We start from the raw sequence: 112,215 nt of genomic DNA, 5'->3' as shown, positions 1-112,215 counted from the left end.
ATCACGATGTACAACGAATGGATAAAAAGAGTGGTGCTGCCGCCGGAGGAAATGGTGACCGACAGCAAGCAGGAGAATGGCGGCAAGACCGGCTTCGACGCGAACGATCTCGATCCCTATCTGTTGAAGGATCCTGAGGCCATGGCGATGAATTTCGCTCGGGCGCTCGAAAATCTAGGACAAGCAGCGTCTGCCTGGCTTGCGCCGCGCGAACGCGGCGAGATCACCGAGAGCGCCGCCGATCCGATGACCGACATGGTCAAGACGCTTTCCAAGGTCACCGAATACTGGATTTCCGATCCGCGCCGCACCTTCGAGGCACAGACGCAGCTGATGTCCTCGTTCTTCGGCATCTGGATGCGCTCGATGCAGCGAATGCAGGGCGATCCCACGCCTGCCGAGCCGGACACCCGCAAGGACAAGCGCTTCTCGGACGAGGACTGGCAGAAGAATCCGTTCTTCGATTTTCTCCGCCAGGTCTATTTCGTCACCACCGACTGGGTGGAAAAGATGGTGTCGGAAACCGATGGCCTCGATGAGCACACCAAGCACAAGGCCGGCTTCTACGTGAAGCAGATCACGGCAGCGCTTTCGCCGACCAACTTCATCGCCACCAATCCGCAACTCTACCGCGAGACAATCGCGACCAGCGGCGCCAATCTGGTGCGCGGCATGAAGATGCTGGCCGAGGATATCGCTGCCGGAAACGGCGATCTTCGTCTTCGCCAGACCGACATGACGAAATTCGCCGTCGGCCGCGATATGGCGCTGACACCAGGCAAGGTGATCGCCCAGAACGACATCTGCCAGATCATCCAGTACGAGGCTTCGACTGAAACGGTGCTGAAGCGGCCGCTGCTGATCTGCCCGCCCTGGATCAACAAGTTCTATATTCTCGACCTCAACCCGCAAAAATCCTTCATCAAATGGTGCGTCGACCAGGGTCAGACGGTGTTCGTCATTTCCTGGGTCAACCCGGATGCGCGCCACGCCGAGAAGGACTGGACGGCCTATGCCCGCGAAGGCATCGATTTCGCGCTTGATACAATCGAGAAAGCGACCGGCGAGAAGGATGTCAACGCCGTCGGCTACTGCGTCGGCGGTACGCTGCTGGCCGCGACACTGGCGCTGCATGCCAAGGAGAAGAACAAGCGCATCAAGACTGCGACACTCTTCACCACCCAGGTCGATTTCACCCATGCCGGCGACCTCAAGGTCTTTGTCGACGAGGAGCAGCTTGAATCGCTCGAAGAGCATATGCGGGCGGCCGGCTATCTCGACGGCACGAAGATGTCGATGGCCTTCAACATGCTGCGCGCCTCCGAGCTGATCTGGCCTTATTTCGTCAACAACTACCTCAAGGGCCAGGATCCCCTGCCCTTCGACCTGTTGTTCTGGAACGCCGATTCGACCCGCATGGCAGCGGCAAACCATGCCTTCTACCTGCGCAATTGCTATCTCAACAATGCGCTGACGCAGAACGAGATGATCCTCGACGGCAAGTCCGTGTCACTGAAGGACGTCAAAATCCCGATCTATAATCTCGCCACCCGCGAGGATCACATCGCACCTGCCAAGTCCGTCTTCCTCGGCAGCCGATTCTTCGGCGGCAAGGTGGAATTCGTCGTGACCGGCTCGGGACATATCGCCGGCGTCGTCAACCCGCCCGACAGGAAGAAGTATCAATTCTGGACCGGCGGCCCCGCCAAGGGGGACTACGAGACCTGGCTCGAGCAGGCGACGGAGACCCCGGGATCATGGTGGCCGCATTGGCAGGCCTGGATCGAGACGCATGACGGCAGACGCGTGCCGGCCCGCAAACCCGGCGGCGACGCGCTGAACGCGATCGAGGAAGCGCCGGGAAGTTATGTGATGGAGCGCGCCTGAGACGCCCCAACGCATCTTTTTGAGACGTCGTGAAAAACTGCAACGCCGCGTAAACAAATTAGAAACCATAATTCGTCATCCTTGCGAGACAGTCGGACGTCGTGGGTGGTCTAAATTCGGCCCATTTGCGCCTGTACCGGCCCCGGCAAAGTTTAGTCAGTCAGTGCCGCCGGCCTGCGTAGCGAGTTTGAAAGACGAGTGTAGTATGGCGTTTGCGGTCGGGACGTTCGATGACGTCACCCTTCTTGGCGGATCTGCTTTCCGTTGGCGCAGATCTCGCGGTTTCCTTTACGGTGTTGTCGGCGCCGGATTTCTGACCTCTACATGGCTGATCGCGACCTTCGCGACGATGCACTCGTTAGCCGCTCCCTATTCTCCGCCGGATCGCCTGGCACAGGTGGCGACTGCGCCGAAGCTGGCGCCTTCACCGCGTCACGAGAGGCTGATCCATGTCGGCAAGGCCGACCGGCTGGCCGCCTTCGATGCGAAGCCGAAGGTACCGCTGACGGCGAGCCTCATTCAATCCCATGCCGAAAAGACCGCTGCCGCCGCGACAGCGCTCGCGGTTCTCGCCAAAAACAATCGGCTCGCCATGGCTGCCGAACAGCCGGTCGTGGCGGCGATCTCCGACAGCGCCAAATTCCGCAAGGACGATGTCATCGTGACGGCGCCGGTCGAGCTCGCCTCGGCAGAGACGGACGAAGACGACGGCGACCGGATCATCGTTCCCTCGAAGGAGGCGGTCGCCGCAGCCGAACTCCCGACCCTGCTTGCTCTTGCCGATGCCGGATCCCGGCAAATCGCGCCGGCCCCGGTCGAGCCAACTACACCTCTTGTCAGAACCGCCTCCATTCCCGTATCGGCACCCACACCTGACGTCGTCGCCGCCGCGGACGACGCGCCCCCCTTCGATCTCGTGCTGGCGCCGGATGAAGGTTCGGTGCCGCTGCCGATGGCACGTCCCGATGGCCTCATCGGCAAACCGACACCGGCCTCCAAGGGTTCGCAGCGCTCTGGCGAGCCTGTACTTGCCTACGCCCAGCCGAACTCGCCGATCGAAGATGACGAGGACGATGCAGTGCCGCGCTACGATAAGCCGGTCTTCTCGCCGAAGCTGCGCGCAGGCGTGGCGATCTACGATATCGAAAACAGCACCGTCTATCTGCCGAACGGCGAGCGCCTCGAGGCCCATTCCGGGCTCGGCAAGATGCGCGACAACCCGCGTTTCGCCAACAAGAAGATGCGTGGACCGACGCCGCCGCACACCTATGCCCTCACCATGCGCGAGAGCCTTTTCCATGGCGTCGAAGCATTGCGGCTAACGCCGGTCGAAGGTTCCGACGCCATCTATGACCGTGTCGGCCTACTCGCCCATACCTACATGCTCGGCAAGAACGGCGATTCCAACGGCTGTGTCTCCTTCAAGGATTACCGCCGCTTCCTCGCCGCCTACAAGCGCGGCGACATCAAGCAGCTCGTGGTGGTGCCGCGGCTGAACAACAAACCGTCTTCGACGCTTGCCTCACTGTTTTCGTCGCGTAGCTGAGCGATAAGAGAGTAAGCAGCCGCGAGCGCTATTTCAGCCAGGCTGCGATTCGCTCCACCGCCTCGGCAATCTCCGCCTGCGAGCCCGCATAGGACAGACGCAAGGTTCGATTTCCCTCCAGCGGATCGAAATCGAGACCGGGCGTGGCGGCGACGTCAATTTCAGCGAGCATACGTTTGGCGAAGCCCATGCTGTCATTGGTGAAGCGGGTGACGTCGAGATAGACGTAAAAGGCCCCGTCCATCGGCGAGGCGATCGAAAACCCGATCTGCGGCAGTCGCCGCATCAGCAAATCGCGGTTGGCGGCATAGCTCGCCTTATAACGATCGAGCTCGGCGCCGGCGCTCAGAGCGGCCGTGGCGGCAATCTGGGAGAGCTCGGGCGGGGAGATATAGAGGCTCTGCGCCACCCGCTCGATCGGCCGCACCAAGCGCTCGGGAAGCACCATCCAGCCGATTCGCCAGCCGGTCATGCAATAATATTTGGAGAAGGAGTTGATGACGATCGCCTCGTCGGTCAGCTCCAGCGCGCTTGCCTCCTCGCCGGCGAAGGTCAGCCCGTGGTAGATTTCATCGGAGATGAAGGCGATGGAATGGGCTGCGCAATAATCCGCAAGCGCCTTCAGCCCATCGCGGCCAGTCACCGTGCCGGTCGGGTTGGCCGGGCTTGCGAGCAGCACGCCTTTCAACGTGATGCCGCTTTCCTTCTGCGCCGCTTCGAGGCTTTGCGGCGTCAGGGTGAAGTGGGTCTCGGCCGTTACCGGCACTTCCAGAACCTTCAGGCCCAGCGCGCCGAGGATATTGCGATAGGCGGGATAACCCGGTCTTGCGATCGCCACCGCATCGCCGGCATCGAAAAGCGACAGGAAGGCGAGATTAAAGCCGGCCGAAGAACCTGTGGTAATGGCGATGCGCTTGGGATCGATCTCCAGGCCGTGACGATCCTTGTAGTGCCAGGCGAGCGCCGATTTCAGCCGCGCCGTCCCCAGCGCATCGGTATAACCGATCCGGCCTTCGGCAAGGGCCGCGCGCGCCGCTTCGAGGGCCGCCTCAGGTGCCGGATGCGAGGGCTGGCCAACCGCCATCGAGATGACGGGATACCCGGCCGCACGCCGCTTCGTCGCCTCCGCCAGGACGTCCATGGCGTGAAAAGGCTCGACTTCGCTGCGTTTCGATATGGAAAACAAGATCGTTTCTCGCTCAGCTTCTTCAGTGACGGCCCGACAATTGCCGCATTAATCGGCTCATCACAATCCCGCGAGGGCCGCACGGGGATGAAAAATTCCTGTTTGAGCAGAACCGAACGCACCGTACCTTGACGCGACGCATTCAAGTCCATTAACCCGGCGACGGTCTTCTCGACGAAGAGACGACCATCCCGCCGATGACGAGGATAACATGGCATTCTTCCCGAAGACCTTCACCGCACTGGCGCTTGCCGCATCGATCGCCCTTCCGCTTCCCGCGGCAGCGCTCGACGACCAGCAGAAGAAGGAGTTCGGCGAATTCATCAAGCAATACCTGATCGAGAACCCCGAGATCATGCTCGAAGTCCAGGATGCGCTGCAGAAGAAGCAGGAGGCCCAGCGGTCGGTGAAAGCCAATATGGCGATCGAAGAGAACACCACCGACATTTTCGATTCAAAGAACGACGTCACGCTCGGCAATCCCAAGGGCGATGTCACTGTCGTCGAATTCTTCGATTATAATTGCAGCTACTGCCGCCATGCGCTTCCCGACATGCAGGCCATGCTGAAGAAGGACAAGAACGTCCGTTTCATCCTCAAGGAATTCCCGATCCTCGGGCCGGATTCGGTCGCCGCCCACAAGGTGGCCGACGCCTTCCGCAAGCTCGCACCGGAGAAATATGCCGATTTCCACGTTGCCCTTCTCGGCACCGAAGGCCGTGCCTCCGACGAAACAGCGATCGCGGTCGCCGCTTCGCTCGGCGTCAGCGCGGACAAGATCCGCGCCGAGATGGCAAAGAGCCCGAATGACGGTATAGTCCAGGCGACCTACCAGCTCGCCTCCAGTCTCGGCATCAGCGGCACGCCCTCCTATGTGATCGGCAATGAACTGGTGCCTGGCGCCGTCGGGCTCGACGATCTCGAAGCCAAGGTCAAGAACATGCGCAGCTGCGGCAAGACTGCCTGCTGAGCAAAGCAGCCGCCAGCCGCCAGCTCATCAAATCGCCAAAATCGAAGTGTTTCAACCATGTGGACAAATGTGGCACGATTGCCGCTGGCCATTCCGTAAGGGCTTTCATTCAGCCTTCGCGGAGTCTATAGGTTGCCGTCGTACCTTTTACGGAACATTCGATGACGCAAACGATTTTTGTCCTGAACGGCCCCAACCTGAACATGCTGGGTAAACGAGAGCCCGGCATTTATGGCGGCAAGACGCTCAAGGACATCGAGGCGGACTGCAAGGCTGCAGGGCGCGAGCTCGGCCTCGATATCGACTTCCGCCAGAGCAATCACGAAGGCACGCTCGTCGATTGGTTCCATGAGGCCGACGAAAAGGCCGTCGGCGTTGCCATCAATGCAGGCGCCTATACGCATACATCGGTCGCGCTGCATGATGCGATCCGCGCTATTTCCATTCCCGTCGTCGAGCTCCACATATCCAACGTGCATGCACGGGAAGAATTCCGCCACAAGTCGATGATCGCGCCGGCATGCAAAGGCGTGATCTGTGGCTTCGGGCCTCACAGCTACATCCTGGCGCTCCACGCGCTGAAGAACATCACGGCATAAGAATAAGACAGGGCAACACCATGGCTGAAAAGAAATCGGGTATCGACCAGGCACTGATCCGCGATCTCGCCAATATTCTCAACGAAACGGATCTGACGGAGATCGAGGTCGAGCAGGACGACCTGCGCATCCGCGTTTCGCGCGCCGGCACGCCGCAATATGTTCAGGCGCCGATCGCCGCACCGGCCTTTGCCGCGCCCGCTGCGGCAGCCGCTGCCGCGCCAGCCGCAGCTCCCAGCCGCAACCCGGCCAATGTCGTCAATGCACCGATGGTAGGCACCGTCTATATGGCGTCGGCTCCGGGCGCGCGCCCCTTCATCGAAGTCGGCGCAACCGTCAAGGAAGGCCAGACGTTGATCATCATCGAAGCGATGAAGACGATGAACCAGATCCCTTCGCCGAAGTCAGGCAAGGTGACCGAGATCCTCGTCGATGACGGACATCCCGTCGAATACGGCCAAGCCCTCGTCGTCATCGAATAGGCCCATGCCCATGATTTCGAAAATCCTCATCGCCAATCGCGGAGAAATCGCCCTTCGCGTGCTCCGGGCCTGCAAGGAGCTCGGCATCGCCTGCGTCGTGGTTCATTCCACCGCCGACGCCGATGCCATGCATGTGCGCCTTGCCGACGAAAGTGTCTGCATCGGCCCACCCTCCTCGCGCGAGAGCTATCTCAACATCCACCAGATCGTCGCCGCCTGCGAGATCACCGGTGCCGACGCCGTGCATCCGGGCTACGGCTTTCTGTCGGAGAATGCCAAGTTCGCCGATATCCTCGAAGCCCACGGCATCACTTTCATTGGGCCGACGGCGGACCATATCCGCATCATGGGCGACAAGATCACCGCCAAGACGACGGCGCTGGAACTCGGCATTCCCGTCGTTCCAGGCTCGGACGGCGAAGTGAAGACCGAAGAGGATGCGCTGAAGACGGCCGCCGAAATCGGCTATCCGGTGCTGATCAAGGCCACGGCCGGCGGCGGCGGACGCGGCATGAAGGTCGCCAAGAGCGAGGCCGACGTGATCGAGGCCTGGTCGACGGCCCGCACGGAAGCAGCAGCCGCCTTCGGCAACGATGCCGTCTACATGGAAAAATATCTCGGTAAGCCGCGCCACATCGAAATCCAGGTGTTCGGCGACGGCGAAGGCAATGCCATCCATCTCGGCGAGCGCGACTGCTCGCTGCAGCGGCGCCATCAGAAGGTCTGGGAAGAGGCGAATTCGCCGGCCCTCAACGTCGAGCAGCGCATGAAGATCGGCCAGATCTGCGCCGACGCCATGAAGAAGCTGAAATATCGCGGCGCCGGCACGATCGAATTCCTCTACGAGAACGGCGAGTTCTATTTCATCGAAATGAACACCCGCCTGCAGGTGGAACATCCGATCACCGAAGCGATCACCGGCATCGACCTCGTGCACGAGCAGATCCGCGTCGCTTCCGGCGGCGGTCTGTCGGTGACGCAGGACGAAGTGCATTTTTCCGGTCACGCCATCGAGTGCCGTATCAATGCCGAGCACCCGCGCACCTTCGTGCCCTCACCCGGTACGATCACGCACTTCCACGCGCCGGGTGGTCTCGGCGTGCGCATCGATTCCGGTGCCTATCAGGGCTACAAGATCCCGCCTTATTACGACAGCCTCATCGGCAAGCTGATCGTGCACGGCCGTACCCGCGTCGAATGCATGATGCGCCTGCGCCGGGCGCTCGACGAATTCGTCGTCGACGGCATCAATACAACGCTGCCGCTATTCCAGGATCTCGTCTCCAACCAGGATATCGCCAACGGCGACTACGACATCCACTGGCTGGAAGACTACCTCGCCAACACACCGGCGGCATAGGACAGGAATGGCAGGATCGCGCAGGAAGTCACCAGGCATAACCCCTGACATTCTCCTGCGCGCCTATTCCATCGGCCTCTTCCCGATGGCCGAATCCGCCGACGACCCGGAGATCTTCTGGGTCGAACCGGAACTGCGCGGCGTGCTGCCGTTCGACCATTTCCATGTGTCGAAAAGCCTTGCCAAGACGGTGCGCAAGAAACCCTTCGAGATCCGTTTCGATCACGCTTTCGATCAGGTCATTGCTGCCTGTGCGGAGGAGACATCCGGGCGCCCGAGCACCTGGATCAACAGGACGATCAGATCGCTCTACTCGACGCTCTACGACATGGGCCATGCCCATACCGTCGAAGCCTGGGAGGACGATGAGCTGGTCGGCGGCCTCTACGGCGTCTCGCTCGGCTCGGCCTTCTTCGGCGAAAGCATGTTTTCGCGCCGGACGGATGCCTCGAAGATCTGCCTCGTTCATCTGGTCGACCGGCTGCGGGAAAGGGGCTTCACCCTGCTCGACACCCAGTTCACCACCGAGCACCTGAAGACGTTCGGAGCGATCGACGTTCCGAAGGCCGATTATGCCGCGATGCTGACAGCAGCGATGGAGTCGCCGCACCTTACGTTTTAAGCTCGATCGTTTCATCCGCACGTTGATTTTCCAGCCGATTTGGCTAGGTTCAAAAATGCAACGGGGGATAGAATTTTGAAACGATATTTTGCTGCCGCAGTCCTTTTGACCTTATTTGCAGGTCAAGCCGGTGCACGTCCCTACCAGGATATGTTCCCGAGCAGGACCGATTTTTCCGACGCGGAAAAGCCGGTGCTGGAGAAGCTCGATTTTCAGCAGGGTGTGATCAAGCTGCCTGAAGCGAAGGCAACGCTGAACGTGCCCGCCGACTTCTACTATCTCAGCCCTGCCGACGCGATGACGGTACTCGTCGATATCTGGGGAAATCCTCCGGCGGCGGCGGAGGGAACGATGGGGATGATCTTCCCGGCGAAATACGCGCCGACCGATATAGAGGCCTGGGGTTCCACCGTGGAACACAGCGCCGACGGCTATGTCTCGGACGTCGATGTCGCCACGACCAATTACGACGAATTGCTGCAGAACATCAAGGATTCCATCAGGGAAAACAACGTCGAGCGCGAAAAGCAGGGTTTTCCGAAGATCACGCTTGTCGGCTGGGCATCCACGCCGCACTACGACAAATCCGCGCATGCGCTGCACTGGGCGCGTGATCTAATGTTCGGCGACGATAAGCAGCACACGCTGAACTATTCCGTGCGTGTGTTCGGCCGCGAGGGCGTATTTCAATTCAACTTCGTCGCCGGCCTCGACCAATTGAAGGAGATCGAGGGCATCATTCCGACCGTCACCAAACTCGTACAGTTCGACAAGGGAATGGCCTATACCGACTACGTCGAGGGCGACAAGATCGCAGCCTATGGGATGGCGGGAATGATCGCTGCGGGCGCGGGCGCCAAGATTGCCGCCAAGGTGGGATTGCTGGCACTCGCTCTCGCCTTCCTCAAAAAGGGCGGCGTCCTCGTTTTCATTGTGTTCGCCGGTGCGCTTCGCTTTGCCAAGGGCCTTTTCAAGAGGAACAAGACACCCACAGCATAGACTCATCCAGGCTGCTGCGTCACTCAAAATGTTACAGCGTCGTTGTTTGTGTGTCTGAAAAGGCGTGCGGCGCTGTAAGGCGTGATGAGAGGTGTTAGCGGGCTGTCGCCTTGGCACCGTCAGGAGCCGGAACATCCGAGTTTGCCTTGCAGTCCTTCAGCCAGACGTCGTAGATCGGGTGCTCGACGGCGTTGAGGCCGGGGCTGGCGGCGAACATCCAGCCGGTGAAGATGCGGCGGATCTTGCGGTCGAGGGTGATCTCGTCGACCTCGACGAAACCGTCGATCTTCTGTGCTTCCGACTGGTCGCGCGAATAACAGGCCTTCGGTGTCACCTGCAGCGCACCGAACTGTACCGTCTCATTGACATAGACGTCGAAGGTCGTGATGCGGCCGGTGATCTTGTCGAGGCCGGAGAAGACGGCAACCGGATTTTCGATGCGTGCGGCATTTGCCGCAACTGGCGGAAGCAGGGCCGAGAGCGCCAGCAGCGATCCGGCGGCACGCAGGACCTTGTTCCGCGTGAAGAGCTTCATATGTACCCGTCTCCAGACATTTTCAGTTCACAGCCGCGGTCAAGCGCGGCCAACCTGCGGGTAAAGGTCAATTGTGGCCAAAAGCCGGGTCTTGGGATCGCCCGGTCGAGCCGTCTCAGTTGCCCGGCGTCCAAGCATCGTAATCGCCTGTGACGCGCGGACGTTCGCCCGGAACGGCGATAGAGCCCGGCGGACGATAGGCCTGCGGCGAACCGGTATGGTTGGGCCGGTGCGGCTTCTGCCATTCCTTGGCGACGTAGCTTTCCTTGGACGGGGGAACATCGGTGCGATGATGCATCCAGCCATGCCAGCCCGGCGGAATGGCGGAGGCTTCGGCATAACCCTTGTAGATCACCCAACGCTTCGGCAGACCGTAGGAGGACATGCCGCCTTCGTAGTAGACGTTGCCGAATTCATCCTCGCCGACGCGCTTGCCAAAACGCCAGGTCGCAAAACGCGTGCCCATCGTCTGACCGTTCCACCAGGTAAAGGTCTGAACCAGAAGATTCCACATGTCTTTTCCTTGTGCCCGCCAGATGCGAGCCAAACCAGAATTCGTTTCCTCGCTTATGCCGTCGCCAAGCCGAATTGTCCAGCGATTCCACGATGGCCAAGGGTCATTTCAAAGCCATCTTGAAGCCCAGATGCGAGGGCTTGAAGCCCAGCCTTTCATAGAAACGGTGAGCATCCTTGCGCACTGCATTCGAGGTCAACGCTACTCGCCCGATACCGCGGCCTTTTGCCTCGGCAATGGCGAATTCGATCATCAGTCCGCCGACCCCCTGCCCGCGCATATCGGCGCGCGTCTGCACCGCCTCGATGATCATCGCCGAGGAGCCGCGGCCGGTGAGCGAGGTCGTCACCATCGTCTGGAACGTGCCGACGACCTCGCCGCCGCGCTCTGCGACGTAAAGCGTCTGATCGGGCGAAGCCTCGATGACGGCGAAGGCCCTGACATAATCGGAAAAGGCTTCAGGTTCCGTGGTATCGCCGTGACCGCCGAGTGCGTCGGCCGAAAACATAGCCACCAGCGCAGGGAGGTCGTCCTTGCGAGCTTCACGGATATTCAAATCTTGTGGCATCACACTTTTCTACCTATGTAAAAACCGGACGATGATTGTTGCGGAAGGAAAAGACGGATGTTCTTGAACGATATCCGTGAGGTCGGATACTCCGCTAGGGATATTCGGCTTAGAATTGCACTATCAACACTGGTGATAATTGTCTTCGGCTTCTGGATTTTCGATGGGACTTTGAATTCGCTTTTCCTGTCCCTGCTCTGTGGGCCGCCAATTGCGTACTACCTATTTTGCAATCTTTATGTCCTGATCTTTTCATCCAATAAGACGATCATTGCGATAGGCCCAAATGGCTTCAAAGATCTTCGGCTAATGCAAGAATTAATTCCGTGGCCGGCAGTCGCACGCATCGAGGCTGCGGCACCCACGCTGGCGCAAAGGATTTTGCGAACAATTTTTCTGGTTCTGGGCAACCTGTTGTCCGCATCGCCGGGAACGGACGCAGAAGGCACCGGAGATACAATCGCTGTCTGGTGCCGACCAGACGGCATTCAGGGTCGCAAACCGATGCTCTCACTATTCCATACCGCACGTGCGACGAATGAACTTCGGCAACTGCGCATCGAAACGAGTGGTCTTACCGTCAGCAAGGAGCGACTGATGCAACTGCTCCAGACCTACCACACCCACCACAAGGCACTCAGCGATTCGGGCGTTTAACCCGCCAAGCGCTTCTCCAACACCAATGCCGGAATGCCGGACTGTCCGGCTCCGCTATTCTCATTGCGGCCGATCTCGGTGAAGCCGTGCGTGCGATAGAAGGCGATCGCCGCGGCATTCTGCGGTTCGACTTCGAGGCGCATTATCTCCGCATAGGGAAAGCAGGTTTCGAGCTCGGCGAAGATATCGCGGCCGATACCCTGGCGCTGCAGCGCCGGCCTGACGTAGAGGAGATGCAGCATCACCGTCTTCGTCAATTGCTGCGACATTGCCGCATAACCCATGCCGCCGATATTGCGGCCGTCGTCGGCAACGAGGAATTCGGCATCCTTTCGTACCAGCCGCGTCTTCAGCGCCGCCGGCGAAAAGAGATGGGCGATCAGATCCGCCACCTTTGCTCTGCCATGCAGGCCGTCATAGGTGGCGTGAAAGCTCTCCACTAGCAGGGCGCGCACCTTCTCCAGGTCGCGCTCGCCGGCGGTGCGGACGAAATACACCGCTTACTCCTCGATGCCGAGCTTTGCCTTGACAAGGGCTTGGACAGCCTGTGGATTGGCCTTGCCGCCGGTCGCCTTCATCACCTGGCCGACGAACCAGGCCGCCATGGTCGGCTTCGTCTTGACCTTTTCGACCTGGTCAGGATTGGCGGCGATGATCTCGTCAACGGCCTTTTCAATCGCGCCGGTATCCGTCACCTGCTTCATGCCTCGCGCTTCGACGATCTCGGCCGGATCGCCGCCTTCAGTCAGAACGATCTCGAAGAGATCCTTGGCGATCTTGCCGGAGATGGTTTCGGCCTTGATGAGATCGATGATGGCGCCGAGCTGGGCCGGCGAAACCGGGGTCTGCTCGATGTCCTTGCCGGTGCGGTTCAGCGCGCCGAGCAGATCGTTGATCACCCAGTTGGCGGCCATCTTGCCATCACGGCCTGCGGCGACGGCTTCGTAATAATCGGCGATCGCCTTTTCGGAAACGAGCACCGAGGCGTCGTAGATCGACAGGCCGAGTTCGCGCACGAAGCGCTCTTTCTTGTCGTCGGGCAGCTCCGGCAGATGCACTTCGAGCGCCTTGATGAAGGCATCGTCGAATTCGAGCGGCAGCAGATCCGGATCGGGGAAATAACGATAGTCGTGCGCATCCTCCTTGGAGCGCATCGAACGCGTCTCGCCCTTGCCCGGGTCGAAGAGGCGGGTCTCCTGATCGATCTTGCCGCCTTCTTCCAGAATGCCGATCTGGCGACGGGCTTCATATTCGATCGCCTGACCGATGAAGCGGATGGAGTTGACGTTCTTGATCTCGCAACGCGTGCCGAAATCCTCGCCCGGCCGGCGGACGGAGACGTTGACGTCGGCGCGCATCGAGCCTTCGTCCATGTTGCCGTCGCAGGTACCGAGGTAACGCACGATCGAACGCAGCTTGGTCATATAGGCCTTGGCCTCGTCGGACGAGCGCATGTCGGGCTTCGAGACGATCTCCATCAGCGCGACGCCGGAACGGTTCAGATCGACATAGGACATGGTCGCGTGCTGGTCGTGCATCGACTTGCCGGCATCCTGCTCCAGATGCAGGCGTTCGATGCCGATCTCGATATCTTCGAACTGGCCCTGGCGGTCAGGTCCGAGTGAAATGACGATCTTGCCCTCGCCGACGATCGGATCCTTGAACTGCGAGATCTGATAGCCCTGCGGCAGGTCGGGATAGAAATAGTTCTTGCGATCAAAGAGCGAGCGCTTGTTGATTTGGGCTTTCAGGCCGAGGCCGGTGCGCACGGCCTGCCTGACGCACTCCTCGTTGATGACGGGCAGCATGCCGGGCATGGCGGCGTCGACCAGCGAGACGTTCGAATTCTGCGGCTTGCCAAATTCCGTCGAGGCGCCGGAGAAGAGCTTCGAATTGGACAGCACCTGGGCATGGACTTCCATGCCAACGATGACCTCCCAGTCGCCGGTGGCGCCGGGGATGAAGCGTTTCGGATCAGGCGTGCGGACGTCGACAAGGGTCATCTGATGCTCTTTGCAGGCTGTTCTTTTCCACTGGTGAGGTAAAGGAAATGGCGTGCCGGTGCAAGGCTTTCGCCATCGGCTGCATCGCGGTTTTGCCGTCCGTTAACGCAGCCGCGGTAGGGTTCCCCGATGACGATGACCGATATTATCAAATGGGCCTTGCTGTTTCTGGCGCTGAACCTCTTGGTGTTCTCGATCTATTTCTTCGACAAGCAGGCAGCGCGCCACGGCAGGCGACGTATCAGCGAACGCACGCTTCTCATCCTTGCGCTGATCGGCGGTAGCCTGGGCGCGCTGGCTGCACAGCAGTTGCTGCGGCACAAGACGAGAAAGGAGCCGTTCCGGTCAATCCTGGCGGCGATCCTGATCCTACACGGCGCACTGATTGCTGTGCTGGCCTTCTTGCCGCAATGGAGCCCTCTCCTGCCTCAGCATTTTTGAATCATCAGAATTCCAGCCCATACCCGCCTTGGCCATCCGAAACGAGCTGTTTCGTCAGTCCAACGGAGGGCACGTCTCGGTCGAGCTTCGGATTGTAGGCAACAGAGAGCCAATGGATGCTGTAGCCGTGCTTCCGGAAGAAGCCGATCGCCTCGCTATTGCCGGAATGGGTCTGCATCGCCGCCTTCTCGAGGCCCTGATCAGCGATCTCCTTTTCGATGCGGACGAGAAGGGCCGAACCGAGGCCCTGGCGGGTGAAGGCGGGATCGATCCAGAAATCCGAGATGGTTTCGTCCAATCCCTCGCGCGCCGCCCAGCCTGCGACCTGGCCGTTCTGCTCGACGACGGTGATGGTCAACCAGTCGTTTTCCACGAAGTTCCGGAAGGCGTTGCGCGCTGCATCGATCATCGCGTCCGATTCGCCGATCGACGCCATCGCATTTTGCCAGGCCCTGAGCCCGATCTCGCTCAATAGCTCCGCTTCACCGTCGCGGGCATTGCGAATGTGGATCAACGACACCTCCGCGTTACCCGTCAACTAGACCACTGAGTCGCGGATTTTACCAGTAGCTCCAACGGGATGATCGACCGAAACCGCGGTTTTCGACTGGTTTTGAGAGGCAAGTACGCTCTTGACCGAATTTTCCAGGCTGAATAATAGGTCTTATCGAGGTGTTTTATGTTGAGCCTGCCTGAGACCCGGTAAAGGCCCTGCCCGCAAGTCCGCTTGCGCGCATGGGCCCGAAAAAAACGAAGCCCTGACGTTCGAATGAGCGCCAGATCGTTTTTGTGCGCCCTGCCGGGCGCGATACCGGATCTCAACACATGGACATTTCTCGCACGGAGCAGCGCATCCTGCATCTCATGGCCCAAGGCGGCCGCATCGAAATTACCCGCGACGACGACAGGAAGATCGAGGCGGTCAGTTGCTTCACCCGCGACGGCTGGCTCTATCCCGGCGTCGACCTCGATCTCTTCCGCAGGCTGAAGCGGCTGAGGGCAATCAAGTCCTCAGGCGGCCACCCCTACCGGATCACCGAAAGAGGGCTGAGCTTGGTGAGGTCGCAGTTGAACAACAGGTAATAGCGGCACTCCCGATCGCGTCTCGAACGGGCGCGATCGGGGGTGTCAAGCCTTTGCAGAGAGTTCCGTCCGCATCGCCGACCACTCGTCGGCCATCGTGCCCGTGCCGCGCACCTTGCCGGCGCGGCGATACCAATAATCGGCGTTCCAGTCATCGCCCTCGATGCGATGGCAAAGCGCGTGGCCCCAGTCGAACGGTTGTTCGCCTTCGTGGCGCTGGCAGATGTCGTGGACCGCCTGCCAATCCGCGCCCATGGTGAAACCGCCGGCAGCAAGGCGATCAACGGCCTCGATTAATTGCGCAAGATCATTGCTGGCCATAAAACCTTCTCCTGGTTCCGGCTATCAATCAGTCAACCATGCGGCAAAGCCGACGGCGCCGACGTTTCGTGGTCGGCAGCCGCTATTCCTGGGATCGTTAGATCCGTTACCACCACTTGGCCGGCGTAAACCGGCCGGCTGCCTGCTCGATGACGTGGGCGGTCTTGAAGAGGGTTTCCTCGTCGAAGGGCTTGCCGATCAGCTGCAGGCCGAGCGGCAGTCCCTTATGGTCGAGGCCGGCCGGCACGGCGATGCCGGGCAGGCCCGCCATGTTGACCGTCACCGTGAAGATGTCGTTCAGATACATCTTCACCGGATCGGCGGCGAGGTTCTCATCGGCAACGCCAAAGGCGGACGACGGCGTTGCCGGCGTCAGGATGGCATCGACGCCGGCGTCGAAGGCGAGTTCGAAATCGCGCTTGATCAGCGTGCGGACCTTCTGGGCGCGGATGTAATAGGCATCGTAATAGCCTGCCGACAGCACATAAGTGCCGATCATGATGCGGCGCTTGACCTCCTTGCCGAAGCCCGCGGCACGCGTCTTCTCGTACATGTCGACGATATCCTTGCCGTCGACGCGCAGGCCGTAGCGCACGCCGTCGTAGCGCGCGAGGTTCGAGGATGCCTCGGCGGGGGCGACGATGTAATAGGCCGGAAGGGCGTATTTGGTGTGCGGCAGCGAGATGTCGACGATTTCGGCGCCGGCATCCTTCAGCCAGGTGATGCCCTGGCGCCAGAGGGTCTCGATCTCATCCGGCATGCCGTCGACACGGTATTCGTTCGGGATGCCGATCTTCATGCCCTTCAGCGACTGGCCGAGAGCTGCTTCGTAATCCGGCACCGGAAAATCGACCGATGTCGTGTCCTTTGCGTCGACGCTTGCCATCGACTTCAAAAGGATCGCGGCATCGCGGACGTCGCGGGCGATCGGACCTGCCTGGTCGAGCGAAGAAGCGAAGGCGACGGTGCCCCAGCGCGAGCAACGGCCATAAGTCGGCTTGATGCCGACGGTGCCGGTGAAGGCGGCCGGCTGGCGGATCGAGCCGCCGGTATCCGTCGCCGTGGCGCCGGCGCAAAGATGCGCTGCGACGGCTGCGGCCGAACCGCCCGACGAGCCGCCCGGAACGAGCTGCTGGTTGGAGCCTGCGGCACGCCAGGGATTGATCACCGGGCCGTAATGCGAGGTCTCGTTGGACGAGCCCATGGCGAATTCGTCCATGTTCAGCTTGCCGAGCATGACGGCGCCATCATCCCAGAGGTTCTGCGTCACGGTCGATTCATAACGCGGCTCGAAACCATCGAGAATGTGGCTGCAGGCCTGGGTGTGAACGCCGACGGTGGCGAAGAGATCCTTGATGCCGAGCGGAATGCCTTCGAGTTCGCCGGCCTTGCCGGCAGCGATGCGCTCGTCGGAGTTCTTCGCCATGACGCGGGCGAGATCCGGCGTGACCTTGATATAGGCGTTAAGCCGGCCATTGGCCGCATCGATCGCCGAGATATAGGCTTCGGTCAGTTCGATCGCGGTGATTTCCTTGGCGCGCAGCTTCTGGCGGGCTTCGGCAATGGTCAGGCTGGTGAGTTCGCTCATCGTGTTTTCGCTTCAGATCTGGAAATGGCAACAGGGTCGGAAAGAGGCTTCGAAGCCTTATTCGACGACTTTCGGCACCAGGAAAAAATTATGGTCGGTGACGGGCGCATTGGCGACGATATCGGCTGCCTTGCTGCCGTCGGTCACCTCATCGGTCCGCTTCTTCATCGCCATCGGGGTAACCGACGTCATCGCCTCGACCCCGTCGACATTCACTTCGGAGAGTTGCTCGACGAAGCCAAGGATGCCGTTCAGCTCGCCGACCATGCGATTTGCCTCGTCCTCGGAGACGGCAATACGGGCAAGGCGGGCGACACGCTTCACGGTGGCAAGATCGACGGACATGACATTCTCCGGATAGGATTTTTCCTACCCGCTATAAAGGCCATGTCCGCCTGACGCAACGGGGTTTCGTCAGATCGACAGGCTCTCGGAAGGCCTGATCGCCTTCACATCCGTCTTCGATCCGTCCATGCCGGCAACGAATTTTTCGGCCGTCTGGTCGATGATCGGAAAGGTGCCGTAGTGGCAGGGGATTGCGGTCTTGAAGTTGAAATAGCGCCGGCAGGCAAGGGCTGCTACCGCGCCGCCCATGGTGAAGCGGTCGCCGATCGGCACGAATCCGATATCAGGCTGGTGCAATTCATTGATCAGCGCCATGTCCGAGAAGATGTCGGTATCGCCCATGGCAAGGATCGAAGCTTCGTCGTCGAAATGCAGCATCAGGCCGTTGGCGTTGCCGAGCGCGTGCGAGACACCGTCCTCGGTGATCTGGGCGGAGGAATGCAGCGCATTGGTGAAGGTCGCCGAGAAGCTGCCGAGCGCGATCGTGCCGCCGGTATTGCCCATCTCGATCTTGTCGACGCCCTTGGAGCCGAGCCAGGCGGCGAGATCAGCATTGGCAAGAACGACGGCGCCGGTTTCCTTGGCGAGTGCCACGGTATCGCCGACATGATCGCCATGGCCATGCGTCAACAGGATGTGGGTAATGCCTGCGGAAACATCCTTAATATCCTGGCCGGAGAAAGAGGCGTTATAGCTGAGGAATGGGTCGAGCAGGATCTTCGCCTTTGCTGTCTCGATGCGGAAGGCGGAATGGCCGAGCCAGGTGATCTTCATGAAATGTCTCCTTTATTATGGGATGCAAAGCCGGTTTCGATGCCACATCAAAGAATGAGAGCATGATGTCGTCCGAAAACCGCTCACACTTTTCGGCGTCATGCCCTAAAACGCGTCGCAATCTTTCAGATTCGCTCCAGCATTTTAGATCTTTGTTTTTACGCATGTCGTTATCGCAAAACCGCGGCACACTTTTGCGCGACATGCTTTAAGGACATATCTTATGCGGCCGCAAAGAAAAGCGGCGGCGACTTCAATTTGTTTTGACGGGATGAAATGGCGATGACGGTGTTGACGATCGAGGAAATGGCCGAGACGCTTGTCCCGCGACAGGCGATTGCCGGCCTCGATCTCGGCACCAAGACGATCGGGCTTTCGATGTCCGATCTCGGGCGGCGTTTCGCCACGCCACGCACAGTGATCCGCCGCGTCAAGTTCACCATCGATGCTCAGGCGCTCTTGGACTTCGCACAATCTGAAAAGGTTGCAGGCTTCGTCATCGGCCTGCCGATGAACATGGACGGATCGGCGGGTCCGCGCGTGCAAGCAACGCGCGCCTTCGTGCGCAACATGGAGCAGAAGACGGCGCTGCCCTTCGTCTATTGGGATGAGCGGCTTTCGACGGTTGCGGCTGAACGGACGCTGCTCGAAATGGACGTCTCGCGCGCCAAGCGGGCCGAACGGATCGATTCGGCCGCGGCAAGCTTCATCCTTCAGGGCGCGCTCGACAGGCTTTCCTTGCTGGCAAGGTCAGATGGAGACGAATTCAACGCCTGACGCGCCTTCCACCAGGCGATGATCGACTTGCGCTTCCGCAGACCGATAATGGCGAAGACGACGAGGCTGTCCACCGCAATCGCGCGGGCAACGAGCGGCGGGATGGTCTCCGGCGGAATGCCAAGCGCCTTGCCGTAAAGCTCGAAGGTCAGGTCATGGACCTGCCGGCTCAGCATGAAGATGCCGAAACTCATGTCGTAATAGGAGAGCCAGTACCATCCGCCCAGAAAGACGATGGGGCCGGCCCAGAAGATCAGAAACCACTTCATGCGGCCTCTCCTCCATGCTTGCGCGCCACGGGCAGATCGAGGGAGACCAACCAGACCGACAATGCCATGATGCAAAGCACCAGCGCGGGAATTGCGATATCCAGCGCCAGAACTGCGAAAAACATCATTGCCGTCACCAGAAACGCGACTTTAGCGATTTTGGTTCCCATGGGCGTCACTCGGGGCTTCTACTCATACCATCTCTGCTCACCGCCACACTGTCGGCTTAACCACCCCCACGCAACGTAAACCATTTGTTAAGGTTAACGCGGCGCCCGCCCCCTGTGGATGAGCCAGGTATCAGCCGTAGACGCCGCGGACGATGCGCTTCAGCGCTAGTGCCGCCTTCTCCCAGTCCTTGGGCGTTTTCAGCGACAGGCCGGCGCACTGCCCACCGGCTGCGGCGGCGAGCACGAGATGCTGGATCGCGGCGATGACGATGGCGTTGACGGCTGCTGCATCCACGCCCTTCGGCGGCGCCAGCGAGCCGCGCATGCGCTCTAGCCAGAGAGCAAGCGCCTTCGAACGCGCCTCGGACAACCGCCTCACCTGCTCGGTGTTTTCCGATATCTCCCAGGCGAGGATGCGGCGCATCAGCGGATCGTTTCTCAAGGCATCGAGGAGGAGGAGCGACAGCCGTTCCATCAGGTCCCCATAGGTGAGCAGGAACATGCCGCCGGCGTCTTCCGGAATGCGGTCCTTCACCCATGTGCCGAGATCGGCGCCAATCGCCTCGACCAAGCCGTCGAGGCCGCCATAGTAACGATAGATCAGCTGCTTGTCGCAACCGGCGCGGCGGGCGACCGCGTTGATGCCGAAATTCTGGAAGCCTTCTTCGGCGAGCAGCCCCTTGGCGGCGGCAAGAATTGCGCGCTCGGTGGCGCCGCGATCACGCACGCGCCGTTCCGGCTCGCCGCCGGCCCCGGGTGAATTTTCAAGATTTGCGGCTTCATTCAGCATGATCGACCCTTCCCCGCTGTCACCAATCGGTGAGTAGCGGGGAGGCTTCACGCAATCAATCCTATCCCATTGGGAAGATTGTGGATATTCCAGCCGGACCGTTGATTGTCCGTCGAACGGATGTGGAAAGCTGCAGACTGGACTGATCGGATCTGTCCAGAAATCTCGTCCTGGCAGTTGATCGTGATGGACGAACCCGGCATAGCTGCATTATGAACAAATCTAACAATCTCCGCTAAGGCCCTGCAATGGTGAACTATATCGAAGCCTCTACCGCGCCCCCGAAGAATACGGGCGCCATCCGGCTTTATGACGCTGAAGCATTCGAGGGTATGCGCAGGGCATGTCAGCTGACCGCGCGCTGCCTCGATGCGCTTGCCGACATCGTCAAGCCCGGCCTGTTGACCGATGAGATCGACCGGTTCGTCTTCGATTTCGGCATGGATCACGGCGCCTATCCGGCGACGCTGAACTATCGCGGTTATACCAAATCGACCTGTACCTCGATCAACCACGTCGTCTGCCATGGCATTCCGAACGACAAGCCGCTGCGTGACGGCGATATCGTCAATATCGACGTCACCTTTGTGCTCGACGGCTGGCACGGCGATTCCAGCCGGATGTATCCCGTCGGCGTCGTCAAGCGTGCTGCCGAGCGACTGCTCGAGGTCACCTATGAATCGCTGATGCGCGGCATTGCCGCCGTCAGGCCTGGTGCTCGTACCGGCGCGATCGGCGAGGCGATCCAGACCTATGCCGAAGCCGAGCGCTGTTCGGTGGTGCGCGATTTCTGCGGCCATGGCGTTGGCCGGCTGTTCCACGATTCGCCGAATATCCTGCATTACGGCCGTGCCAATGAAGGGCCGGAGCTGCGCGAAGGCATGATCTTCACCATCGAGCCGATGATCAACCTCGGCCGGCCGCATGTGAAGGTGCTGGCTGACGGCTGGACGGCGGTGACCCGCGACCGCTCGCTGTCGGCGCAGTACGAACATACAGTCGGCGTCACCTCCGATGGCTGCGAGATCTTCACGCTGTCGCCGGGTGGCCTCGACCGCCCCGGTCTGCCTTCCCACAACGGGTGACAATCCGATGGCGAAGGGGCCCGTTTCGATATCCTCCGACGACGAGCTGCCTTTCAAGACGCAAGAGCCGATTGCCGCCGACGAACGTTCGTTCTTTGCAGGTCAGCCGCAAAAGCCGTCCGCGCCGAATTCCAGGACGGCCCTGCCCGCCTCGCTTGCCGGCCAAGAGCATTATCACGGCCATCGCGAGCGGTTGCGTGACCGCTTCCGCGAGCTCGGCGACACTGCGCTTGCCGACTACGAAATCCTCGAGCTCTTGCTTTTCCGCCTGATCCCGCGGCGCGACACAAAGCCGATCGCCAAGGCGCTGATCGAGCGTTTCGGTTCGCTTTCGGGCGTCTTCGGCGCACCACCGACGCTGCTGACGGAAGTCAAAGGTGTCGGCGAGGCCGTGGCGCTCGACCTGAAGCTGATCTCGACTGTCGCCCACCGGACGCTGAAGAGCGAACTCAGGAGCAAACAGGTCCTGTCCTCGTGGTCTTCGGTCATCCAGTATTGCCATGCCGCCATGGCGCATGAGACCCGCGAGCAGTTCCGCATCCTCTTCCTCGACAAGCGCAATGTGCTGATCGCCGATGAGGTGCAGGGCCGCGGTACGGTCGACCATACGCCGGTCTATCCGCGCGAGGTGGTCAAACGCGCGCTCGAGCTTTCGGCGACGGCGCTGATCCTCGTGCACAACCACCCCTCCGGCGATCCCACGCCATCCCGCGCCGACATCGACATGACGAAGGTGATCATCGATGCCGCCAAGGCGCTCGATATCACCGTCCACGACCACGTCATCATCGGCAAGGACGGCCATGTCAGCCTGAAGGGGCTGAAGCTAATCTGAACAAACATTGCGGCTGCTCGCCGACGAGATGCAGAGCCCCGGCTCGTCGACCTGCCCTGGTCCATCCCCGCGAGAAGCCTGAGGCGAGAAGACTGCTGAATGCTGGAGTTGACAGCAGTCGGTGGTGCGGGATTGTATGCAGTCCTGCACCGCTACTCACTGGACAATGCCCGCCCGAAATACCCGAGAAGATGAAGCTCCATGACGATTCGCAGCGGCAACACCGACCGAACGACCCGGCTCTGCCGCGACGTGCTCTGCCTCGATGACTTTGAAATAAAGGCGCGGCGACATCTGCCAAAGCCTCTGTTTGGTTATATCGCAGGCGCGACCGAGACCAATGCGTCGCTGCGGCATAACGCAGAAGCTTTCCAGGCCTATGCCTTCCGGCCTCGTGTCCTTCGGGACGTCTCGAAACGCAGCACCGAGACGAGCCTCTTCGGCAAGACCCATGCCGCGCCATTCGGCATCGCGCCGATGGGTATCAGCGCGCTGATGGCCTATCGAGGTGACATCGTGCTTGCGCAAGGAGCGGATCAATCGGGAATCCCGATGATCATAAGCGGTTCATCACTTATCCCCTTGGAAGAGATAGCTGCAGTTTCGCCGCAAGCATGGTTTCAGGCCTATCTCCCCGGCGAACCCGACCGTATCGATGCTTTGATCGATCGCGTCGGCGCGGCCGGCTTGCGCACGCTTCTGCTGACCGTGGACACAGCCACGCTGCCAAACCGTGAAAACAATGTAAGGGCCGGATTTTCGACACCTCTGCGTCCCGGTCTCCGCCTGGCGTGGCAGGGCATCTCGCACCCGCGCTGGACCACCGGCACATTCCTGCGCACGATCGTCCGGCACGGCATTCCGCATTTTGAAAATTCCTACGCCACAAGAGGCGCGCCGATCATCTCTTCGAATGTGACGCGCGATTTCGGCAGGCGCGACCATCTCAACTGGAACCATCTGGAGCGGATACGCAACAGGTGGTCCGGCAAACTCGTGGTCAAGGGGATCATGCATCCTGACGACGCGGCCCTGGCTGTCGACACCGGAGCGGATGGCGTGATCGTCTCCAATCATGGCGGCCGCCAGCTCGACGGCACCGCATCTCCCCTTCAGGTCCTTCCGGAGATTGCGTCCCGTGTCGGCGACAGCGTTGCCGTCATGGTCGATGGCGGTTTCAGGCGTGGAACGGACATCATGAAGGCCCTCGCACTCGGGGCCTGTTTCGTGTTCGTGGGCAGGCCGTTCCTTTATGCCGCAGCCGTCGCGGGCCTACCGGGTGTGCTCAAGGCGGCCGATATCCTGAAGACGGAACTGCATAGCAATATGGCGTTGCTCGGCGTCACCAAGGTGGGCGATATTTCCGCGGACTACATCACCCATGCATGAAAAGCCGTCGAGCCATCGAGCATGGCAAGCGCCCCTGCCGGTGTTCGTCGGCTAGGACCCATGGCGTAAGCTGTTTCTCGAAGGGCTCACTTGCCCGAAAAAGCACCCGTCAGGACCAATCAGGTGGCCGTAAAACAATCTGTAACATTGACCGGCTAACGATGGACGGGCGACATTTTGCGTCGCAATATGATTCCTTTCCAATCCGGGGCTTGATGATGCTTCAGTACGATCTCGTTGTGGTGGGCAGCGGCCCCGCAGGGCGCCGCGGCGCGATCCAGGCGTCAAAACTCGGCAAGAAAGTGCTTGTCATCGAGCAGGGCAAACGCGTCGGCGGCGTATCCGTGCATACCGGCACCATCCCTTCCAAAACGCTGCGCGAGACTGCGCTTAATCTTTCCGGCTGGCGCGAACGCGGCTTCTACGGCCGGTCTTACCGCGTCAAGGAAGAGATCAGTGCAGATGACCTGCGGCGTCGCCTGCTGATTACGCTCAACCACGAGGTCGAGGTGCTGGAACACCAGTTCGCCCGAAACCGCGTGCAGCATATTCGCGGCAAGGCAAGCTTCATCGATGCGTCGACGCTGCAGGTGATCAAGGATGACGGCGAGACCACGCAGGTCACCGCCGCCAGCGTGCTGCTTGCCGTCGGCACAAAACCGTTCCGTCCCGATTACATGCCCTTCGACGGCAAGACCGTTCTCGACAGCGACGAACTGCTCGACATCCAGGACCTGCCGCGATCGATGGTGGTTATCGGCGCCGGCGTCATCGGCATCGAATATGCGACGATCTTCAGCGCGCTCGACACCGCCGTCACCGTTATCGACCCGAAGGCGACAATGCTCGACTTCATCGACAAGGAAATCATCGAGGATTTTACCTACCAGCTGCGCGACCGCAACATGAAGCTGCTGCTCGGCCAGAAGGCCGACAAGGTGGAGAGGCTCGAAAACGGCAAGGTCGAACTGACGCTCGACAGCGGCCGACGCCTGACGACCGACATGGTGCTTTTCGCCGCCGGCCGCATGGGGGCGACTGATGCGCTGAATCTTCAGGCCATCGGCCTCGAAGCCGACAGCCGCGGCCGTCTCAAGGTCAATCCGGAAACCTTCCAGACATCGGTTGCCAACATCTATGCCGCCGGCGACGTCGTCGGCTTTCCGAGCCTTGCCTCGACCTCGATGGAACAGGGCCGCATCGCCGCCCGCGTCGCGGTCGGCGCGGTCGCCAAGGAGCCGCCGAAATATTTCCCCTATGGCATTTATGCCGTGCCGGAGATTTCGACCTGCGGCCTGACCGAAGAAGAGATGAAGGAGCGCGGTATTCCCTATGAATGCGGCATTGCCCGCTTCCGCGAAACGTCGCGCGGTCATATCATGGGCCTCGACACCGGGCTTCTGAAGCTGATCTTCTCGCTGAAGACCCGCCGCCTGCTCGGCGTGCATATCGTCGGCGAAGGCGCCACCGAGCTGGTGCATATCGGCCAGGCGGTGCTCAACCTCAAAGGCACGGTCGAATATTTCGTCGAGAACACCTTCAACTATCCGACGCTCGCCGAAGCCTACAAGATCGCCGGGCTCGATGCCTGGAACCGGATGGGCGACATCAAGTCGGAACTCTAAAGTCCGTCGCGTCGTCGAGGGATCGGCCTTCTAAGTCCTGCCGCCAAACGGAGCGGAATGACATTGCGCATCATCTCGCTGAACGCATGGGGCGGCAGGCTTCATGAGGCACTGATTGAATATGTGACGACGGCCGATCCCGACGTGCTGTGCCTACAGGAAGTTTTGCGCGCACCCGGCACCCGCTCAGGCTGGTCGGTCTATCGGGACGGCGATGTCGAATTGCCGCAGCGCTTCAATCTCTTTACCGAGATCAGCACCGCCCTGCCCGGCCACGACGGCTTTTTCTGCCCGACCTCGAGAGGCGAGCTTTTCAATGGCGATAGCGCCATTGTCGCCGAATTCGGGCTCGCGACCTTCGTGCGCAAAACGCATTCCGTCATCGCTCAAGGGCTGGACTTCGTGCATGGCCGTTTTTCGGCGGATGGCTGGGGCGAACATCCGCGGCCGCGAAACGCCCATTGCATCCGTCTCTTCAGCCATGAGTGCGCTTCTACCGTAACCATCGCCCACATGCATGGCCTGCGCGATCCCGCAGGCAAGGGCGACACGGCGGCGCGCGACGAGCAGGCAGCAGCACTGGTGAGGCTCATCGAGGGCGTCTGGCCCGGCGACGAAGGGCTCGTCGTCTGCGGCGATTTCAACGTGCTGCCTGATAGCGCGACCTTTGCGATTCTCGCCAGACTTGGGCTTTCCGACCTTGTCACCGGAAGCGGCCTTGTAGACACGCGAACCTCCTACTATCTGAAGCAGGGCCGCTTTGCCGACTACATGCTGGCGACGCCGGGGGTGAAGGTTGCCAAATTCGAGGTGGTCGAGGCGCCCGAAGTCTCCGACCATCGCGCATTGCTGCTCGATATTGGGTAGTATATTGAGGAATGATACACTTCGCGAAGCGTTTGCACGCCGTGCCGTTTTTTTATGCCTTAGTTTGACCTCCCTAAATCGCATTGATGTGTGGTGCCTGATAGATGCCTTCAACGCCATTTTGCCTTCGGGCAAAAGCTTCTAAAGAAAGATAGATACTCTTGTCCCATATCTTGGAAGTTGCGCGCAGACGTTTTCAGCTGATCCTGATCAAGCCGTCGCATTATGACGATGACGGCTACGTCATCCGCTGGTGGCGGGCGATGATTCCGTCCAATTCACTGGCGGCTCTTTACGGCATTGCCGCCGAATGCGCCGAGCGCAAGGTGCTCGGCGACGATACGGCGATCGATATCACCGTGATCGACGAGACCAATACGCGGATCGATGTCGCCGGACTGCTGGCGCAGTTCAAGCGTCACGACAATTTCGGCATGATTTCGCTCGTCGGCGTCCAGACCAACCAATATCCGCGCGCCCTCGATATCGCCCGCCCCTTCCGCGATGCCGGCCTGCCGGTTACGATCGGCGGCTTTCATGTTTCCGGCTGCCTGTCGATGCTGGATGGCAAGGCGGTCGGGCTCGACGCCTGCCGCGATATGGGCATCTCGATGTTTGCCGGCGAGGCCGAGGGCCGGCTCGACATGGTGCTGCGCGATGCCGCCGCCGGCGAGCTGAAGCCGCTCTATAATTTCATGAACGACCTTCCCGGCATCGGCGGCACGCCGGTTCCTTTCCTGCCGAAGGACAATATCCAGCGCACGCTCGGGCTCAGCACCAGCTTCGATGCCGGACGTGGCTGTCCCTATCAGTGCTCGTTCTGCACCATCATCAACGTGCAGGGACGCAAGTCGCGCTTCCGTTCGGCCGACGACGTCGAAAAGCTGGTGCGGATGAACTGGGCGCAGGGCATCCACAAATTCTTCATCACCGACGACAATTTCGCCCGCAACAAGGATTGGGAAGCGATCTTCGACCGGTTGATCGAGCTCAAGGAGCGGGACGGCATTCCGCTCGGCCTGATGATCCAGGTCGACACGCTCTGCCACAAGATCCCTAATTTCATCGAGAAATCCCGGCGCGCCGGCGTCACCCGAGTCTTCATCGGCCTCGAAAACGTCAATCCCGACAATCTGACCGCCGCCAAGAAGAACCAGAACAAGATCACCGAATACCGCAAGATGCTGCTCGCCTGGAAGGCGCAGGGCATCATGACGCTGGCCGGTTATATCCTGGGCTTTCCCGCCGACACGCCGGAATCGATCCGCCGCGACATCGCGATCATCCAGGAAGAGCTGCCGCTCGACGTCATCGAATTCTTCATCCTGACGCCGCTGCCCGGCTCCGAGGACCATCAGGTCCTGTGGAAGAAGGGCGTCGACATGGATGCCGATCTCAACATCTACGATGTCGAGCACGTCTGCACCGCGCATCCGAAGATGAGCAAGCAGGAATGGGAAGACATCTACCACGAGGCCTGGGCGCTCTATTATTCGCCTGATCATATGAAGACGCTGCTACGCCGCGCCGTGGCAACCGGCGTGCCACTCGCAAGGCTCGTCAAGGTTCTCGTCTCCTTCGCCACCACCGTGCCGCTGGAAAACGTGCACCCGCTGCAAAGCGGCCTGCTGCGCCTGAAGACGCCGTCGGAGCGGCGCCCGGACCTGCCGCGCGAGAATCCGCTGGTCTTCTGGCCGCGCTTTGCCTGGGAAACCTTCCGCAAACATGTTTCGCTCGCCGGCACGATCATTGGCCTGACGATTTCGGCATTCCTGATTTCAAGGAATGCAAAGTCGAAGACCTACATGGATCAGGCTCTGACGCCGGTCGCCGACGACGAAGAGGAAACGCTCCACCTCTTCACACAGACCGCCGGCGGCGCCGCAGCCGTGAGCCATGTCAGGAAAGTCGCACAGCTGACAGCGCATTGAGCGGCAATTCTTGCAACGGCGGCTGACGCCCTGTCGCCCGGAAATCATGGATGACTTCAAAGTCGAAGCTTGGAGGCTCCGACTTTCGTTCTGCGCAAAACCGCTGCGCAGTTTTGCGCGACATGCTCTAAGCGATTTGGATAATCTGGCTCGTCTCGGCGACCTGCAGCGTGTCGAGGAATTCGACAATCTTGACTGGCTTCCCGTCCTTGAAATGGATCTTGTCGACGAATTCCGTATGGAAGCTCACGCCCGACGGGATATACCTGACCTCGCCTTCGCGATGCGCAAAAACCACATGGTCGTCCTCGTCCACATGGATTCCGACTGTCCTGATAGCTGACAGATCCCATTCAGTGATAAGCTGCGTTATTGCTTGACGAAAGGCATGGGGCCCGGCTGCTTCAGACGAAAAAGGCCCCAGCCGTGCATTGCCGACAATGCGAAAGGTGCAATCCTCACCAGTCAGCGCCAGCGTGCCCTCGATATCACCGCGGTCACGCACAGCATAGATTTCCTCCACGAGCTTCTTCATATCATGCTTTGCAGTCATTTTAAGGTCCCTCCCACCATCAGCGAAATCTGCATCTAATTATACGCTAATGCAACTATTTGTTGTTCAAGATGACTAAACACAATGGAGTAGGCGGCGAGAATGAAACTGCCCTGGATAAAAGAAAAAGGCCCCGCACGATGGCGAGGCCTTCCAAACTTCTGAACTAAAAAAGCGATTATTCGGCGCTTTCGTCAGCCGCCTTCTTCTTCGGAGCAGCCTTCTTCTTCGGTGCGGCTTCGTCGCCTTCAACGGCGTCAGCTGCTTCGGCCTTGGCGGCAGCCTTCTTCTTCGGTGCGGCCTTCTTGGTTTCGGCCTTGGCTTCGCCCTCTTCCTCGGCGAGCAGCTCTTCCTTGGTCACCTTCTTGTCGGTGACGTCGATTTCGGTCAGCAGGTGATCGATGACCTTCTCTTCGAAGATCGGTGCGCGGATCGAAGCGGCGGCACCCGGCTGGCTGCGGAAGAATTCGAGGATCTGCTTTTCCTGGCCCGGATACTGGCGCAGCTGATCGTAGATGGCGCGCTGCATCTCGTCTTCGCTGACCTCGACGCCGGCCTTTTCACCGATTTCGGAGAGAACGAGGCCGAGGCGAACGCGACGCTCTGCGAGCGTCTTGTATTCCTCGCGAGCCTTCTCTTCGGTCGTGTCTTCGTCCTCGAAGGTCTTGCCAGACTGGGCGAGGTCGTTGTTCACCTGGCTCCAGATGCCGTTATATTCCGCGTCGACGAGCGAGTTCGGGGTCTCGAACTTGTACATCTCGTCGAGCTGGTCGAGGATCTGACGCTTCAGCTTCTGGCGGGTCAGCGAACCGTACTGCGATTCGATCTGGCCACGGACGATTTCCTTAAGGCGGTCAGCGGATTCGATGCCGAGCTTGGAGGCGAGTTCGTCGTTGATCTCGACATCGGCAGGTGCGGCGACTTCCTTGACTGAGACGTCGAAGGTCGCTTCCTTGCCGGCGAGGTTCTTGGCCGGGTAGTCGGCCGGGAAGGTCACGGTGATGGTCTTCTCGGCGCCGGCCTTGATGCCGACCAGCTGGTCTTCGAAGCCCGGAATGAAGCGACCGGAGCCGAGCACCAGTTCGGCGCCCTGGTCGGTGCCGCCCTCGAAGGCTTCACCGTCGACCTTGCCGACGTAATCCATGGTGATGCGGTCGCCGTTCGCGGCCTTGCCGGTCTTGGTCTCGTAGGCGCGGGCGCTTTCGGCGACCTTCAGGACCTGCTCGTTGACTTCGTCGTCCGAGATGTCGATGACTTCGCGCGTGACCTTGATGCCCTTGACCGACTTCAGTTCGATCGGCGGCAGCACTTCATAGGAGAGCGTGAATTCGAAATCCTGCTCGGCGGCGAGGATCTTGTCGGCTTCGTCCTTGTCCTCAGTCATGGCGATTTCCGGCTGCGTGGCCGACTTCTCGCCGCGGCTAGACAGGATGGCGGCCGGTTGCTCGCGGACGATCTCGTTGACGAGGTCGGCCATGATCGACTTGCCGTAGACCTTCTTCAGGTGAGCGGCGGGGACCTTGCCCGGACGGAAACCGTTGATGCGAACCTTGTCCTTCACATCGGCAAGACGCTCATTCATCTTGTCTTGCATGTCCTTGGCCGGGATAACGACCTTGATTTCGCGCTTCAGCCCTTCAGCGAGCGTTTCGATAACCTGCATGTCTTCCTACCTTCATTTCGTGGCGGCCGTGCCCAGACGCCGTTCGTTTCGATGAGCACGACGCCGGCGATCCTGCCGCGCGTGGCTTTTCCCAATTCCATATCATTCCGCCCAAAGCGGAATGGCACTCGCGGGCTATTCGGGACAACTCTCAATTGTTCTGGAACAACCGATTCTTAGTCTCCCGCCTGCAAACAGCTTGGTGCGGGTAGAGAGACTTGAACTCCCACGCCTTGCGGCACCAGAACCTAAATCTGGCGTGTCTACCAATTTCACCATACCCGCGTTCACAAAACCGCATGCCTATGCCTGCGCATGAGGCCTTCCGGAGCGCGGCGTCTCTATATCACCCGATTTGGTCGAGGCAAAGGAAAAATGAACGGCAAATGACAGGGGATTTGCAGCCCCGGAACCGCCCTGCCCCGAAGTGCGACGCGATCAGTAAAGCGGCTCGTCGTAAACCGGCTTGCCGTCAACCAGCAGGCTGCGGATCTGCGCGCTTCCATCAGGCGAGACACGCACTGCGATGGCGACATTGCCGTCATTGCGGGCCTCCTCGATCGGCTTGCCCTGGCCTTCTGGAACGTAGTAACGCTCGATGCCGTATTCGACACGCATGCTGTCGCCGGCGGCAAGTCCGCCACTATAAAATGGCTGGCTGCGCAGGATCACGGTCTCCGGCTGCGGAGGCAGCTCGTGAAAGGACGATTCGGTCACCGTCCAGAAACCGTCCTCCTGCTTCTTCAACCGGACCCATAACACCCGCTCGCCGGCCTCGGCCGGAATGCCGCCGGAAACCGTCTGCACCGGCACCGAGGAAATGTCGTAGTTCAAGACGACATAGTCGCCGCGCAGGAAATCGCGCGGATCGACGGGCGCCGTCTTCAGCAGCACCTCGGCGCCGTCGCTGAGGATCGACGCCCGGCTCTGGATGATCGTGCCGAGGATAAGGGTCTGCAGACCGGCGACGATGATCGCCGAAAGCAGATAGCCCTTGCCGGATTGCAGCCTTGCCATGAACGAGCTCATGCGCGCTCCCCCTGTGCATTCGCCGAAAAACGCCGTTCGAGACGGATGACCATCCAAGCGACAAGCGCCACCACGAGACCGGAGAAGAGGAAGAGGCTCGACGTGCCGAGGATCGAGCCGACGGTGACGGAGGCGAGATAGAGCATCTCCGCGGCAAAGGTCGCGTAGGCGAGATATCGCACCGCGCCATTATCCCTGCCACGCAGGACGATCGCCAGCACGGAAGCGGCAAGCGTCACCACTCCGAGCACCACCAGCCGCCAGCCATCCTCGATCTCGATATGCAGCAGCAGGAAGCCGATTACGGCGACGAGGAAGCTGTAGAAGGCCGGCGCCGCACCGGCGGTTCTGACCAAGGAGGCAATAGGCCTGGGGGGCAAGGCCGTCAGCACGAATGCCGCCATGCCGCCGATTGCAAAGGCAAGCGCCACGGCGATCTCCTCATAAAGAGTATAGAGCCATGCAAGCCAGCCGATCAGCAGCAGGTAGGCCAGGTGGCGGGCCCGCTCGGCGCCGGTATACCGCACCAGCCCGATGACGATCACCGCCATGACGGGCGCCATCCAGGGGGCGAACCCTATCCAGTGCGTGTCGTTATTCTCAAGATAGACGGCGAAGGAGGCCCAGGAGAGGAAGCCGGCGACTACGGTCACGGCGCCCGAACGGAACAGGATCGCCGAGATCGTCGCAATCGCGAACCACAGATACATCACCGTCTGCTCGTCGCCGGAGAGATGATACATCTGCCCGACCAGCGAGATGGCGCCGCCGAAACTCATCGCGCCGATGACGAGCAACCCGCCTGCGGCCGCTGTCGCACCGCGGGCAAGCATCCTGGCGGCGGCGATATGCACTACCCAGATCAGGGCAAGGATGCCACCCACGCGCACGAGGCGCGGAATGGCCTCCCAGTTGGAGGCGACGACAAGCAGGATGGCAGCTGCAAGCAGCACCGCTGCCAGCGCCATCAGCACCCGGCCGAGGCTGAAGCTTGCCGGGCGGCTGTCATATTCGGCGAGTAGCGCACCTGCCGTTTCCTGCCCGAGCAGGCCCTTACCCACCCAGAGTGAGAGATCCCGCTCCAATCTGCCGCGATACATGCTCAACCCCTCGATTTCCGCAACGTCGACTGCGGCGCTGCAGCTCACGCCGTTATAGACGCAGCAAGGGTGTTCGCAAACGCTCTTGCGACAAATATACAAGTTCCTCATTGGTCTAAATAGTATCGAGTGTTAACCGGCCGCTAACGTCATAAGCGCTAATATAAGCTTATGAACGGAGAGGTATGCAATTTTCGCATATCCCCCATGAATTTATTGCACTGCACAATACTCATTAGTCATACTATTGATTAACGCATCGAAGCACGGGGATGGCGCCCCGGCCCGGTATTAGCCGGACGCCCGCGGATGCTTTGTCCGTGACGAGATTCGCAGCTGCGCACTCCTCCTCCCAGCGCGCTGCGATAGACTGACAACACTCCTCCTCCCAGTTGTCAGTCACCATAACACGCCCGCCGGATCCTCCCCCGGCGGGCGTTTTTGTTTAGCCAAAGCTTCATTATAGCCTTGGCAGTGAGAGGATTTTCGTCGCATGGCGCCGTCATGCCACATTGCCGTCACGCCGCCCCACCAGCCTTGCGAAGAGGTGGGCGACGTCCGATCCGAAGCGGCACGCCTCTTTGCACCGAATGGACGCGGAACCGCCGGAGGAAGTAGCGTTTTTCCGCAACGAGGCCGCATTCGCCTCTCCAAATCGAATTGCTTTCTCAAAAGTCATTCTGCCTATTCGTTGACCAAAAAACGGTAAGTTTGCGTCAAATACCCTTTAAGCATTGCATAGCTCGCATAGGTGATCTGAAAACTTGTGTGTTTTAGTCTTTCGCGTCGCAACATATATTCGGGTCATCAAATAGAGGTCAGCGCCGATCGGTGGCTGCTGGCAGATGAAACCCTCGGAAAGGGGCTTAACATGAACTTCTCTCGCTCTTTCAATAACTGGCGCAAGTATCGTCAGACCATCACGGAACTCGGCCGCATGACCAACCGCGAATTGCACGATCTCGGCATCGACCGTTCGGACATCCATCGCGTTGCCCGTGAGGCTTCTTCCCGCTAATTCAAGGCGATCGCTGCTCCTCCCAGGCACGATTGTTCTCGATCGAAACGCCCGCTGTACCCACAGCGGGCGTTTTCTTTTGTCTTAACGGGTTGGCCGCGGCGGTTGCATGTTTTTCCGCATGATTAGCTCGCTCAAAAAATATTCACCGCCTAATTGTCGAGCATCATAGTGCACAATTGCATGGCAGACGCCTTTTATTTGCACTGCACAATCGGACGGATCGCGCCTATATAAACATCAACCGCAGAGAGACAGGCGATCCCGCCGTCCCGCGGACATAGGAAGAAGACAATGAACCCGATCCGCATTGCAAGAAGCTGGCTCAGCTACCGTCGTACGCTCAACGAACTCGGCGGCCTTTCGAACCAGACCCTGTCCGATATCGGCGTCAGCCGTTACGACATCCGGAATATCGCATCCCGCTCGTTCCGCTAATAGCGGGCGCGATGCTTCCAAGACGGCGCCTCAGGGCGCCGTTTTTGATTCCGGGGTGTTGGATCGCACCGGCCGACATGATATCAGCCCGGAATGAACACGATCTCCTCCTATTCCCCTATCCACGTCGTCGGCGGCGGGCTTGCCGGTTCGGAAGCCGCCTGGCAGATCGCCAGTTCCGGCGTCCCGGTCATCCTGCATGAAATGCGCGGGGTGCGCGGCACAGATGCGCACAAGACCGACGGCCTGGCCGAACTCGTCTGCTCCAACTCCTTCCGTTCCGACGATGCGACCAGCAATGCCGTCGGCGTCATACATGCCGAGATGCGCATGGCGGGCTCGCTGATCATGGCCGCGGCCGATCGGTGCCAGGTACCGGCCGGCGGTGCGCTCGCCGTCGATCGCGACGGCTTCTCCGAGGCGGTGACCAAGGCGGTCCATGACCACCCGCTCATCACCGTCGTGCGTGAAGAGATCACCGGCCTGCCGCCGAGGGACTGGGATCTTGCCATCGTTGCCACCGGACCGCTGACGGCTCCGTCGCTCGCGAGCGCCATCCAGACGGAAACCGGCGAGGATTCGCTTGCTTTCTTCGACGCCATCGCGCCGATCGTCTACCGCGAGAGCATCGACATGGATATCTGCTGGTATCAGTCGCGCTACGACAAGGTCGGCCCCGGCGGCACCGGCAAGGATTACATCAACTGCCCGATGGACGAGGCGCAGTACAATGCCTTCGTCGACGCGCTGATATCAGGCGACACGGTCGGTTTCAAGGAATGGGAAGGCACGCCTTATTTCGACGGCTGCCTGCCGATCGAGGTGATGGCCGAACGCGGCCGCGAGACGCTGCGCCACGGACCGATGAAGCCGATGGGGCTGACGAATGCGCATAACCCGACAGTCAAGGCCTATGCCGTCGTGCAGCTGCGGCAGGACAATGCACTTGGCACGCTTTACAATATGGTCGGCTTCCAGACGAAATTGAAATATGGCGCGCAGGCGGACATCTTCCGAATGATCCCGGGTCTGGAAAATGCGGAATTTGCCCGTCTCGGCGGCCTGCACCGTAATACCTATATCAACTCGCCCACCCTGCTCGACCCGTCGCTGACGCTGAAATCGCGGCCCGGCCTGCGTTTTGCCGGCCAGATCACCGGTTGCGAGGGTTATGTGGAAAGCGCCAGCGTCGGTCTACTGGCCGGGCGTTTCGCTGCCGCGGAACGCAAGGGCGAGGCGATCTCGCTGCCGCCGGCAACGACGGCGCTGGGCTCCCTGCTCGGTCATATCACCGGTGGGCACCTCGTCACCGACGAGGAACCGGGCAAACGATCGTTCCAGCCGATGAACATCAATTTCGGGTTGTTTCCGGAGCTCCAGCCGGGTTCGATCGTCAAACCTGAAGGCGTCAAGCGCTTCCGCGGCAAGGACAAGACGATCATGAAGCGGCAGCTGATCGCTCGCCGCGCCCTTGCCGACTGCGCGACCTGGCTCGGTCAAGAATCGACGCTTGCCGAAAGCGCCTGAACGGCGCTTCTATGCGTGTCGCATCGAACCCGGTTCAAGCGACCCGCTTGAAGTCTTTGCTTTATGCATGTCGTCGCAAAACGCTGCACGGTTTTGGGCGGCATGAATTACTGCTTGTTCGCCGCCGAAATATTGCCGGGCGGCAGGTCTTTATCCGGCTCGGCGATATAATTGCCGAGCAGCCACAGCGAGACTTCCGAGGCTTCCTTGGCAGAAGCAAATTGGAAATCGCCGTTGTGATAGGGTGCATCGAGAAAGTCGATCACCAAGCCCCTGCCCGTTTCCGAGCCCACGACGCGCACCCGGCCCGGCTCGATCAGATGGCAGGCGAAATGGCGCGACATGTTGCGCATGAAGCCGGCCTTGTTGTCATGCAGACGCACGAAGACGGCCTGGCCATTTTCCGTCGTCTGCAGCTGACGGATCGCCTCGTTCGGAAAGGCGCGACCGAATTCGATAATGGCGAGGCCCGTGTCATGCAGGCCGTCTTCCTTGTTCTGCGCGGCCATTCGTGTTGCCACGAAAGCAATGAAAATGACGATGGCGAAAAGGACGCACCAGACGATAATGCCCACGCCGAGTCTCCGTTCAAAGGGTAGCGGTAGAAGCCTTGTAGCGCGCGAGACTTGCGCGAATTTGACCGATATCAGATTTTTCGGCGTGCAGCAGCCAGCCCCATCCGCAGCTGGCGGCGCCATTGCGGCGGCTGCAGCGGCCGGTCGAACAGCAAGGCGCCGCGTTTCTGCGCCTTGATGAGCACTGGTTCGGCAAGCGTCGCCGGCAGGAAGGCTGGAAAGACGGCCGGCGCAATCGGCCCCGCCGCCCTCGCCTTTGCCAGATGTTCGCGACCGAGGCCGGCGAAGGCCTCGATGGCGGCAGAGATGCGCGGCCTGTCTTTTCCGGCGAGGAAGGCATCGCGGTCGAGACCGGTGGCCGAAAGGATCTGCAGCGGAACATAGATCTGGCCGCGGCGGCGATGCACTGGCATCAGCAGCAACAGCCCGGCGACCGCTTGGGCGACCCCGGCATGGCCGGCGGCGTCGGCCGATCGTGCGGCTTCCTCCGGCGAAAGCACCAGGCTTGCGAGCTGGATCAGGGCCGATGCCGTTTCACCGGCATAGCCTTCAAGCGAAAGACGTGTCTCCATCGGATCGTCATAGAGATCGAAGGTGCGGGCCTCGATCATGTCGATCAGCGTCTTGCGCGGCAGGCGGTGCGTTTCGATCGCGGTCAGAAGTGCTGCGGCAACGGGATTGGCCGCTGTCGAGCCATGCGCGCTGCCCTCCAGAAGATCGTGCCAATATTGCAGCCGTACCTCGCCGGGCAACGGCTCGTGCACGAGATCACGGATGCGGGCAAGCTCGGCATTGAAGGCATAAAGAGCTGCAAGCGCGCCGCGCTTTGCCTCCGGCGACAGCAGACAGGCGAGATAGCGGTCGCGATCGCTGTCACGCAGCATCGCCAGGCAGATCTCCTGGTTCGTCGCAATATTCGCTTCAGTCATCGTCAGACCGCAATCAACGCCGCGGCGACGGCACGTTGCTCGGCGAGCATGATATTGAAGGTGCGCACCGCCGCTCCGGTACTCATCGGATCGGAGGAGATGCCGCGCGACTTCAGCGCCAGCCTCAATTCCTCGGGCAGACGGCGAAGCTCGGTTCCGGTACCAACGAGCAGAACCTCGATATCGGCGGCCTCATCCAGCACCCGGCGAAAGTTTTCAGGCGACAGCGGTTTCGACATATCCATGTCCCAGCCATGAATGCCGGAGGGCAGGCAAAGGATCGAGCCGCGATGCGACATGTCGGCAAAACGAAAGCCACCATTGCCGTAAGCATCGATCGGAGCGCGCCCGGGGAAATGCGCAGCGCGGATTTCTATGCCTTTTGCCATGTTTTCAAACCACCGTGCCGGATTTTACACCAGCATCCGTCTTGTTGCTCTCTTCCCCGTCGGGAGCCTCCGGCCGCAGCCGGAAGACGATCAAGACAGGAGCAGCGATATAGATCGAAGAAAAGGTGCCGAGAGCGACGCCGAAGAGCATCGCAAAGGTGAAGGAGCGGATGACTTCGCCGCCGAAGAGAAAGAGCGCCAGCAAGGCGATCAGCGTCGTCGCCGCGGTCAGAACGGTGCGAGACAGCGTCTGATTGATCGAGGCATCGATCAGGATCGGCAGCGGCATCTTCTTGTATCGTTTGAGATTTTCGCGCATTCGGTCGTAGACCACGACCGTATCGTTTAAGGAATAACCGACGATGGTCAGTACGGCGGCGATGCTCGTCAGGTTGAACTCGATGCCGGTGAGGACGAAGAGACCGAGCATGATGATGACGTCGTGCAGCGTTGCGACGATGGCGCCGACCGCGAATTGCCATTCGAAGCGGATCCAGATGTAGATGAGGATCGCCGCAAGAGCTGCAAGCACGCCGAGCGTCGCCATCATCGTCAATTCGCCCGAGATGGCGGGACCGACGACCTCGACGCGACGAAAATCATAATCTTCCTGGAGCTCGCCGCGCACCAGCGTCGCCGCCGACTGCTCGGCATTCTCGCCGCCACCCTGGGAAGCGATGCGGATCCGCGCATTCGCCGGCCCGCCCGTGCGCTCGACACTGACATCGCCGAGATTGAGATCATTGAGGCGCGAGTGGATATCGGCGATCTCGGCATTGGCCTGCTTTGCCGTCACCTCGATGAGCGAGCCGCCAGTGAAATCGACGCCGAGATGCAAGCCGACGGTGGCAAAGGCGGCCATGGCGATCAGCGAAATGACCGCCGAGGCCGTAAAGACATAACGGCGAATCCCCATGAAGCGGATATTGGCGTGCTCGAAAAGATGCGTCAGCACGCTCTTCGGCAGATGCCGGGGATGGCGCGCGCTCAGCCAGACGGCAACGATCGAGCGCGTCAGCGTGAAAGCCGTGAAGACGGTCGTCAGGATGCCGACCGCAAGCGTCACCGCGAAACCGCGGATGGATTCGCTGCCGAGGAAGAAGAGGATGATGGCCGCAATGAAAATCGTCACATTGGCGTCGACGATCGTTGCGAATGCGCGCGAGAAACCGCGGCCGACGGCCTCCGCAAAGGAATGAGTGGTCTTCTCCTCTTCGCGGATTCGCTCGTAGATCAAAACGTTCGAGTCGACGGCCATGCCGACAATCAGCACGATGCCGGCAATCCCGGGCAAGGTGAGCGTCGCGCCGGCAAGGCTGAGCACCGCGACGATGAGGATCAGGTTGAGGAAGAGCGAGGCGACGGCGATGATGCCGAGGATGCGATAGAGCGCGATCATCAGTGCCGCGACCAATACGACGGCGACGAGGCCGGCAACGATGCCGTTGAAGATGGAATCAGCGCCGAATCTCGGGCTGACGCTGCGTTCCTCAACGCTGGTCAGCGTCGCTGGCAAGGCGCCGGCGCGCAGCATGATCGCAAGGTCGCGGACGCCATCCTCGGAGAAGTTTGCCGAAATCCTGCCCTCGCCGCCGGTGATCGCCGCATCGATGACCGGTGACGACATCACCTGGTCGTCGAAGACGATGGCAAGATGCTTGCCGATATTCTGCCCGGTCGCCTGCGCCAACCGCTGCGTGCCTTCGGCATCGAGACGGTAGGCAATCGAGGTCTCCTGCGTCTGCGGGTCGATGACAGGCTCGATATCGACCATGTTGCCGCTGTTGGCGAAAGCGGTGCGGTCGACGAGATAGGGGATCGGCGGATCGTCAAGCGAATAGAGCACCTGCGATGTCGCCGGCCAACGGCCGTTCAGCGCCTCCTGCCCCGACATGCTTTCGTCGATCAAATGAAAGGAAAGCTTGGCCGGCTGGTTCAGGATATTCTTCAGCCGCTCCGCGTCGACCGATCCCAGCACCTGCACGACGATCCGGTCGGCGCCATCGGGGTGAACGAGGAAATTATCATAGCCGAATCCGGCGATGCGGCGGCCAACGATATCGAGCGAGCGGGTCCGGGCGGAAGCGACGTCAGCAGTAATGCCGGCGTCGGAAATCTGCAGTGAGAGCTGCCCCTCTTCGCCCTGCTGCAGCGCAACCTCAGATCCGGAATGTCCGCCGGCCGTCGTCAAAGGCTTCAGCAGATCGACCGCCGCCTGTGTCTGGGCCGGATCGGTGATCCGGACGGTGACGGTCTGGTCATTGCCGGTCAGCCCGGTATAGCGGATGCTGGCGCCACGCAGCGCGTTGCGCACATTGGCGACCAGCTCTTCCAGGCGGTCCCTGACGATGTCGGAACGCTCGACCTTTAGAACGATATGCGAGCCGCCCTGCAGGTCGAGCCCAAGCACTACGCGGTCGTGCCGCAACCAGTCCGGCAGGGAGGATCGCTGCGCCTCAGTCAGCAGATTGGGCGCAGCGATGACGATGGCCGCAAACGCGGCCAGCCAAATCAGAAGTGTTTTCCAGCGGGAAAAATGCAACATTCTCTCGACGATCTTCCGATCCGGCGGTCCTGCCGTTATCGCTTGTTACGCCGCGTCGGCCTTGACCGGTTCACCCTTGACGCGAATTTCGGAGATGCCGCTGCGGACGATGCGCACGCGCACGCCGTCAGCAATCTCGACTTCGACTTCCTTTTCGTCGACGACCTTGGTGACCTTGCCGACGAGACCGCCGCCGGTGACGACCTGATCGCCGCGACGGATCGCCTTCAGGGTCTCCTCACGCTTCTTTGCCTGTGCGCGCTGCGGACGGATCAGCAGGAAGTACCAGACGACCATCAGCGGCACGAACAGGATGATCATTTCGAAACCGGAGCCGCCGAATCCCGTTGCGGTATCGGTCGCGCTCTGGGCGAATGCCGGGGTGATGAACATGCTAAACTCCTCAGGCTTGGGCGGCGGAACTCCGCCTCTCTTTTCAGGTTGCCGGACTATAGTTACGGCTTCGATGAATGCAACAGAAACAGCCGGAAACAGTACCGATTCCGCTGCCTCATAACCTTTCCGCATTCAAAACGCCATGCTAACCGACATCGAAAGATCAAAGCGGATTGCCGCAGCGAGAAATCAGGAGGCCGTCGATGACCGAGGAAATCAACACAGCCCTGCTTGCCGAACTGAGACGGCTCGCCGACGCCGTCGAACGTCTTGCCGGACCGGCGCCCGCCCGCAACGACTGGGATGCCGCCGACTGTTTCGTCTGGGCGCCATTGCGCCAGCATCTGCAGCCGGTCAAGAGGCCGAACCGGGTGGCGTTGACGCTCATCCGCGGCGTCGATCACGTGCGCGACATTCTGCATGAGAATACGGTGCGTTTCGCCGAGGGCTATGCCGCCAACAATGTGCTGCTCTGGGGCGCGCGAGGCATGGGCAAATCCTCGCTGGTCAAGGCCGTGCACGAGGATGTCAGGCGCGAAAGCAGTGTGTTGCTGAAACTGGTAGAAGTCCATCGTGAGGATATCTCCAGCCTTCCCCATCTGCTCGACCTCCTGAAGGACACACCCTACCGCGTGATCGTCTTCTGCGACGATCTTTCCTTCGATCACGACGACACCGCCTACAAGTCGCTGAAGGCGGCACTCGACGGCGGCGTCGAAGGGCGGCCGGACAATGTGCTGTTCTACGCCACCTCCAACCGACGCCATCTGCTGCCGCGCCACATGATGGAAAACGAGCAGTCGACGGCGATCAATCCGTCGGAGGCGGTCGAGGAGAAGGTTTCGCTTTCCGACCGCTTCGGCCTCTGGCTCGGCTTTCACAAATGCAGCCAGGAGGATTATCTCGGCATGATCGACGGCTATGCCGATCACTTCAAGCTCGGGCTCGAACGCGACAAGATGCATGCCGAAGCGCTGGAATGGGCAACGACGCGCGGCGCACGCTCCGGCCGCGTCGCCTGGCAATATATTCAGGATCTGGCCGGACGCATGCGGGTTCACATCGACCGGGACTAAACATCTAAAGCACGTCGCATCGAACTTGATTCATGCAAGGCACTTTCGATCTTTTTCTTCTGCACGTCGTCCTCCCAGAACCGCTGCACACTTTTGGGCGGTATCCATCAAATGACAAAAGCCCGGCTGGTGGCCGGGCTTTTGCGTTTCCTGGTACGCAATACCTATTCCAGGAAAGTCATCGGGTTGACCGGGGACGCATCCTTGCGCACCTCGAAATGGACCTGCGGCTGCTTGACGTCGCCGCTCATGCCGGAGACGGCGACGGTCTGGCCACGCTGGATCTTCTGGCCGCGGGTGACGCTCAGCGTATCGGCGTTGCCGTAGACGGTGACGGTGCCGTCGTCGTGACGGACAAGAACCGTGTTGCCGAGTTCCTTCAGGCCGTTGCCGGCATAGATGACGACGCCGTTTTCGGCAGCCTTGATCGGCGTGCCCTGCGGGACCGAGATGTCGATGCCGTCATTGCGGTTGCCGTTGACGTTGGCACCGTATGAGGCAATGACCTGGCCGCGCACCGGCCAGCGATATTTACCGATGCCGGTCGATTCCGGCGCGGCGGAGCTGACGTCCGACTTCTTCTCGACATCGTCGACGGTCTGGGTGGCGGCCGGCGCCTTGTAGGGCGCGGGCTGAACGGAAGCCGTCTGCTGGGGAGCCGCCGGCTGAGTTGGCTTCGGATCGACCTTCTCGGCCGGGATCGAGGCGGTCTTGATATTGTCGGCGGTGCCGTTCGGGATCTTCAGGGCCTGACCGATGCGGAGCGAACTGGCCGACAGATTGTTGGCGGCTTTAAGGTCGTCGACATTGCTACCGGTCGCCTTGGCAATCTTTGCCAGGGAATCGCCTTGCTTGACGACATAGGTGCCGGCAGGCGCCTTCGGATCCTTGCCGGCGCCGGCGGGAAGTTTACCGGTGACATCGGCACTCGCCAGCGTCTTGTCGCGGGCGGAATTGGCGCCCGGAATGACGGCAACGTTCTGCTCAGGCGCCTTCGGCGCATCCGGCATCTTGCCGGGCTTGGAAAGGTCAGCCGCCTGCGATGCCGCCTTGGCGGCATTGCCGCCGTTGAATGTCGGGATCAGGATCGCCTGGCCGGGCTGGGCGGCAGATGCCGTCTTCAGAGCATTGACGCGCAGAATTTCCTTTTCCGGTACGCCAAAACGCCTGGAGAGGGTGGCGATGCTTTCACCCGGACGCAGCGTCACCGACGGAGCGTTGGTGGCAGACCAGCCGGAAACCTTCGGCGTCGTGCCGGTCGTCAGCGTATCGGGCGTCATCTTCGGCGCAGCCGGCGCCACCAATCGGGGCCTTTCGGCTTGCGGCGCAGTCGGGAAAGGCTGAGCGAGCGCGACTTCCTTTTCCCGCTGCCGGGAGGGTGCCGCCGCTGTCGGCGCGGCCAATTCTGAACGCTGCACGGAGACCGGCGCGGAAGCGAGACGTGCGCTCGAGCTCGACGTGCGGGTCGGATCGTAACCCTGGCGGACGGGATAAGGCTGATTCAGCGCATCATTGCCGCCGCCGTAGCCCGACTGGCTGGCAACGGCCGAACCGCTAAGATCGGCGCGCGGCACCGGATCACCTTGAGAACCGTTCATATTCCTGCGCGGAATGGAACTTGTGGTGATCTGGTCCTGCCCGGAGGAGGAAAACAAGCCGCCAAACCGTGTCACATCGGAACTGCAGCCTGTTGCGGCACTTGCCAGCAGGCTAACAACCAGAAGATTACCGGCCGACTTCCCGAACTTTGGCGAAAGACTGAAACGCATGACTCGACCCACTGAGAACGCAACCATTTGTGAGTCTATTAAAACGCGTTAGTATTACCACGCAGTTAAGATGCTGGAATCAGTACGATATTTTTGAGAAATTGATAACCATAGCTTACGGGTGAAAAATTGCAGTGTGCCGAGCATGATGCCAAAAAGCCTGAGCGGCTTTCGCATAACCTCATGCGCTGTTGTTTTGATGGTCGGATTTCAGGCCGATGCGGCCTGAAATCATCCACATCTACAGCAGCGAGGCAAGGCGCGGAACGATCGGCAGATAGGGAGCGTCGAACAGTTCCTCGCGTTCGAAACGGCTACCGGTTTTCGTCAGCCGCACCATGCGACACTCGTTCTCGGAAATCATCAGCGGCGCGATCATCGAGCCGCCGGAAACGAGCTGGTCGGTATAAAAGCGCGGCATCGCGTTGAAAGCGGCCGTCACCAGGATGCGATCGAAGGTCCCCTCTCCCTGCATGCCGGCGCTGCCGTCGGCCTGACGGATGACGACGCTGCGCAAACCAAGCGATTCCATGCGCCGCTGCGCTGCCGTCGTCAGCGTCTTGTAGCGGTCGATGGACAGGACACGCTCGGCCAGGCGGCCCATCACGGCGGCGGTAAAGCCGCTTCCGGTGCCGATCTCCAGGACGCGCTGGCCGGGCTTGAGCTTCAGGTGATGCAGGATGCGGACGGCAAAATCGATGCCTTCGAGAAAGGAGCCGCATTCGATCGGGATCGTCCGGCTCGAATAGGCGTCGTCGGCAAATTGCGGCGGCACGAACAGCGAGCGCTGCGTCTGCTCGACTGCCGTCAGCAGATCGAGATCGGAGATGCCTTCGGCACGCAATCTGAGGACGAGCGCAGCAAAGCCCTCCTTCTCCGCCAGTCTTGCCGTCAAACTTGTGCTCCGTATCCCAAGGCCCGCGCCACGCGGTCCGTCACGGAATAATCGGTCAGATCCAGTTTCAAAGGCGTTACCGAAATCTTATTATGCTTCAGGGCGTGAATATCGGTGCCTTCGACGAAGGCGCCGGCGCGTTCGCCGAACTTCAGCCAGTAGTAAGGAAATCCCCGGCCGTCGGAGCGGGCATCGACCTGCAGATTGAAGGCGAGCTTGCCCTGCATGGTCACCTCGGCACCGTCGACTTCGTCGGGACGGCAGTTCGGGAAGTTGAGATTGAGGAACGTGCCATCCGGCAGGTCCAGGACCATCAGCTTTTCCAGAAGAGCCGGCGCATGCGTCTCGCAGACCTCCCAGGGCACGATGCGCGCGCCGTCCTCATAGAGATAGGCCTGGCTCAGCGCGAAGGAGCGCACGCCCTGCATGGTGCCCTCGATGGCGCCGGCGATCGTGCCGGAATAGGTCACGTCGTCGGCGACGTTCGAGCCTGAATTGACGCCGGACAGGACGAGATCCGGCTTGATGTCCATCACCTGCCTGATACCCATGATGACGCAATCGGTCGGCGTGCCGCGCAAGGCGAAATGCTTTTCGGAAATCTTGCGCAGCCTCAGAGGTTCGGAGAGGCTCAGCGAATGGGCAAGGCCGCTCTGGTCGGTCTCGGGCGCGACGATCCAGACATCGTCGGACAGCGTGCGCGCGATCCGCTCCAGCGCGGCAAGACCTTCGGCGTGAATGCCGTCGTCATTCGTAAGCAGGATGCGCATCGCCTCAGGCCGCCCGTTCGATTTTGGTCAATCCGCCCATATAAGGCAGCAAAACGTCCGGAATCGTGACGGAACCATCCTCATTCAGATAATTTTCAAGGACGGCGATCAGGCAGCGGCCGACGGCAGTGCCGGAACCATTCAGCGTGTGCACGAACTTGTTGTTCTTATCGTCCTTGCCGCGGTAGCGCGCATTCATCCGCCGGCCCTGAAAATCGCCGCAGACCGAGCAGGACGAGATTTCACGGAAGGCATTCTGCCCCGGCAGCCAGACTTCGAGATCGTAAGTCTTGCGCGAGCCGAAACCCATGTCGCCGGTGCAAAGCGTCATGGTGCGGAAATGCAGGCCGAGGCGCTTCAGCACTTCCTCGGCGCAGGCGGTCATGCGCTCATGCTCGGCAACGGCGCTCTCGGCATCGGTGATCGAGACGAGCTCGCATTTCCAGAACTGATGCTGGCGCAGCATGCCGCGCGTATCGCGGCCGGCCGAGCCCGCTTCCGAGCGGAAGGACGGCGTCAATGCGGTAAAGCGGAGCGGCAGCTTTTCCTGATCGAGGATCTCTTCGCGCACGAGATTGGTCAGCGTCACCTCGGCCGTCGGGATCAACCAGCGTCCATCAGTCGTCCTGAAGAGATCGTCGGCGAATTTCGGCAGCTGGGCGGTGCCATAAACGGCCTCGTCGCGCACCATCAGCGGCGAGCTGACTTCGCTATACCCGTGCTCGCTCGTGTGGAGATCGATCATGAACTGGCCGAGCGCGCGCTCGAGCCTGGCGAGCGGCCCGGTCAGAACCGTGAAGCGCGAGCCGGAGAGCTTGGCGGCGCGCTCGAAATCCATATAGCCGAGCGCCTCGCCGATTTCGAAGTGCTCCTTCGGCGCGTGGTTCCAGCGCGGCTTTTCGCCGACGGTGCGGGTGACGACATTGTCATGCTCGTCCTTGCCGACAGGGACGTCGTCGAAAGGTATATTCGGGATGCGCGAGAGCGCGTCGTTGAGTTCGGCCGTCAGCTGCCGGTCCTCTTCCTCGATCGCCGGCAGCAGGGTCTTCAGTTCAGAGACCTCCGCCTTCAGCTTCTCGGCAAGCTCGCCATTCTTCTGGGCCATCGCCGCACCGATCTCCTTGGAGGCGAGGTTGCGGCGGGACAGCAAGTCCTGTGCCTTCTGCACGGCAGAGCGGCGCTTTTCATCGAGAGCAACGAGACTTTGGGCCAGAGGCTCCGCGCCGCGCTTGGCAAGGGCGGCATCGAGCGCTTCGGGATTCTCACGGATCCATTTGATATCGAGCATCGTCGTTCCAGGTCGTTGCAACAGAGGTGACCCGGCCAAAGCCAGATCGGGCCTCGACCGGATGTTACAGCACCGCGCGACTTTTCAGACGCACAAGGGACACTGTAACACTTTGAATTGCTGCATAATTCCTTAAACCGATTCCGATTTAAGGACTAAGCAGTCGACGGCGTTCATGAAGGGATTTCGAGATCGCAGCTCAGACGCTGTCCGTCTTGGCAACATCTGCGGATCCGGTTTCCTTTTCGACCGCCTGCCGGGCACGCTGGCGCTCCACGAGTCGCGCCGCATGGATGGAAATCTCGTAGAGAAGGATCGTCGGTATCGCAAGGCCGATCTGGGACATCGGATCCGGCGGCGTCAGCACGGCGGCCACGACAAAGGCGAGCACGATGGCAAACTTGCGCTTTTCGGCGAGCCATTGCGACGTCAGAAGACCGACACGGGCGAGCAGCGTAGTGACGACGGGAAGCTGGAAGACGAGGCCGAAGGAGAAGACCAGCGTCATGATCAGGCTCAGATATTCCGAGACCTTCGGCATCAGCGAGATGGCCACCTCGTCATGACCCGGCGCCTGCTGCATCGACAGGAAGAACCACATGACCATCGGCGTGAAGAAGAAATAGACGAGCGCGCCGCCCATCAGGAACAGCACCGGCGAGGCGATCAGGAACGGCAGGAAAGCCTGGCGCTCGTTCTTGTAGAGACCCGGCGCCACGAACTTGTAGACCTGGGCGGCAATGATCGGGAAAGCGACCACAAGGCCGCCGAACATCGCCACCTTGACCTGGGTGAAGAAGAATTCCTGCGGCGCGGTATAGATGAGCTGGGCTTTCTCGACGTCAAGATGCGCCCAAATTACGGCTGTCTTGTAGGGAATGACCAGATAGTTGAAGAGATGCTTGGCAAAAAAGAAGCATGCGATGAAGGCGACGAAAAACGCGCCGATCGACCACATCAGCCGCCTGCGCAGCTCCATCAGGTGCTCGATCAACGGCTGCGGCTTATCTTCGGTATCACCGCTCATGCCTCGTCCTTCTTTGTCTGCGCCGGCGTCTTCGGCGTTGCAGGCTTCCTGGCTGCCGTCGTGCGCTTCGGTTTTTCCACAGGCATGGCAATAGCGGCCGCAGAATCGACCTTGTCGGCAGCCTTGACGAGCGGCTTGCGCACGGCCTTCGGCTTGGCGGCAACCATATCGGCCTGCACGATCGCTGCTGCGACCGGTTCCGACGGCGCAGGTGTCGCGACCAATGGCGGCGTTTCCGGCAGGCTCATCGACGGCGTCGGGGCTGCGACAGCATCGGGCGGCACCTCGGTCTTGTTTTCCGTGACGGTGGTCGACTTCTGCAGGTCGGCCTTGATCTCGTTGCCCATCTGGCGAAGCGGGTTCATCGCCTCGCGCAGGCTGTTGACCGGGTTCAGTTTCTGGGCGTCGCTGATCGTCTGGCGGACATCGTCAAGCTCGGCTTCGCGCAACGCTTCATCGAACTGCGCGCGGAAATCGCCCGCCACCTTGCGGGCACGCTGCGTCATCTTGCCGAAAGCGCGCAGCATCGGCGGCAAATCCTTGGGACCGACGACCACGATCAGTACGACCGCGATGACCAAAAGCTCGGTCCAACCAATATCGAACATGCAAGGCTCCTGGACGGGAAGCGCGGGGGCTGCGCTTTTTCCCGGACTTGGTTACTTCGTTTCGTCGGCCTTGTGATCGACGGTCTTTGCCGTGTCGGGCGCGTCGTCGTCCGTCATGCCCTTCTTGAAGCTCTTGATGCCCTTGGCAACGTCGCCCATCAGCTCCGGGATCTTGCCGCGACCGAACAACAACAGCACGATGACCAGAACGATCAACCAGTGCCACATGCTAAAAGAACCCATCATTACGCTTACTCCCTGTTTCTATGTTCCCACGATGTGGGGATTTCCCACATCATTTCCAACATCAAGCTCTTTGAACTGAGCTTAATGTCACGGTATCGCCCTTTGTGACAAGCCATTGACCCATCGAAAAGTGCTGGCTCCATTGTTTTCGCCATGCATGGCAAAAGCAAGACGCAAGCCCCTCAATCTTCGGAGGTGCCGCGTGGCGCCAGCAACCCCAGTTCCTCGAGGTCCATCTGGGTGATCGGGTCTTCGTCCTCGGTCAGTTCGTCGTTCATCAACGGCGAGGGAATATTGAAGTTTGCCGGAATGCGGCCCGACAGCAAGCCCGCTCCCTTCAACTCTTCGAGACCAGGCAGGTCACGCAGCTCTTCGAGACCGAAATGGTCGAGGAAATCGCGTGTCGTGCCCAATGTCACCGGCCGGCCCGGTGTGCGGCGGCGGCCACGGAACCGCACCCAGCCGGCTTCCATCAGCACGTCGAGCGTGCCGCGCGAGGTCTGGACGCCGCGGATATCCTCGATTTCAGCACGTGTCACGGGCTGGTGATAGGCGATGATCGCCAGCACTTCCAGTGCGGCGCGCGACAGCTTCTTCACCTCATTGTCATCACGGCGGATGACGAAGGACAGGTCGGCGGCGGTACGGAAGGCCCAGGCGCCTTCGACCTGCAGGAGATTGACGCCCCGCGGCGCATATTGCTCCTTCAGGCGCAGCATGATCGCATGCACATCGGTCTTCTCAGGCAGGCGCTCGGCGAGGAAGGGTTCGGAGACCGGCTGCGAGGAGGCGAAGACCAGCGCCTCGGCGATACGCTCCGCCTCGATCTCGGCCTGCAGGTCGCGGCCCCTGTCTTCGTAATTGTCCTCGAAATCCTCTTCGCTCTTCGGATCGATCAAGCCGGCTGCTCCTGTTCCACCACCTGCAGCGTGGCATGTTTGGGACCGCGGCGCATGTATATCGGTTGAAAGGCGCCGTCCTGGCGGATTTCGAGCTTGCCCTCGCGCACCAGCTCCAGCGAGGCGGCAAAGGCGCTGGCGATTGCCGTGACGCGTTCCTCGGGCGCTGCGAGATACCGCAGCAGATAATGCTCCATCGCCGTCCAGTCAGCGACCTCGCCGATCATCTTGGTCAGCAGTTCGCGGGCATCGGTCAGCGACCAGACGGTGCGCCGCTCGATCGTTACCTGGGTGACGGCATGGCGCTGGCGTAGTGCCGCATAGGCGGTCAAGAGATCGTAGAGGCTCGCCGCATAAGCGGATTGCTGCCGGTCGGGAATATGCTCGGGCGCACCGCGCACGAAGATATCGCGGCCGAGGCGGTTGCGGTTGATGAGGCCGTCTGCCGCTTGGCGCATGGCTTCGAGGCGTTTCAGGCGGAAGGCAAGCGTGGCCGCCAGCTCCTCGCCGGAAGGGCCGTCATCCTTGATCTGCTGGGGAATGAGCAGCTTCGACTTGAGGTAGGCAAGCCACGCTGCCATGACGAGGTAATCGGCGGCGAGCTCGATGCGGATCCGCCGGGCGCTTTCGATGAACAGCAGATATTGCTCGGCGAGCGCCAGCACCGAAATGCGCGACAGGTCGACCTTCTGGTTGCGGGCGAGATAGAGCAACAGGTCGAGCGGACCTTCGAAGCCGGCGACGTCGATCACCAGCGCCGGCTCGTGGGTGGCGCGCTCGGCAGCGTTATCCTGCCACAACTTGTCCATCGGCGTTGCCGCCTGCGGACGTTCCGTGCCCTTGACCGTGTTCACCTAGCTGCTCCCTTACGATCAGACCGTCGCAAACATCGCTTCGAATTCCGCCCTCAATTCCGCTTCATCTGAAGTATCCGCCGCCGCGAATCCTGCTTCCACCGCTTTTGCGCGGGCAAGCGATATGCCGGCGAGCGGCGGAACATTTGCCACGACATCTAGCATCTCGTCCATATTGCCGTTGCAATGCAGCACAATATCGCATCCGCCTGCAATGATATTCGCCGCGCGTTCACCGATCGTGCCGGAAAGAGCGTTCATCGAGCTGTCGTCGGAGAGCAGCAGACCGTTAAAGCCGATGTGCTTGCGGATGATGCCGTCGATCACCTTGCGCGAGCACGTCGCCGGATTGTCCGGGTCGATGGCGGTGAAGACGAGATGGCAGGTCATTGCCATCAACTCGTCCTTCATCGCGACAAAAGGCGGAAAATCATGGAGTTCCAGCTCGTCGCGCGAGACGGTGACAACAGGCAGTTCCAGATGTGAATCGGCAAAGCCGCGACCATGGCCGGGCATATGTTTCATGACAGGTAACAGGCCGCCGGCCTTCAGCCCCTCGGCAGCCGCCCTTCCCATCGCGATGACGGTTTCGGGATCAGCGCCATAGGCGCGGTCGCCGATGACGTTGCTGCTGCCCTCGACCGGCACATCCAGCACCGGCAGGCAATCGACATCGATGCCGAGGCTCGAAAGGTCGAAGGCGTGCAGCCGTGACATCAGCCAGGCGGCGCGCAGGCCGAGTGCCCGATCGCGGCGATAGAGCTCGCCGAGCGCCTGGCCGGAAGGATAACGCGCCAGAACGGGTGGACGGATGCGCTGGACGCGGCCGCCCTCCTGGTCGATCAGCACCGGCGCATGCCAGCCGACGCTGTCGCGCAGTTCGGCGACGAGGTCGGCGATCTGCCGCGCTTCGGAGATGTTGCGCCCGAAGAGGATGAAGCCCCAGGGTCGTTCGCCCCGGTAAAAGGCCTTCTCTTCGGAAGTGAGGGCAAGGCCGTTGCAGCCAAGGATCATCGCTTTTGATTCGGTCATATCCGAATCTTAGAGCCTTTCCTGGTCAGATTGAAGCATTCTACAGGAGCAGGTTTTCGGCCCGATGCACAAAAAAGAGCGGCGGACCGATCCAGCCCGCCGCTGTCATATTCAGGACCTGATCCTTACTTGGAGATCAAGCAGCTTCCGCCCGCCGCGCGATACTGTTCGCAGAGTGCTGCGGCCTCGTCCTTGGAACCGGCCGGAATGCGGACACGGTAGAAAGTGCCCTTGCCGGCGATATCGGCCCTGCGGATCTCGTGGCTGCGGCCGCCAAGCACGCTGGCGAATTTCTTCGACAGGTTGGCATAGGATTTGGTCGCCTCGTCTTCCGAAGGCAGCGAGGCGATCTGGATGCCGTAGCCGCCGGCGGATGCGGCCTGCTGCGGCTTTGCGGCGACAGGTGCTGCGGCCGCGACTTCAGTCGTCTTCGGCTGCTGTGTGGGCTTCGGCTGCTGGGCAGGCGGGCGGCCATTGCCCTTCTCGGTCACTGTGCCTACGACGTTGACGGGCTGGTCAACCGGACGGGCGGTCGGGATTGGAGCGGTATCGGCAGTGGCCGAGGTCTTGACCGGACGCACCGGCGGAGCGACCTGAGCGGGATTTGCGGCCTGTGCGTCAGCACTGCCGGCGAACGGCGGCTGTACCGGCGCGGTTTCGACGGGGGCTGCGGAACGCGCATCGGCGGAAGCAACCTCGGCTCTTGCTGGGAAGCTTGCGGCCGTTCCACCGACGGGCGGCACGGGCGGGGTCGGCGGAGCCGTGAACGGCGGCTGAGCCGGCGGCGTCGCCTGGGCAGACTGGGTCGCCTGGGCAGACTGCGTCGCCTGGGCAGACGGTGTCGCCTGGGCAGACAGTGTCGGCTGGTCGACGGGCGCTGGTTCCTCGCGGGCAACCAACGTACCGTCAGGCTTGACGATCATTGTGCGAACCTTGCGCGGAGAAACGGACGGCGTCTTGTCGGCGTCGGTTGCCGGAGCGTTGTCGGCGTTGTCCTGGGTTGGCAGCAGACGCGGATCCTCCGTCTCACCGACCGCAGTCGGCGTGACCTGATCGTCAGCGTTGGCGTTCTCGTCGTCCTCGGGCAGCGCTTCCGGTGTCAGCGTGCGCTGGACGACATCGACGGGCGCCTCATCGGAAGAAACGAGCGCCTTCTGCTTCGGCTCTTCGGCAGAACCCGCAACGCGGTCGTAGACCGCCTTGTCCTGGTTGGGCACGGTCTTGCCGCCGGGATTTTCCGGAACGACCTTGACCGGCTCCTTGTCGGCGGTGATCACGCGCGGCTCGCCGGACGCGACAATGCCGAGCCCCTCGCCGTTCCAGACGGAGGAATAGACGCCATAACCGACGCCGGCGAAGACCACGAGCACGACGGCCCCGGCAAGCAGCTGGCGCATCGACCGGGCGCGGCTGAAATCAGCGGCCTGGCTTGCCGATTCGATACGGACTTCGGAGGTCTCGCGGCGCTCGACCGGCTCGCGCACGCTGCGGCGGAAATCCTCCTCCAGCGCCCGTTCGAAATCATCGAGGCCATCAGCGATGGTGGGCTTGACCGGCTTTGCGGCAGCGGCGGCGGTATCCCTGACCGGTGCCGGCGTTTGCCGCGGTTTGGCCGGTTCAAAGAAGCTGGCGATCTCGGCGTCGAGATCGAAATCGAAATCCGCAGATTTCGCGACCGGCGCGGGCTGCTCGACCGGCGGCAGCGCCGGCACGTGCATGTCGTCGACGGCCTCGGGACGATCCTCCGGATCCGAGATCATCGCCGGATCGAATGGCAGGTCTTCGGTCGTGTCCGAAACAGGCGCCCAGTTGAAAGTCGGAGCTGGAGCCTGCGGTTCGGGAACGAAGGCCGGAGCGGACCGCGCAGGAGCGTCAGCGGCCTGCTCAAAAGCAGGAGCCGGTGGCTCGGGAGCAAACACGGGAGCGGCGGGCCGAGGAGCGACCGCCGCGGCCTGCTGGGGAGCAGGGGCTGGCGGCTCAGGCTGAGATGCTGGCTCGGACGGCTCAGAGAAATCGAGATCGGTGAGTTCCAGCTCGATGCCGGCAAGATCCAGCTCGAAATCATGGCCGGCAAAGGGGTCGTCGGCTTCCGGCACCGGTTGCGGCGCAGGCGAATATGCCGTTGCGGCCGGCTGGGGCATAGCGGCCTCGGCAAGCTGCGGCGTGATCGGCCTTGCGGCTTCAGCATAGACCGGTGCCGGCTCGACCGGAGCGGGCCGGACGGGTGCTGCGGCGAGCGGTGGCGACGCAATCACCTCGGACTGAACAGGGTCGACGGCCGCGGGGGCGGCCGGAACGGGCGCTGCCTCGATCGATGCGGGCTGGGGCGAGACGGGCGCCGGATTGGCACGTTGCGGTACCGGATAACGCGAGACGTCGGCGAGCAGATCGTCGAGATCGAACGTGCCGGCGGTGTGCGGAACATCAGGCACGACCTCGGTCAGCGCGGCATCGGCCTGGATCTCGCCTTCGACGGCGGCGGCGATGAGATCGAAACCGGCGTCGGACCCGAAATCCTCCAGCTCTTCCTCGACTTCGACGAATTCTTCGGCCTCGGCGGTCTCTTCCGGCGCGATCACCTCATCATGGCGATCGAGCTCGGCGGGAAAGCCAAGTGACGGCGAAGCGGATTCGAATTCCTCGGAAGGCTCGACAGCGGCGACAAGCGCCGGCGGCTCGATGACAGATTGAGGCTCGACTACAGGAAGATCGGCGGACAGTGCTTCAGCAACCGGTGCCGCGACCGTTTCGGCCACAGGTTCCGGCAAAACAACCGGTTCCTCGCGCTTCGGAGCATGGAAATTGGCAAGCGGCAGCCTGATGCTGGCAGCCGACCATTGCGGCGCCTTGGTGGGCTGCGCCAGCGAAGAGACGGGTGCTGCGCCGATCGACAGCTCAAGCTCCTCGATCAGGTCGCGCGCACCGCCGAAGGCCGATTGCACCGACGCATCGGGCTCGGGAGAAAGCTGCTCCGCCCAGTCGGCGACAGATGCGTCGCCATTGCCTGCGGCGGGCAAAGCTGCTTCTTCAGCCTCAAAGGCGGCGACGGAAGCCGAAACCGGCTCAGGAGCCTCCGCATGTTCGGCAGCGGGAGAAGCATCGAGAACGGGCTCGACGTAATCTTCAGGCGTGAGATCATCAGAGATCGGCTCGGCCGGCCGATCGAGCTCTGCGAGCGGACGTGGCGAATCGTAGCGGTCGAACTCTCGCCCAAGCTCGTCTTCGAGATCGAGGGCGGGCTCGCGGCGTGCGGTCTCAGTCACCGTATTCGCCGCAACACGCGGCTCGAAGCCGACGATCCGGGCAAGTTCAGCCAACGGATCATCGTCGGCAAACAGGTCGTTTTTTCCGCGCGTATCATACGCAAGTTGTTTATCAGCCATGCTTATTCCCACTCGCAAACGCCAACGCTCAAATGCCAGCGCATTGTGGGGAAATGGTGACGTTATCGCATTTCGTCCGGTGCGGCAGTGCCTGTAATGGCGAGTCCCGACTTCAAAACCGACGCGACGGCGTACACCAGCCCAAGTCTGGCAATACTTGATTCTCGGTTTTTATCATTAACAAATCGTAATTCCGGCTGATCTTTACCTTTGTTCCAGTGCGCGTGGAAGGAACTGGCGACGTCGTAGAGGTAAAAAGCGACGCGATGCGGCTCCTGCGACTGGGCCGCCGCCTCAACGATACGCGGGAATTCAGCAAGCTTGGCGACGAGCTGCAATTCGGCCGGATCGCCAATGCCTGCAACGGTTTTCGCGAGATTTTCCGGCGAAACATCAAGGTCGGCAAAGGCCTCCCTCGCCTGCCGGAAGACCGACATACAGCGAGCATGCGCATACTGCACGTAAAAAACAGGATTATCTTTCGACTGTTCGGTCACCTTGGCGAAATCGAAGTCGAGCGGCTCGGAATTCTTGCGGTAAAGCATCATGAACCGGACCGAATCACGGCCGACTTCTTCGACGACGTCCCGAAGCGTAACGAAATCGCCCGAGCGTTTCGACATCTTCACCGGCTCGCCGTTGCGGTAGAGCTTGACGAGCTGGCAGAGCAGGACCGTCAGCTTCGCCTGACCATCCGAAACGCCGCGTGCAACCGCTTCCAGGCGCTTGACGTAGCCGCCATGGTCGGCGCCAAGCACATAGATCATCTCGTCGAAACCACGGTCGAACTTGTTCTTGAAGTAGGCGACGTCGGCGGCGAAATAGGTGTAGGAGCCGTCCGACTTTATCAGCGGCCGGTCGATATCGTCGCCCACCTCGGTCGAACGGAACAGTGTCTGTTCGCGATCTTCCCAATCCTCGGGAAGCTGGCCCTTCGGGGGCGGCAGCGTGCCCTTGTAGACATAGCCCTTGAAGGTCAGGTCGTTGATCGCCGTGCGGATCGCGGCCGCACCATTCGCATGCAGGGTGCGTTCGGAGAAAAAGACGTCGTGATGGACATTCAGCGCCGCCAGATCGTCGCGGATCATCACCATCATCGCGTCGATCGTGCGGTCCTTGACGATCGGCATCCATTGGTCTTCCGGCATGTTGTGCAGCCGCACGCCGTAATCGGCGGCAAGCGACTGACCAACGGGCACCAAATAGTCGCCGGGATAGAGACCCGAGGGGATTTCGCCGATCTTTTCGCCGAGCGCTTCGCGGTAGCGCAGGAAGACGGAACGGGCGAGCACGTCGATCTGCGAGCCGGCATCGTTGATGTAATATTCCTTCTCGACACAGTAACCGGCAAAAGCGAGCAGGTTGGCAAGCGCGTCGCCGACGACGGCGCCACGGCAATGGCCGACATGCATGGGGCCGGTCGGATTGGCCGAGACATATTCGACATTGACCTTCTTGCCCTGGCCGAGCGACGAGCGGCCGTAATCGGTGCCGGCGCCGATCATCGAGGCGAGGAGCCGCTGCCAGTAGCCGACGGCGAGACGGATGTTGATGAAGCCGGGCCCCGCGACCGAGACATCGGCGACGTCAGCATCTTCCTTGAGCTTGGTGATGATGACGTCGGCCAGCGCGCGCGGGTTGGTTCCGAGCACTTTTGCCAGCACCATTGCGGCATTGGTCGCCACATCGCCATGGCTCGCGTCACGCGGCGGCTCGACGGTGATGCGGCCGAAATCGAGCTCAGATCGCTTTTCCCTGACCAGATCGATCTGTTCAAGGGCGGTTTTGATCCGGGTTTCGAAGTCGGTAAAAAGGTTCATCGCACTCTTCCATGCATAGGCTGTGCCAAAGGCTCAAATCGGCCCTCGGCGTGGGCGACCGCTGCCTATCGCAAATCCGGAGTGTGGTCAAACAACCGCCTATGGGCGCTGATCGCATAGGTATCGGTCATGCCGGCGAGATAATCGCCGACATGGCGGGCCTTCGGCGCATCGGCCAGGCCGGCGATATGATCTACCCAGTAATGGCTCTGCATCTCCTTGGGATTGGCCATGTAGGCGGCAAAGAGATCGGTGACGATCTGGGCGGCACCGGCGCGGATGCGCATGATATCGGGATTGCGGTAGATGCGTTTGAAGAGCATCGCCTTGATCTGCCTGTCGGTCTCGGCCATCCCCTCGGAAAAGGTGGCGATAACCTGGCCGGCAGCGCGGATGTCGGCAGCGCTCTCAGGGCGCAGCAGCGACAGGCGCTGCTGCGCGACGCCGATCACGTCTTCAACCATGCGGGTAATCTGGCGGCGCATGATCTCATGGGTGAAGCGGCTCGGCTCCAGATGCGGATATCGCGCCCTCACCTCGGCCATCAGCCCGGCAAGAAACGGGATTTCCTCCAGCATATCGAAAGTCAGGTAGCCGGAGCGCAGGCCGTCGTCGATATCGTGGGTATTGTAGGCGATGTCGTCGGCGATCGCCGCGACCTGGGCCTCAAGGCTGGCATAGGTTGCAAGCTCGAGATCGTGCAGCTCGCAATAATCGAGGATCGGCTGCGGCACGGGACCGCGCGTGCCTACTCCATCCGGCGTCAGAAGCGGGCCATTGTGCTTGACGAGACCTTCGAGGCTTTCCCATGTCAGGTTGATGCCGTCGAATTCGGCATAACGCCTCTCCAGTTTGGTCACGATGCGCAGCGATTGGGCATTGTGGTCGAAGCCGCCATAGGGCAGCAGCACTTCGTGCAGCGCGTCCTCGCCAGTATGACCGAACGGCGTATGGCCGAAATCGTGCACGAGCGCCACGCCTTCGGCCAGATCCTCGTCGAGCTTCAGGGCGCGGGCAAGCGCGCGAGCGATCTGCGCCACCTCGATCGTGTGCGTTAGCCGGGTTCGGTAATGATCGCCGTCCTGGGCGATGAAGACCTGGGTCTTGTGCTTCAGCCGGCGGAAGGCGGTGGTGTGGACGATGCGGTCGCGGTCGCGCTGGAAATCGGAGCGCGTCGGGCTACCGTCCTCCTGATAGAGCCGCCCGCGCGTCGTCCAGGGGTCGGCCGCAAAGACCGCCCTCTCACTGCTGCCGAAACCCAAAGCACGCGTATCGATCGTCATTCTTCACCGTCATCCTGCATGTTGCCGCATCTACCCATTGACGCCGCTTATCGCCCTTCATACCTATAGGTCGATGAAACGGCAAAGAGGCGCTTTCTTAACCGCTTCGGCGCATCATCGCCTTTTCGCGAATATCATGGTAAGTTTCTTTGATATCAGGCATTTGAACATTCAAGTGCCAAAACCCATTCTCTCCGGATCTTGACCCCGGCAGGAGGAAACATGACGGATACGAGTGTAACCCTTTCAGATGCCGCGGCAAAGCGTATCGCTGCGATCGTCGGCGCTGAAACCGGCAAGAGCGCCTTGCGCGTTTCCGTCGAAGGCGGCGGCTGTTCGGGCTTTTCCTACAAGTTCGATCTTGCCGACGGTGCCGGCGACGACGACATCATCGTCGAAAAGAACGATGCAAAGGTGCTGATCGACAGCCTTTCGCTCGTCTACATGGCGGGCTCGGAGATCGACTTCGTCGACAATCTGCTTGGCCAGTCCTTCCAGATCAAGAACCCGAATGCGGTGGCAAGCTGCGGCTGCGGCACCAGTTTCTCGATCTGAATATCTGAACGCACGGCATTGTCCCCATCGAACCGGCCGAAGTTTTGCTTCCGGCCGGTTTATCGTCTTGTCCGCCGGCGAAAGACCGCGATAAAAGAAGCGCACGCAGCGAACAGGGCGAAGAGATGAAGATCGCGACTTGGAACATCAACGGCGTCAAGGCGCGCATCGACAATCTCACGCAATGGCTGAAGGATTCCGATCCGGATATCGTCTGCCTGCAGGAGATCAAGACGGTCGACGAAGGTTTCCCGCGGCTGGAGATCGAGGCGCTTGGGTATCACGTCGAGACGCACGGCCAGAAGGGCTTCAATGGCGTCGCGATTCTCTCCAAAAATTCACCTTTCGAAGTGAACCGCGGCCTTCCCGGCGATCCGCTGGACGAACAGGCGCGTTTCCTCGAAGCGGCGTTCACCCTGTCCGACACGCGAATCCTGCGCGTCTGCTGCCTCTACCTGCCGAACGGCAATCCTGTCGAAACGGAGAAATATCCTTACAAGCTCGCCTGGATGGAGCGCCTGCGGACGTTCGCCGCCGAACGGCTGGCCTATGAAGAGATGCTGGTTCTTGCCGGCGATTACAATGTCATCCCGGAACCGCACGACTGCTTCGATCCCAAGGTCTGGGAAAACGATGCACTGTTTCTGCCGCAGACACGGGAGGCGTTCCGCAGGCTCGAAAATCTCGGCCTGACGGATGCGCTGCGCGCCACGACGGATGCGACGCAGCTCTATTCCTTCTGGGATTATCAGGCCGGCGCCTGGCCGAAGAATAACGGCATCCGCATCGACCATCTGCTGCTGTCGCCAGAAGCTGCCGACAGGATGACGTCAGCTGCGATCGAAAAACATGTGCGGGCCTGGGAAAAGCCGTCCGACCACGTGCCTGTCATCGCCTATTTCGATTTCGCGGGCTGAAGCCTTCCGCCTCACCTCAGTCGTCGGTACCGCTCGCGATGGTGTGCGACAGCGATACCGCCGTGCGGCGGTCGGCCTCGTTGGCAACCGAGAAGGCCTGCTCCTGCAGCGCTTCCATCCAGCCGCAGTCCTTGGGCTTGCAACGGTCGAGTGCTGCCGTCATCAGCGCCAGACCGCGGGCCGTCTGGCCTTCGTCGAAAAGAATATTGCCGAAGACCGCCATGGCGCCGGGATGGCCGCTCTTGCGGGCCTGGTTCAGCCATTTCTTCGCCTGCTGCGGGCTGGCATTGCCGCCCTCGCCGGCCAGCATCATCTGCGCCAGCTGAAACTGCGCCTCGGGGACACCAAAGGTGGAAGCCACCTGAAAATAAAGCTGGCGCGCCTGGCTGAGGTCGATCCTGACCGGACTGTCGGCAATGCCGTGCTTGTAATAGCTGGCGAGCGAGAGCAGCGCGTTGACGAAGAAGCCCGTGTCTTCCGAACCGGGTTCGACGCCCTGCTGGGCGATCTCGCTGTAGATCTTGAAGGCTTCGAAATCATCCTGCGTGACACCGTCGCCATCGGCATACATGTTGGCGAGCGCCCAGCGCGAGCCGGTGTGGCCCTTTTCGGCGGCGTATTTATAGGCTTCGACCGCCTCTTCCTTCTGTCCGTTCTTATAGGCCTTGAAGCCGAACTTGAAGAGGTCGAAGGGTCCGGATTCCTTGCTGACGCCACCTTTAATGTCGAATGCGCGGCATGGACCGGACAGCGCCAGCGCTACGGCTATCGACATGCCCATCAGCATGAATTTGAAAAGTTTGAACTCGGACGTCACCATTTCAACCGATTTCTTTCGTTCATCCCAGGCAGGCGGCAACGGCGCTCATGCCGTGCATCCCGCGGATGTATTCCTTCGAGGCGAGCGATCCCGCGGCGAGCTCCATGGCTCCTTTGCCCGCGTCGCATCCAGCCCACTGGCCTTTTCTCAAAGGCGGTATTCTCAGCACATCCTTCCGAACCACCCGGCTCCCGGCATGGCTCGACTGCAATCTCCGTGGCATTCGTTCGGCAGGCGCGGCATCCGCCTTCCCGCCTTTGTCGTATTCGTAAACAGAAAATGTGACGAAACCGGTATCGACATGTCCGGCGAAGCCGGGCTGCTCATCCGAGCGGGTCAAAAATAACGACAATGCATGGATCGACGACTTCATCGCGAGGCTGGATCGGCAGCCCGAACAGCCTTGTTCGGAAAGCGAAACGACCGCAATCAAACGACTGTCGCCAATCGCGCCGTACGACCTGGTGCTACCGGAAAAAAATCGACCCATACTACTATTTACACGCACCGTATGCCTGCCATCACCTCGCCCGCAAATAGCGCTGCGCCCTCTTTGTGGCGGGAAATGGACAAATTCGCCCCACCACCACCATACGCCAAACGTCGTAAAAATGTGTTGCTGAATCGTCACAAAACGAGACCGGGAAATGGCATGATTAACGGGCGCAAATAAAGAAGAGCCCGGCAGTGCCGGGCTCCTCAATTCTTCAAATCGGGGAATTAGAACTTGATCTTTAGGCTCGTCGACAGCGCAGCGACCAGATCGTTGCCAAAGGAATAGGAGACATCATCTCCAAACGTTACGCCGTTTTGGGTCACGACGCCAGACGAACCGCTCGTCAACACGCCCACGGCGCCGGCAACGCGCCATTCGATATGTTCGGTCGGCGTGAAGGCTGCACCGAGCCCCAGCGTCCAGCTATCGGTCTGCGCGCCATAGCCCTGGCTAGTGCCGCGATCCCAGGTGAGGCTGACGGCACCTGCCCATTGCTCGTTGAATTTGTGGCCAACACCACCGGTGATCGTCCAGCCGTCCTGGTAAAGAAGGTCGAGCGACGTCAGCTCCGTCGCACCGCCGGAGGTGCAGGCGACTAAGCCCTTGGTCGATTTTGGGCAGAAAGGCACGGACTGCAGGACACTCCAGTTGGTCCATTTTAGCGAGCCAAACGCAAGCCAATCCGGAGCGATACCGCTTTGCAACTTAAGCTCAAGCGAATCCGGCGCTTCGGCAGAGCCGAAGACGTCTGTGACCCTTCCATAAGGAGCGCCATTCAGCGGTGCAAATGGTGCAGTCACCTGCGTCAGATCCACCGTACCGGTCAGATTGTCGTATTTTACGCGGCTGTTATAGACGAGGCTCGCTCGCATTGCATATTCCGGAATCTCGTAGGCGAGACCGGCGCGCCAGCCCCAGCCACTATCTTCGAGATCGAGGCGGCCGACGCCGTTGCCGGTACCGACCAGAAGGGGAACGGTTGAAACCAGACGTTCCTTGAAGCCTTCGACTTCCTGATAAAAAGCGCCGCCGATAAACCGAAGCTGACCAGGGCCGACATCAAAACGATAGGAGCAGGTGCCACCATAGTTGCGGGTTTTGATCTCTGTCTCAATGTTATTGTTGGCACCGGCCCAGTTCAGACCGGGGTCGGTATGCCCGCCGAAGGGCTCTGAATAGTCGACCAGGCAGTCGATTGCATCGCCAAAACCAGCCTTAAAGCCAATATAAGGGATGGTGTAATTTGAGCTATCGTCAGCGGTGTTTGGACGGCTGTTCAGATTTCCACCGCCCGGAGATGTCGATGTGTCCGTGTCACGGACGTCCTTCAGCTTGCGCTGGGGCGTGACGTAGGTAACGCCCGACTGAAACGAGAAAGGCGACGTGTCGAACAACTGATCGATGTTATAGCCGCCGCGCTCCAGACCGCCCGCGAAGGACGGCGATGCAAGCGACGAAAGAAGAACGAGCGATGTTATGCCCTTGGAAAACCTACGAGATGCCATTGTGTCTCCCCCACTCCAGCAATTGATGTGACCCCACTCTAGTAAGTGTTCGCGTGATATGGCAACGCGCCCCACGGCAGCGCTCCCAGGCATTGCAGTGGCTAACTTACGTAAAGAAATTGACGGACACGTCAAAAAACCTGGTTAATAAAATTTTATTCCAGGCCTATCGAATTTCAGGTGGGCTTTTGGGTTTTCATTCCAAACATTGCAGAAGCTGTATCAATCCGACAACAGTGGCAGTTTTCGCCCGCTGGATGCCCGTTCAGCCAAAATCCACAGGCTCCGCGCCCGAAACCAGCCGTTTCACGACCGAATCGCATGCGCCCAGAACGATAAAAAGACGCGCCGGCAGAGGGCGCGTCTTTGAAATAACTTACCAAAAAGGATCGGCGAAACTTACCCGGCTTCGCTTACCCTGGAAAGAGCGATCCCCAGGCTTGCGATCTGCCCCTTCAGTTCCTCGAGACGATCGCGCTCGGCCTCGACCACTTCAGGATTGGCGTTGGCGACGAACTTCTCGTTGGAGAGTTTGCCGTCTATGCGGGAGATCTCGCCCTCCATCTTGGCAATCGCCTTTTCCAAACGAGCCTTTTCGGCGGAAAGGTCGATCAGATTGCCGAGCGGCAGGCAGATGGTGGCCTCGGCGATGACGATCTGAGCGGCACCCTTCGGCGCATCGTCAGCCAGCGATATCGCCTCGACGCGCGCAAGGCGCTTGATGGCGGCGTCGTGGCGGAACAGCCTTTCACGCGTCAGGTTGTTGGCCTTGACGACAACGAGCGGGGCTGTCGCCGATGGCGGCACGTTCATCTCAGCACGCACCGAGCGGATGCCGGAAACGAGGTCGATCAGCCAGTTGATCTCGTCGGCGGCCCCGTCGTCGGCATAGGACGGCGCCGGCCATTCGGCGTGGCAGACCAATGTGTCGCGCTCTTTGCCTTCGCCTGCCGTATGGGCCCAAAGCTCTTCGGTCATGAAGGGCATGAAGGGATGCAGCAGCTTGTAGATCTCTTCGAGAATATAAGCGCTGCAGGCCTGGGCTTCGGCCTTGGCGCCCTCGTCCTCACCATTGAAGACCGGCTTCAACAGTTCGAGATACCAGTCGCAGACCTCGTTCCAAACGAAGCGGTAGAGCGCGCCGGCAGCATCATTGAAACGGAAGGCTTCGAGCGCTTCCGTAACGTCACGTTCCGTGCGGGCAAGTTCCGTCAGGATCCAGCGGTTGATGGTGAGCTCGGCGGCTTCGGGCACGAAATGCGGATCGCTCTTCGCGCCGTTCATCTCGGCGAAACGTGTGGCGTTCCAGAGCTTGGTGCCGAAATTGCGGTAGCCGGCGATGCGGGCCGGATCGAGCTTCACGTCGCGGCCCTGCGCCGCCATGATCGCCAGGGTGAACCGCAGCGCGTCGGCGCCGTATTCGTCGATCAGTTCCAAGGGATCGATGACGTTGCCCTTCGATTTCGACATCTTCTGCCCATTCTTGTCGCGCACCAGCGCGTGGACATAGACGGTCTGGAAGGGCTCGACGGGTTCGCCATCCTCATCCTTCATAAGGTGCAGGCCCATCATCATCATGCGCGCGACCCAGAAGAAGATGATGTCGAAGCCGGTGACGAGAACGTTGGTCGGGTAATAACGCGCCAGCTCCGGCGTCTCGTCCGGCCAGCCGAGCGTCGAGAAAGGCCAGAGTGCTGAGGAGAACCAGGTGTCGAGCACGTCCTCGTCACGCGTCAGGATTTCGCCCGGCTTGAAGTTTTCGAGCAGGTCCTCGACATAGGCCTTCATCGGCCCCTCATGCGAGAGGTAGTGCTGGATCGCCGCCTGCAGCGCCTCTTCCTCGGTCTTTTCGACGAAGACCTGGCCGTCCGGGCCGTACCAGGCGGGAATCTGATGCCCCCACCAGAGCTGGCGGGAGACGCACCAGGGCTGGATATTTTCCATCCATTCGTAATAGGTCTTGTCCCAGCTCTTCGGCACCATCTTGGTGCGGCCCTCGCGGACCGAGGCGATCGCCGGCTCGGCGAGCGTCTTGGCATCGACATACCATTGTTCGGTCAGCCGCGGCTCGATCGGCACGCCACCGCGATCGCCGTGCGGGACCATATGCTTGTGCGGCTCGATCTTGTCGACGAGGCCCGCCTCTTCGAAAATCTCGACGATGACCTTGCGCGCATAGAAGCGGTCCTGCCCTTCCAGGCGGTCCCAGGCGCCGTGCAGCGCCGCCGGATTGTCGAGACCTTCGAGAAAGTCCTCATTGTCCTTGATGGTGATCGTGCCGTCGCCGTTCATGATATTGATGACGCGAAGACCTGCGCGCTTGCCGACGTCGAAGTCGTTGAAATCGTGCGCGGGCGTTATCTTCACCGCGCCGGTGCCGGCAGCCGGATCGGCATAATCGTCGGCAACGATTGGAATTCTGCGGCCGACGATCGGCAGAATGACATGCTTGCCGACAATGCCCTGATAGCGTTCGTCCTTCGGATTGACGGCAACACCGGTATCGCCCAGCATGGTCTCAGGTCGTGTCGTTGCGACGACCACATAATCGCGCGTCTCGAATTCGGTCGGCTTGCCTTCCTCATCAAATGCAATCGGATATTGGTAGGTTACGCCCCTTTCCAATGGATAGCGCAGGTGCCAGAGATTGCCCTTGACCTCGTGCTGCTCGACTTCGATATCGGAAATCGCCGTCAGCAGCTTCGGATCCCAATTGACCAGGCGCTTGTCCTTGTAGATCAGACCTTCTTTGTAGAGCGTGACGAAAACTTCGATAACCGCCTTCGACAGGCCCTCGTCCATGGTGAAACGTTCGCGCGACCAATCGCATGACGCACCAAGACGCTTCAGCTGGTTGAAGATCAGGCCGCCCGATTCCGCCTTCCACTCCCAAATCTTGTCGATGAAGGCTTCGCGGCCCATGTCGCGGCGGCCCGGCAGTTGCTGTTCCATCAGCTTGCGCTCGACGACCATCTGCGTGGCGATGCCGGCGTGGTCCATGCCCGGCTGCCAGAGCACGTCCTTGCCGCGCATGCGCTCGAAGCGCACCAGGATGTCCTGCAGCGTGTTGTTCAGTGCGTGCCCCATGTGCAGCGAACCGGTTACATTCGGCGGCGGGATCACGATGGCGAAGGTTTCGGCCCCCGGTCTGGCGTTCGCGCCGGCGCGGAAAGCATCCGCCTCGTCCCATTTCGCGGCGATTTTCGGTTCGACGGCGGCGGAATCATAGGTCTTGTCGAGCATTTTCTGACCAATTTCGAAGTTCGAGGATGGCCGTTTGTAAATAGGATGGTCACGACCAAGTCAATAAAAAAGCCGCCCCGGAGACGGAGCGGCTTTTCAGAAAAAAGCAATCCGATCAGCGGCGCGGGCCGCGCGCCACGCGCTCAATTTCTTCGCGCACCAACCGCTCGACCAGTGTCGGCAGATTATCATCAAGCCATTCGCGCAGCATCGGGCGAAGCATGTCCTCTGCGATCTCATCCAGCGAGCGGCGCTCGGCACCGTCGATCGCGGCGGCGAGCTCCTCAAAGGAGCGGCTGATCTGCAGGCCGGCATCCTCCGAAAGCAGCGTCGGCTGGACCTCGTCCATGACGCTTGGGAGGAAACGGTCGGTCGAAGACTGAGCGGGTTCCGTGGCCGGCAGCGCTGTTTCGACGGCAGGCGCAGGCTCTGCGACGGCGACCCTCTGCGTTTCCGTAAACACCGGCTCGGCCGGCTGCTGGATCGCAACATGCTGAACGGGCGCTGCGGCATCCGAGAAAACAGGCTGTGCCGGCTGCGGTTGCGGTGCCGCGGCGCGCGGCGGTTCCGGCATCACGGAAGGCTGCGGTTCGGGCTGACGGAAGCCGCTCGGAATTTCGCGCAAAGCTTGACCGGCCTGCACGGCGCTGCGCTCGGAGGCGGCGCGCACGCGGGCGGCGACATCGGCCAGCGACATCGCACGGGCCGGAACTTCTGCTTCGGGGGCGGTGCCGGCCGAATTGGCGGCGACGAAACGCGGATCGGAGGAGCGCATGACCGGTTCGGGGAATTCCACGCCGGCATAGGTGTCGTCGACCGTCAGATGAATTTCGGAGCCGTTGTCATCCTCGTCGGCGCCGTAGACCGGCGGGAGGGACGCGGAAATCGCCTTGCCGGCGCCGGGCTCATTGCTTTCGATGATCTGGCGGATGGAGGCCAGAATTTCTTCCATGGACGGTTCACGCGCTACACTTGGCTGAGCCATTTCTATCCCCGTTATCCCAAAACAACGACCGGATGGTGTGGAGCATTCATCCGAATCACCACGACCTTAGAATACCCCAGGCGTGAAAAAAATCATCGCGAATCAAAATGAATGCGGCCATGCACAGTTTTGTTACCTGATGTTTGCCACCCGCAAAGCCTATCGCGATTTTGCGGCGGCGACATCCCATGAAACAGAATTTGAAGCGCATAACATCCGTCCGATCGGCCGTGGCGGCGTCAGGATAGGCGATGTTTGTGAAGGCTTTCCAGCGGCGCTGACAAAAAAAACGGGCGCCCATGGCGCCCGTCGCTGAACGTCGTAGACAAGAACGATGTCAGAAAACGAATTCGCGCGCCTTGGCGAAGCCCGGCAGCGGCTTGACCGAGGCATTGAAGAAGACGTTTTCCGAAATGGCGCCGCGCTCGGCGACGAAGACCTTGGCGCGAGCGGCATTGCCGTAACCTTCGACGGTGATCAGACGGCCACCATCGCGCAATTGACCGAGAAGAGCGGCCGGAACCTCTTCGACCGCGCCGTTGATGAAGATCAGATCATAGGGAGCGCCGGCAGCGTAGCCCTGTTCGAGCGGGCCGGTCACGACCTCGACCTTGGCGTAGCCGGTAAGCTGCAACTTCGCTTCAGTGGCCAGCGTCTCGTCGCATTCGAGCGCGATGACGGAGCCGGCAACGATCGACAACAGCGCCGAAGTGTAACCCGTGCCGCATCCAACCTCGAGCACGAAGTCGTCCTTGGTGATCGCGGCCAGTTGCAACAGCTTGGCAAGCGGCGACGCTTCCATCAGGAAGCGGGCCGGCTTTCCCGATGCAGCTGCGGAGATCTCGACGTCGTTGTCGATATAAGCCAGCAGCTTCGCCTTCTCCGGCACGAAAGCCTCACGCGGCACCGTGAGAAACGCCGTCAGCACGGAATGCGAGGTAACGTCCGTCGTGCGAACCTGGGTATCGACCATCTTTACGCGCGCTGCTTCGAAATCCATCATGTCCTCTCGCTCTTGAAAAGCGGTTCCTGTCCCTCGTCTCTTAATCCCCGCCACGGATGCTTTCAAGGCTTGGCAGGCGCCGGCGAAAAGAATCCGGACGGCGCCTCTTCCGCGCCACAGGGGCAGGATGGACGCTGCAACTCCAGCGTGGAATCTTTTGCCCCTTCATGTTATGATTTCCACCGGAGGAAATAGGAGGAGCAGGCCATGTCTGCGATTTTCGAGTATTTCACGCTGTTCGATTTCTTCATCGTCGCAGCGCTCATCGCCATATTCTGCTGCGGGCTGCTGGACGGCGAAACGACGTGGAAGCGATAGGGCGACGAAACGCGCTCGATACCCCTGCATGGCGTCTGCGGCAATCATGCCCGGCGCTGGTCCGGCACGCGCTCGTTTCCCTTGAAATCCAGCCCCGACAGCCGCACGCGCATTAACGTTACGTCAACCATTTTGTTGCGGCGCCCTCGCCTTGCGCTATGGGTGTGTGCATGCAAACCTTCATGATCCAATCGCGCGGCATAGAAGCGCTTCACTACAATGCCGATGCCCGCCTGCTGCTGATCAAATACAGCAGCGGCGACATTCGCAGCTTCACCCGCATTTCGCCGCAAGGCATGCGGCGGCTTCTCGGCGCCGGCCCCGAAATCGATAACGGCCCCGAATTGAGCGATCTGCAATATCAGGCGCAAATCCGGAAAGGCGGCCTGAAGGCGCTCTACCGCCTCACGGGGATTAATCCGTTACAGTTCGATTTTTCGCCCGGCCAGCGGGTCTGGTAGCATCGCAAACGCCAATGCCGCACCGCTGAGCCAGCAGCGTTTCACATAGATTATGTCATGTGGAAGATGTTCGAGGCCTCGCCCGGGAACGACGCAAGCGGGCGGAGTCAAATGGTCACCGAGATTATCGCCACACCTCCGCCAAAATATTTCTCATTGGAAATCAACGGCGGCTGCCACACCCTACCACACCTCAAGTGAATGCAAAGCTCGCAGAGATGCCGGTTCCGAAGGCAGCATCGTCCCCACCGATGCACATCATCTCTGAAACTCAAACACCTGTTGAACAACCGCGCACTTGGTAACCAATGTCACAAAAGTCCAGAAATAGTGCTTGCGCAAATTACTCGCGTGGGCTGTAGCTAATTACTTGGGTGGGGGAGAATTAATGAACATAATTAATCACGCAGGCATGTCCTCTGCGGCTGCCATAGCGTCACTGGACGAGGATGTTATTCAGCTTCTGTATATGACTGCGAAGGAAGTCGATCTCTGCTGTCTCATGACTGACGGGGAATGGGAAGACTACGACAAAACTGTTGTAAATCGCGCATGCGATCTTGGCCTCATCACCATTCATAGTCCTGGTGGCGGGTGGAGTTACGTCACGGGTTGGCGGCTCACAAAGCTCGGCGAAGAAACAATAGGAATCCCGTACAAGCTTAGCATCCTATCGCGTCTTCTGGCATTCGTCACCCGCGTTGAACGCTAGTCGATCTCATAAATCGCCGCATTGTCCTGCAGCTCGCGAAGCCCCTTGAACTGGCGGAGCTTGCCGTCATCCGTCCATGCCCTGTATTCGATCTCGGCGATCAGCGTCAGCTGTAATCAGACGACGTCCCTCCGCCTGCCGTCATAGGGAACCGCCGTCGTCTTTCGCTTGACCCTGTCCATCATGCCGCGCAGCCCGCCTCGTCGAACCTTTCGCCGTCCTTACAGGCGGCCACGCGACGGCGACGCCCAAGGAGCTGGCTTCAAGCTCATCGAACACCATGATCGCGCTCTAAGGCCACTCTGTGTGTCGCTATTTTGATATTCACCGGCTTCCGAGTGCCTGATGTCTCGCAGCTCGGCCCGCAGCACCGTCGCAGGGACATGTTCAAGCTTCGCTTGCCGGCCTCGACCATCTCACCGCCAATTCTGTTCGGAAGAGCCTCGCGACCGACGTCGCTTGTAACGAAGCGACCTCGAGCATGCTGTTGGTCGCTTGTAACGAAGCGACCGGCAGCATGCTCGAGGCGATGCTCGGCTGGGGCGATGGAAAGACCTCAAAAATTTATACGAAAATGCCGATCGCGCGCGCCTGGCACGACAGACTTGTCGCGGGAATCAACTGGGATGGCGTAAGTACCAAACTGCTTGCGCTGACCGACGAAAGCGCCGTGGCGAACGGATAAACCGGGAACACATTGCCACACCCTGCCTTTGGCGTGGCGGAACGATTCAAGTCCAAGCGGCCACACCTCGGAAATTATCGAGGCTTTTGCAATAGTTTATCGCTGTGGTGAAAAGATGTTGGAGGCCTCGCCCGGAATTGAACCGGGGTACAAGGATTTGCAGTCCTCTGCGTCACCACTCCGCCACGAGGCCTCACGCGCTCGTTATCTGAGCCGTGGCGAGCGTTTAGAATGATCGTAAGGAAATCGCAAGAGGGCATTTCGGAAAAACGCTATTCCGCGGTTGTCGAAACGACCATTTTTCCATCCCGAAACGGAGCGGGCGCGGGCTGGAATTTCCGCGGCCGTGACGATGCCCCATTTCCTGCCAATGATGGCATTTGAAACAAATTCTTGACTTGACTTCGATCGTCGTCCGGGACTCAATTACCCTCGGGAGGGTATAGGAGCTTGAGATGGATTGGGCTGCCCTCAAATCGAAGCGCGTGCGTGCAGCATACGACGCCGAAACCCGGGATCTGCATGTAAAATTCCCTGGTTCTCCACCGGTGAAACATGCCGATATTCCGCCGCACGTCCACCAGAACCTGCTGGAAACGGACGATCCATACTTCTATTACCAGTACTATGTAGCGCCGTCTCGCGTATCACCGGGCTCTCGACAACCAGCCTCCGTGGCGTCCTACGCAGTGAAGCTCGTCCTTCTCCTTGCCGCCTGCAGCCTGCTGATGACGACCGGCCTCGATCCGGACCACGGCGGAACTTTCGAGGAAAGCGAACTCAGATCCAACTAGACGCGAATTTGCAGCCCAATCTCGGGGCCTGCGACAAGGCGGCTGGTTCCGGCGTCGAAATTGTCGCTCCTGTTCTGAGAACGGTAGCGCCGATTGTCCCGCTCGCGGTCGTTCCTCCCATCGCGCTCATTCCGGCCGTTGAAATTGCGATAGTTGCGAGGCCCGTTGTAGCTGCCGCCTTGACCGTGGTCGACCACGCAACCTTCGGGACGGCGACAGATGCCGCGAGCGTCGAAACCGCCGCTGTCTACTTGGGCCTCGGCGGAAACACCTGAGAGAAGCGCCGCTGCCGACAGGACGACAACAAAAGATACCTTCATTTCCTCACCTGGACCATTGTGACGCAATTTTGCGTTTTACATTCCATAAACCACGAATGCGAAAAGCGATCCACAGGTCCACGCCCTCCTGCCGATCAGCCAGCCGGTTTTCGCCGTCTGTGCCACCAGACAGCCAGCCGCCGCCGAAGCCGGCGCGCGAACGGCAGATCGTGCGAGAGCACGAGGAAACCGAGCGGCAGCATCCAGAAGCCGAGGATGGGCAGGAAACCCAACACGCCGCAGAAGATGAGGGCCATGCCGAGTGCCATCCGCGCGATGCGCGAGCGCGGCATGCCGATGCTGAAAGAGCCGAGCACAAGCCTGCCGCTTGCATGATCGATGCCGAAGCGCACTGCCCGTGCCTTGCGCTTCTCCCCGCCTCTCGTCTCCTGACGATCATTCACGTTTGTCATTCCCCAGAGATGGGCGCAGGCACCCCAAATACAAGTTCATTTCATTTTTTTGAAAAAACCGCTTGGCAAATCGGGAAAGCGTTTGTATTAGCCCACTCACACCGCGCCAAGCAGTGATCCCTGGTAGCTCAGCGGTAGAGCATTCGACTGTTAATCGACAGGTCGCCGGTTCGAATCCGGCCCGGGGAGCCATTTTTTCAAGTAATCGCCTGTTTCGTTGATAATCCGAAAGCAGGCGTTTTCTTCCCCACTTTCCCTCCCCGGTTTTGAGATTTGATTTTTCGAAATGGGGCTCAACAAATTTTTCTTATTAATTTCTCCTGAATCTTAAATCCGCTACTGGCAGCGGATCGCACTGTAGGATTGTCTGTCGCCAAGGTTAAGAGCGTTGGGCCGGTCCATGCAATCGCACTGTCTTTCGATCGACTGACCGATCAGCCAGGCAACTAGCGCCCTCAAAGCGCGTGTCGTGCTTCTCGTCGTACCCTGGTTATTGCGCCTCCCTCACCTAGCCCTAAATCAGCACTTCCTAATCCTTGCGAAAATTCACAAGGCGCATAAATTCAATCTATCAGATGGCTTTTGCTGGTGACCACGGATGTACTGGCACCCTGCTGATGCAATCAAAGAAGGGTCGGCGCGAGCATTCGCCCGACCCTTTCTTTTTATCCAAGACCATCCCTGCCCGGGTCGCCATCCGCGCGCACATCGCCGTCAAGCCGGCGGCCTAGTCATGTGCATTTACGATGGGTAGGCAACCGCTGGCCAACCAACCGCCGGCGGTGTAAAGCAAACGCCATGGCGCTAGATCCCGAAAAAGCATTTTTAGATTACAGTGCGGCGGACTGCAGCGTGCAGTTTTGGACCGCCAACGCACCGGTCGTGCAATTCACCTCTTTGGAAGCCGCCGTCAGGTTCGCAAAAGACCATGGCGGCAGGTGGGAAGAGATTGAGATAACAGTCCATCTGCCGCGCGAGGACATCGTATTCGCCACCGGAAAAGTGCATCAACTCATTGATGCTTTACCAGGTGACCTCCGGAAAAAACCGTAATGAAGTGGATCGGCAGTCAATAGGACCGCCGACGCTCCGCCGGGCGCAGCGAAACACATACTATCGCCACAGCACCGGGATAAATCACGGCCATGGCTTTGGGTATGGCGATAGGAATCGGAATAGGCGCCGCAGTCGGGCCGACGCTGTTCGATGACGCCGCGATCGGCGCCGCCGTCGGGGCTGTCATCAAACGGAAATGACCGCCCGCCTGACGCTCCGGACGATCCCGTTCATTGTACGGGCAAGGCGACCACCTCTAATAGCTGCACGAACGGCCGTCACCGGGTCGGAAGCCATCGGCGCAGGCCGGGTTCATCGAATCTCCCGGCTGATATCCCGATGCCGAGCCATATGAATTCGGCGGCGTCGAGCATGCCGAGGTCATGGCGGCAAGACTGATTGCTCCGGCTGCTACAAATGCCCGAAATCTCTTCATCGATGCTTCTCCCGTTTACGCCGCGACCGAGTGATGAGAGCCTCTCCTCTCTCCTCGCAGATCACATTCGCTTCAAGATATAGGCGCGCTCTTCGGCTGGCGTTAGCTCCGAGCGCGCAAGAATTCTCATCGATCTCGATCAGCTCCGCATGAAGATCGTCGATGACCAAGCCGGCCGGGAACAAAGACCGTGGTTCAAAGTTGAGTGGCATCAACCACGTAACGTCAGTTTCTGACAGGAGGTCTTTCATGGGTCGCGGTATTCTTCTTTGGCTGCTTGGTGTTCCACTGCCGATCATCATCCTTCTTGCTCTGTTTATGCGATAGGGACAGATCATGTCGCTTTCAATGACAGGTTCCGGAGAGATTGCTACTCCGGTCGAATCTTCCAAATCCGCCATGACATGGGGGCCCATTTTCGGAGGCGCCGCGGCTGCCATCGGAGTGACCCTCATTCTTTTGCTGCTTGGATCCGGGGTTGGGTTGACGATGGTGTCGCCCTGGTCGGGGCAAAGCAGTTCGCTCGGCACGGTCGGGGTGACGGCGGCGATCTGGCTGGTTGTCGTGCAATGGCTCTCCTCCGGGCTCGGAGGTTATATCACCGGCCGGCTGCGCACGAAGTGGGCGGCCGTCCATACCGACGAGGTGTTCTTCCGTGACACGGCGCATGGCTTCATCAGCTGGGCGCTGGCGACGATCTTCGTTGCCGGCTTTTTGGCCTCGTCGCTGACCTCGCTTGCCGGTGCCAGCGCACAAGCCGTGGGTTCGGCGGCCACCGCCGCAGGTACGGCGGCGTCCTCGGCGGCATCGACCGCGGATCTGCCCACCGCCTATTTTACCGACGCTTTGCTGCGTCCTGAACAGGCCCGTGCTGGAGCAACATCCGATGATACCGCAGCAACAGCAGAAGTCTCCCGCATCCTCCTCAACGGTGCGGCCGCGGGCCAGATCCCGGATGACGACAAGGCCTATCTTGCCACCATCGTCTCTGCTCGCACCGGTCTTTCCGAGGCCGATGCGCGCACCCGCGTCGACACTGTGCTGAAGCGCATCGACGACGCCAAGGTCGCCGCCCAGAAAGCCGCCGATGAGGCACGCAAGGCTGCCTCCACCACGGCATTGCTCGGCGCGTTGTCACTTCTGATCGGGGCTTTCATCGCTGCCGCCGCAGCAGCGTTTGGCGGGTCGCAACGCGACGAAGAGGAAGACCTCCTCGTCACGCCCCGGATCTAAGGCCCGAGGCTCAGGATCAACGGAAACCGGGGCGCGGGGTCGAAAGGCCCCGCGCCCCATTTATGTGGAGCCATCCCCGGCTCTGCTGTGGTTGGATCATCGTCCGCCCCCAGGCCTTTTTCTCAGTGGCGGTTTATTTCGCATCGGGCGGAACATGTGGCCGTTGGCGAGCTTCGGTTAGGTAAAACCCTTTCCGGAGAACATAGATGGCCAAGAAAACCTCCCAAACCTCGCCCTCGGACACGGCAACGATCCATGATCAGAAACTGCACCGGGGTGCAGGCGGCGAGCTTCATCAGTTTGCCGAAGACGGCATGCCGGTGCTGACCACAGCGCAAGGTGGCCCCGTTTCCGACGATCAGAACACGCTTCGTCTCGGCGCCCGCGGCCCCGCTCTCATCGATGACTTCCACTTCCGTGAGAAAATCTTTCATTTCGACCACGAGCGCATTCCCGAGCGGGTCGTGCATGCGCGCGGTTACGGCGCGCATGGCTACTTCGAAACATATGAATCCCTGGCCGCCTATACCCGGGCCGATCTTTTCCAGCGGCCCGGCGAAAAGACGCCAGCCTTCGTCCGGTTTTCGACCGTTGCCGGCAGCAAGGGTTCCTTCGATCTGGCGCGCGACGTGCGCGGTTTCGCCGTGAAGATCTACACCCAGCAGGGGAATTGGGACCTGGTCGGTAATAATATCCCGGTTTTCTTCATTCAGGACGCGATCAAATTTCCCGACATCATCCATTCCGTAAAGCCGGAGCCCGACAAGGAATTCCCGCAGGCGCAGTCGGCGCATGACAATTTCTGGGACTTCATTACGCTGACGCCCGAAAGCATGCACATGATCATGTGGGTGATGTCGGACCGCGCCATTCCGCGATCGTTCCGCTTCATGGAGGGTTTCGGCGTTCATACCTTCCGCTTCGTCAATGCAGCGGATGAATCGACCTTCGTCAAATTCCACTGGAAACCGAAGCTCGGGCTGCAGTCCGTCGCCTGGAACGAGGCAGTCAAGATCAATGGTGCGGATCCGGATTTCCACCGCCGCGACCTTTGGCAGGCGATCCAGTCGGGAAACTTTCCCGAATGGGAACTCTGCGTGCAGCTTTTCGACCAGGACTTCGCCGACACGTTCGACTTCGACATCCTCGATCCGACGAAGATCATCCCCGAGGAGATCCTTCCGGTCAAACCGATCGGCCGTCTCGTGCTCGACCGAATGCCCGACAACTTTTTTGCTGAGACCGAGCAGGTCGCATTCATGACGCAGAACGTTCCCCCCGGCATCGACTTCAGCAACGATCCCCTTCTGCAGGGACGGAATTTCTCCTATCTCGACACGCAGCTGAAACGTCTGGGCGGTCCGAATTTCACACATTTGCCGATCAACGCGCCGAAGTGTCCCTTCCACAATTTTCAGCAGGATGGCCATATGGCGATGCGCAATCCCGTCGGGCGCGTCAATTACCAGCCGAATTCCTGGAATCAGGGCCCGCGGGAATCGCCGGTTCAGGGCTATCGGCACTTCCCGGCCGAGGAGCAGGGTCCCAAGGTTCGGCTGCGCCCGGAAAGCTTTGCCGATCACTACAGCCAAGCCCGGCAATTCTACATCAGCCAGACGCCGCCGGAGCAACGCCATATCGCCGCAGCGCTGATCTTCGAACTGAGCAAGGTCGAAACACCGGTCATTCGCGAGCGTATGGTCTCGCATCTCTTGAACATCGACGAGACGTTGGCCAGCAAGGTCGGCCACGCACTCGGCTTCAAATCGATGCCGAAGCCTGCCGATGCGGCCATGCCGACGCGGCAGGATCTCGAGCCGTCGCCGGCGCTCAGCATCGTCGAGCGCGGTCCGAAACGGTTCGAAGGACGCAAGCTCGGCATTCTTGTCAGCGATGGCACCGATGCCGCGGTCTTCAAGGCGCTGCTTGCCGAGATCACCGAGCAGAAGGCAACATTCGAAGTGATCGCGCCAAAGATCGGCGGCGTGACGCTCTCGGACGGCAACTGGATCGAGGCGCATCAGATGATCGACGGCGGACCTTCGGTGCTTTACGACGCCGTCGCCCTCCTCCCCTCAGCCGAGGGAACCGGCGATCTGCTGAAGGAGGCTACGGCCCGCGATTTCGTGGCAGATGCCTTCGTGCACTGCAAGTTCATCGGCTATGTGGAAACAGCGCTACCGCTCATGCAGAAGGCCGGAATTGCCGATTCACTGGATGAGGGCGTGATTGCGCTCGGAGCGGCGAAGGATGTCACGGCTTTTATCAAGGCGCTTGGCAAACTGCGTGTCTGGGGCCGGGAGCCATCGGTCAAATTGAATTGACTGACTCGTCGCCGCCGTCCGCGCCCGGGAATGCCCGTTGTAATCATAAAACCCGCGGAAACGCGGGTTTTATCTCACGCTGATTGTGTTGCAGCCGTGTGGGCTCCGGTCCTAGGAAACCTTGCAGCAGGCCAGGAGGCTTAACGGCGGAATCGCCGACAACGCACCCTGTTCTCACCTTTTCCAGCCGCCTAGAGCTTATACCTGTCCCATTCCACCATCGACGGGAAGGTCGATGCCGGTCACGAACGAACTGTCTGCGCTTGCCAGGAACAGCGCGACGGTGGCCGCCTCTTCCGGCCTGCCGACCCGGCCCATCGGCATCTGGGCAAGCATCGCGGGTAGCCCTTCCTTGATGGCCTCGGCCGGGACGCCCAGCTTGCCGAAGATGGGAGTCTCGACCAGCCCGGGGCTGAGCGAGTTGACGCGAATCTTCCGATGTTTGAGGTCGGTCGTCCAACTGCGTGCAAAGGACCGTACGGCCGCCTTGGTCGCCGCATAGACCGAGTGCATCGGGGTACCCTTGCCATGCGCCACAGAGGCGTTGAGAATCACCGATGCCCCATCGCTGAGCAGCGGCAGCGCCTTCTGCACGGTGAAGAAGAGACCGCGAACATTGGCGTTGAACTGGGTGTCGAAATCCTCAACCGTTACCGCCTCGAACGGCGCGAGATTGTTGACGCCCGCGTTGGCAAAGATCACGTCGATCCTGCCGAAACGCTTGCCGACCTCCGCATAGAGCGCGTCCAGCGCGTCCAGGTCCGCGACATCCGCGACGATCGCCGCCGCGCTGCCGCCGATTTCGGCGGCGGCTTTGTCGAGCGCATCCTTATTGCGCCCGACGATGACGACCGTTGCGCCTTCCTGGGCGAAGAGCTTGGCTGACGCCAGGCCGATGCCGCTCCCGCCGCCGGTGATCACGGCGACCTTGTCAGTCAGTTTTGCCATTTCGTATGCTCCATGTGATGAGAAGGTGGGATAAAGCGCGTCGGAACTGCGCGGTTAGATTGCTTTCTGGGCGATATATACCGCCCTGGGATGCAGATCTCTCAGCCCTCATTGGTGATGACGACCTTGCCGAACACGTTGCGTTTGCCGAAATGCTCGAATGCGGCTTTGCCGTCGGCGAGCGTGAAGCGGCTGTCGATCACCGGGCGGATGCCATTCTGCGCGACGGCGGCGATCACGTCTTCCAGATCCAGACGATTGCCGGTGGCGATCGTCTGGAACCGCGCGAAGGTGAGGAACATGTCGAGGTAGCCGGGCATCTCCCCCTGCGACAGCACTCCCACCATCGACACCTGGCCGCTAAGTGCCACCGCTTTCAACGACTGGGCGAATGTGCCGGGGCCGCCAACCTCGACCACGCGGTCGACGCCACGCCCGCCGGTGAGCGCCTTGGCTAGCTCGCCCCAATCGGGATTCTCGGCGTAGTTGATCACATGGTCGGCGCCGAGTGCGCGCAGACGCTCCGCCTTCTCGTTCGACGAGGTCGTCGCGATCACTTCCGCGCCGCGCGCCTTGGCGAACTGCAGCGCGAACAACGACACACCTCCGGTTCCCTGCGTCAGCACGCGGTGCTGCGGACCGACGCCGGCGACCGCATTCCACCCGGTGACGGCGGCGCATGGCAGAGTCGCGGCATCGTCGAAGCTGATCGAATCGGGAATGGCGACCAGCTCGTTCTGGTCGACGGTGCGATATTCGGCCATCCAGCCATCAATCTGGGTGCCATATTGGGGCACAAATTCACGAAATGGTCCCGCATGCCAGCCCGGCATGAAATTGTTCGCCACCCGGTCGCCAACCGCGAAACGGACGACCCCCGAGCCGACCGCCTCGACGATCCCGGCAGCGTCGGACAGCTGCACCCGCCCTTCTTCGAGCGGAAAGGGCGACCAGCCGTTGATGATCGTGAGGTCGCGGAAATTGAGCGAGGTCGCCTTGATGTTAACGAGGACTTCGCCCGGACCGGGACTTGGCGTGGGCTCTTCGCGTAACTCCAGGCCGTTGACGGAGCCGATTTTCTGCAAACGATAGATCTTCATGCGCAACCTCCAGATTGTGTAAGTGATATGGTGGAGATTGACGGGATCATCTATTACGTGGAGTATGCATTTTATAACCTATCGTCCGAGATTCCCATGGACCCCTTCGATTCCGTCCTCAGCGCCATGCAGCTCCAAAGCTCGCTCTTCGTCCGCATGCGTGCTCATGCACCATGGGCGATGTCGTTCGATAGCGGCGGTCAGGCGCGGCTGATCGTCATCGCTAAGGGCCGGGGCTGGTTCACCCAAGTCGGCCACCCCCCGGTCATTGTCGAGGAAGGCGACTGCCTCATCATCAAGCAGGGGGTCATGGGCATATTGGGCGACGCTCCGGACCGGGTCGCAGTGCCCTGCTGGCAGATTGCCGACCATGTGACGGGCGAGACGGTGTCCTTCGGTGGAGACGGCGAAGCGTGCGAGTTCTTCTCGACCCTGTTTACGTTCGACCACGCTGCGGGCGAGCCCTTGTCGGCGCTGTTGCCCGATGTTGTTCATGTCGCCATGGCGAAGTCCGACGCAGGGCGGATGGTCTCGATCCTCGAACAGATCGGAAAAGAGGAGGCGCAGGCGTCGCTTGGCGGCTCCTATGTCGTCGGCAGGCTGCTCGACGTGCTGTTCATCCAAGCGATCCGAAGCTGGGCCAGTTCGGAGGGGAATATGCCCGAGGGCTGGCTCGCCGGACTGACCCATCGCCAGTTGGCGCAAACGCTGCACCGGATTCATGCCGATCTGGCGCACCCGTGGACGCTGGAGCAGCTCGCCCGCGATGTGGGGATGTCGCGCTCCACCTTTGCAGTGCTGTTCAAGTCGGTCGTCGGAGTGCCGCCGCTGACCTACATCACGACTTGGCGCATTTATCGTGCGAAACTCATTCTCGCCGCCGGCCACTCAATCTCAGCGGCGGCCGCGCAGACCGGCTATGGCACCGACATCGCCCTCAGCCGCGCTTTTAAAGCTGCGACCGGCGTGGCGCCGGGGCAGTGGCGGCGCGAGCGACGTGGCGTCGACCGTCCCGTTCCCAGTGGAGATCGATCAAGGGCGCCGGTCAGGCACCCTGTTCCGGCTGATTTGTAATCAGAAGTCATGGCGAAGACGTTCGCAGCTTTTCCGCAGGTCTTGGGATCTTTCGCCTACATTCAGGATCAAAATGTTCATGGCCCGCTGACTGCTGAAATGAGCACACGGGCAGAGTGTATTGAGAAGCTCGATGGCACGAAAAACATTGTGCACCGCAGCAACCTTTTCGTAGATTGACGCGTTTAGTTCAGCATCACCGCCATCCCGGCTGCTGATTGGCGGAGACTTTCATGAGATCTATGTCAGACACGCTCGCACGCCTTGCTGCGCTGCGAGGAACCCTTCGCGCCCAACCCACGCAGAACAACCCCGACCTGGTCGCCTTGGATGCGTTTGGCTCAAACCCCGGCGCCTTGGGGGGCTACACCTATTTGCCGTCGAAGCGCGGGAAAAACCTGGCCCTGGTCGTCGTCCTGCACGGCTGCACCCAGACTGCCGCCGGGTACGATATCGGGTCCGGTTGGTCGCGATTGGCCGAGGACTACGGCTTCGCGCTGCTGTTTCCCGAGCAACGACGGGCAAACAATCCAAACCTCTGCTTCAATTGGTTTAACCCGGAGGACATAAGCCGCGATCACGGCGAGGTATTTTCCATTCGCCAGATGATCGCAAAGGTCGTTGCGGAACACGGTATCGACGGCAGGCGCGTGTTCGTGACCGGGCTTTCGGCCGGCGGCGCCATGGCCGCAGCCATGCTCGCCACCTATCCCGAGATTTTTGCGGGCGGCGCGATCATCGCGGGCCTGCCATATGCAAGTGCCGGGACCATTCCCGAGGCATTCGACCGAATGCGCGGTCACGGCAGCCCAACTGCCAAGGAGCTTGAACTGCGATTGAGAAACGCTTCAGGGCACAAAGGCCCATGGCCGACATTATCGCTCTGGCAGGGGAGCGCAGACAGAACCGTCGTGCCATCCAATGCAAATGCGATCGTGGAGCAATGGAGAAATATCCACGGCGTCGACGCATCGCCGGGGCGCGTCGCAGATATCGGACGACACCAGCGAAAGGTCTGGACCGATGCTCACGGTGTCGATGTAATCGAGCTCTATACGATTGCCGGGATGGATCACGGCACGCCGCTCGATGTCGACACCGGATACGGAGCAAGCGGCCCCTTCATGCTTGATGTCGGAATTTCATCGACCGTCGAAACTGCCAGGTCCTGGGGTCTGGTCCCCTCATTTGAAAAACGGCGCGACGCAAAACCCTCGGCTGCGCAACCGGAAAACGCCGCAGGCCCATTCGGCGCGGGCAGCGACCGGGGCGGCATTCAGAAGGTCATTGAAGATGCCCTCCGGTCCGCTGGGCTGATGCGGTAGTCATATCGCTAATTAAAGTGGAGATTTGTAGACAAGAATAAATACGCGGAATAGGAATGGCGCTCATCGTCATACGGGGAGACACCATGGTTCCGCTTTCGCTTTTCATCACAACTGCTTCGCGCCGCCGCATGGCGGCTGCACTTGCCGCCGCGCTGTTGGCACCTGCAGCTTTTGCCGAAGAGATCGTCTTCAAGGATCAGGGGAACCACGAGGTGCGGCTGGCAAAGGCTGCCGAACGTGTCGTCTCGATCGTCATCCCAATGGCCTCCACCGTCATCGCGCTGGATGGCAGCACCCGGAAGCTCATTGGGATGAACCCGACGGCAAAGAGCGCCGTGGTCGAAGGGATTCTCGGAAAGATCTTCCCCGAGGCGAAGGATATTCCGTCTGATGTGACGGCGCCGAATTTCGTGCCTAATGTCGAGGCGCTCACCGCCGCCAATCCCGATCTCGTCATCCAATGGGGCGATCGCGGCGCCGATATCGTCGCACCCATCACCAATGCCGGGCTCACCACGATGCTGATCCTCTATGGCACGGAAGAGCTGACCCGCGATTATATGACCATGGCCGCAAAGGCGATCGGCAAGCCGGAGCGGATCGACGAACTGGTGGAATGGCGTGATCGCGTCCAGAAGGATATCGAGGCCAAGACGACTGCTATCCCCGATGACAAGAAGCCGAATGTTCTCTACCTCGGCCGTGCGCTCTCCGATATCAGCGCCTCCGGCACCAAGGGCAATTACAATGCCTGGTCCATCGAGCTTGCGGGCGGGAGAAACGCCTCGGACGAACTCAACGGCACGGTCTCGGTGAACAAGGAACAGATCGCAGCGTGGAACCCCGACGTCATCTTCCTCAATGCATTCGAGGCAAAGCTGAATGTCGACTGGGTCTATAACGATCCGATCCTGTCTCTGACCAATGCCGCCAAATCCAAGCGGGTCTACAAGATGCCGCTCGGCGGCTATCGCTGGGATCCGCCGAGCCAGGAATCGCCGTTGTCCTGGATGTGGACGGCCAACCTGCTCCATCCCCAGATCTTCAAATACGACCTGCGGACGGAAATGAAGACGGCCTACAAGACGCTTTACAACTACGACCTGGCCGATAGCGATATCGACAATATCCTTTGGCTGAAGGAACAGGGCGCTGCCGCCGACTACGCGCAGTTCGAGGCGAAGTGACGTCATGGCGACGATAACGCAGGAGGAGACGGCGCCGGCTGCCCGCCGGATTCACCTCGCCAGGCAGACACTGGTCTTCACGTTGCTGCTGGCGCTGCTAGTGATCGCCTTCACCGTCAGCCTCTGCGTCGGACGGTTCTCCGTGCCGGCTGGACGCGCGCTGGAACTGATCTGGCAAGGGATCAGCGATCCCTCGCGGGAGCTTGCCGGGATCGACGAACGCATCGTGCTGCTGGTGCGTGCGCCGCGTGTCGTGCTTGCTGCACTTGCCGGCGCCGGGCTTGCGATCTCGGGCGCCGGCCTTCAGGGCGTGTTTCGAAATCCGCTGGTTTCGCCAGACATACTGGGCATTTCCCAGGGTGCCGCCTTCGGCGGCGCGCTGGCGATCATGCTCGGCATCTGGGGATTTCCGCTGATTGCCATGGTGTTCCTCTGCGGCATGGTGGCCGTCATCCTGGTGGGGCTGCTCTCGCGCATCAACGGCCGGTCGGAAACGGTCACCGTGATCCTGTCGGGGCTGGTCATCAGCTCGATGTTCTCGGCGGTCGTCTCGCTGCTGCAGTTCATCGCCGATCCCAATACGTCCCTTCCCGCCATCGTCTACTGGCTGATGGGGTCCTTTGCGACAGCCACCTGGGAACGCACGCTGGTGGCGGCACCCGGCCTCATCCTCGGAAGCTGCTTCCTGTGGATGCTCCGCTTCCGGCTCAACATCCTGTCGCTCGACGAAGCCGAAGCCCGCAGCCTCGGCGCCAATACGATACGCGAGAGATGGCTGGTCTTCTGCCTCATCGCCGTCATCGTCGGCAGCCAGGTCGCGGTTTCGGGCATCATCGGCTGGATCGGCATCGTCATTCCCCACGCCGCCCGCCTGCTGGTCGGCCATGATCACCGCGCGCTGCTGCCGGCAGCCGCCGTGCTCGGCGCAGGATTCATGGTCTGCATCGACACCCTCGCCCGCACGGCGACGGCCGCGGAAATCCCGCTCGGCGTCATCACCGCCCTTGTCGGCGCGCCGATCTTTGCGGCTCTCCTGCGCCATCACTATCGCGAAAGGACCGGATCATGATCGGATTGACGGATGCGGTCGTCAGGTTCGGGCCGCGCACCATCCTCGACCGCCTGAGTTTCTCTGTTCCCGTCGGGCGGTCGCTCGCCATTCTTGGCCCCAACGGACGTGGCAAGACGACCACGCTGAAAGCCATGCTCGGCTTTCAGCGGCTGGACGAAGGCGGCCGCGTCGCGCCCGCCATCGTCGGCTACGTCCCGCAGACCGGAAGCAGCAACCAGCGCTACCGCGCCATCGACGTCGCCGTCATGGGGCGGGCAGCGCATCTCGGCCTGTTCGGGCAACCGGGACCTTCCGATTTCGAGATTGCCCATTCAGCACTCGAGCGGGCGGGAGCGGCCCGCTTTGCCGATCATTTCTTCGACCGGCTTTCCGGCGGCGAACGGCAACTCGTGCTTCTGGCGCGAGCGATCGCCACCGGGTCGCAGGCGATCGTCCTCGACGAGCCGGCGGCGGCACTCGACCTTCGCAACCAGGAGCGGCTGCTGAACCTGCTCAAAAGCCTGCGCGAACCGCGCGACAAGGCGATCGCCTTCACGACGCATGATCCGAACCATGCGCTTGCCGCCGCCGACGATGCGCTGCTGATGATGCCGGATGGTCAATCGCTGTTCGGTCCAGTCGCGGAGGCGATCACGCCGGAACATCTGGAACGGCTTTACGGTGTCCCGATGCGGGTGGTCGAGCTTATCGGCCCGACAGGCGACAGGCATCAGGCGGTTCTGCCCGCCTTTGCAGGAATTTGCGCCGCATGAGCATCGTTCTGATCCAATCGCATTATCAAGACCCTTTCGGCATGAGCCCGCCGGCTTTCGCCGAGGCGACCGCGCAGGGCAAGCTGATCACCGTACGCGAGATGGAGCTGACCGAGGCGCATTTCGCCGCCGTAAGCGGCCTCATCACCACCACCCATCTCGATCAGGTCGGCTTCCTCAGATACGCGCCGGCGGTGGCGTCCTTCCTCGACCGAGGCGGCCGGTGGATCTTCAGCGGCCACATGCTTCGGCCGATCCTGCCGGAACTCGGCGCCTATATCCCGATGCCGCAGCCGAAAAGAGCCGACTTCGTACAGGTCAGGCAATTCGATCATCCTGTTTTTGCCGGCATCGACCAGAGGATGCTGGAAACGAACCGCGGCGTCGCCGGTTTCTACGGCCGCGGACACAACCCGATGCCATCAGGCGCCGTTGCGATCAATACGTTGGGACCGGCTGCGGTTCCCGTCGACTGGATCTGGGCGCGGCCGGCGGGCGGAGAAATATTGTCGCATGCCGGAAACGAGTTCTGGGGCTGCGGAGACGATCCCGACATCAAAAAGCAACTGGCCGGCCGTGTTGTCGCCTGGCTGGCGGGGGAGCTGAACCGATGAGCGTGCTCGCGATCCATCCCGGCGCCTACTACCACATCGAGACGCTGGAAGCGCCGCGTTACCGGCATCATTTCGACAGGCTGGTGCGCCCGGAGGAGCTGCCCTCGGTCGAACTCAGCGAACACCAGGTGCTGTTCATTCCCTGCCGGACGCCGGCGGACCGGATGGCGCCGCATGCGGCGCAGCTGCGCGCCTATCTCGACCAGGGCGGCACGATCGTTGCGACCGGCGAGACGGCATGGGAAGCGTTCCTGCCGGCGATCCATTTCACGCCGCAACCGACAAACTGGTGGTGGTGGCTGACCGAGGGCGCCGATCTCGGCGTCAGGATCGCAGCACCCGGCCATTCGCTGTTCGAACATCTCAGGCAGGACGATCTGACCTGGCACCTTCATGGCTGGTTCGCTCCACCAGAGGGCGTCGAGGTTCTGGCAGTGAACGAGGAAGGCAAGCCGATCCTCTATGTAGACGAGGTCACGACGGCGGGGCGCATGGTGATCACCAGCCTCGACCCCTGCTTCCACCACGGATCGCATTTCATGCCGGCGACGACGCGCTTCCTGGATGGTTTCCTTCCCTGGATGCGCAAGGAACTGGACAAGGGAAAATCGGAATGAACGAAACGAAGATCGAAGTCCTCGAAGACGGCAAGCCGCTTGCCTATGCCTTCGCCGACATCATGCATTATCACGGCTATGGTTTTCCCGGTGGTGTCGCCCATGCCTTCAAGGTGATGGAGCGCGCCTTTCCGCTGCTCAGCGCCGACGGACCGCCGGAGCGCCGCGAAATCTCGATCCGCACGGCCTTTCGCGGCCCGGGCGGGCGTGACGCCTTCGAAATGGTGACACGCGCATTGACGGAAGGGCGCTATAGCGTCGACCCCTTGCTCGATCGGCCGGAGCGCGGCGATATCCTCGCCCGCTACGTCTTCGAGCTCAGCTATCGTGGCCGCACCGTCACCCTGCAACTGTGCGACGGCCATGTCCGCGAGGAATTCATCATGCTCGGCCGCAAGCCCGACCGGACACCCCAGGAAGAGGAGCGTCTCGCCTGGCTAAAGCAGGAGATGGCGGACCGCCTGCTCGCGTTGCCGCCGGAGGCGGTTTACGAAGAGGGATAGGACGACCACTCAGATTCGGCAGACCTCCCCGAAGATCGCCACTATCGGTTTTGAGACTTGGGCAGTGGTCCGTTTTGATGGCTGAAGACGAGTTCGCTCTGGACATCTTGCTGAAACTGCAGCACCCGCTGACCGACTTCGCTCTCCGGCATACCGGCCGCCAGAAGCTGATCGGCAAGCCTGCGGCATTCGGCCTTCCAGAATTCTATCGCATCTGCGCCATGCCGCCGGCCGAGTTCGCGCGCGCAGCGCTCAATGTTGGCAGTTCCGGTTCCAGCGGGAAAGGCAATAATCTTGCCTTCATTGGCGCCGGCAGGCCGGCGGGTCATTTCAGTAGCCATCGAACACAGGTTCCTTTGATCCTGTTCGTTGTCTACGGGACTATGGTTAATGCTTTCTATTTGTTGCAGTAAGAAGATCAATCAGGTGGAAATTTAGCGGGCGGCAATGTCACCAGACAATCGGATGGGTTTTGCCGGTGAGCACGTTCACGAACCCCTGCGGCGCCAGCTCCGAGGGCGCGACCAGCACCCAGCGCCAGGGCGAACAGGTCAGCGTCGCAAACGACAGGCGCTCGGGAAATCCCGGCCACCATCGAGGCGAAAATGTCGGCTCGTACATCCAGTCGATCCCGGCACCGGCGGCATAAAGAGCCTGCATCTCCGCATCGAGAACTTCGGCCGAACGCGCCGTCATCAGGCCGCCGATTTCGTAGCGGACGCGGGCGAGAATCTTGCCGGCGGATATCAGCACCCAGCCGCCCTGCTGCTCGTTCAGGGCATTGACTGATATCGCCATCGCCTCGTCCGATGAGCCGACCGTCCAGATATTGTGCTTGTCGTGCCCGAGCGTGGAGGCAAGCGCCGTCTCCGGCGTGCGCGGCCCGGTGCCCAGCCAAAACATCCTGGAGACCTTGGCCTCCCCGGAGAACCGGTCGACAATCGAGAATTTGGTGACATTGCGCGCGGGATCCCGCTGCACGGCGCCCTCTTCCACCGGCAATTCCATGGTAATGAAATCGTCGTGCCAGTGAAACGGCCGCAAAAGTGCTGCGTTCACCGTGGTCCGGTTCGTCGGCGCCTCGATGCGGAAATCGTCAGCCGTGACCGTCCGGTCTATTTTCACGGTCCGCGTCGCCCATTGCGGCCAGTCGATTTCGGGACGCACGCCAATGAATGTCGCGCCCTCGGACACAGGACGCCCGTCGGCCCATACCTTTTCGATCGACAGGCTGGCGACGTCGCTGAGAAGAACAATATCGGCGAAGCGGCCCGGCGCGATCGATCCGACCCAAGGCGTCAGCCGCATATGGCGTGCCGGATTGAGGGTGACGCACTGGATGGCAACCTCCGGCGCAAGGCCGTTTTCAATGGCGAGCCGGACATTGTGGTCGGTCGCACCGATTTTCAGTGTGTCCGAGGCGCTGCGATCGTCGGTCACCAGGGCGATCTGCGACCAGTCCGTCAGTCCCTTGTCGATCAGACCGCGGATGACCTCCGGCAGGGAATGCGGCCTGAGCTCGATGAAAAGGCCGTGGAGAAGTTTCTGCCAGATTTCATCGAGAAACCAGCCTTCGTGATCGGAGGCGAGACCTGCCGCGGCAAAGGCATTGATCGAGGCGATGTCGCGCAGTCCGGCACCGTGGCCTTCGACCACACCGCGCTGCTCGAAGGTCGCGCCGATCATGCCCCACAGCCGATCGTAGGAGGGATTGCCGGGATCGGATATGGACGGCCAGTCCATGACCTCGTCGAGCCCGGCGACCATCAGGCTCTCGGATAGGAAGGCTTTCTGCTCATCGTAGCCGAACCAGCCGCCACCCCATTCATAGGCGGTCGGCGGGACGGCGGAGCCAGGCAGAGGAAAGATTTTCATTGGCGATCCGCGCCGGCGCGCTTCCAGCCAGAATTCGAGGTTGCGTGCGCCGTTGACATTGGAAAATTCGTGGCTCGCCTCGCATGTCCAGGTCACGCCATGCGGCATCACCAGAGCCGCCTCCCACTCAGGCGTCAGATGAGAGCTTTCAATATGTTTATGGGCCTCGCCGAAGCCCGGCACGGCGGCAAGATCCGGCTCGGAGAACCGCTCGTTCACCTCGCCTGCGTAACTGCCGGCGGGGCCGACATAGGCGATGCGGCGGCCCTTGATGACGATCTCCTGATCGTCGAGCCATGTCCTCGAATGGACATCGAGCAACCTGCCGACCCGCAACAACCTGTCGGCGGGCCGGCGTCCGAGCGCCGTCAGCACGAGATCCTGGCGCGTCAGCACCTCGTCGGACGCGTTGATCAGCAGATCGTCGGGAAGAGCAGTGCGCGAAGTGGCCATGAATGAAATGCCCGTGAGAAGCTGGAACCGCCGGACCGTAAAGACCACACGCCGATGTGTAAAGCGATGCTCCGGTCTTGGAAAATTCTCGGCACAAGAGCGTATTTGCCCAAGTATTGAGCTTGCGACCCGACCGATCAAAAAATAGTATCCCTAAAATCCAGGGGGTATGATCCCGATTATCAACGCCGTTTTTCACAGAAGGACATTGCTCATGAAAGCCAGCCGTTTTGCCCGAATCCTGTCTCTTGCGCTGCTTGCCGCCGTCGGCAGCACCGCGGCGGCACAGGCGCAATCGAAGACGCTGACCATCTCCTGGTGGGGCTATAACGGCGAGAAGATGAATGCGAACATCATCACGCCCTTCAAGAAGATCTGCGGCTGCGAGATCGTGTTCGAGACCGGCAACAATGCCGACCGGCTCAACAAGCTGAAATTGCGCGATGGCAAAGGCGTCGATGTCATCTATCTCACCGACAGCTTCTCGCAGCTCGGCATCGAACAGGGATTGTTCCAGGAAGTCGACGCGTCGAAGATCCCCAACCTTGCGGATATCTACGAGCTGGGCAAGGCGCCTCAGGGCAAATACGGGCCTGCCTACACGATCGGACGCGTCGGCATCGTCTACGACTCCGCCAAGGTCAATCCGCCGATCACCGCCTGGGGCGACCTGTGGCGCGGCGATCTGAAAAGCTCCGTCTCCTTGCCCGGAATCACCACTACGGCCGGCCCGCTGGTCGTGCTGGAAGCCGGCAAGCATGGCGGCACCGATGCCTATGAAGACGCCGACAAGGCCTTTTCGGAAATCGAGGCACTTAAGCCCAATGTCGTCAAGAACTACAACACCGGCTCGGAGCTGGTGAACCTGATATCAACAGGCGAAGTTCGCGTTGCGCTGGCCCAGGACTTTACCCTGGCATCGATGCAGGCGGCCGTTCCGACGATGACATGGGCCAAGCTCAAGGACGGCGACATCGCCACGCTGAACACCGTGAACATCCCGAAGGGTTCGGAAAATGTCGAACTCGCCCATCAGTTCATCAACTTCATCCTGTCAAAGGACGTCCAGCAGGCCGAAGCCGAACAAGGCGTCGATGCGCCGATCTCGACAAAGGTCAGCCTGACGCCGGACCAGGCGAAGATCTGGACCTATGGCCCGGATATGGTCGCGAGCCTTACCCGAATCGACTATGCCAAGATGAACGCTGCCAAGGCCGACTGGATCGATCGCTGGAACGAAGTCTTCGGTCAGTAAGCTGCGCGATATCCGGCCTGAGGCCGGTTTATTGCCAGTCCTGGGCCAGACCTGGGCCAGACATGGAAGCGCCGCGCATCCGCATCCGAGATGCGGCGCTTCCGATATCAGGACATGCCACGAGTTTTAAGATGAAGCATTTTGCCAGGTGGGGATTGACGATGCCGGCGACGATTGCGGTCGTTGTGCTTCTCATCGTTCCCGTGGCCATCACCATCGCGGCGACGTTTGCGGAGCCGAAGGGCGTGTTTGCGCCCTATGTGACATTCTTCAGCAGCGGCTTTCGGCGGGCGGTTCTTTATCGGACGCTGGAGGTCGCCCTGGTCACGACGGCGATCTCCCTCACCGTGGGTTTCCTCACCGCCTATGTGATCGCGCAGATGCCTGGTCGCGCAAAGAGCATCATGATCATCGCGGCGGTTTTTCCGCTGCTGACCGGTGTTGTCGTCCGCTCCTTCGCATGGCTGATCATTCTCGGGAAAAACGGCATCCTGAACGCCATGCTGATCTCGACCGGCATTATCGGGGAGCCGCTTTCGATGCTCTACACCGAAGGCTCGGTGATCGTCGCCATGGTCTATCTCTTCGTTCCCCTGATGATCCTGACGCTCGTCGGGGTGCTTGAAGGCATCCCGCGCGATCTGATCGATGCCGCCGCCTCGCTCGGCGCGAGACCGCTGATGACATTCTTTCAGGTGATCCTGCCGCTCGCGACGCCCGGCCTCATCGTCGGCGCGGTCCTGGTCTTCACCGGCAGCTTCACCTCCTATGCGACACCGCAACTGCTTGGCGGAGAAAAACAGATGATGATGGGGACCTTTCTCTACCAGCGCGCCATGGTGACTTTCGACTGGGTCGGCGCATCGACGATCGCCGCCATCATGGTGGTGCTGACGCTCGGCGTCGTCCTCATCATGAGCCGCATCGCACGCCGGCTCAATCCGATGGCGGTGTGATGGACAGGCGCGTTCACCCGATCCTCGCCGCCTTCGCGGCCTGCGTTTTCTTCTTCCTGCTCGCACCGCTCGTCATCATCATCGGTGCGGCCGTCAGCAATACGACCTACCTGACCTTCCCGCCGCAGGGCCTGACATTGCGGTGGTTCGTCAATATCTTCGAAATCGAGGCCTTCCGCACGACTGCGATCACCAGCCTGCAGGTCGCCTTTTTCGGCACGGCGCTGTCCCTGCTGATCGGCGTCCCGGCCGCCTATGCGATCAACCGCTACCGGGTGGAATTGCCGCGCTGGCTTTCCACCATTTTCGTGCTGCCGATCCTGGTGCCGGAGATCGTCTTCGGCTTTTCGCTGATGAAATCGGTGACGATCGGCCTCGGGCTGCCGATCTTCATCAGCCTGCTGGTCGGCCATGCCCTGCTGATCCTGCCCTATTCGGTGCGTGTCGTCGGCGCCAGCCTGGCGGCCTTCGATTTTTCCGTCGAGGAGGCGGCGATCAGCCTCGGCTGCCCGCCGCTGAAAACCTTCCTGACCGTGGTCCTGCCGAACATCCGCGCCGGGGTCATTGCCGCCTTCATCCTCGCCTTCATCACCTCGATCAACGACGTGTCGGTTTCGGTCTTCCTGACGGGGCCGGGCATCTCTACGCTGCCGATCCAGATCCTTGCGCATATGGAACAATTCTTCGATCCGACAATCGCGTCGGTATCGGTACTGCTGATGTTCGTGACAGTCGGCGTCATGGCTGTCGTCGAGGCCACGCTCGGCCTCACCTTCCTGACAAAGTAGAACGCTCTTGACCGTATCCCTCACCATCGATTCCATCTCCGCCCATTACGGCAGCACGCAGGTGCTCAAAGACCTGTCGATCTCAATCATGGCCGGGGAACTGGTCTCCCTGCTCGGCTCCAGCGGCTGCGGCAAGACGACGACATTGCGCCTCGTGGCCGGCTTTCTGCAGCCGAGCAGCGGCAGCATCAAGCTCGGCGAGCGCGACCTGACCGGCCTCCCCGCACATGCGCGCGACATCGGCCTGGTCTTTCAGAACTACGCGCTTTTTCCTCACCTGAGCGTGCAGGACAATGTCGCCTTCGGCCTGAGGCAGCGTCGTATTCCCCTGCCGGAACGGACGAAAAGAACGATGGCCATGCTGGAGCGTGTCGGACTTGCCGCCCTCGCCGACCGCCTGCCGTCGGCTCTGTCAGGCGGCCAGAAACAGCGTGTGGCTCTCGCCCGGGCCCTGGTCATCGAGCCGCCGCTTCTGATGTTCGACGAGCCGCTTTCCAACCTGGATGCAAAGCTCAGGATCGACATGCGCGTCGAGATCAGGCAGCTCCAGCGCGCCAACGGCACGACCTCGCTTTACGTCACCCATGACCAGGAGGAGGCATTCTCGATCTCCGACAGGGTTGCGATCATGAATGCCGGGCGCATCATGCAGCTTGACGCACCGGAGGTGCTGTATCGCCAGCCGGCCAACGCTTTCGTCGCCCGCTTCGTCGGCTTCGAGAACCTGATCGGCATGAAGGTGACCGCGCGCAACGGCGCGCTTGTGACCGCCGAAACAACGGGCGGAGCGCGGCTGCAGCTGTCTCAGGAAACATTCGGGCCAATCAAGGACGACTTCATACTGGCCTGCCGTGCAGACGGTCTTGCCGTCAGCCGTGACGGTGATGGCATCGCGGCCGTGCTCGGCACGCGCACCTATCTCGGCCGGGCCTATCAGTATAAATGCATGACAGCCGCAGGAGAGATCACCGCCAATGGCGCGCTGTCCGACCCGCTGGAAACGGGCGCGTCCGCCGTGTTGACACCCGTGGCCGAGCAATGCTGCATTCTCGACCCGGAAGATTGAGCCGCTGAGGAGTAACGATGACCAGTGCCAACAATCAGCATATCGATGCCGTTCTTGCCCATGTGGACCGGAGCCTCGATGACAGCCTGGCGCGGCTTTTCGACCTGATCCGCATTCCGAGCATCTCGACCGATCCGGCCTATCGCGAACAATGCCGCACTGCCGCCGAATGGCTGAGCCGAGACCTAACGGACATCGGCTTCGAAGCATCGGTGCGCAAAACGACCGGCCATCCGATGGTCGTCGCCCATGAAAAGGCGGCGTCCGGACCGCATCTGCTGTTCTACGGCCATTACGATGTCCAGCCGGTCGATCCGCTGGCGCTGTGGAAGAGCGATCCGTTCGAGCCGCGCATGGAAGCCTTGCCAAACGGCGACACTGCGATCGTGGCGCGCGGTGCGTCCGACGACAAGGGGCAGTTGATGACCTTCGTCGAAGCCTGCCGCGCCTGGAAAAGTGTCACCGGGAAACTGCCAGTGCAGGTGAGCGTGCTGTTCGAAGGTGAGGAAGAGGCCGGCAGTCCGAGCCTCGCACCCTTTCTGGATACCACGGCAGAAGAATTGAAGGCCGATGCGGTTTTCGTCTGCGACACGGATATGTGGGATCGCGAAACGCCTGCCGTCACGACGATGCTGCGCGGTATCTTCAGCACGGAAATCGAGATCACCTGCGCCGATCAAGACCTTCATTCCGGCATGTTCGGCAATGCCGCGCGCAATCCGCTGCAGGTACTGTCAGATATCGTTTCGAGCCTGCGGCGCGCCGACGGTAGCGTCGCGGTCGAGGGTTTCTATGATGACGTGAAAGAACTCCCCGACTCCATCAAGGCGCTGTGGAAGAGACTGCCCTTCGACGAGAAGGCCTTTCTTCGCGATATCGGCCTGAGAGATCCGGCCGGCGAGGCAGGCCGTTCCGTCCTCGAACAGATCTGGGCGCGCCCGAGCTGCGAAATCAACGGCGTGAGCGGCGGCTATACCGGCGAAGGCTTTAAGACGGTCATTCCGGCAAAGGCGAGCGCCAAGATTTCGTTTCGCCTGGTGGAGGGACAGGATCCTTACGCGATCCGCGATGCTTTCCAGCGGCACGTGCGCGAGCGAATCCCAAGAGATTGTTCGGTCAGCTTCAGGGATTACGGGCTTTCGCCGGCAACCGTCATGCCGATAGACAGTCCGTTTCTCACCAGGACGCTTCAGGCGCTTTCGACGGAATGGCAATGCGAAGCAGCCCTTGCCGGCACCGGAGGCTCGATCCCGATCATCGGCGAATTCAAACGGCGGCTCGGATGCGATGCCCTGCTGGTCGGCTTCGCCCGCTTCGACAACCGCGTCCACAGCCCGAACGAAAAATACGATCTCTCCAGCTTCCACAAAGGCATACGATCCTGGGTTCGCATCCTGGCGGCCCTCGCCGACTGACGCGGGTGTATCGCGCCGCGCGGTTTTTCGAGAGCGGCAAAGGACGCTGTAACACTTTGAATTGCTGCATTATGCAGTAGGCTATGGTGCAGCAAGCGCCCCACATCACCATCGACACCGAGGCAGCAGAGACCACCGATGACGATAACCGCTCCCCGCGATTTCCTGAAAGGCCTGTTTGACGCGGCGGTTCGCGCCGCCGATCCGCTGACCGGCATCAAGGCGCATCTGCCTGAAAGGCCGAAGGGAAGGACCGTGGTGATCGGTGCCGGCAAGGGCGCGGCGCAGATGGCGCGGGCGCTCGAAAGCGTCTGGGACGGGCCGCTCGAAGGTGTGGTGGTCACCCGTTACGGCTATGGCTGCGAGACACGCGGCATCGAGATTATCGAGGCCGCCCATCCGGTGCCGGATGCGGCTGGCCTTGCCGCCGCAAAGCGGCTGACCGAGACGGTGAACGGGCTGACGGAAGACGATCTGGTGATCGCGCTGATCTGCGGCGGCGGCTCGGCGCTGCTGCCCGCCCCACCGGACGGGCTGACCCTAGAAGACGAGATCGCGCTCAACGAAATGCTGCTTGCCTCGGGCGCGCCGATTTCGGCGATGAATGTCGTGCGCAAGCATCTCTCCACCATCAAGGGCGGCAGACTTGCGGCAGCGACCAAAGCGAGGGTCGTCAGCCTGATCGTCTCCGATATTCCCGGCGACAACCCGGCTCATGTCGCCTCCGGGCCGACCGTGCCCGATGGTTCGACACGGCACGATGCGCTTGAGATCATCAGGCAATACGAATTGCAGCTGCCGCAGGCAGCACTCGACCATCTGAACTCGCCGAAGGCCGATGCACCGCGGCCGGACGATCCGGTCTTCTTGCGGCACGCGCATCACATCATCGCCTCCGCCGGCGTCTCGCTGGAGGCCGCCGCCGCCCTGGCGAAGTCGCAGGGGATCGAGCCGGCCATTCTTTCGGATGCGATCGAGGGGGAATCGCGCGACGTGGCGCTGGTGCATGCGGCCATCGCCCGCGAAGTGTCGGGCCGGAACCGGCCGTTTCCGAAGCCGGTCGTCATCCTTTCCGGCGGCGAGACGACGGTGACGCTGAGAACCAAGGGTGGCAAGGGCGGACGCAACGGCGAATTCGCGCTCGCCATGGCGCTTGCGATCGACGGACAGGAGGGCATTCATGTCCTCGCCGCCGACACGGACGGGATCGACGGCTCGGAGGATAATGCCGGCGCCTTTGTCGATGGCAGCACGGCAAGGCGCTTGCGCGCCGCCGGGCTCGATCCGCGCCGGCTGCTCGACGGCAATAGCAGCTATTCGGGCTTTGCGGCCACCAGCGATCTCTTCGAAACCGGCCCGACCGGAACCAATGTCAATGATTTCAGGGCTATCCTGATCTGTTAGAGCAATTTCAGGAAAAGTGCGAAGCGGTTTCCCGTCCGGAATTGCGTAAAATAAAAGCAGCCGACCGCTACGCGCGGCGCTGGCGGATCAGGTCTCGATCCGCCCCTGCCCGACCAGCCAACCCACGGATTCCTGCACCGCCTGCAGGGAGGTGTATCTCGGGGTGTAACCGAGCAGGCGTTTGGCTTTGGCGATCGAGCAATTCGGGCTGCGGGCGATATGCTCCCAGGTCGCCTTCGCATCCTCAGCTGTCTGACTTTCGGCCCAGGCGTCGAATGGGGCGAAGCTGAGCTTCGGCTCGTGCCCGAACCAGCGAGACATGGATTCGGCATAACCGCGAAGGGTCAATGCCTGCTCCGAAACCGCGTGGAAACTTTCGCCGGTCGACGCATTCCAGTTGGCGATCGCATCCATGAACATCGCCGCCACGTCATCGGCATAGACGTGATGAACGGTCTCCAAGCCGAAATGGGGCAGCGCCAAGGTCTCTCCGCGGGCAAGGGTTGAAAAGACCTGCAGGTTGAAATTCCCGGCCGGATTGAGCGGCGTCCAGCCGGGACCGACAATGTGCCCGGGATGGATGATGGTCGCCGGAAATCCGCGAAGCCTTGCCTGCTGCAGCAGATAGGTTTCGATTGCCGCTTTCTGCGTCCCATAGTCGCCGAAGGGAAATTTCGGCGTCTCCTCCAGCGTGGGTACGACCGTCGAATGGCCATGCGTCCAGATCGTGCCGGTATGCAGGAAGTGACCGACATGCCCCGACAGCGCCGTCACCAGATGCTCGGCACTTTCCAGCGAGAAGCAGATCATGTCGATGACGATGTCGGCTTTCACACCACGCACGGCCGGGCCGAAATCACCCGTCTGCTCCATCGCTGCCCGATCCATCTGACGCTGATCGACGGCAGCCCAGGCGTGGTTTGCCGTATAGGGCTTTGCCGTGCCGCGGCTGATCGTGACGACGTCGTGACCGGCTTCCACCAGACGGGGAACGAGATAGGTTCCGACATGGCCCGTTGCTCCGATTACCAAAACCCGCATCATCGTTCCTCCCTTGGCATTTCCGTGTTGAATATGCTGCGCTTGGGTGATCCTGCAAGCGGACTTTTCGTGATCAAGGGGCTGGACCAGGCCCGCTATCGATTTTTGAAAACAAGGCAGGTGCCGCCGTGTTTGCGGATCTGGTTGCAGAGGTTGTTGGCGTCCATGCGCGTCTGCCGGCCGATGCGGGCAGCATAACGTGGGCGAAAACCAAAGCTGCGATCACGCTGGCGCAAGATCAGCGGCTGCTCCGCATTCAGGGGCGCGGGCAGATCCTGCACGGCATCGAGAAACATTCGCCTGACTATCGCGACATTCGCATTCGCGGCGATCTGGACGCCCCAGGGCGCCCATTCACCCTCCTGACGCCAGGGCGTGTCCTTCAACGTCCGTCTCTCCGCAAGCGCCACGCAGCCGTCCAGGAAGGACTTGTCCTTGTCGAGCGGGGCAGCCGCGTCTTCCGGCGGATTATCCTTCCATTCCTCGACCGTATGCGCGGTGATTGCCAGGACGTAACCGCGCGTCTCGTAAGGTAATCTCCCTGACGTAAGGTAAGAGGAAAGTCCATTTTCGCCGGCATTGTAGGCAGCGGCGGCAAGGCCGAGATTGCCGAAACGATTGCGCAATTCGTTGAGATACTGCGCCGATTTCCGCAGGGCTTCCAATACCTGGTAGCTGTCCTCGAGACCGCGCAGTTTCGCCGTTCCGGGCATGAATTGCGCAATCCCCTGCGCTCCTTTGAAGCTAACGGCATCGGGGCGAAAGGTGCTTTCCCGCCAGATGAGACGGGCGAAATAATCCGGCGGCAAGTGACTGGCGCTGGCGAAATGCTCGATCGCGACGCAAAGATCGCGGTTGAAACTATCTTTCCGGATGCAGAGCGTCTCACCGGATCCCAACGCCGAAGGTCCCGAATACAAGCAGGCCGCCGGCCCGACGCTCCCCTCAGGCTGGGCCTTTACCGTGTCCACTTGGGAAAACAGAAGACAGAGCGAAAGCATGGCCTTGGCCAATCTCTTCCCAATGTCGGACTGACGTTTTCGGCGTGTCATCGGATCTCATGAGGTTCGAACTTCCATCGCGACGCTGGATTCTAGATACCATCGATCAAGGCGCGACGCTTCTCCATTTCCATATCTGCACCTCGGTTGTTGGCACGGACGGTCACAGGTTTCTAATTTCGCCATCGATTTTGGAACAAACATATTCGACCTGCCATGGTCGTAGCGGCATCCTGTTTGCCAGGAAGTCCCGAGCGAACGAGGATACGCAGATGATTGATCTCCACTACTGGCCGACGCCGAACGGCAAGAAGGTCTCGATCTTCCTGGAGGAAACCGGCACGCCCTACCGGCTGGTGTCGGTCAATATCGGCCGAGGCGACCAGTTCAAGCCTGATTATCTCAAACTCAACCCCAATCACCGCATGCCTGCCATCGTCGATCACGAGCCTGCCGATGGCGGCGGTCCGTTGAGCGTGTTCGAATCCGGCGCGATCCTCTTCTATCTCGCCGAGAAGACTTGCAAATTCTGGCCGCAGGATCTGCGCGGCAAATACGAGGTTACGCAATGGGTGATCTGGCAGATGGCGAACCAGGGGCCGAAGCTCGGCGAGGCAGGTCACTTCCGTCGCCTTGGCGATCGCGAAGGCGATCAGTCCTATGCGGTGCGGCGCTTCACCGACGAAGCCAACCGCCTCTACGGCGTTCTCAACATGCGGCTTCGCGACCGGCGCTATCTGGCCGGTGACGAATTCACCATCGCCGATATCGTCAGCTATCCATGGACCGTCAACTGGCAGGCACAGGGTCAGGACATCAACGAGTTCAAGCATTTCAAGCGATGGTTCGAGGAGGTCGGCGCAAGACCTGGCGTCCAGCGCGGCCTTGCGGTCGGCGCCGATCTTAGCACCGACAACAGTAAGCTCTCAGAAGAGGAACAGGCACGCATCCGCAAGATCCTCTACAACCAGCGCGCCCTTCCCGTTCCGGATTGAGCATCGGCTCGGCCAAGGAAATTCGCTTCTCCGAGCTTCGCCTTGTTCAGGCTTTTTACGGACCTGCCTTGGCGGTCGCAAAAGCTCTTGCACCTGCATCGCGACCAAGGATAACCATATAGTGACAACCGAGCCGGCAGTCAGCCCGGGGCCGGTTCCGGTTTCGCGGCGTTGCAAATCACCTGCCCGAGGGGCCAGGCGGCTTGGGTAGCAGCTGGCGTTGCGACTTGGGGTGTGACAAGCAATGGCAAGACCTGTAATCGGCATCATCGGGAACGCCCGCATCATCGAAAGCCGATTCTCGACCCAGCTTGTCGGAGAATACAATTTGCGGGCTGTGGCCGATGTCGCCGAAGCGTTGCCGCTGATGTTTGCCGGCAATCCTAAACTGGCCGATATCGCGGATCTGCTGGCTGTCGTCGACGGCATTCTGCTGACGGGTGCCAGAGCCAATGTCCATCCCAGCCGATTCAACATGGTGCCGGATCCCAAGCATGAGCCTTATGATGAGGATCGTGACGGGCTGGCGCTGCCCTTGATCGAAGCCTGTGTTGCGCAAGGCGTTCCTATTTTCGGCATATGCCGCGGTTTTCAGGAAATGAATGTCGCCGCCGGGGGCTCGCTGCATCCCGAAATCCGGGAATTGCCCGGACGCATGAACCACCGGATGCCGCGCCTTGAGACCGGCGAGATCCATCCCGACCCCACCATCGTTTTCGGCGATCGTCACGATGTTCGACTTATAGAGGACGGGATGTTTGCGCGCATCCTCGGCCGGGAGACGATCCGGGTGAACTCCCTGCATGGACAGGGAATCCTCGAACTTGGTGAGAGGGTCGTTGCCGAAGGCATTGCCGAGGACGGGACGATCGAGGCGATACGGTTCAAGGACGCGTCGGGATTTGCTCTGGGTGTGCAATGGCATGCCGAATACGATCCGCAAACCAACCCTGTTAATCGTGCGCTGTTTCAGGCATTCGGCGATGCGGTGAGAGCTCATAAAGCCATCGCTTAGTCTGATCAATAAAAAGCCGCCGCGAAGTGCTTTCGCGGCGGCTTGAGGAATGGCTTGAAAGCAGTAGTCAGGCCGTCGGCTGCTTGGTCTTCCTGAGATAGGGCAGAACCGTATCGAAGGAGCCGAAACGCGTGATCGCGTCTTCGTTGGAAACCGCGGCGGTGATGATGACGTCTTCGCCCTGGTTCCAGTTCGCCGGTGTGGCCACCTGGTGCTTGGCCGTCAGCTGGATGGAATCGATGGCGCGCAGGATCTCATTGAAATTGCGGCCCGTCGTCATCGGATAGGTCAGAATCAGCTTGATCTTCTTATCGGGACCGATGATGAAGACCGAACGCACGGTGGCGTTGTCGGCAGGCGTACGGCCTTCCGAGCTCTCGCCGGCGCCGGCCGGCAGCATGTCGTAGAGCTTGGCGACCTTGAGGTCCTTGTCACCGATCAGCGGATATTCGACGTCGAAGCCGGTGGCGGTCTTGATGTCGTTTTTCCATTTGGCGTGGCTTTCCACCGGATCGACGGAGATGCCGATGACCTTGGCGCCACGCTTGGAAAATTCCCCGGCCAGGCCGGCCATGGCGCCGAGCTCGGTCGTGCAAACCGGCGTGAAATTCTTCGGATGCGAGAACAGGACGGCCCAGCCGCTGCCGATCCACTCATGGAAGCTGATCGGTCCCTGGGTGGTATCGGCGGTAAAATCGGGGGCAATATCGTTGATGCGTAAGCTCATGGTCGGCCCTCCAAAGCCTTGTGTTCAATGTTGTTTATCTCAAATCGAGGCCATGGGATCCGTCCGCCGGAAGCGGTAGCAACATTGCGGTCAACAGGATCGCACCGGCCGAAGGTAAAAACTTCCCATTCCAGGATTTTAAGTAAGTCATATACCACGATCACCGAAGGCATGCTCTTTCGATTTCCGGCCTGCTCCGGCATTATTTTTCCGGCAAGTGCGCGCGATGAAGAGACCGATGGTTTTTCCATCGGTCCCCGTTCAAAGCTGCAGGAGAACCGTCCGCCGCTTGCTCAGGCGGCCTGGATCGATTTGATCCTGTCGATGCCGCCGACAACCGGCGCGAAATCGTCCCACACCCCCTGGGCGCCCTTCTGCCATTCGTCGAAGGCTTCCGGCTTCAAGAGTTTTCCGCCGTTGGCAAGCGCCGTCTCGACGGATTTGGATTCGTCATCGACGATCAACTGGTTGAAATAGGCAGCCCCCTCGCTGGAGGCCTGCTGGAACACCGCCTTCTGCTCGTCATTGAGGCCGGCCCAGAAGGTCGAGGCATAATAGATGACGCCGGATGCCCAGATGTGGCCGGTCTCGGTCATATCGGGCACGACCTCGTAGAGCTTGAAGCCGGCATAGGCCGACTTGGTCAGATCCATCGCGTCGGCGACGCCGGTTGCGAGCGCATTATAGGTCTCGGTGATCGGAATGCCGATCGGCGTCGTGCCGAATGCGCTCCAGAGCTTGGTGTGCAGAGGGCTCTGGATGACGCGAATGCGCTTGCCCTTGAGTTGTTCTGGCCGCGTCACCGGCTCCTTGGTCAGGAGATGGCGGGCGCCGTAATTGATGAAATCGCCGACGACGAAATTCTGCGCCTGCAGTTTCTGCTTGAGATCGGCGCCGACATCACCGGCGACGGTCCTGCGAACATGGTCGGCATCGCGGAAGAGAAAGGGCAGATCGAGGATCTGCAGTTCCGGCGCCCAGCCGGAGAGCGACGAGACCGTCGAGAGGCTGGCCTGGATGGAGCCGAGGCGCACGCCTTCGGCCACTTCCTTCTCGCCGCCGAGCGCGCCGTTCCTGACGATATTGAACTTGAACTGGCCGGGGAGTTTCGCTTCGACCAGTTCGCCGATCTTCACCCAGATCTTCGTTTCCGGCTTGTCGTCACCGAGCAGCGAGGCGATCGTGATCGTCGTCGTGCGGGCGGCGGCCGTGCGGACGAAGGCCGGCGCTGCAAGCGCCGTTCCGGCGAGAGCTGCGGTCTTCAGGAAATTGCGTCGGTTGAAATTGTCCATGGGGTTGTCCTGTTTACGAGAAGATGATGGCCCATGCGCAGAGGATTGCGAGCGAGACCAGGAGAGCGAGCAGATAGGGAACCACCGCCCGAAAGAGCTCTGAGGCGGGAATGCGCGTGACGCCGCTGACGACGAAGATCAGCATGCCGAGCGGCGGTGTGAGTCCGTGGATCATCAGGTTGACGACGATGATCACCCCGAACTGGATGGGATCGATACCGGCGGCGACCGCTGCCGGCAGCAGGATCGGGCCGAAGAGTAGGATCGCGGCGCCGATATCGAGAACGAGGCCGACGACCAGCAGGATGACATTCGACAGCAGGATGACCGTAAGCGCGCTGCCGCCGAGCACTGTCGTCAGGTGCGAGATCAGTCCGGACACGTCGTCGACCGCCAGCAAAAAGGCAAAGGGGCCGGCCGTGCCGATGAGAAGGCCGATCGCCGCCGCTTCGACTGCTGCCTGACGGAAGGCGGCATAGAGCGAGAGAATGCCGAGGCGCGCGCCGATGCCGAGCAGCAGCGTGTAGAAAGCAGCAAGAGCGGCTGCTTCCGTGGTCGTGACGATACCGATGCGGATGCCAACGACGACGATGACGCCGAGCCCGAAAGCCGGGATTGCCTGGACCGCCGATTGCCAGCGCTGTCTCGCATTTGCGCGCGGCAAGGGCACCTGTTCGCTGACCGTCAGATGGATTGCGACCGCCAGGCATATGGCCATCAAGCCGCCGGCAAAGAAGCCGCCGACGAGCAGCGAACCGACGGAGAGATTGGTCGCGGTCGCAAGGATGAGAAATGCGATCGACGGCGGGATGACATTGTCGAGAACCGATGTCGAGGCGATGATCGCCGCCGCCTGCGCCGGCCGATAGCCGTGTTTGACCAGCTCGGGCTGGAAGGTCGAGGCGCCGAAGGCGGCATTTGCAACCGACGAGCCGGAAGCGCCGGAAAAGAGGACGCTGGTCAACAGTGTCGTCTGCGCCAGCCCGGCCCGGCGATGTCCGACCATTGCGGCGGCGAAGCGCACGAGCTGGTTGGCGACGCCGGAAGCCGTGAGAAGACCGCCAGCGAGCAGGAAGAAGGGAATGGCGAGCAGCAGGAATTTCGAGACGCCGGTGACCGTCGCGGAGACGATCGCCGGCTCCGGCAGGCTGCTGCCGAAGGCGATGACGACATAGGCCGCGGCAAGAAAGGCGTGCGGCAGCGGCGCAGCAAGCACGAGCCCGACCGCGGCGATCAACCCCAGGAAGATGCTCGGCGGCCAGTCGAGATCGAGCGAGACATGCGGGATGCCGGCATAGAGCGCGACACCGACGGCAAGCGAGATCACAACCGGCAGGATCTTGCCTTCGGCGATGCGCTGCAGAAGCAGCACGACGAGGATCAGTGCGCCGCCAGCGCCGAGGAAGCCGAAGCGGATCCATTCCGGCACGCCGAGCGTCGGCGAGACGCCGCCAAGCATCGTCATGATCTCGCTGCCGCCGAAGCTCAGGATCAGCGCCGAAAGCACGGTGAAGACGTCGGCGCCGATCGGCGTGACCTTCTGCAGGCTTTCCGGCAGCATCTTGACGAAGACGTCGAGGCGCATGGCAAGCGCGCTGTTGAGGCTGAGCGGCGCGCCGAGCGCGATCAGGCCCACATGCAGCCAGATGCCGAGATCCTCGGCACCGATGAAGCCGGCGCTGAAGAAATAGCGCAGGCAGACGGTGACGAGCACCATCACGAGCAGCACGGCCAGAACGACTGCCGCGGCAATGCCGAGAATCGCCTCGATCGCCCGCAGCAGGCGCGCTGCCACCCCGCTATCCGGAGCGGTTTGTTCGATCGGATGAAATTCACTGGTGGCCACAAAACTTACCTTCTGGCGAGAGGATCAGGCGCTCTTGACGGTCGAAAGATCGCGATCGAAGAGCGTCGACCAAGTGTAGTTCCGCGCCTTCGAGACTTCCCTGCTGACATCGAGCCGCGGCAGCACCTTTTCGCCGAAACGATAGGCTTCCTCAAGCAGCGGCATGCCAGAAAGAATGAAAGTGTCGACGCCAGCCTTCTGATAGGCTTCGAGCGTGCGCAGAACCGTATCCGGCGAACCGACGATCGCCGTACCCGGGCCTGGCCTGACCAGACCGATCCCGGCCCAGAGGTTCGGCGCAACTTCGAGATCGCGCAGGTTTTCCGGCTTGAGGCCGCCATGCAGTGCGGTCATGCGCTGCTGGCCGACGGAATCGCTTCTTGCGACGAAGCGCTGGTTGGCGGCGATCGCCGCATCGTCCATGCGACCATAGAGATCGGCCGCCGCCTCCCAGGCCTTTTCGTCGGTGTCGCGAACGATGACATAGAGGCGGATGCCGTATTCGAGTTCACGCCCGTAGTGGGCGGCGCGCGCCTTCACCGCCTCGACCTTCTCGCCGATCTGGGCGGGCGTCTCGCCCCAGGAGAGATAGGTGTCCACATGTTTTGCCGCGACCTCCAGCGCCTTGTCCGAGGAGCCGCCGAACCAGAGCGGCGGCGGTGCGATGCTCTCGCCGACCGGCAAGGCGAGCTTGGCGCCGTCGGTCGAGAAATACTTGCCCTGATAAGTGACGCTCTCGCCGGCAAAGAGCCGGTGCCATAGCTGAAGATATTCGTCCGCCATGTCGTAGCGCTCGTCATGCGGCAGCGTCATGCCATAAGCGCCGAGCATCTTGGCGTCGCCCGAGACGACATTGATCAGCAGCCGGCCGCGGGCGAATTCCTGAAAGGTCGCCGCCATCTTGGCAAGCAATGTCGGCGCGACGAGACCGGGATGGATGGCGACGAGAAAGCGTAGCCGCTCGGTGTGGGCAAGCAGCGCGCCGGCCAGCACCCAGACGTCGTGGGCGCCGGTCGCAAACAGGGCGCCGGTGTAACCCAGATGGTCATAGGCCTGGGCAAGCTGCTTGTAGTAGCCGTAGTCGACCTGGCGAGAGCCTTCCGGCTGCCAGGGATAGGCGCCGTCGGGCGCGCACATGTACCAGAAAACGTTCATCGCCTGATTCCTTGTTATCTCGTCGTTTCCGGGCGTTTCAGCACGATGGGCTTGGAGAAATGGCCGTGACGCAGCAGCGTGTCGGCCTCTTCCTGCTGTTCGGCGATGATCTCATCGTCGATCGGAAAGACCGTGAAATCGCGCGAACGCACCACCTTTTCCCAGGCGTCGATATCCGTTCTCCCGCGGTCGCCAGATCCGACGCGGTCGCCAGATCCGCCGCGGTCGCCAGATGCAAGAAGCCGGGCGGCGGCACGCGGATCGGCAGTGATCTCGACGCCGATCCGGCTGAGCTCGGAGACGATTGACCGGATCTCCTCCGCGGAAAGGCCGTTCCGCTCCAATGTCCAGAACAAAGAACGGTTGGGAATGGCCGCGCCACAGCGGACGATCAATCTGACGTCATCGCGCTCCAGCGCCTTTTCGAGACGCGGCGACATGGCAACCCAGGCATCGACGCGCCCTTCGAGCAGGTCCGCGAGCGAATCGCGCGCGCCGCTTTCGACGCGCTCGACATCCGGCAGGCTCAGTCCCTCGCCTTCCAGGCTGCGGGCTAGGAGATAGGTGTGAAACGAACCGTCGATCAGCGAAATCCGACGACCTTTCAGTTCAGCGACGGAGCCGATCGGACTGCCGCGCCTGACGAAGACGGCGCCGTTGGCAGGGCGCGGCGCCGAGGCAGCGACATATTCGACGCCGAGCCCACGCATATCCGCCTCGATCGGCGGCGTGGAGCCCGTGCCGCCGAGATCGATGTCGCCACTTTCCAGCAGCGCCGCCGTATCGCGGCCTTCGGCATAGGAGATGAATATCGGCTGCAGATCGACGAAAGCGCCGGGCCAGAGCCGCGCGAGGCGAAGATGCAGATTGTTGGGATGAACACCAATTTTCATTCTGTGCGACCGATGACGTGGCTCCTAGTAATCAATTTACTTTTTTATAAATTGATTACTAGGAAGCGATTGTCATCGACGAGCGGAAATCGGATTGCATATTCCATAAAATCTAGAGGCAATAAAATCTTTTATCGGTTTGACCGAAGTGGGTTTCTTGGCAGTTGAAATTTCACCTCCGTCACTTTACTTTTTTATAGAACATTCAAGGACGATGCCGTTGACGAAGCCCGTTTCCTCAAGAGTCTGCCGCGATGTCGGAGCAGCCAGCGAATTGCTGAAGCTGATCGCCAATTCCAACCGCCTGGCGATCGTCTGCTACCTCATGGAGACGGAAGCCTCGGTCTCTGGGATGGAGGACGAACTCGGTATCCGCCAGCCGACGCTTTCCCAGCAGTTGAGCGAGCTTCGCGAGGCCGGTGTGATCGAAGGACGCCGCGACGGCAAGGCGATCGTCTATCGCGTCATCGATCCGCGCGTCGAGACAATCGTGCAAACTCTGCGGGACATGTTCTCTGGCCTCGACGATGTCACCGGGCGCTTCGGAATGACGAAGCTGCCGGTCGACGAAATGATGTTCGATTGAACCTGGGATGATCGACCTCTATACTTGGATCACGCCGAATGGCTTGAAGGTCTCGATCGCACTCGAGGAGTTCGGCCTCGCCTACCGCCCCCACACGATCGACATCACCAAGGGGGATCAATTCCAGCAGGATTATCTCGCCATCAATCCGGGCGGTAAGATTCCTGTTATCGTCGATCACGAGACCGGCATCACGCTTGCCGAATCCGGCGCCATCCTGCTCTACCTCGCCGAAAAGACCGGCCGCTTCCTGCCCCCGCAGGGTGCCGCCCGGCATCACACGATCGAATGGCTGATGTGGCAGATGGGCGGCTTCGGGCCGACGCTCGGCAACGCCCATTATTTCCTGACCTACAATGCAGGTGAAGCGCCGTTCGCAGAGGATCTCTTTCGCAGGGATACCCGCCGCCTGTACGAGACGTTGAACGTGCGGCTCGAAGGCCGCGACTATCTCGTCGACGATTATTCCATCGCCGACATGGCGGTCTGGCCCTGGGTTTCCCGTTTTAGGCGCCACGAGATCGACCTGAATGCATTCCCGAACGTCAAACGATGGTATCTCAGGCTTGCGGCGCGGCCACAGGTCAAGCGCGGCTATGACGTTCCCCATTTCACATCCGAAATACCGCGGCCCTGAAGACTTTGCCGACGCGGTATATTGATCCCGCCCGAAATTTCGGCAATTTGATTATTTTTTGCGCACACCTATTTTTGCACATTTTTCAGGCGAACGCCTTGCTAAATTTGCTGCACTGCGTCATGAATATAGCAATGACGCATCTCGATCTGACAATTCTGGTGATCGACGAAAATGCCATTCGCGCCTCCATCATCGAAGAAGGCCTGCGCGAGGCAGGGCATGTGCGCGTCACCGTGGTGCATGAGGTCAACGGCATCGCGCGAATCATCGAAACGCTGATGCCCGACGTGATCATCATCGATATCGAGAATCCCAACCGCGACATGATGGAGCACCTGTTCCAGCTGACGCGCACCGTCAGCCGCCCGATCGCCATGTTTGTCGATCGCTCCGACACAGCCTCGATCGAGGCTGCCGTCGATGCCGGCGTCTCGGCCTATATCGTCGACGGATTGAAGAAGGAACGCGTCAAACCGATCCTCGACATGGCCGTCAGCCGCTTCAATGCCTTCAACCGGCTACGGCGGGAGCTTGCCGATGCCCGCTCCGCGCTGGAGGAACGCAAGCTGGTCGAGCGCGCCAAGGGCATATTGATGAAGATGCGCGGCCTCTCCGAGGAAGAGGCTTTCGCCCTGCTGCGCCAGACAGCGATGAACGAAAAGAAGAAGATGTCGGAAATTGCCCAGAGCGTCGTCACTGCCGCGGGGCTGTTGATGTAATGGCCGACCTGATGAATTTCCGGAGGAAACCGGAGTGGATATGATGACAACGACCTCCAACTCCGGCGACGACATGCCGTCGCCCGTGCGGGTGAACAGCGAAGGACCGAAAGTGCTGCGGGCCGGTTTCATTCCGCTCGTCGATGCATCGGTGCTGATTGCGGCGGCGGAATTCGGCTTCGCGCGGAAGGAAGGCCTGACGCTCGATCTCGTCAAGGACGTCTCCTGGGCGAATGTGCGCGACCGCCTGGCATTCCGCCAGTTCGACATCGCCCACATGCTGTCACCGATGCCCGTCGCCTCCATGCTCGGTCTCGGCTCCAATCCCTCACCGACGATCACGCCATTTTCGCTGGGGCGCGGCGGCAACGCGATCACGCTATCGACGCGGCTCTTCGACAGGATGCGGAATGACGTGGGATTGCCGGAAACGGCAAGCGCGCTCGACAATGCCCGCGCCCTGGCAAAAACATTGGCGGCAATGAAGGCCCGCGGCGAGCCGCTGCCGACTTTCGGGGTCACCTACCCCTTCTCCTCGCACAATTACGAATTCCGCTACTGGCTGGCAGGCGGCGGCATCGATCCCGACAAGGATGTCAAGCTCGTCGTCGTGCCGCCGCCCATGACTTCGGATGCGCTGGCGGCCGGTGCGATCGACGGTTTCTGCGTCGGTGCGCCGTGGAACATGGTCGCTTCAGAGCGCGGCGTCGGCCGCATCGTCGCCGCCAAACAGGATATCTGGCCGTCGGCACCTGAAAAGGTGATCGGCATGCGGCCGGACTGGGCGGAAAGCCATCCGGAAACCGTTTCCCGGCTGATCGTGGCGCTCGACGCGGCAGCCCAGTGGTGCGATCGGCCGGAAAATCACGATGCGCTGGCGGCAGCTCTTGCCGACCCGCGCTATATCGCTGCCCCCGTCGAAATCATTCGCCGTGTGCTCGCCGGCGAATTCAGCCTCGACGCAAAGGGTAACCGCCGCATCATCGCCGATTATTTCATGTTCCATTCCGGCTTCGCCAATTATCCCCGGCCAAGCCAGGCGCTTTGGATCTACAGCCAGATGATCCGCTGGGGACAGGCCGAGATCAGCCTCAACATGGCAAGGGCCGCAGCATCCGCTTACCGCCCGGATCTCTATCGCACGGCTCTCGGTGACGACAAATCACCTGAAGATGCCGATATCCGCATCGAAGGCAGTGACGAGGGCGACCGTTTCATGGACGGCCACGTCTTCGACCCGGCGAGGCTGCCGGACTACGTCGCAGGTTTTGCCGTCAAAAGCGCCCTCGCCTTCGTTTCCGACGACGAGGTCTAACCGATGCCGGCCTGCACAAAACGCCAGCAAGTATCTGCCCGCCTCACGACAAGCGCACAAAATATTTGCATGAGCGGGTGGTGGCCCGAAAAACAAGCAGGCGGCGCGTTTCGTAAAATATCATTTGTATTCAGTGGATTGAACGCAGATCACAAAACTGGCACGCAGTTTGCGTGATCTTTATTGCACCGGTCAATGGCGATCAGTGCAGAGTGAGTGATAGACGCTCGCGGAAGATACAGAGACTGCTCTTCGGTTTGAAGAGGTAGGTTTTTAGCTTGAGCAATCCGGCCAACGGATTGCTTCCAGGCAAGTGGGCCAGAAGGCCCAAGAATTCGGCGTCCAACGGCGGGCGCCACCAGCAAAGCCGCTGATCAGGATATTTTGCGCGCCTCGGGTATGCGCGTCCTGACCAGCGGCTTTTTGTTTTAACCCTCAGCGATGGATCGGCACGACCTTGTCGGGCCTCGGAGAAGTTATGTCTGTCATCGAGAAATCACAGTTCATGTCCGCCGGCGAACCAGCCAAGGCATTGTGGATCTCCACTGTAGCCTTCACCCTCTGTTTTGCCGTCTGGACGATCTTCGCGATCATCGGCATTCGCATCAAGCAGGATCTCGGCCTGAACGAGGCCGAGTTCGGATTGCTGGTCGGCACCCCCGTGCTCACCGGTTCGCTCGTGCGCATCGTCCTTGGCATCTGGACGGGGCGTTACGGCGGCCGTCTCGTCTACACGCTGACCATGCTGGCCGCCGCATTGGCGACCTTCCTGCTCTCTTACGCCCAGACTTATACGCAGATGCTGATCGCCGGCCTCGGCGTCGGCCTCGCCGGCGGCTCCTTCGCGGTCGGTGTCGCCTATGTCTCGCCTTTCTTCCCGGCTGAGAAGCAGGGAACCGCGCTCGGCATCTTCGGTGCCGGCAATGTCGGCGCCGCCGTGACCAAGTTCGCCGCTCCCTTCGTGCTGCTCGCATGGGGCTGGCAGGCGGTTGCGGAGATCTGGGCCGTCTGTCTGGCGCTTATGGCAATCGTCTTCTGGTTCACCACGACCGATGATCCGGCCTTCCGTCTCCGCCGCGAACGCCGCGCTGTCTCCAAGAGTTTCGCGCAGGAATTCGCGCCGCTGCAGAACGTTCAGGTCTGGCGCTTCTCGCTCTACTATTTCTTCGCCTTCGGAGGCTTCGTCGCCCTGTCGCTGTGGCTGCCGCGTTATCTGGTCGGCGTCTACGGCTTCAACCTGGAAACCGCCGGCATGGTCGCCGCCGCCTATTCCATCCCGGGCAGCATCTTCCGCGCCTTCGGCGGCGTGCTGTCGGATAAAAAGGGCGCGCGCAGCGTGATGTATACGATGCTTGCCGTGTCGGCCGTCGCCACTCTCATCCTTTCGCTGCCGGCTGCTTCTGGTGGCGGGGCGGGTCCGGCGTTCGGCATCACCCCTGTCATCTTCATCGTCGTCATCTTCGTGCTCGGCTTCTTCATGAGCCTCGGCAAGGCTGCCGTCTACAAGCACATTCCGGCCTACTACCCCGAAAACGTCGGCGCAGTCGGCGGTGTCGTCGGGATGATGGGCGGCCTTGGCGGCTTCATCCTCCCGATTGCCTTTGGCCTCCTCAAGGACATGACCGGCCTTTGGTCCAGCTGTTTCCTGCTGCTCTTCGCGATCGTCGTGATCTCTCTCATCTGGATGCACCTGTCCGTAAAGCAACTGTCGCGCCAAGGGCATTCGGCGCCCGTGGCTGCAACCTGATCTAAGGACCTGGAAATATGACCGAAAAACTCGTCATCATCGGCAATGGCATGGCGCCCGGGCGCATGCTGGAGCACCTCTTCGAGCAGGCGCCGGGACGCTATGAAGTTACGATCTTCAATGCCGAGCCGCGCGTCAATTACGACCGCATCATGCTGTCGCCGGTTCTCTCCGGAGAAAAGGACTACGAGCAGATCATCATTCACGGTGACGGCTGGTATATCAAGCACGGCATCATGCTCTACAAGGGCCACAAGATCGTCAACATCGATCGTGCCGCCAAGACCGTCACCTCCGACCACGGCGTCACCGAAAGCTACGACAAGCTGGTGATCGCAACCGGTTCCGTGCCTTTCATCATCCCTGTTCCCGGCAAGGATCTGCCCGGCGTCATCACCTATCGCGATCTCGACGACGTGCAGGCGATGCTGCTTGCCGCTCAGTCGCGCGAAAAGGCTGTCGTCATCGGCGGCGGCCTGCTTGGCCTGGAAGCGGCGGCCGGCCTTGCCCAGCGCGGCATGGACGTCACCGTGCTGCACGTCATGCCGACGCTGATGGAGCGCCAGCTCGACCCCGCCGCCGGTTATCTGCTGCAGAAGGCAGTCGAGGAACGCGGCATCAAGGTCATCTGCAAGGCCAATACAAAGGCGATCGTCGGCAACGGCAAGGTCGAGGGCATCGAGCTTGACGACGGCCGCATCATCCCGGCAACGCTGGTCGTCATGGCCGTCGGCATTCGTCCAAGCGTCGGCCTGGCAAAGGACGCCGGCATTGCGGTCAATCGCGGCATCGTCGTCGATGCCGGCATGCAGACCTCGGACGGCAATATTCTCGCGCTCGGCGAATGCGCCGAGGTGGGCGGCATGGTCTATGGTCTCGTTGCGCCGCTCTATGAAATGGCCCGCATCGCCGCCGCGCATCTCTCCGGCGATCGCTCGCCGGCCTTCGTTCACGCGGATACGCCGACCAAGCTCAAGGTCACCGGCATCGAGCTTTATTCACTCGGCGATTTCGCCGATGGCGACGACCGCGAGGAGATCGTGCTGCGCGATGCCAGCGCCGGCGTCTACAAACGCCTGGTGCTGAAGGACAATAAGATCATCGGCACCGTGCTTTACGGCGAAACCGCCGATGGTGCCTGGTTCAACGACCTGAAGAAGAAGGCGACCGATATTTCGGAGATGCGCGAGACGCTGATCTTCGGACAGGCCTATCAGGGAGGGTCGCCGCTGGACCCTATGGCGGCCGTTGCAGCCTTGCCGGATGACGCGGAGATTTGTGGCTGCAACGGCGTATGCAAGGGCAAGATCACCTCGACGATTTCAGGCAAGGGGCTGACGTCGCTCGACGACGTACGCGCTCACACGAAGGCATCCGCCTCGTGCGGTTCCTGCACCGGCCTTGTCGAACAACTCATGGCGCTGACGCTCGGCGACAGCTACAATCCGACTGCGGTCCAGCCGATGTGCACCTGCACCGAACTCGGCCATGACGACGTTCGCCGGCTGATCAAGGCCAAGGGTCTGAAGAGCATCCCTGCCGTCATGCAGGAGCTCGAGTGGAAGACCTCCTGCGGCTGCGCCAAATGTCGGCCGGCACTCAACTATTACCTGGTCAGCGACTGGCCGGACGAATATGCCGACGACTATCAGTCGCGTTTCATCAATGAACGCGTGCATGCCAACATCCAGAAGGACGGCACCTACTCCGTCGTTCCGCGCATGTGGGGCGGCGTCACCAATTCGAACGAGCTGCGCGCTATCGCCGATGTCGTCGACAAGTTCGAGATCCCGATGGTGAAGGTCACCGGCGGCCAGCGTATCGACCTGCTCGGCATCGAGAAGGAAGACCTGCCCGCCGTCTGGGCCGATCTCGGCAAGGCCGGTTTCGTCTCCGGCCAGGCTTATGCCAAGGGCTTGCGGACGGTGAAGACCTGCGTCGGCTCCGACTGGTGTCGCTTCGGCACCCAGGATTCCACCGGCCTCGGCATCCGCATCGAGAAGTTCATGTGGGGTTCCTGGACGCCGGCCAAGCTGAAATTGGCTGTGTCCGGCTGCCCGCGCAACTGCGCGGAAGCAACCTGCAAGGACATCGGCGTGATCTGCGTGGATTCCGGTTTCGAGATCCATTTCGCCGGTGCGGCCGGCCTCGACATCAAGGGCACGGAGGTCCTCGGGCTTGTCCGGACCGAGGACGAGGCGCTGGAGTATATCGTGGCGCTGACGCAGATGTACCGTGAGCAGGCCCGTTACCTCGAGCGCATCTACAAGTGGGCAAAGCGCGTCGGCCTGGAGGAAATCCGCCGCCAGATCATGGGTGATGCCGAAAAGCGCAAAGCCTATTACGAGCGCTTCGTCTTCAGCCAAAAATTTGCCCAGGTCGACCCCTGGTCGGAGCGTGTTTCCGGCAAGGACAAGCACGAGTTCAAGCCGATGGCGACGATCGGCTATCCGCAGGCTGCAGAGTAAGGAGATGGACATGAACTGGATCGCAATCGGTGACATCTCCGACATCCCGCTGCGCGGCGCGCGTTGCGTGAAGACACCGCAGGGCAAGATCGCCGTCTTCCGCACCGCCGAAAACGAAGTCTTCGCCATCGAGGATCATTGCCCGCACAAGGGCGGCCCGCTCTCCCAGGGCATCGTCCACGCTAAGTCAGTCACCTGCCCGCTGCACAACTGGGTGATCTCGCTGGAAACCGGCAAGGCGCTCGGCGCCGACGAAGGCGAGGTCCGGACGATATCGGTGCTGAACGAAGACGGCAGGCTGTTCATCGCCCTGGAAAGCCTGATGATGGCGGCGGAATAGATGGCGGCTGAGGTCAAGACCACCTGTCCCTATTGCGGTGTCGGCTGCGGCGTTGTCGCCACGGTCGATGAGGCAGGCGCAGTCAGCGTGAAAGGAGATCCGGAACATCCATCGAATTTCGGCCGGCTCTGCTCGAAGGGTTCAGCCCTTGCCGAAACCATCGATCTCGATGGCCGGCTTCTCCATCCCGAGATCGAAGGCAAACAGAGCGGCTGGGACGAGGCGCTTGATCTGGTCGCCCGCCGTTTTTCTGAAACGATCGCCGAACACGGGCCTGACGCCGTTGCCTTCTACGTCTCAGGCCAGTTGCTGACCGAGGATTATTATGTCGCCAACAAGCTGATGAAGGGCTTCATCGGCTCCGGCAATATCGACACCAATTCAAGGCTCTGCATGTCGTCTTCCGTAGCGGGGCATCGCCG

At 60.8% G+C, this 112,215-nt stretch carries 114 protein-coding genes, 3 tRNA genes and 1 pseudogene (1 of these 118 running past the window's edge); 58 read left to right on the top strand and 60 right to left on the bottom strand.

The genetic code is table 11. The annotated features are described in order from the left end of the window. The first annotated feature begins 51 nt into the window (after positions 1 to 51). Entirely contained in the window at positions 52 to 1,887 is a 1,836-nt protein-coding gene (locus AC244Q_RS08475) for a PHA/PHB synthase family protein (protein WP_221974957.1), read from the top strand. 205 nt (positions 1,888 to 2,092) lie between these two features. Continuing rightward, positions 2,093 to 3,433, top strand: a complete 1,341-nt coding sequence (locus AC244Q_RS08470; protein WP_113546999.1) for a DUF2778 domain-containing protein — start codon at positions 2,093 to 2,095, stop codon at positions 3,431 to 3,433. A 28-nt stretch (positions 3,434 to 3,461) separates the two neighbouring features. Here the strand turns inward: AC244Q_RS08470 and AC244Q_RS08465 are convergent, their stop codons facing one another. Continuing rightward, the gene (locus tag AC244Q_RS08465) at positions 3,462 to 4,619 is read right to left on the bottom strand and encodes a pyridoxal phosphate-dependent aminotransferase (RefSeq protein WP_128405725.1); all 1,158 of its coding nucleotides are present in this window, start codon (positions 4,617 to 4,619) and stop codon (positions 3,462 to 3,464) included. Between the two features lie 211 nt (positions 4,620 to 4,830). Here AC244Q_RS08465 and AC244Q_RS08460 point away from each other — a divergent pair, with 211 nt between their 5' ends. From AC244Q_RS08460 to AC244Q_RS08435, 6 genes are all read left to right on the top strand, one after another. Then, on the top strand, positions 4,831 to 5,589 hold the full coding sequence (locus AC244Q_RS08460; protein WP_017993868.1) for a DsbA family protein: 759 nt from the start codon (positions 4,831 to 4,833) through the stop codon (positions 5,587 to 5,589). Between the two features lie 161 nt (positions 5,590 to 5,750). Next, complete coding sequence (gene aroQ, locus AC244Q_RS08455) at positions 5,751 to 6,188, top strand: type II 3-dehydroquinate dehydratase (RefSeq protein ID WP_011651695.1); 438 nt, start codon at positions 5,751 to 5,753, stop codon at positions 6,186 to 6,188. Between the two features lie 20 nt (positions 6,189 to 6,208). Further along, a complete protein-coding gene (gene accB, locus AC244Q_RS08450; protein ID WP_012757278.1) occupies positions 6,209 to 6,670 on the top strand; it encodes an acetyl-CoA carboxylase biotin carboxyl carrier protein in 462 nt (153 codons plus the stop codon). 4 nt (positions 6,671 to 6,674) lie between these two features. After that, positions 6,675 to 8,030, top strand: a complete 1,356-nt coding sequence (gene accC / locus AC244Q_RS08445; protein ID WP_017993867.1) for an acetyl-CoA carboxylase biotin carboxylase subunit — start codon at positions 6,675 to 6,677, stop codon at positions 8,028 to 8,030. Positions 8,031 to 8,037: 7 nt separating this feature from the next. Next, entirely contained in the window at positions 8,038 to 8,652 is a 615-nt protein-coding gene (gene aat / locus AC244Q_RS08440; RefSeq protein ID WP_012757276.1) for a leucyl/phenylalanyl-tRNA--protein transferase, read from the top strand. Between the two features lie 75 nt (positions 8,653 to 8,727). Beyond that, on the top strand, positions 8,728 to 9,651 hold the full coding sequence (locus AC244Q_RS08435; RefSeq protein WP_128405726.1) for a DUF2167 domain-containing protein: 924 nt from the start codon (positions 8,728 to 8,730) through the stop codon (positions 9,649 to 9,651). Positions 9,652 to 9,745: 94 nt separating this feature from the next. Here the strand turns inward: AC244Q_RS08435 and AC244Q_RS08430 are convergent, their stop codons facing one another. From AC244Q_RS08430 to AC244Q_RS08420, 3 genes are all read right to left on the bottom strand, one after another. Next, positions 9,746 to 10,186: a DUF2155 domain-containing protein gene (locus tag AC244Q_RS08430; RefSeq protein WP_128405727.1), complete on the bottom strand. Its 441-nt coding sequence runs from the start codon at positions 10,184 to 10,186 to the stop codon at positions 9,746 to 9,748. 115 nt (positions 10,187 to 10,301) lie between these two features. Then, entirely contained in the window at positions 10,302 to 10,700 is a 399-nt protein-coding gene (locus AC244Q_RS08425; protein ID WP_018241831.1) for an NADH:ubiquinone oxidoreductase subunit NDUFA12, read from the bottom strand. Positions 10,701 to 10,803: 103 nt separating this feature from the next. Next, positions 10,804 to 11,268 (bottom strand): GNAT family N-acetyltransferase, encoded by a 465-nt coding sequence (locus tag AC244Q_RS08420; protein ID WP_017993864.1) that lies wholly within the window; start codon positions 11,266 to 11,268, stop codon positions 10,804 to 10,806. Between the two features lie 57 nt (positions 11,269 to 11,325). Between AC244Q_RS08420 and AC244Q_RS08415 the strand changes: the two genes are divergently transcribed. Then, positions 11,326 to 11,925, top strand: a complete 600-nt coding sequence (locus AC244Q_RS08415; RefSeq protein ID WP_128405728.1) for a hypothetical protein — start codon at positions 11,326 to 11,328, stop codon at positions 11,923 to 11,925. On the opposite strand, the gene AC244Q_RS08410 is transcribed toward AC244Q_RS08415, so the two are convergent. Together AC244Q_RS08410 and gatB are read right to left on the bottom strand one after the other, a co-directional pair. Beyond that, complete coding sequence (locus tag AC244Q_RS08410; RefSeq protein ID WP_017993863.1) at positions 11,922 to 12,422, bottom strand: GNAT family N-acetyltransferase; 501 nt, start codon at positions 12,420 to 12,422, stop codon at positions 11,922 to 11,924. The genes AC244Q_RS08415 and AC244Q_RS08410 overlap by 4 nt on opposite strands. Positions 12,423 to 12,425: 3 nt before the next feature. After that, the gene (gene gatB / locus AC244Q_RS08405) at positions 12,426 to 13,928 is read right to left on the bottom strand and encodes an Asp-tRNA(Asn)/Glu-tRNA(Gln) amidotransferase subunit GatB (RefSeq protein WP_012757270.1); all 1,503 of its coding nucleotides are present in this window, start codon (positions 13,926 to 13,928) and stop codon (positions 12,426 to 12,428) included. A gap of 129 nt (positions 13,929 to 14,057) precedes the next feature. On the opposite strand from gatB, the gene AC244Q_RS08400 reads away from it, so the two are divergent. Then, positions 14,058 to 14,369: a DUF1294 domain-containing protein gene (locus AC244Q_RS08400; protein WP_020486962.1), complete on the top strand. Its 312-nt coding sequence runs from the start codon at positions 14,058 to 14,060 to the stop codon at positions 14,367 to 14,369. 4 nt (positions 14,370 to 14,373) lie between these two features. Here AC244Q_RS08400 and AC244Q_RS08395 read toward each other — a convergent pair whose 3' ends face one another. Next, positions 14,374 to 14,883 carry a GNAT family N-acetyltransferase gene (locus AC244Q_RS08395; RefSeq protein ID WP_017993861.1) on the bottom strand — a complete coding sequence of 170 codons (510 nt, stop codon included), beginning with the start codon at positions 14,881 to 14,883 and terminating at the stop codon, positions 14,374 to 14,376. A 311-nt stretch (positions 14,884 to 15,194) separates the two neighbouring features. Here AC244Q_RS08395 and AC244Q_RS08390 point away from each other — a divergent pair, with 311 nt between their 5' ends. Next, positions 15,195 to 15,452: a YjhX family toxin gene (locus tag AC244Q_RS08390; protein ID WP_012757267.1), complete on the top strand. Its 258-nt coding sequence runs from the start codon at positions 15,195 to 15,197 to the stop codon at positions 15,450 to 15,452. 45 nt (positions 15,453 to 15,497) lie between these two features. Here AC244Q_RS08390 and AC244Q_RS08385 read toward each other — a convergent pair whose 3' ends face one another. From AC244Q_RS08385 to AC244Q_RS08370, 4 genes are all read right to left on the bottom strand, one after another. Continuing rightward, a complete protein-coding gene (locus AC244Q_RS08385; RefSeq protein WP_012757266.1) occupies positions 15,498 to 15,773 on the bottom strand; it encodes a hypothetical protein in 276 nt (91 codons plus the stop codon). Between the two features lie 106 nt (positions 15,774 to 15,879). Further along, a complete protein-coding gene (gatA, locus tag AC244Q_RS08380) occupies positions 15,880 to 17,361 on the bottom strand; it encodes an Asp-tRNA(Asn)/Glu-tRNA(Gln) amidotransferase subunit GatA (protein ID WP_017993860.1) in 1,482 nt (493 codons plus the stop codon). Positions 17,362 to 17,418: 57 nt separating this feature from the next. Beyond that, the gene (gene gatC / locus AC244Q_RS08375) at positions 17,419 to 17,706 is read right to left on the bottom strand and encodes an Asp-tRNA(Asn)/Glu-tRNA(Gln) amidotransferase subunit GatC (RefSeq protein WP_003558942.1); all 288 of its coding nucleotides are present in this window, start codon (positions 17,704 to 17,706) and stop codon (positions 17,419 to 17,421) included. A gap of 69 nt (positions 17,707 to 17,775) precedes the next feature. Continuing rightward, a complete protein-coding gene (locus AC244Q_RS08370) occupies positions 17,776 to 18,480 on the bottom strand; it encodes a metal-dependent hydrolase (protein ID WP_003558941.1) in 705 nt (234 codons plus the stop codon). A gap of 282 nt (positions 18,481 to 18,762) precedes the next feature. Here AC244Q_RS08370 and ruvX point away from each other — a divergent pair, with 282 nt between their 5' ends. Then, positions 18,763 to 19,257, top strand: coding sequence for a Holliday junction resolvase RuvX (gene ruvX, locus AC244Q_RS08365; protein ID WP_012757263.1), 495 nt, complete (start codon positions 18,763 to 18,765; stop codon positions 19,255 to 19,257). Here ruvX and AC244Q_RS08360 read toward each other — a convergent pair. From AC244Q_RS08360 to AC244Q_RS08350, 3 genes are all read right to left on the bottom strand, one after another. After that, the gene (locus AC244Q_RS08360) at positions 19,194 to 19,526 is read right to left on the bottom strand and encodes a DUF6105 family protein (RefSeq protein WP_003558937.1); all 333 of its coding nucleotides are present in this window, start codon (positions 19,524 to 19,526) and stop codon (positions 19,194 to 19,196) included. The genes ruvX and AC244Q_RS08360 overlap by 64 nt on opposite strands. Next, a complete protein-coding gene (locus AC244Q_RS08355; RefSeq protein ID WP_017993859.1) occupies positions 19,523 to 19,705 on the bottom strand; it encodes a hypothetical protein in 183 nt (60 codons plus the stop codon). Before AC244Q_RS08355 ends, AC244Q_RS08360 begins: the two co-directional genes overlap by 4 nt. Positions 19,706 to 19,826: 121 nt before the next feature. After that, a complete protein-coding gene (locus AC244Q_RS08350) occupies positions 19,827 to 20,486 on the bottom strand; it encodes a TetR/AcrR family transcriptional regulator (RefSeq protein WP_012757261.1) in 660 nt (219 codons plus the stop codon). A 248-nt stretch (positions 20,487 to 20,734) separates the two neighbouring features. Between AC244Q_RS08350 and map the strand changes: the two genes are divergently transcribed. The 6 genes from map (at position 20,735) to AC244Q_RS08320 (ending at position 28,218) form a co-directional block, all read left to right on the top strand. Next, positions 20,735 to 21,571, top strand: a complete 837-nt coding sequence (map, locus tag AC244Q_RS08345) for a type I methionyl aminopeptidase (protein ID WP_012757260.1) — start codon at positions 20,735 to 20,737, stop codon at positions 21,569 to 21,571. 7 nt (positions 21,572 to 21,578) lie between these two features. Further along, positions 21,579 to 22,406: a RadC family protein gene (gene radC / locus AC244Q_RS08340; protein WP_012757259.1), complete on the top strand. Its 828-nt coding sequence runs from the start codon at positions 21,579 to 21,581 to the stop codon at positions 22,404 to 22,406. A 201-nt stretch (positions 22,407 to 22,607) separates the two neighbouring features. Further along, entirely contained in the window at positions 22,608 to 23,795 is a 1,188-nt protein-coding gene (locus AC244Q_RS08335; protein WP_017993781.1) for an alpha-hydroxy acid oxidase, read from the top strand. A gap of 218 nt (positions 23,796 to 24,013) precedes the next feature. Beyond that, positions 24,014 to 25,420: a Si-specific NAD(P)(+) transhydrogenase gene (gene sthA, locus AC244Q_RS08330; RefSeq protein WP_026157329.1), complete on the top strand. Its 1,407-nt coding sequence runs from the start codon at positions 24,014 to 24,016 to the stop codon at positions 25,418 to 25,420. A gap of 57 nt (positions 25,421 to 25,477) precedes the next feature. Next, positions 25,478 to 26,287, top strand: a complete 810-nt coding sequence (locus AC244Q_RS08325; protein ID WP_017993779.1) for an endonuclease/exonuclease/phosphatase family protein — start codon at positions 25,478 to 25,480, stop codon at positions 26,285 to 26,287. A 161-nt stretch (positions 26,288 to 26,448) separates the two neighbouring features. After that, complete coding sequence (locus AC244Q_RS08320; protein ID WP_012757256.1) at positions 26,449 to 28,218, top strand: B12-binding domain-containing radical SAM protein; 1,770 nt, start codon at positions 26,449 to 26,451, stop codon at positions 28,216 to 28,218. A gap of 127 nt (positions 28,219 to 28,345) precedes the next feature. Here the strand turns inward: AC244Q_RS08320 and AC244Q_RS08315 are convergent, their stop codons facing one another. From AC244Q_RS08315 to AC244Q_RS08295, 5 genes are all read right to left on the bottom strand, one after another. Next, on the bottom strand, positions 28,346 to 28,771 hold the full coding sequence (locus AC244Q_RS08315) for a nuclear transport factor 2 family protein (RefSeq protein ID WP_012757255.1): 426 nt from the start codon (positions 28,769 to 28,771) through the stop codon (positions 28,346 to 28,348). A gap of 178 nt (positions 28,772 to 28,949) precedes the next feature. Then, on the bottom strand, positions 28,950 to 30,434 hold the full coding sequence (gene tig, locus AC244Q_RS08310) for a trigger factor (RefSeq protein WP_012757254.1): 1,485 nt from the start codon (positions 30,432 to 30,434) through the stop codon (positions 28,950 to 28,952). Positions 30,435 to 30,634: 200 nt separating this feature from the next. After that, positions 30,635 to 30,719 (bottom strand) — tRNA-Leu (locus AC244Q_RS08305). Between the two features lie 153 nt (positions 30,720 to 30,872). Continuing rightward, on the bottom strand, positions 30,873 to 31,463 hold the full coding sequence (locus AC244Q_RS08300) for a GDYXXLXY domain-containing protein (RefSeq protein ID WP_012757253.1): 591 nt from the start codon (positions 31,461 to 31,463) through the stop codon (positions 30,873 to 30,875). Continuing rightward, positions 31,460 to 32,563, bottom strand: a complete 1,104-nt coding sequence (locus AC244Q_RS08295) for a DUF2157 domain-containing protein (RefSeq protein ID WP_012757252.1) — start codon at positions 32,561 to 32,563, stop codon at positions 31,460 to 31,462. The genes AC244Q_RS08300 and AC244Q_RS08295 overlap by 4 nt, the downstream gene beginning before the upstream one ends. 871 nt (positions 32,564 to 33,434) lie before the next feature. On the opposite strand from AC244Q_RS08295, the gene AC244Q_RS08290 reads away from it, so the two are divergent. The 3 genes from AC244Q_RS08290 (at position 33,435) to trmFO (ending at position 35,546) form a co-directional block, all read left to right on the top strand. Then, complete coding sequence (locus tag AC244Q_RS08290) at positions 33,435 to 33,581, top strand: DUF1127 domain-containing protein (protein WP_012757251.1); 147 nt, start codon at positions 33,435 to 33,437, stop codon at positions 33,579 to 33,581. Between the two features lie 294 nt (positions 33,582 to 33,875). Next, positions 33,876 to 34,019, top strand: a complete 144-nt coding sequence (locus AC244Q_RS08285) for a DUF1127 domain-containing protein (protein ID WP_003539017.1) — start codon at positions 33,876 to 33,878, stop codon at positions 34,017 to 34,019. 93 nt (positions 34,020 to 34,112) lie between these two features. Continuing rightward, a complete protein-coding gene (gene trmFO / locus AC244Q_RS08280) occupies positions 34,113 to 35,546 on the top strand; it encodes a methylenetetrahydrofolate--tRNA-(uracil(54)-C(5))-methyltransferase (FADH(2)-oxidizing) TrmFO (protein WP_012757250.1) in 1,434 nt (477 codons plus the stop codon). A 107-nt stretch (positions 35,547 to 35,653) separates the two neighbouring features. Here the strand turns inward: trmFO and AC244Q_RS08275 are convergent, their stop codons facing one another. The 5 genes from AC244Q_RS08275 to yajC form a co-directional block, all read right to left on the bottom strand. Continuing rightward, complete coding sequence (locus tag AC244Q_RS08275; protein ID WP_017993777.1) at positions 35,654 to 36,121, bottom strand: hypothetical protein; 468 nt, start codon at positions 36,119 to 36,121, stop codon at positions 35,654 to 35,656. A 71-nt stretch (positions 36,122 to 36,192) separates the two neighbouring features. Further along, the gene (locus AC244Q_RS08270) at positions 36,193 to 37,050 is read right to left on the bottom strand and encodes a phytoene/squalene synthase family protein (RefSeq protein WP_012757248.1); all 858 of its coding nucleotides are present in this window, start codon (positions 37,048 to 37,050) and stop codon (positions 36,193 to 36,195) included. A gap of 2 nt (positions 37,051 to 37,052) precedes the next feature. Further along, a complete protein-coding gene (locus AC244Q_RS08265; protein ID WP_003539009.1) occupies positions 37,053 to 37,439 on the bottom strand; it encodes an Mth938-like domain-containing protein in 387 nt (128 codons plus the stop codon). A gap of 4 nt (positions 37,440 to 37,443) precedes the next feature. Continuing rightward, positions 37,444 to 39,984 (bottom strand): protein translocase subunit SecDF, encoded by a 2,541-nt coding sequence (gene secDF / locus AC244Q_RS08260; protein ID WP_012757247.1) that lies wholly within the window; start codon positions 39,982 to 39,984, stop codon positions 37,444 to 37,446. Between the two features lie 45 nt (positions 39,985 to 40,029). Continuing rightward, positions 40,030 to 40,377 carry a preprotein translocase subunit YajC gene (yajC, locus tag AC244Q_RS08255; protein ID WP_003558894.1) on the bottom strand — a complete coding sequence of 116 codons (348 nt, stop codon included), beginning with the start codon at positions 40,375 to 40,377 and terminating at the stop codon, positions 40,030 to 40,032. 206 nt (positions 40,378 to 40,583) lie between these two features. Between yajC and AC244Q_RS08250 the strand changes: the two genes are divergently transcribed. Beyond that, positions 40,584 to 41,456: an ATP-binding protein gene (locus AC244Q_RS08250; protein WP_012757246.1), complete on the top strand. Its 873-nt coding sequence runs from the start codon at positions 40,584 to 40,586 to the stop codon at positions 41,454 to 41,456. Positions 41,457 to 41,620: 164 nt separating this feature from the next. On the opposite strand, the gene AC244Q_RS08245 is transcribed toward AC244Q_RS08250, so the two are convergent. From AC244Q_RS08245 to AC244Q_RS08185, 13 genes are all read right to left on the bottom strand, one after another. Beyond that, entirely contained in the window at positions 41,621 to 43,225 is a 1,605-nt protein-coding gene (locus tag AC244Q_RS08245) for a peptidoglycan DD-metalloendopeptidase family protein (protein ID WP_128405729.1), read from the bottom strand. A 241-nt stretch (positions 43,226 to 43,466) separates the two neighbouring features. Next, positions 43,467 to 44,120, bottom strand: coding sequence for a protein-L-isoaspartate(D-aspartate) O-methyltransferase (locus AC244Q_RS08240; RefSeq protein WP_012757244.1), 654 nt, complete (start codon positions 44,118 to 44,120; stop codon positions 43,467 to 43,469). Beyond that, a complete protein-coding gene (gene surE / locus AC244Q_RS08235; protein WP_012757243.1) occupies positions 44,117 to 44,890 on the bottom strand; it encodes a 5'/3'-nucleotidase SurE in 774 nt (257 codons plus the stop codon). Before surE ends, AC244Q_RS08240 begins: the two co-directional genes overlap by 4 nt. A gap of 4 nt (positions 44,891 to 44,894) precedes the next feature. Continuing rightward, on the bottom strand, positions 44,895 to 46,178 hold the full coding sequence (serS, locus tag AC244Q_RS08230) for a serine--tRNA ligase (RefSeq protein WP_128405730.1): 1,284 nt from the start codon (positions 46,176 to 46,178) through the stop codon (positions 44,895 to 44,897). Positions 46,179 to 46,377: 199 nt separating this feature from the next. Further along, positions 46,378 to 47,205 (bottom strand): twin-arginine translocase subunit TatC, encoded by an 828-nt coding sequence (tatC, locus tag AC244Q_RS08225; protein ID WP_012757241.1) that lies wholly within the window; start codon positions 47,203 to 47,205, stop codon positions 46,378 to 46,380. Then, on the bottom strand, positions 47,202 to 47,813 hold the full coding sequence (gene tatB / locus AC244Q_RS08220) for a Sec-independent protein translocase protein TatB (protein WP_113547010.1): 612 nt from the start codon (positions 47,811 to 47,813) through the stop codon (positions 47,202 to 47,204). Before tatB ends, tatC begins: the two co-directional genes overlap by 4 nt. Positions 47,814 to 47,864: 51 nt before the next feature. Beyond that, a complete protein-coding gene (locus tag AC244Q_RS08215; protein WP_012483600.1) occupies positions 47,865 to 48,056 on the bottom strand; it encodes a twin-arginine translocase TatA/TatE family subunit in 192 nt (63 codons plus the stop codon). A gap of 185 nt (positions 48,057 to 48,241) precedes the next feature. After that, a complete protein-coding gene (gene scpB / locus AC244Q_RS08210; protein ID WP_113547011.1) occupies positions 48,242 to 48,958 on the bottom strand; it encodes an SMC-Scp complex subunit ScpB in 717 nt (238 codons plus the stop codon). Further along, entirely contained in the window at positions 48,955 to 49,812 is an 858-nt protein-coding gene (locus tag AC244Q_RS08205; protein WP_113547012.1) for a segregation and condensation protein A, read from the bottom strand. Before AC244Q_RS08205 ends, scpB begins: the two co-directional genes overlap by 4 nt. A gap of 18 nt (positions 49,813 to 49,830) precedes the next feature. Continuing rightward, a complete protein-coding gene (gene nagZ, locus AC244Q_RS08200) occupies positions 49,831 to 50,844 on the bottom strand; it encodes a beta-N-acetylhexosaminidase (protein ID WP_012757236.1) in 1,014 nt (337 codons plus the stop codon). Positions 50,845 to 50,969: 125 nt separating this feature from the next. Further along, the gene (locus tag AC244Q_RS08195) at positions 50,970 to 54,227 is read right to left on the bottom strand and encodes an SPOR domain-containing protein (protein WP_206641032.1); all 3,258 of its coding nucleotides are present in this window, start codon (positions 54,225 to 54,227) and stop codon (positions 50,970 to 50,972) included. A gap of 62 nt (positions 54,228 to 54,289) precedes the next feature. After that, a complete protein-coding gene (gene argS, locus AC244Q_RS08190; RefSeq protein WP_113547015.1) occupies positions 54,290 to 56,047 on the bottom strand; it encodes an arginine--tRNA ligase in 1,758 nt (585 codons plus the stop codon). A 65-nt stretch (positions 56,048 to 56,112) separates the two neighbouring features. Further along, the gene (locus AC244Q_RS08185) at positions 56,113 to 57,330 is read right to left on the bottom strand and encodes a deoxyguanosinetriphosphate triphosphohydrolase (protein ID WP_012757233.1); all 1,218 of its coding nucleotides are present in this window, start codon (positions 57,328 to 57,330) and stop codon (positions 56,113 to 56,115) included. Positions 57,331 to 57,552: 222 nt separating this feature from the next. On the opposite strand from AC244Q_RS08185, the gene erpA reads away from it, so the two are divergent. Next, positions 57,553 to 57,885 carry an iron-sulfur cluster insertion protein ErpA gene (gene erpA / locus AC244Q_RS08180; RefSeq protein ID WP_012757232.1) on the top strand — a complete coding sequence of 111 codons (333 nt, stop codon included), beginning with the start codon at positions 57,553 to 57,555 and terminating at the stop codon, positions 57,883 to 57,885. 125 nt (positions 57,886 to 58,010) lie between these two features. Then, complete coding sequence (gene xth, locus AC244Q_RS08175; RefSeq protein ID WP_012757231.1) at positions 58,011 to 58,802, top strand: exodeoxyribonuclease III; 792 nt, start codon at positions 58,011 to 58,013, stop codon at positions 58,800 to 58,802. Between the two features lie 16 nt (positions 58,803 to 58,818). Here xth and exoR read toward each other — a convergent pair whose 3' ends face one another. The 5 genes from exoR to AC244Q_RS08150 form a co-directional block, all read right to left on the bottom strand. Next, on the bottom strand, positions 58,819 to 59,622 hold the full coding sequence (gene exoR, locus AC244Q_RS08170; protein ID WP_012757230.1) for an exopolysaccharide production regulator ExoR: 804 nt from the start codon (positions 59,620 to 59,622) through the stop codon (positions 58,819 to 58,821). A gap of 19 nt (positions 59,623 to 59,641) precedes the next feature. Next, positions 59,642 to 60,112 carry a hypothetical protein gene (locus tag AC244Q_RS08165; protein ID WP_113547016.1) on the bottom strand — a complete coding sequence of 157 codons (471 nt, stop codon included), beginning with the start codon at positions 60,110 to 60,112 and terminating at the stop codon, positions 59,642 to 59,644. A gap of 230 nt (positions 60,113 to 60,342) precedes the next feature. Beyond that, positions 60,343 to 61,623 carry an OmpP1/FadL family transporter gene (locus tag AC244Q_RS08160; protein ID WP_017993769.1) on the bottom strand — a complete coding sequence of 427 codons (1,281 nt, stop codon included), beginning with the start codon at positions 61,621 to 61,623 and terminating at the stop codon, positions 60,343 to 60,345. Between the two features lie 399 nt (positions 61,624 to 62,022). Continuing rightward, positions 62,023 to 64,866, bottom strand: coding sequence for a valine--tRNA ligase (locus tag AC244Q_RS08155; RefSeq protein ID WP_113547017.1), 2,844 nt, complete (start codon positions 64,864 to 64,866; stop codon positions 62,023 to 62,025). A 115-nt stretch (positions 64,867 to 64,981) separates the two neighbouring features. Further along, the gene (locus AC244Q_RS08150; protein ID WP_113547018.1) at positions 64,982 to 65,851 is read right to left on the bottom strand and encodes a PopZ family protein; all 870 of its coding nucleotides are present in this window, start codon (positions 65,849 to 65,851) and stop codon (positions 64,982 to 64,984) included. Positions 65,852 to 65,933: 82 nt separating this feature from the next. Here AC244Q_RS08150 and AC244Q_RS08145 point away from each other — a divergent pair, with 82 nt between their 5' ends. Next, a complete protein-coding gene (locus tag AC244Q_RS08145; protein WP_128405732.1) occupies positions 65,934 to 66,167 on the top strand; it encodes a hypothetical protein in 234 nt (77 codons plus the stop codon). Between the two features lie 21 nt (positions 66,168 to 66,188). Here the strand turns inward: AC244Q_RS08145 and AC244Q_RS08140 are convergent, their stop codons facing one another. Next, complete coding sequence (locus AC244Q_RS08140) at positions 66,189 to 66,854, bottom strand: protein-L-isoaspartate O-methyltransferase family protein (RefSeq protein ID WP_206641033.1); 666 nt, start codon at positions 66,852 to 66,854, stop codon at positions 66,189 to 66,191. A 476-nt stretch (positions 66,855 to 67,330) separates the two neighbouring features. Here AC244Q_RS08140 and AC244Q_RS08135 point away from each other — a divergent pair, with 476 nt between their 5' ends. Together AC244Q_RS08135 and AC244Q_RS08130 are read left to right on the top strand one after the other, a co-directional pair. After that, positions 67,331 to 67,633 carry a hypothetical protein gene (locus AC244Q_RS08135; protein ID WP_113547019.1) on the top strand — a complete coding sequence of 101 codons (303 nt, stop codon included), beginning with the start codon at positions 67,331 to 67,333 and terminating at the stop codon, positions 67,631 to 67,633. A gap of 388 nt (positions 67,634 to 68,021) precedes the next feature. Beyond that, positions 68,022 to 68,345 (top strand): hypothetical protein, encoded by a 324-nt coding sequence (locus tag AC244Q_RS08130; RefSeq protein ID WP_113547020.1) that lies wholly within the window; start codon positions 68,022 to 68,024, stop codon positions 68,343 to 68,345. On the opposite strand, the pseudogene AC244Q_RS08125 reads toward AC244Q_RS08130, so the two are convergent. Continuing rightward, positions 68,342 to 68,539, bottom strand: a pseudogene (locus tag AC244Q_RS08125) (non-homologous end-joining DNA ligase); the annotation flags it as partial. The gene AC244Q_RS08130 and the pseudogene AC244Q_RS08125 sit on opposite strands and share 4 nt — an antisense overlap. Before the next feature lie 287 nt (positions 68,540 to 68,826). Between AC244Q_RS08125 and AC244Q_RS08120 the strand changes: the two are divergent. After that, positions 68,827 to 69,030, top strand: coding sequence for a hypothetical protein (locus AC244Q_RS08120; RefSeq protein WP_113547021.1), 204 nt, complete (start codon positions 68,827 to 68,829; stop codon positions 69,028 to 69,030). 119 nt (positions 69,031 to 69,149) lie between these two features. Here the strand turns inward: AC244Q_RS08120 and AC244Q_RS08115 are convergent. After that, positions 69,150 to 69,223 (bottom strand) — tRNA-Cys (locus AC244Q_RS08115). Positions 69,224 to 69,485: 262 nt separating this feature from the next. Here AC244Q_RS08115 and AC244Q_RS08110 point away from each other — a divergent pair. Next, positions 69,486 to 69,824: a KTSC domain-containing protein gene (locus AC244Q_RS08110; RefSeq protein WP_113547022.1), complete on the top strand. Its 339-nt coding sequence runs from the start codon at positions 69,486 to 69,488 to the stop codon at positions 69,822 to 69,824. On the opposite strand, the gene AC244Q_RS08105 is transcribed toward AC244Q_RS08110, so the two are convergent. Beyond that, on the bottom strand, positions 69,821 to 70,144 hold the full coding sequence (locus AC244Q_RS08105) for a hypothetical protein (protein WP_081250852.1): 324 nt from the start codon (positions 70,142 to 70,144) through the stop codon (positions 69,821 to 69,823). The genes AC244Q_RS08110 and AC244Q_RS08105 overlap by 4 nt on opposite strands. 95 nt (positions 70,145 to 70,239) lie before the next feature. Further along, positions 70,240 to 70,557 (bottom strand): hypothetical protein, encoded by a 318-nt coding sequence (locus AC244Q_RS08100; protein ID WP_113547023.1) that lies wholly within the window; start codon positions 70,555 to 70,557, stop codon positions 70,240 to 70,242. 117 nt (positions 70,558 to 70,674) lie between these two features. Here AC244Q_RS08100 and AC244Q_RS08095 point away from each other — a divergent pair. Together AC244Q_RS08095 and AC244Q_RS08090 are read left to right on the top strand one after the other, a co-directional pair. Next, positions 70,675 to 70,749 (top strand) — tRNA-Asn (locus tag AC244Q_RS08095). Positions 70,750 to 71,355: 606 nt separating this feature from the next. Then, positions 71,356 to 71,610: a hypothetical protein gene (locus AC244Q_RS08090; protein WP_113547024.1), complete on the top strand. Its 255-nt coding sequence runs from the start codon at positions 71,356 to 71,358 to the stop codon at positions 71,608 to 71,610. Positions 71,611 to 71,869: 259 nt separating this feature from the next. On the opposite strand, the gene AC244Q_RS08085 is transcribed toward AC244Q_RS08090, so the two are convergent. Next, positions 71,870 to 72,049, bottom strand: coding sequence for a hypothetical protein (locus AC244Q_RS08085; RefSeq protein WP_017993757.1), 180 nt, complete (start codon positions 72,047 to 72,049; stop codon positions 71,870 to 71,872). Positions 72,050 to 72,385: 336 nt separating this feature from the next. Here AC244Q_RS08085 and AC244Q_RS08080 point away from each other — a divergent pair, with 336 nt between their 5' ends. Together AC244Q_RS08080 and katE are read left to right on the top strand one after the other, a co-directional pair. Next, a complete protein-coding gene (locus AC244Q_RS08080) occupies positions 72,386 to 73,282 on the top strand; it encodes a hypothetical protein (RefSeq protein WP_113547025.1) in 897 nt (298 codons plus the stop codon). Positions 73,283 to 73,488: 206 nt separating this feature from the next. After that, positions 73,489 to 75,606 (top strand): catalase, encoded by a 2,118-nt coding sequence (gene katE / locus AC244Q_RS08075; protein WP_113547026.1) that lies wholly within the window; start codon positions 73,489 to 73,491, stop codon positions 75,604 to 75,606. A gap of 198 nt (positions 75,607 to 75,804) precedes the next feature. On the opposite strand, the gene AC244Q_RS08070 is transcribed toward katE, so the two are convergent. Beyond that, on the bottom strand, positions 75,805 to 76,554 hold the full coding sequence (locus AC244Q_RS08070; protein ID WP_012757217.1) for an SDR family oxidoreductase: 750 nt from the start codon (positions 76,552 to 76,554) through the stop codon (positions 75,805 to 75,807). 101 nt (positions 76,555 to 76,655) lie between these two features. Further along, positions 76,656 to 77,654, bottom strand: coding sequence for a zinc-dependent alcohol dehydrogenase family protein (locus AC244Q_RS08065; RefSeq protein WP_012757216.1), 999 nt, complete (start codon positions 77,652 to 77,654; stop codon positions 76,656 to 76,658). Positions 77,655 to 77,681: 27 nt separating this feature from the next. On the opposite strand from AC244Q_RS08065, the gene AC244Q_RS08060 reads away from it, so the two are divergent. Genes AC244Q_RS08060 through AC244Q_RS08020 form a run of 9 tightly spaced genes read left to right on the top strand, consistent with a single transcriptional unit; the run spans position 77,682 to position 84,801 of the window. Then, positions 77,682 to 78,728, top strand: coding sequence for an AraC family transcriptional regulator (locus AC244Q_RS08060; protein ID WP_113547027.1), 1,047 nt, complete (start codon positions 77,682 to 77,684; stop codon positions 78,726 to 78,728). 9 nt (positions 78,729 to 78,737) lie between these two features. Further along, entirely contained in the window at positions 78,738 to 78,908 is a 171-nt protein-coding gene (locus AC244Q_RS08055) for a hypothetical protein (protein WP_017993751.1), read from the top strand. A gap of 53 nt (positions 78,909 to 78,961) precedes the next feature. After that, positions 78,962 to 80,053 carry an extracellular catalytic domain type 1 short-chain-length polyhydroxyalkanoate depolymerase gene (locus AC244Q_RS08050; protein ID WP_017993750.1) on the top strand — a complete coding sequence of 364 codons (1,092 nt, stop codon included), beginning with the start codon at positions 78,962 to 78,964 and terminating at the stop codon, positions 80,051 to 80,053. A 56-nt stretch (positions 80,054 to 80,109) separates the two neighbouring features. Then, the gene (locus AC244Q_RS08045; RefSeq protein ID WP_017993749.1) at positions 80,110 to 81,243 is read left to right on the top strand and encodes an ABC transporter substrate-binding protein; all 1,134 of its coding nucleotides are present in this window, start codon (positions 80,110 to 80,112) and stop codon (positions 81,241 to 81,243) included. Between the two features lie 4 nt (positions 81,244 to 81,247). After that, complete coding sequence (locus AC244Q_RS08040; protein WP_029873068.1) at positions 81,248 to 82,312, top strand: FecCD family ABC transporter permease; 1,065 nt, start codon at positions 81,248 to 81,250, stop codon at positions 82,310 to 82,312. Then, a complete protein-coding gene (locus tag AC244Q_RS08035) occupies positions 82,309 to 83,067 on the top strand; it encodes an ABC transporter ATP-binding protein (RefSeq protein WP_017993747.1) in 759 nt (252 codons plus the stop codon). Before AC244Q_RS08040 ends, AC244Q_RS08035 begins: the two co-directional genes overlap by 4 nt. Beyond that, positions 83,064 to 83,681, top strand: coding sequence for a hypothetical protein (locus AC244Q_RS08030; RefSeq protein WP_113547029.1), 618 nt, complete (start codon positions 83,064 to 83,066; stop codon positions 83,679 to 83,681). The genes AC244Q_RS08035 and AC244Q_RS08030 overlap by 4 nt, the downstream gene beginning before the upstream one ends. Continuing rightward, positions 83,678 to 84,298: a hypothetical protein gene (locus AC244Q_RS08025; protein WP_003538914.1), complete on the top strand. Its 621-nt coding sequence runs from the start codon at positions 83,678 to 83,680 to the stop codon at positions 84,296 to 84,298. The genes AC244Q_RS08030 and AC244Q_RS08025 overlap by 4 nt, the downstream gene beginning before the upstream one ends. Then, complete coding sequence (locus tag AC244Q_RS08020) at positions 84,295 to 84,801, top strand: hypothetical protein (RefSeq protein WP_128405733.1); 507 nt, start codon at positions 84,295 to 84,297, stop codon at positions 84,799 to 84,801. Before AC244Q_RS08025 ends, AC244Q_RS08020 begins: the two co-directional genes overlap by 4 nt. 41 nt (positions 84,802 to 84,842) lie before the next feature. Here the strand turns inward: AC244Q_RS08020 and AC244Q_RS08015 are convergent, their stop codons facing one another. Together AC244Q_RS08015 and AC244Q_RS08010 are read right to left on the bottom strand one after the other, a co-directional pair. Continuing rightward, the gene (locus AC244Q_RS08015) at positions 84,843 to 85,142 is read right to left on the bottom strand and encodes a DUF6074 family protein (protein ID WP_017993743.1); all 300 of its coding nucleotides are present in this window, start codon (positions 85,140 to 85,142) and stop codon (positions 84,843 to 84,845) included. A 109-nt stretch (positions 85,143 to 85,251) separates the two neighbouring features. Continuing rightward, on the bottom strand, positions 85,252 to 87,270 hold the full coding sequence (locus AC244Q_RS08010; protein ID WP_017993742.1) for an adenine deaminase: 2,019 nt from the start codon (positions 87,268 to 87,270) through the stop codon (positions 85,252 to 85,254). A gap of 73 nt (positions 87,271 to 87,343) precedes the next feature. Between AC244Q_RS08010 and AC244Q_RS08005 the strand changes: the two genes are divergently transcribed. From AC244Q_RS08005 to AC244Q_RS07980, 6 genes are all read left to right on the top strand, one after another. Further along, the gene (locus AC244Q_RS08005; protein ID WP_128405734.1) at positions 87,344 to 88,384 is read left to right on the top strand and encodes an ABC transporter substrate-binding protein; all 1,041 of its coding nucleotides are present in this window, start codon (positions 87,344 to 87,346) and stop codon (positions 88,382 to 88,384) included. A 131-nt stretch (positions 88,385 to 88,515) separates the two neighbouring features. Beyond that, the gene (locus AC244Q_RS08000) at positions 88,516 to 89,340 is read left to right on the top strand and encodes an ABC transporter permease (protein ID WP_012757205.1); all 825 of its coding nucleotides are present in this window, start codon (positions 88,516 to 88,518) and stop codon (positions 89,338 to 89,340) included. Next, positions 89,337 to 90,128: an ABC transporter permease gene (locus AC244Q_RS07995; RefSeq protein WP_128405735.1), complete on the top strand. Its 792-nt coding sequence runs from the start codon at positions 89,337 to 89,339 to the stop codon at positions 90,126 to 90,128. Before AC244Q_RS08000 ends, AC244Q_RS07995 begins: the two co-directional genes overlap by 4 nt. A gap of 7 nt (positions 90,129 to 90,135) precedes the next feature. Continuing rightward, positions 90,136 to 91,194 carry an ABC transporter ATP-binding protein gene (locus AC244Q_RS07990; RefSeq protein ID WP_128405736.1) on the top strand — a complete coding sequence of 353 codons (1,059 nt, stop codon included), beginning with the start codon at positions 90,136 to 90,138 and terminating at the stop codon, positions 91,192 to 91,194. Between the two features lie 17 nt (positions 91,195 to 91,211). After that, positions 91,212 to 92,609, top strand: a complete 1,398-nt coding sequence (locus AC244Q_RS07985) for a dipeptidase (RefSeq protein WP_017993738.1) — start codon at positions 91,212 to 91,214, stop codon at positions 92,607 to 92,609. A gap of 138 nt (positions 92,610 to 92,747) precedes the next feature. After that, positions 92,748 to 94,013, top strand: a complete 1,266-nt coding sequence (locus AC244Q_RS07980; RefSeq protein ID WP_128405737.1) for a glycerate kinase type-2 family protein — start codon at positions 92,748 to 92,750, stop codon at positions 94,011 to 94,013. Between the two features lie 87 nt (positions 94,014 to 94,100). Here AC244Q_RS07980 and AC244Q_RS07975 read toward each other — a convergent pair whose 3' ends face one another. Both AC244Q_RS07975 and AC244Q_RS07970 read right to left on the bottom strand, forming a co-directional pair. Continuing rightward, positions 94,101 to 95,057, bottom strand: coding sequence for an NAD-dependent epimerase/dehydratase family protein (locus AC244Q_RS07975; RefSeq protein ID WP_206641034.1), 957 nt, complete (start codon positions 95,055 to 95,057; stop codon positions 94,101 to 94,103). Between the two features lie 92 nt (positions 95,058 to 95,149). Further along, positions 95,150 to 96,106: a lytic transglycosylase domain-containing protein gene (locus tag AC244Q_RS07970; protein WP_017993735.1), complete on the bottom strand. Its 957-nt coding sequence runs from the start codon at positions 96,104 to 96,106 to the stop codon at positions 95,150 to 95,152. A 221-nt stretch (positions 96,107 to 96,327) separates the two neighbouring features. On the opposite strand from AC244Q_RS07970, the gene AC244Q_RS07965 reads away from it, so the two are divergent. Together AC244Q_RS07965 and AC244Q_RS07960 are read left to right on the top strand one after the other, a co-directional pair. Continuing rightward, complete coding sequence (locus AC244Q_RS07965) at positions 96,328 to 97,050, top strand: glutathione binding-like protein (protein ID WP_128405739.1); 723 nt, start codon at positions 96,328 to 96,330, stop codon at positions 97,048 to 97,050. Between the two features lie 244 nt (positions 97,051 to 97,294). Then, positions 97,295 to 98,065 (top strand): gamma-glutamyl-gamma-aminobutyrate hydrolase family protein, encoded by a 771-nt coding sequence (locus AC244Q_RS07960; RefSeq protein WP_017993734.1) that lies wholly within the window; start codon positions 97,295 to 97,297, stop codon positions 98,063 to 98,065. A 67-nt stretch (positions 98,066 to 98,132) separates the two neighbouring features. On the opposite strand, the gene AC244Q_RS07955 is transcribed toward AC244Q_RS07960, so the two are convergent. Genes AC244Q_RS07955 through AC244Q_RS07930 form a run of 6 tightly spaced genes read right to left on the bottom strand, consistent with a single transcriptional unit; the run spans position 98,133 to position 103,978 of the window. Beyond that, the gene (locus AC244Q_RS07955; RefSeq protein WP_003538881.1) at positions 98,133 to 98,792 is read right to left on the bottom strand and encodes a peroxiredoxin; all 660 of its coding nucleotides are present in this window, start codon (positions 98,790 to 98,792) and stop codon (positions 98,133 to 98,135) included. Next, positions 98,789 to 99,043, bottom strand: coding sequence for a hypothetical protein (locus AC244Q_RS07950; protein ID WP_244432251.1), 255 nt, complete (start codon positions 99,041 to 99,043; stop codon positions 98,789 to 98,791). The genes AC244Q_RS07955 and AC244Q_RS07950 overlap by 4 nt, the downstream gene beginning before the upstream one ends. Before the next feature lie 42 nt (positions 99,044 to 99,085). Beyond that, positions 99,086 to 100,084: a TRAP transporter substrate-binding protein gene (locus AC244Q_RS07945; RefSeq protein WP_012757197.1), complete on the bottom strand. Its 999-nt coding sequence runs from the start codon at positions 100,082 to 100,084 to the stop codon at positions 99,086 to 99,088. 13 nt (positions 100,085 to 100,097) lie between these two features. Then, positions 100,098 to 101,930: a TRAP transporter large permease gene (locus AC244Q_RS07940; RefSeq protein WP_128405740.1), complete on the bottom strand. Its 1,833-nt coding sequence runs from the start codon at positions 101,928 to 101,930 to the stop codon at positions 100,098 to 100,100. Positions 101,931 to 101,954: 24 nt separating this feature from the next. Then, a complete protein-coding gene (locus AC244Q_RS07935; RefSeq protein WP_128405741.1) occupies positions 101,955 to 103,085 on the bottom strand; it encodes an LLM class flavin-dependent oxidoreductase in 1,131 nt (376 codons plus the stop codon). Between the two features lie 14 nt (positions 103,086 to 103,099). Further along, positions 103,100 to 103,978 carry an ABC transporter substrate-binding protein gene (locus AC244Q_RS07930; RefSeq protein ID WP_128405742.1) on the bottom strand — a complete coding sequence of 293 codons (879 nt, stop codon included), beginning with the start codon at positions 103,976 to 103,978 and terminating at the stop codon, positions 103,100 to 103,102. A 220-nt stretch (positions 103,979 to 104,198) separates the two neighbouring features. On the opposite strand from AC244Q_RS07930, the gene AC244Q_RS07925 reads away from it, so the two are divergent. From AC244Q_RS07925 to AC244Q_RS07890, 8 genes are all read left to right on the top strand, one after another. Further along, positions 104,199 to 104,564: an ArsR/SmtB family transcription factor gene (locus AC244Q_RS07925; RefSeq protein WP_012757193.1), complete on the top strand. Its 366-nt coding sequence runs from the start codon at positions 104,199 to 104,201 to the stop codon at positions 104,562 to 104,564. Between the two features lie 7 nt (positions 104,565 to 104,571). Further along, complete coding sequence (locus AC244Q_RS07920) at positions 104,572 to 105,201, top strand: glutathione S-transferase family protein (protein ID WP_017993729.1); 630 nt, start codon at positions 104,572 to 104,574, stop codon at positions 105,199 to 105,201. 134 nt (positions 105,202 to 105,335) lie between these two features. Beyond that, positions 105,336 to 105,923 (top strand): ANTAR domain-containing response regulator, encoded by a 588-nt coding sequence (locus AC244Q_RS07915; protein WP_018241751.1) that lies wholly within the window; start codon positions 105,336 to 105,338, stop codon positions 105,921 to 105,923. 34 nt (positions 105,924 to 105,957) lie between these two features. Further along, the gene (locus AC244Q_RS07910) at positions 105,958 to 107,238 is read left to right on the top strand and encodes a CmpA/NrtA family ABC transporter substrate-binding protein (protein WP_206641035.1); all 1,281 of its coding nucleotides are present in this window, start codon (positions 105,958 to 105,960) and stop codon (positions 107,236 to 107,238) included. Positions 107,239 to 107,716: 478 nt separating this feature from the next. Continuing rightward, on the top strand, positions 107,717 to 108,985 hold the full coding sequence (locus AC244Q_RS07905) for an MFS transporter (RefSeq protein ID WP_012757189.1): 1,269 nt from the start codon (positions 107,717 to 107,719) through the stop codon (positions 108,983 to 108,985). Between the two features lie 17 nt (positions 108,986 to 109,002). Then, positions 109,003 to 111,453, top strand: a complete 2,451-nt coding sequence (nirB, locus tag AC244Q_RS07900) for a nitrite reductase large subunit NirB (protein WP_113547042.1) — start codon at positions 109,003 to 109,005, stop codon at positions 111,451 to 111,453. A 4-nt stretch (positions 111,454 to 111,457) separates the two neighbouring features. Next, positions 111,458 to 111,793: a nitrite reductase small subunit NirD gene (gene nirD, locus AC244Q_RS07895; protein ID WP_017993726.1), complete on the top strand. Its 336-nt coding sequence runs from the start codon at positions 111,458 to 111,460 to the stop codon at positions 111,791 to 111,793. Next, positions 111,794 to 112,215: the 5' end (the start) of a nitrate reductase gene (locus AC244Q_RS07890; protein ID WP_012757186.1), read on the top strand. 2,236 nt of this gene lie beyond the right edge of the window; 422 of the gene's 2,658 nt are visible here — the first part of the coding sequence; the start codon lies at positions 111,794 to 111,796; its stop codon lies beyond the right edge, outside the window. It abuts the gene before it with no gap.

It is taken from the genome of Rhizobium sp. CB2179 (assembly GCF_057653455.1).
The sequence above is the reverse complement of the archived record's forward strand: the minus strand, read 5'-3'. Positions and strand labels throughout refer to the sequence as shown.

Bases quoted from the DNA above. Each gene is read 5' to 3' on its own strand.
- AC244Q_RS08285 (WP_003539017.1), top strand. From the start codon at position 33,876: ATGAACCCGATCCGCATTGCAAGAAGCTGGCTCAGCTACCGTCGTACG.
- AC244Q_RS08060 (WP_113547027.1), top strand. From the start codon at position 77,682: ATGGTGGAGATTGACGGGATCATCTATTACGTGGAGTATGCATTTTAT.
- secDF (WP_012757247.1), bottom strand. From the start codon at position 39,984: ATGTTGCATTTTTCCCGCTGGAAAACACTTCTGATTTGGCTGGCCGCG.
- argS (WP_113547015.1), bottom strand. From the start codon at position 56,047: ATGAACCTTTTTACCGACTTCGAAACCCGGATCAAAACCGCCCTTGAA.
- AC244Q_RS08315 (WP_012757255.1), bottom strand. From the start codon at position 28,771: ATGACTGCAAAGCATGATATGAAGAAGCTCGTGGAGGAAATCTATGCT.
- AC244Q_RS08005 (WP_128405734.1), top strand. From the start codon at position 87,344: ATGAAAGCCAGCCGTTTTGCCCGAATCCTGTCTCTTGCGCTGCTTGCC.
- tatC (WP_012757241.1), bottom strand. From the start codon at position 47,205: ATGAGCGGTGATACCGAAGATAAGCCGCAGCCGTTGATCGAGCACCTG.
- aat (WP_012757276.1), top strand. From the start codon at position 8,038: ATGGCAGGATCGCGCAGGAAGTCACCAGGCATAACCCCTGACATTCTC.
- AC244Q_RS08390 (WP_012757267.1), top strand. From the start codon at position 15,195: ATGGACATTTCTCGCACGGAGCAGCGCATCCTGCATCTCATGGCCCAA.
- AC244Q_RS08030 (WP_113547029.1), top strand. From the start codon at position 83,064: ATGAGCATCGTTCTGATCCAATCGCATTATCAAGACCCTTTCGGCATG.
- AC244Q_RS08015 (WP_017993743.1), bottom strand. From the start codon at position 85,142: ATGGCTACTGAAATGACCCGCCGGCCTGCCGGCGCCAATGAAGGCAAG.
- AC244Q_RS08090 (WP_113547024.1), top strand. From the start codon at position 71,356: ATGGCGCTAGATCCCGAAAAAGCATTTTTAGATTACAGTGCGGCGGAC.
- AC244Q_RS08195 (WP_206641032.1), bottom strand. From the start codon at position 54,227: ATGGCTGATAAACAACTTGCGTATGATACGCGCGGAAAAAACGACCTG.
- AC244Q_RS07935 (WP_128405741.1), bottom strand. From the start codon at position 103,085: ATGAACGTTTTCTGGTACATGTGCGCGCCCGACGGCGCCTATCCCTGG.
- AC244Q_RS08100 (WP_113547023.1), bottom strand. From the start codon at position 70,557: ATGACAAACGTGAATGATCGTCAGGAGACGAGAGGCGGGGAGAAGCGC.
- AC244Q_RS08140 (WP_206641033.1), bottom strand. From the start codon at position 66,854: ATGATGGATTTCGAAGCAGCGCGCGTAAAGATGGTCGATACCCAGGTT.
- AC244Q_RS07970 (WP_017993735.1), bottom strand. From the start codon at position 96,106: ATGACACGCCGAAAACGTCAGTCCGACATTGGGAAGAGATTGGCCAAG.
- ruvX (WP_012757263.1), top strand. From the start codon at position 18,763: ATGACGGTGTTGACGATCGAGGAAATGGCCGAGACGCTTGTCCCGCGA.
- AC244Q_RS07905 (WP_012757189.1), top strand. From the start codon at position 107,717: ATGTCTGTCATCGAGAAATCACAGTTCATGTCCGCCGGCGAACCAGCC.
- AC244Q_RS08415 (WP_128405728.1), top strand. From the start codon at position 11,326: ATGTTCTTGAACGATATCCGTGAGGTCGGATACTCCGCTAGGGATATT.
- AC244Q_RS07960 (WP_017993734.1), top strand. From the start codon at position 97,295: ATGGCAAGACCTGTAATCGGCATCATCGGGAACGCCCGCATCATCGAA.
- AC244Q_RS07920 (WP_017993729.1), top strand. From the start codon at position 104,572: ATGATCGACCTCTATACTTGGATCACGCCGAATGGCTTGAAGGTCTCG.
- AC244Q_RS08080 (WP_113547025.1), top strand. From the start codon at position 72,386: ATGTCGCTTTCAATGACAGGTTCCGGAGAGATTGCTACTCCGGTCGAA.
- AC244Q_RS08155 (WP_113547017.1), bottom strand. From the start codon at position 64,866: ATGCTCGACAAGACCTATGATTCCGCCGCCGTCGAACCGAAAATCGCC.
- AC244Q_RS08020 (WP_128405733.1), top strand. From the start codon at position 84,295: ATGAACGAAACGAAGATCGAAGTCCTCGAAGACGGCAAGCCGCTTGCC.
- AC244Q_RS08250 (WP_012757246.1), top strand. From the start codon at position 40,584: ATGACCGAGGAAATCAACACAGCCCTGCTTGCCGAACTGAGACGGCTC.
- AC244Q_RS08040 (WP_029873068.1), top strand. From the start codon at position 81,248: ATGGCGACGATAACGCAGGAGGAGACGGCGCCGGCTGCCCGCCGGATT.
- AC244Q_RS08050 (WP_017993750.1), top strand. From the start codon at position 78,962: ATGAGATCTATGTCAGACACGCTCGCACGCCTTGCTGCGCTGCGAGGA.
- AC244Q_RS08130 (WP_113547020.1), top strand. From the start codon at position 68,022: ATGAACATAATTAATCACGCAGGCATGTCCTCTGCGGCTGCCATAGCG.
- AC244Q_RS07915 (WP_018241751.1), top strand. From the start codon at position 105,336: ATGACGCATCTCGATCTGACAATTCTGGTGATCGACGAAAATGCCATT.
- AC244Q_RS08135 (WP_113547019.1), top strand. From the start codon at position 67,331: ATGGGTGTGTGCATGCAAACCTTCATGATCCAATCGCGCGGCATAGAA.
- nirB (WP_113547042.1), top strand. From the start codon at position 109,003: ATGACCGAAAAACTCGTCATCATCGGCAATGGCATGGCGCCCGGGCGC.
- AC244Q_RS08460 (WP_017993868.1), top strand. From the start codon at position 4,831: ATGGCATTCTTCCCGAAGACCTTCACCGCACTGGCGCTTGCCGCATCG.
- AC244Q_RS08400 (WP_020486962.1), top strand. From the start codon at position 14,058: ATGACGATGACCGATATTATCAAATGGGCCTTGCTGTTTCTGGCGCTG.
- AC244Q_RS07945 (WP_012757197.1), bottom strand. From the start codon at position 100,084: ATGGACAATTTCAACCGACGCAATTTCCTGAAGACCGCAGCTCTCGCC.
- AC244Q_RS07965 (WP_128405739.1), top strand. From the start codon at position 96,328: ATGATTGATCTCCACTACTGGCCGACGCCGAACGGCAAGAAGGTCTCG.
- AC244Q_RS08265 (WP_003539009.1), bottom strand. From the start codon at position 37,439: ATGGCAAAAGGCATAGAAATCCGCGCTGCGCATTTCCCCGGGCGCGCT.
- AC244Q_RS08420 (WP_017993864.1), bottom strand. From the start codon at position 11,268: ATGCCACAAGATTTGAATATCCGTGAAGCTCGCAAGGACGACCTCCCT.
- AC244Q_RS08385 (WP_012757266.1), bottom strand. From the start codon at position 15,773: ATGGCCAGCAATGATCTTGCGCAATTAATCGAGGCCGTTGATCGCCTT.
- AC244Q_RS07975 (WP_206641034.1), bottom strand. From the start codon at position 95,057: ATGATGCGGGTTTTGGTAATCGGAGCAACGGGCCATGTCGGAACCTAT.
- AC244Q_RS08045 (WP_017993749.1), top strand. From the start codon at position 80,110: ATGGCGCTCATCGTCATACGGGGAGACACCATGGTTCCGCTTTCGCTT.
- AC244Q_RS07950 (WP_244432251.1), bottom strand. From the start codon at position 99,043: ATGGAAAAACCATCGGTCTCTTCATCGCGCGCACTTGCCGGAAAAATA.
- AC244Q_RS08165 (WP_113547016.1), bottom strand. From the start codon at position 60,112: ATGGGTCGATTTTTTTCCGGTAGCACCAGGTCGTACGGCGCGATTGGC.
- map (WP_012757260.1), top strand. From the start codon at position 20,735: ATGGTGAACTATATCGAAGCCTCTACCGCGCCCCCGAAGAATACGGGC.
- AC244Q_RS08215 (WP_012483600.1), bottom strand. From the start codon at position 48,056: ATGGGTTCTTTTAGCATGTGGCACTGGTTGATCGTTCTGGTCATCGTG.
- AC244Q_RS08425 (WP_018241831.1), bottom strand. From the start codon at position 10,700: ATGTGGAATCTTCTGGTTCAGACCTTTACCTGGTGGAACGGTCAGACG.
- gatA (WP_017993860.1), bottom strand. From the start codon at position 17,361: ATGAGCGAACTCACCAGCCTGACCATTGCCGAAGCCCGCCAGAAGCTG.
- AC244Q_RS07955 (WP_003538881.1), bottom strand. From the start codon at position 98,792: ATGAGCTTACGCATCAACGATATTGCCCCCGATTTTACCGCCGATACC.
- accB (WP_012757278.1), top strand. From the start codon at position 6,209: ATGGCTGAAAAGAAATCGGGTATCGACCAGGCACTGATCCGCGATCTC.
- radC (WP_012757259.1), top strand. From the start codon at position 21,579: ATGGCGAAGGGGCCCGTTTCGATATCCTCCGACGACGAGCTGCCTTTC.
- AC244Q_RS08370 (WP_003558941.1), bottom strand. From the start codon at position 18,480: ATGAAGATCACCTGGCTCGGCCATTCCGCCTTCCGCATCGAGACAGCA.
- AC244Q_RS08295 (WP_012757252.1), bottom strand. From the start codon at position 32,563: ATGTATCGCGGCAGATTGGAGCGGGATCTCTCACTCTGGGTGGGTAAG.
- AC244Q_RS08325 (WP_017993779.1), top strand. From the start codon at position 25,478: ATGACATTGCGCATCATCTCGCTGAACGCATGGGGCGGCAGGCTTCAT.
- AC244Q_RS08185 (WP_012757233.1), bottom strand. From the start codon at position 57,330: ATGACGATCGATACGCGTGCTTTGGGTTTCGGCAGCAGTGAGAGGGCG.
- sthA (WP_026157329.1), top strand. From the start codon at position 24,014: ATGCTTCAGTACGATCTCGTTGTGGTGGGCAGCGGCCCCGCAGGGCGC.
- AC244Q_RS08035 (WP_017993747.1), top strand. From the start codon at position 82,309: ATGATCGGATTGACGGATGCGGTCGTCAGGTTCGGGCCGCGCACCATC.
- AC244Q_RS08110 (WP_113547022.1), top strand. From the start codon at position 69,486: ATGGATTGGGCTGCCCTCAAATCGAAGCGCGTGCGTGCAGCATACGAC.
- AC244Q_RS08065 (WP_012757216.1), bottom strand. From the start codon at position 77,654: ATGAAGATCTATCGTTTGCAGAAAATCGGCTCCGTCAACGGCCTGGAG.
- nirD (WP_017993726.1), top strand. From the start codon at position 111,458: ATGGACATGAACTGGATCGCAATCGGTGACATCTCCGACATCCCGCTG.
- AC244Q_RS08475 (WP_221974957.1), top strand. From the start codon at position 52: ATGGTGACCGACAGCAAGCAGGAGAATGGCGGCAAGACCGGCTTCGAC.
- exoR (WP_012757230.1), bottom strand. From the start codon at position 59,622: ATGGTGACGTCCGAGTTCAAACTTTTCAAATTCATGCTGATGGGCATG.
- serS (WP_128405730.1), bottom strand. From the start codon at position 46,178: ATGCTCGATATCAAATGGATCCGTGAGAATCCCGAAGCGCTCGATGCC.
- AC244Q_RS08360 (WP_003558937.1), bottom strand. From the start codon at position 19,526: ATGAAGTGGTTTCTGATCTTCTGGGCCGGCCCCATCGTCTTTCTGGGC.
- AC244Q_RS08150 (WP_113547018.1), bottom strand. From the start codon at position 65,851: ATGGCTCAGCCAAGTGTAGCGCGTGAACCGTCCATGGAAGAAATTCTG.
- AC244Q_RS07930 (WP_128405742.1), bottom strand. From the start codon at position 103,978: ATGAAAATTGGTGTTCATCCCAACAATCTGCATCTTCGCCTCGCGCGG.
- xth (WP_012757231.1), top strand. From the start codon at position 58,011: ATGAAGATCGCGACTTGGAACATCAACGGCGTCAAGGCGCGCATCGAC.
- AC244Q_RS08120 (WP_113547021.1), top strand. From the start codon at position 68,827: ATGCTGTTGGTCGCTTGTAACGAAGCGACCGGCAGCATGCTCGAGGCG.
- AC244Q_RS08000 (WP_012757205.1), top strand. From the start codon at position 88,516: ATGAAGCATTTTGCCAGGTGGGGATTGACGATGCCGGCGACGATTGCG.
- surE (WP_012757243.1), bottom strand. From the start codon at position 44,890: ATGCGCATCCTGCTTACGAATGACGACGGCATTCACGCCGAAGGTCTT.
- katE (WP_113547026.1), top strand. From the start codon at position 73,489: ATGGCCAAGAAAACCTCCCAAACCTCGCCCTCGGACACGGCAACGATC.
- AC244Q_RS08070 (WP_012757217.1), bottom strand. From the start codon at position 76,554: ATGGCAAAACTGACTGACAAGGTCGCCGTGATCACCGGCGGCGGGAGC.
- AC244Q_RS07985 (WP_017993738.1), top strand. From the start codon at position 91,212: ATGACCAGTGCCAACAATCAGCATATCGATGCCGTTCTTGCCCATGTG.
- gatC (WP_003558942.1), bottom strand. From the start codon at position 17,706: ATGTCCGTCGATCTTGCCACCGTGAAGCGTGTCGCCCGCCTTGCCCGT.
- AC244Q_RS08300 (WP_012757253.1), bottom strand. From the start codon at position 31,463: ATGAGCTCGTTCATGGCAAGGCTGCAATCCGGCAAGGGCTATCTGCTT.
- yajC (WP_003558894.1), bottom strand. From the start codon at position 40,377: ATGTTCATCACCCCGGCATTCGCCCAGAGCGCGACCGATACCGCAACG.
- AC244Q_RS08245 (WP_128405729.1), bottom strand. From the start codon at position 43,225: ATGCGTTTCAGTCTTTCGCCAAAGTTCGGGAAGTCGGCCGGTAATCTT.
- tig (WP_012757254.1), bottom strand. From the start codon at position 30,434: ATGCAGGTTATCGAAACGCTCGCTGAAGGGCTGAAGCGCGAAATCAAG.
- AC244Q_RS08085 (WP_017993757.1), bottom strand. From the start codon at position 72,049: ATGAAGAGATTTCGGGCATTTGTAGCAGCCGGAGCAATCAGTCTTGCC.
- AC244Q_RS08160 (WP_017993769.1), bottom strand. From the start codon at position 61,623: ATGGCATCTCGTAGGTTTTCCAAGGGCATAACATCGCTCGTTCTTCTT.
- nagZ (WP_012757236.1), bottom strand. From the start codon at position 50,844: ATGACCGAATCAAAAGCGATGATCCTTGGCTGCAACGGCCTTGCCCTC.
- AC244Q_RS07980 (WP_128405737.1), top strand. From the start codon at position 92,748: ATGACGATAACCGCTCCCCGCGATTTCCTGAAAGGCCTGTTTGACGCG.
- erpA (WP_012757232.1), top strand. From the start codon at position 57,553: ATGACGGATACGAGTGTAACCCTTTCAGATGCCGCGGCAAAGCGTATC.
- accC (WP_017993867.1), top strand. From the start codon at position 6,675: ATGCCCATGATTTCGAAAATCCTCATCGCCAATCGCGGAGAAATCGCC.
- AC244Q_RS08270 (WP_012757248.1), bottom strand. From the start codon at position 37,050: ATGACTGAAGCGAATATTGCGACGAACCAGGAGATCTGCCTGGCGATG.
- AC244Q_RS08335 (WP_017993781.1), top strand. From the start codon at position 22,608: ATGACGATTCGCAGCGGCAACACCGACCGAACGACCCGGCTCTGCCGC.
- aroQ (WP_011651695.1), top strand. From the start codon at position 5,751: ATGACGCAAACGATTTTTGTCCTGAACGGCCCCAACCTGAACATGCTG.
- gatB (WP_012757270.1), bottom strand. From the start codon at position 13,928: ATGACCCTTGTCGACGTCCGCACGCCTGATCCGAAACGCTTCATCCCC.
- trmFO (WP_012757250.1), top strand. From the start codon at position 34,113: ATGAACACGATCTCCTCCTATTCCCCTATCCACGTCGTCGGCGGCGGG.
- AC244Q_RS08055 (WP_017993751.1), top strand. From the start codon at position 78,738: ATGGCGAAGACGTTCGCAGCTTTTCCGCAGGTCTTGGGATCTTTCGCC.
- AC244Q_RS08025 (WP_003538914.1), top strand. From the start codon at position 83,678: ATGAGCGTGCTCGCGATCCATCCCGGCGCCTACTACCACATCGAGACG.
- AC244Q_RS08430 (WP_128405727.1), bottom strand. From the start codon at position 10,186: ATGAAGCTCTTCACGCGGAACAAGGTCCTGCGTGCCGCCGGATCGCTG.
- tatB (WP_113547010.1), bottom strand. From the start codon at position 47,813: ATGTTCGATATTGGTTGGACCGAGCTTTTGGTCATCGCGGTCGTACTG.
- AC244Q_RS08105 (WP_081250852.1), bottom strand. From the start codon at position 70,144: ATGAAGGTATCTTTTGTTGTCGTCCTGTCGGCAGCGGCGCTTCTCTCA.
- AC244Q_RS08290 (WP_012757251.1), top strand. From the start codon at position 33,435: ATGAACTTCTCTCGCTCTTTCAATAACTGGCGCAAGTATCGTCAGACC.
- AC244Q_RS08350 (WP_012757261.1), bottom strand. From the start codon at position 20,486: ATGCTGAATGAAGCCGCAAATCTTGAAAATTCACCCGGGGCCGGCGGC.
- AC244Q_RS08470 (WP_113546999.1), top strand. From the start codon at position 2,093: ATGGCGTTTGCGGTCGGGACGTTCGATGACGTCACCCTTCTTGGCGGA.